The sequence below is a fragment of the Kitasatospora sp. NPDC057595 genome, from assembly GCF_042800875.1.
GTDB lineage: Bacteria > Actinomycetota > Actinomycetes > Streptomycetales > Streptomycetaceae > Kitasatospora.
Map to the genome: position 1 here is coordinate 514,847 of NZ_JBHVGL010000001.1, position 93,543 is coordinate 608,389.

Sequence of the window (93,543 nt, forward strand, 5' to 3'; positions counted from 1 at the left end):
ACCTGGTCCGGGCCGCCGAACGGGCCGCCGACCTGCTGCTCGCCGTCCACCTCACCCCCGAGGGCCGGCTGCTGCGCACCTCCCGGGACGGCCGCCCCGGCGCCAACGCGGGCGTGCTGGAGGACTACGCCGACACCGCCGAGGGCTTCCTCGCGCTGTACGCCGTCACCGGCGAGGCCGAGTGGCTCCAGCTGGCCGGGGGGCTGCTCGACACCGTGCTCAAGCACTTCGCCGACGAGGAGAGCGGCGCGCTGTACGACACCGCCGACGACGCGGAGGAGCTGATCCGGCGCCCGCAGGACCCGACCGACAACGCGACCCCGTCCGGCTGGACCGCCGCCGCGGCCGCGCTGCTCGGCTACGCCGCGTACACCGGCTCGGACCGCCACCGGACCGCCGCCGAACGGGCGCTCGGCATCGTCGGGGCGCTCGCCTCGCGCGCGCCGCGGTTCATCGGCTGGGGCCTGGCCGCCGCCGAGGCACTGGCCGACGGGCCGCGCGAGGTCGCGGTGATCGGCCCGGCCGGCGACCCCGGGACGGCCGCGCTGCACCGGGCCGCGCTGCTCGGCACCGCGCCCGGCGCCGTGGTCGCGTTCGGCGAGCCGGGCGCCGGCAGCGACGAGGTGCCGCTGCTCGCCGGTCGGCCGCTGGTCGACGGCGCGCCCGCCGCCTACGTCTGCCGGAACTTCGCCTGCGAGCTGCCGACCACCGACCCGGCGGCCCTCGCCGAGCGGCTGGGGGCGTTCGCGGCCGGGCAGGCCGGGCAGGTCGAGTCCGGCGGGCAGGCCGCGCGGGACGGGCGGGACGGGCAGTACGGGCAGCACGGACAGGCCGGGTAAAAGCGGTGGTCGGCGCCGGGGGAGGCGGGGGAGGATGGGCCATGCCCTGGACTCTCAGTACCTCCCTCGACGACTTCCGCGCCCAGGCCGGCGACTTCCTCGGCGCCAACCCGGCCGAGAACACCGTGCTGTTGACGATCACGGACCGGCTGGCGGCCCGCGGCCTCCACTACTACGGCGCCGGTGCGCCGGTGTTCGGCTGGTGGCGCCCCGAGCCGGACGGGCCGGTCGCCGGGGTGTTCCTGCAGACCCCGCCGTTCGCCCCGCGGCTGGGGCTGATGCCCGAGCGGGCGGCGGCCGAACTGGCCGTCGAACTCGCCGGTGCCTGGGCCGGGTTCACCGCGCTCGCCGGGGTCGGCGGCGGGGTGGCGGCGGTGCGGGCGTTCGGTGACGCGTGGGCCGGGGCCACCGGGGCCACCCCGACCGTCAAGACCGAGGAGCGCCTCTACCGGCTCGGCGCGCTGACCGACCCGCCGCGCCCGCCGGCCGGCCGCCCCCGGCTTGCCGGGGCGGCGGACCGCGAGCTGCTGATCCGCTGGTTCGACGCGTTCGCGGCCGAGGTGGACATCCGGATCCCCGACACCGCGATGGTGGTGGACGACCGGACCGCCGCCGGTCAGCTGCACCTGTGGGAGGACGGCGGCCGGGCGGTCGCGGTGGCCGGGGCCAGCGCGGTCGTCGCCGGGATGTCCCGGATCGGCCCGGTCTACACGCCGCGCGAGGCCCGCGGCCGGGGGTACGCCAGCGGCGTCACGGCCGCCGCCTCGGCCGCCGCCCTGGCCGACGGGGCCGCGGAGGTGCTGCTGTACACGGACCTCTCCAACCCGACCAGCAACTCGATCTACCAGCAGATCGGCTACCGGCCGGTGGAGGACTGCCTGGAGCTGGCCTTCGGCGACTGACGGAGCAGAGAGCGATCCGGGTGTTGCGGAGGGGGCTACTCCCAGTCCCAGCCGATGCCCAGGATGCAGGGCCCGACGGCGGTGGCGACCAGGTGCACGCAGTGGTGGCCGTCGAGGGTCAGCTCCTCGCTCTCGTAGGGCTTCTCCTCGGGCGAGCGGCGGGCGAAGCGGTGGCAGCGCACGGGCAGCGCGTCCGGGTGGAAGGTGATCTGGAGGACGTACTGCCCCGCGCCCGAGTGGAAGCCGCGGAGGTACTCGCAGCTGGGCTCGGGCGCCGGGGCGTCGTCGAAGCCGTAGCCGAGCAGATGGGTGTCGCCCGCGCGCAGCCGGCGGTCCAGCAGGAGTTCGGCGATCAGCAGGTCGTGGGCCTGGTCGCGGCGGACGCGGCCGGGGCGGCAGTTGTCCTCGGTGCGGACGCCGACCCGGGTGATGTCGCTGCCGGGGTCGCCCTGGTGGATGGCGAGGTAGCGGTCGATGCCGTCGCGGTGGGCGCGCAGGGCGTGCTGGGAGTCGCGGCGCCGGAGCCGGCGGTCGGCGCCGATCCGGATCCGCTCGATGTGGGTGATGGTGTGCAGCCCGCTGTCGCGCGGGCCGGCCAGCTCGGCGAGCAGGTCGTCGACGGCGGTGGGCGGGGTGATGAGGTCGCGGTAGGGGCGGACGGGCGGGCCGGCCGGGGCGGTGGGGGCGGCCCGCCGGGGGCCGAGCAGCCGGGTGAGGGAGTGCGCGGGGAGGTCCAGGACCTTCTCCAACTCCCGTACCGCGCGCAGCGATTCGGCCCGTTCGGGACGGCGGTGGCCCTGCTGCCAGTAGCTGAGGCTGGTCACCCCGATGCGGACGCCGCGTTGCGCGAGGTGGTCGCGGACGCGGTGCAGGGCGAGGCCGCGGGTGGCGATGGCGGTGCGCAGGGCGAGGTCGAAGGGGCCGGTGCGCAGCGCGGTGACGAGGTCGGGCTGGTCGGTCCGCTGCATGCGGCCTCCTCGGATGGCGGGGCGGGGCGGCCCGGCGGGGGCCCGTGCGGTGGGCCCGGGTCGTGAATATTCACATCTGGAGGGGGGTTTGTCACCGGTCCTGACGCTCCCGGCGGGGGTTCCGGGGCCGGCGTTCACAGCGGGGCGGGCCCCGTTCACACCCGGACGGGCGGGGCCCGAGGACCGTTGACCGGCCATGTCAACAGCGCGATGCTCGGTGGCGCGATCCGGACCGCACCCCCACACCTCTCGACTCCTCTGCCTGCCGCAAGGAGGCCATCCCCCATGTCCGTCACACGGATACGCCTGCGCCGCGCCGTCTCGGTGCTCGCGCTCGGCGTCCTCGGCCCGGCGCTCAGCGTCGCGGCCGTCACCCCCGCCCAGGCCGCCCCCGCGGCCCCCCTGCAGCGGGTCCGGCCCGCCGCCGCGGGTGCCACGGCCGATCTGGCCGGCACCTACAAGACGCTCGACATCACCATGCAGCAGCAACAGCAGACCAACTGGTGCTGGGCGGCGAGCGGCAACACCATCGCCACCTTCTACGGCTACAACTACAGCCAGAACCAGTTCTGCAACGCCGCGTTCGGCCGCTCCGGCAGCTCGGCCTGCCCCAACAGCCAGGCCACGCTGGGCGATGTGCAGAACGGCCTGAGCCGGATCGGGATCAGCCCGGGCTCGTACGTCACCGGCTACCTGCGCTACAGCACGGTGCAGACCGAGGTGAACGCCGACCGGCCGGTCGAGACCCGGATCCAGTGGAGCTCCGGCGGCGGCCACATGCACGTCGTGTACGGCTACGACACCGGCAACAACTGGGTCTACTGGGGCGACCCGTGGCCGTCCAACTACCGCTACAACTGGGCGGACTACAACTACTACGTGTCGAACGGCACGTTCTCCTGGACCCATTCCCTGTACCGGATCGGCGCGTGAGGGGCGACATGAGCAGCATGCAGAGGGCCGCGCTGGTCCGCGGCGCGGCGGCCGTCCTGCTCGCCGCCGGTCTGGGTCTGGCGCTCGCGCCGGCCGCGTCCGCCGCGGGTCCGGCCGGTGCCGTCGGCGGGTCCGGTGGCGCCGGGGTGCCCGAGCCGGTGCCGGCCGCGGAGCTGGCCGAGGCCCACGGCGCGGTGCAGAACCCGGCCGTGCTCGACCAGGTCGGCCGCTTCTTCGCCCGCAAGGGCCTCCCGCCGACCGGCCGGCTCGCCCCGGGGGCGGCCGAGGAGGCGGCGCCCGCCGCCACCGCGCCCCGCCTGGCCGGGGACACCGTGCCGGTGTACACGCTGGACGCCGCCTTCGTGTCCGGCACGCCGGGCGCCCCGGTGGCCCGGGCCGAGTTCACCGCGAGCCGGGTGGTGGCCGCCGACGGCCGGGTCGCCTCGGTCTGGACGGTGAAGCAGGGCGGCGGCTGGCGGGTCGTCAACATCGCCACCGGCGGCGACGAGGGCGACTACGCGCAGCGGGCGGCGGAGGGCGGTGGCGGAACGGCGTTCCGCGAGCCGCAGATCAACGCCTGGTACGTGCTGCGGGACGGCCGGGTGCTGCCGCTGGACGACGAGGCGCGTCGCTCGGTGGGCGAGGCCGGGGTGAGCCTGGCCGCGTACCAGGGCCTGGTCCGGCAGCGGTACGGCGACAAGCTGCCCGGCTCGGCGTACGACCGGGCGGGCCGGGGCGGCGGCTACGAGCCCGCCGCCGAGCGGACGGCGGGCGGTACGGCGGGCGGTACGGCGCTGCCGGCCGTGACGGCGGCCGCGGCCCTGGGCGCCACCGCGCTCGCGGGCGCGGGCGTGGCCCTGCGCCGGCGGACGGCCCCGCGGAACGGGTAGCCCGCGGACGTCGGAGAGTGGACAGCGGACGGCGGGGTTCCGGGCCCCGCCGTCCCCCGCGCCCTACAGGTCGGCGAAGCCGTTCTCCAGGATGGCGAAGGCGCGGTCGACCAGGTCGGCGATGTCCTCGGCGCCCTCGGACTCGGCCCACTGCAGCACCGCCTCCGTGGTGGCCGCGGCGAGCGCGGTGGCGGCGATCCGCATCGTGAAGGTCGGCTCCGGGACGCCGGCCCGCCGGGTCAGCGCGGCGAGGTAGAGCTGCCGCGGGTCGTTGGCGCTGTCCATCATCCGGGCGCGCAGCGCCGGGACGTCCCTGACCAGCCGCATCCGGACGAGCAGTTCCTCGCGCTCGTGCTCCAGCAGGTGCCGGATCATCCCGATGACGGCCTCCCGGCAGGAGCGCAGAAACGGTTCGTCGGAGGGGCGGGCGAGCAGCGCCTCGATCATCGCCGGGTCGTACTCGTCGGTGAGGACGAGGTCCTCCTTGGTGGCGAAGTACCGGAAGAAGGTGGACGGGGAGATCTCGGCGGCGGCCGCGATCCGGTCCACCGTGGTGTTCTCGTACCCCTGTTCGGCGATCAGCCGGTATGCCTCGCGGCGGATGGTCTGGCGGGTCTTCAGCTTCTTCCGCTCGCGCAGCGACAGCGGCGCCTCCAGCATCGCCTGGATCGGATTGCCCGGTCCCGCCGGAGGTGCCGTCGCCGGCCGCGTTGCGTTCATGTCTTCGATTATCCGTGATCGGTCGCGGGCACCGGGCCGGTCTCCGGGCCGCTCTCCGGGGCGCTCTCCGGGGCGGGAGGCCCGGCGGGCCCGGCCGGTTCGACGGCGGGCATCCGCACCGCGACCAGCGCCGCAGACAGCACCGCGATCGCCCCGGAGACCAGCAGCACCACCGTCATCCCGTGCACGTAGGCGCCGTGCGCGGAGGCGGCGAGCGCCGGGTCGCCGGAGGCGGCAGCGACCGCGTCGGCCGCGACCACCGACCGGCCGGCCTGTTCGGCCGCGCCCGCCGCCAGCCCGCCGGTGTCCAGCGTGCCCCGGTAGGCGTTGGCGAGCAGGCTGCCGAAGACGGCCACCCCGATCGCCCCGCCGACCTGGCGGAAGGTCTGCAGCAGCCCGGAGCCGACCCCGGCCCGGGCGGGCGGCAGCGTGAGCAGGGCGGTGGCCTGCGCGGTGATCAGGGACAGGCCCATGCCGACCCCGAGCAGGGTGAGCCAGCCGGCGGCGAGGGCGTAGCCGTCGGAGACCTCCGTCCGGCTGCCGATGAGCAGGGCGGCGGCCAGCAGGCCCAGCCCCAGCACGATCACCGTCCGGGGGCTGCTGCGGGCGACCAGCTTGTCGCTGAGCCGGGCGGCCACCATCAGGCCGAGCATCATCGGCATCAGCCGCAGTCCGGTGCCGAAGGCGTCCGCGCCGAGCACGCTCTGGAAGTACAGCGGGAGCACGAAGAAGGCGCCGAACAGGACCAGCGAGACCAGCGTCGCGGCCACCGTCGACCAGCGGAAGGCGGCGTCGGCGAGCAGCGACAGGTCGAGCATCGGGGCCGGCCGGCGCCGGCTGCGCAGGACCAGCAGGGTGAGCGCGACCAGCGCGCCGCCGACGGTGCCGAGCACCAGCGGGTCCGCCCAGCCGCGCTCGGGGCTCTCGATGATGCCGTAGGTGAGCGCGGCCAGCCCGCCGGCGCCGAGCAGGGTGGCGGGCACGTCGATCGGGGGCGCGGCGGGGTTGCGGGTCTCCGGCAGCAGGACGACGCAGGCGGTGATGCCGATGGCCACCAGCGGCAGGTTGATCACGAAGATCGCGCCCCACCAGTAGTGCTGGAGGATGAAGCCGCCGATCAGCGGGCCGAGCGGGGTGCCGACGGCCAGCGAGGCGGCCAGGATCGCGGTGGCGCGCCGCTGCTCGCCGGGCGGGAAGAGGCCGGGGATCACCGCCATCGACATCGGCATCACCAGCGCGCCGGCCAGGCCCATCGCGGCGCGGGCGGCGATCAGCGTGGCCGGGCTGTCGGCCGGCATGCCGACCGCCGAGGCCAGGCCGAACAGGGCGAGGCCCAGGGTGAGGGTGAAGCGGCGGCCGAAGCGGTCACCGATCAGACCGGCGGGGAGCATCACGGCGGCGAAGACCACGGTGTAGGAGTCGACGATCCACTGCTGCTGTCCGGTGGTGGCCCCGAGCTGCGAGGCCAGCGTGGGCAGGGCCACGTTCAGCACCGTCATGTCGAGGCTGATCACCAGGACGCTCAGCGCGACCGCGACGAGCGCGAGCCAGCGCCGTGGGTCCGGGCCGGGCGCCGCCGCGGTGGGCTCCACGGGGTCGGCGGGCTCGACGGGCGGAGTTGGCACGGGAAACCTCCGGAGACCAGCGAAGGGAGTCTCTGTCAAATGACAGTAACTCCCAAAAGATGGCCGCCGTCAATGTCCGAAAGGCATCGGCTCCCGATTACGCTCCGTGATGTGTCCTGGAAGTGCTCGTTCCGCACGGGGAATTGACGCAACGTTGATCTGTCGTTCGCCGCTTTCCGGCGGCTGCGGGTGACTGTCGGTAGATACGATGTGGCCGTCGGTCAGTGCGGACCGGCACGTGCCGAGAGCGGAGAAGGGGTGGGGCGGCAGGGGCCGACCACGAGCCCGGCGCAGGAAGGAGAAGCCGTCATGGCCGTTCGGGAGTCCGGTGCCCAGATCTGGGGTGCCGTGGTGGTGGGCTCGGCGCTGGCCGTGGTCGCGGCCTATCTGATCCACGGCGCCGCGCTGGTGCTGGTGGTCGCCGGGGTCGAGGTGCTGCTGCTGATGGTCTACGTGGGGCGGCGCTGGCAGTTGCTCCACCAGGCGTCCGAGCCGGACCGCCGGTCGTCCCCCCGCGGGCAGCGGCCGCCCGCCGGCAGGGTGGACGCGGCGCACTGCGAGCGCTGCCGCCGGGCCCGGGAGGCGATCGACGCGCGCCAGGCCGGGCGGCCGGTCCGCGTCCCGCACGCCCACGAGCGCCTCGACCGGCCGCGCGAGCGCCGGCACGACGGAACCCACGAGCGGGCCGCGTACGACCGCACGCCGCACGACCGGGCGCACGAGCACCCGGTCCGGGAGTGGACGGCGGAACGGGCGGCCGTCCGGTCGCACGACCGGCCGACCGCCCGTCACGGGGCGCCGGGCTCAGCCGGCCGCGCTGTAGGCCACCAGTGAGACCCCGACGTACTGCGTGATGAAGGCCCCGAGGGTGAAGGCGTGGAACACCTCGTGGAAGCCGAACCAGCGCGGTGAGGGGTTCGGCCGTTTGAGCCCGTACACGACGCCGCCGATGCTGTAGAGCACGCCGCCGACGATCATCAGCACCAGGACCGCGACGCCGCCGGTGTGCAGGAAGTCCGGCAGGAAGAACGCGGCGGCCCAGCCCAGCGCGAGGTACACCGGCGTGTAGAGCCAGCGCGGCGCACCCACCCAGAAGACGCGGAAGGCTATCCCCGCCAGCGCGCCGCCCCAGACCGCCCAGAGCAGCACCTGCCGGGCGGCGCCGTCCAGCAGCAGGATGGTGAACGGGGTGTAGGTGCCCGCGATGATCAGGAAGATGTTCGCGTGGTCCAGCCGGCGCAGGATCGCGTCGCCGCGCGGGCCCCAGTGGAAGCGGTGGTAGACCGCGCTGACCCCGAAGAGCAGCCAGGCGCTGACGGAGTAGATCGCGCACGCGATCCTCGCGGGGCCCGGTTCGGCCAGGCAGATCAGCACGATCCCGGCGGCCACCGTGGCGGGGAACATTCCGGCGTGCAGCCAGCCGCGCCACTTCGGCTTGTGCTCGGCACGCCCCGTGCTCTCCAGGAGCTCAGCAGTCATGAGCGGCATGCTACCCGCTACCTACGGGTCCGTAGGTTACCCGGCCGTAGGAAGTGGCGCTCATCACGACTTGGACGTTTTGGAGCATTGGGAGGGGGGTCGATCGGCCGCCGGAGGTGCCGAAGGTGTTGTCCTACTGGCTGGTAATCATCCGTACTGTAGTAAAAGATGCGTCAACTCTGCCGTTCTGCCGCGTTGGGGGTGGGGGCCCGGAGCTACGCTCAAAGCACCCTCAACCCCCGCTACGCCGTCTCCCCGCCGGGATGGCGTGAAACGGAGCGATCGTGTCGAACGAGAACTCGGCTGCTCTCAGCGCCGCGCCCACCCGCCACCAGCGCCTGCTGGCCTGGGTGAGCGAGATCGCGGAGCTCACCCAGCCGGACCGCGTCGAATGGTGCGACGGTTCCGAGGAGGAGTACCAGCGCCTCGCGGACCTGCTCGTCGCCCAGGGCACTTTCAAGAAGCTCAACGAGGAGAAGCGACCCAACTCCTACTACGCCGCCTCCGACCCCTCGGACGTGGCGCGCGTGGAGGACCGCACCTTCATCTGCTCCGAGCAGGAGGAGGACGCCGGCCCGACGAACCACTGGAAGGCTCCCGCCGAGATGCGCGAGATCTTCCAGGGCGAGCAGGGCCTGTTCCGCGGCGCCATGAAGGGCCGCACCATGTACGTCGTGCCGTTCTCGATGGGCCCGGTCGGCTCCCCGCTGGCCGCCTACGGCGTCGAGATCACCGACTCCGCCTACGTCGCCGTGTCGATGCGCGTGATGACCCGCATGGGCCGGGCCGTGCTCGACCAGCTCGGCGAGGACGGCGACTTCGTCAAGGCCGTGCACACCGTCGGCGCCCCGCTCGCCGAGGGCGAGGCGGACGTGCCGTGGCCGTGCAACACCACCAAGTACATCTCGCACTTCCCGGAGAGCCGGGAGATCTGGTCCTTCGGCTCCGGCTACGGCGGCAACGCCCTGCTCGGCAAGAAGTGCTACGCGCTGCGGATCGCCTCGACCATGGCCCGCGACGAGGGCTGGCTGGCCGAGCACATGCTCATCCTGAAGCTCACCCCGCCGGCGGGCCCCGCGGGCGAGGCGGAGCCCAAGTACGTCGCGGCGGCCTTCCCGTCCGCCTGCGGCAAGACCAACCTGGCGATGCTCCAGCCCACCGTCCCGGGCTGGAAGGTCGAGACGATCGGCGACGACATCGCCTGGATGCGCTTCGGCGCCGACGGCCGCCTGTACGCCATCAACCCCGAGGCGGGCTTCTTCGGCGTCGCCCCCGGCACCGGCGTGGACACCAACGCCAACGCGATCGACACCCTCTGGGGCAACACCGTCTTCACCAACGTCGCGCTCACCGACGACGGTGACGTGTGGTGGGAGGGCCTCACCGACGAGAAGCCGGCCCACCTCACCGACTGGCGCGGCAACGACTGGACGCCGGAGTCCGAGACCCCGGCCGCCCACCCGAACGCCCGCTTCGCCGTCCCGGCCGCGCAGTGCCCGACCATCGCCCCCGAGTGGGAGGACCCGGCGGGCGTGCCGATCTCGGCGATCCTGTTCGGCGGCCGTCGCGCCACCGCCGTCCCGCTGGTGACGGAGTCCTTCAACTGGCAGCACGGCGTCTTCCTGGGTGCCAACATCGCCTCCGAGAAGACCGCCGCCGCCGAGGGCACCGTGGGCGAGCTGCGCCGCGACCCGTTCGCGATGCTGCCGTTCTGCGGCTACAACATGGGTGACTACTTCGCCCACTGGCTGAAGATCGGTGCCCAGGCGGACGCCGCCAAGCTGCCGAAGATCTACTACGTGAACTGGTTCCGCAAGAACGCCGACGGCCAGTTCGTCTGGCCGGGCTACGGCGAGAACAGCCGCGTGCTGAAGTGGGTCGTCGAGCGCCTGGAGGGCACCGGCGAGGGCGTCGAGACCCCGATCGGCGTGCTGCCGACCGTCGAGGGCTTCGACCTGGACGGCCTGGAGCTGGCGAAGGAGGACCTCGACCTGCTCTTCACCGTCGACGCCGACATCTGGCGTCAGGAGGCCGCGCTCGTCCCGGCCCACCTGGAGCTCTTCGGCGAGCACACGCCGACCGAGCTGTGGGACGAGTACCGAGACCTGGTCGCCCGCCTCGGCTGAGCCTGAGCCTCAGCAGGAGCGGTAGAGAGGCCGGTGCGCTGCACGAACCGCGCACCGGCCGGCGACAGGACGGCCGGAGCCCCGACGGACGATCTTTCCCCGACCAAGGAGATCGTCCGACCGGGACTCCGGCCGTAGCTCTTCCACCCGTCCGTCAGGGCTGGGTGTAGCCGCTCAGGAACATCCCGATCCGGGTGACCGCGTCGGTGATCTCCTCCGCGCGCGGCAGCGTGACCAGCCGGAAGTGGTCCGGCTCGGGCCAGTTGAAGCCGGTGCCCTGGACCAGCAGGATCCGCTCGGACCGCAGCAGGTCGAGCACCATCCGGGCGTCGTCCTTGATCTTGAACACCTTGGGGTCCAGCCGGGGGAAGGCGTACAGCGCGCCCTTCGGCTTCACGCAGCTGACCCCGGGGATCTCGTTGAGCAGCCGGAACGCGGCGTCCCGGGACTCCAGCAGCCGGCCGCCGGGCAGGATCAGGTCCTTGATCGACTGCCGCCCGCCGAGCGCCGCGGCCACCGCGTGCTGGGCCGGCATGTTGGCGCACAGCCGCATCGAGGCGAGCACGGTCAGGCCCTCGACGTAACTGCGGGCCCGGCTCCGGTCGCCGGAGAGCACCATCCATCCGGAGCGGAAGCCCGCCACCCGGTAGGCCTTGGACAGGCCGTTGAAGGTGACGCAGAAGAGGTCGGGGGCCAGGGTGGCCAGCGGGACGTGCTCGGCGTCGTCGTAGAGGATCTTGTCGTAGATCTCGTCCGCGTAGACCACCAGTTGGTGGCGGCGGGCGATCGCGGCCAGCCCCTCCAGCACCTCGCGCGGATAGACCGCGCCGGTCGGGTTGTTGGGGTTGATCACCACCAGTGCCCTGGTCCGGTCGGTGACCTTGGACTCGATGTCGGCGAGGTCCGGGTACCACTCCGACTGCTCGTCACAGCGGTAGTGGACGGCGGTGCCGCCGGCCAGCGAGACGGAGGCCGTCCACAGCGGGTAGTCCGGCGCCGGGACGAGCACCTCGTCGCCGTCGTCCAGCAGCGCGGTCATCGCCAGCTGGATCAGCTCGGAGACGCCGTTGCCGAGGAAGACGTCCTCGACCGTCAGGCCGTCCAGGCCGCGCTCCTCGTAGTGCATCACCACGGCGCGGCGCGCGGAGAGCAGTCCCTTGGAGTCCCCGTAGCCGTGCGCGGTGGAGAGGTTGCGCAGGATGTCCTGGAGGATCTCCGGCGGCGCTTCGAAGCCGAACAGCGCGGGATTGCCGGTGTTGAGCTTCAGGATGCGGTGGCCCTGTTCCTCCAGCCGCATCGCCTCGTCGAGCACCGGACCGCGGATGTCGTAACAGACATTGGCGAGTTTGCTGGACTGGATGACCTGCATGCCTGCCTACTTTAGGGGTACGAACGGGCGGCCCGGCGCGTGTCGTGGGACACCCGTCGGACCGCCCGGACGCTGTCGTTCCGCTCCGCCTTCGATCAGGAGGCGGAGGCCTCAGCTCGCCTTCCAGATCAGCGGCTCGGTGTCCAGAACGCTGCCGAAGACGAGGAACTGCGGCGGGGTGCCGTCCGGAACGAGATAGACGGCACACTGCTGCTGGCTCTGGCCGTCGTTCAGCACGCCCGGCTGCTTGCCGGTGTCGCACTGCGGGATCGACTTCAGGATGGTCGGGGCGGGCAGGATGCCGCTCCCCTTGGGGTCGGTCTGCACCTTGAACCGCATCATGAAGTACTCGTCCTGCAGCGGGGTGCCGGTCCGGTTGGTGAAGTTGACCGTCACGTAATAAGGGGTCATGCCCGCGGTGTCGGCCGGCTTGAACCGGTACGGCGCGATCTCGGCGGCGGTGCCCTTGACCACCGAGACCGGGGTGACGTCGGCCTTGGTCTTGCCCAGGTAGCTGCCGGTGGCGGTGAGCGGCAGTGGGCTGTCGAAGGTGATCTTGCTCTTTCCGCCGCTCGCGCCGCCGATCGGGTTGCCGCTGGTCGCGGCGGACGGCAGCGGGTCGGGGTTCGTCGCGCCGCCGGCCGCTCCGCCCGCTCCGCCCGCGCCACCGGCCGGGGCGGAGGCCGGGGCGGACGAGGGCGCGGCGGTCGGGGCGGAGGTCGCGGCGCCGGTGGGGGCGGCGGCCGGGGTGTCGGTGGCGGGCGGGGCCGTGGTCGGCGCCGCGGTCGGGGCGGCGACGACGGCCGGGTCGTCGTTCTCCGGGCCGCAGGCGGTCAGCGCCAGCGCCAGGACGGCGACCGGGGCCGCGGCGCGCAGAGTGCTCCGAAGCTTCGTCAAGGTGTCTCCCCCGTGGATGATGTGGTCGGTGCGGCACCCGGGTTGCGCGGTGCCGTGAGTGTCGGACGCGGACGGTGTCCCGCCGGTTCCGGGCCGGTCGGCGGCCGGACCGGGGCGAGGAGGGGGAGAGCCGTGATCGGGAGCGCGCTGGGAGCGGTACTGGCCGGTCTGCTGGTGGCGCCGGTACTGCGCGGCCTGGTGGTGCGCTACGCCGTGCCGCAGGACGAACCGTGGTGCCTGGCCTGCCCGTCCTGCGGGCGGGAGCTGCGCGGCCTGCCGCCCACCGGCCGGTGTCCGGGCTGCCGGACCGGGCTCGGCCCCGGCGCCTGGCTGGTGGAGGCGGTCACCGCCGCGGCGGCCGCCGCCGCGCTCGCCGCCGCGCGTCCGGCGGACGCGCTGCTCCTGCTCTGGCTGGCCGGGCCCGGCGTGGTGCTGGGCTTCACCGACGCCCGGGTGCACCGGCTGCCCTACCCGCTCACCTGGACGCTGGCGGCGGGCCTCGCCGTGCTGCTGCCGGTGGTGCAGCTGGCCGAGGGCGCCCCCGGAGTGCTGACGCGCTGCCTGCTGGTGGCACTGGCCGCCGGGGCGCTGTTCGAAGTCCCGGTCCAGCTGGGGCTGGTGGGCGGCGGGGACACCGTGCTGGCGCTCGGCCTCGGCGCGCTGCTCGGCCGCTACGGCTGGTCCGCCGCCTTCGCCGGCCTGGCGGCCTTCGTGCTGCTGGCCGGGCTCTGGTCGGTCGGCGTGCTGCTGGCCTCCCTGGTGCGCCGCCGTCCGGTGCGCGGCCGGGAGGTGCCGCTGGGCCCGTTCCTGCTGCTCGGCACCCTGCTGGCGGTGCTCGGGCACTCCTGAGGCGCTCACGGCCCTGGGTGCTTCCGGCCCGAGGCGTGCACGGCCCGGGAAAGCGGACGGGCCCGCCGTACCGGTAGGTACGACGGGCCCGGCGCCGACGCGCAGGCCCCACCCTCAAGGAGCGGCGCGCCGGGGGGAGTTACGGCATCTGGTGGACGAACGGGCCGACCGTGTTGGAGAAGGCGTTCCCGTTGACGGAGTCCCAGTTGGTGGACCAGGTCATCGCGCCCCGGATGGTCGGCCACTTGGCCGGCGGGACGAAGCTGCCGCAGTTCTTGCCGGTGGCGAGGCAGTCCAGCGCGTTGTTGACGACGCTCGGCGCGACGTAGCCGCCGCCGGCCGCCTTGGAGGAGGCGGGGACGCCGATGCCGACCTGGTCGGGCCGCAGGCCGCCCTGGATCTGGGTGCAGATCTGCGAGGTGATGAAGTCGATGGTGCCCTGGTTGTAGACCTTGCCGTCGCAGCCGTTCATGCCGCCCGAGTTGTAGAACTGGGTGTTGACGACGGTCAGGATGTCCTTGGTGTTCAGCGCCAGCTGGAAGTACGCGCCGGCGGTGGAGTACATCCCGATGGTCTCGGGGGCCATCGTCAGGACGAAGCTGGAGCCGACCTTGGCCTGGAGGCTGTGCAGGGCGTTGCCCATGTGGGTCGGGTTGACCCCGTTCTCCAGGTCGATGTCGATGCCGTCGAAGCCGTAGTCCTTGATGACGCCGTAGGCGGTGTCGACGAAGGTCTGGGCGGCGGCGGCGTCGTTGACCGAGATGGCGCCGTTCTGGCCGCCGACCGAGATGATGACCTTCTTGCCGGCCGCCTGCTTGGCCTTCACGTCGGCGCGGAACTGGGCGTCGGTGTAGCCGCCGAGGCTGGCGGAGAGCTCCGGGTCCAGCTTGAAGGTGATGGCGCCCGCGCGGCTGGGGACGGCGTCGGCGAACGAGACCGCGATGATGTCGTACGCGCTCTGGACGTCGCTCAGCTTCTGGAGGTTGTTGCCCTTGTTGTCGAAGTTGTGCCAGTAGCCGGTGATCGCGTGCTTCGGCACACCGGTGTTGGGGTTGCCGGTGCTGGTCGCCGTGGGGGTCGGGGTGACCGTCTGGGTGGGCGTCGGCGTGACGGTCTGGGTCGGCGTGGCGGTGGCCGTCGGCGAGGCGGTCGCGGTCGGCGTGACCGTGGGGGTGACGGTCGGGGTGGGGGTGACCGTCGCGGTCGGGCTCGGGGTGGTGGGGCCGCCCGGGCCGCTCAGCACGACGTCGTCGGCGTAGTAGGCGCTCTGGCCGTACCAGCCGTGCAGGTAGACGGTGACGGTCTTGGCGCTCGCACCGGTGGTGAAGGTGGTGGAGAGCTGGTTCCAGCTGTTCTGGTTGGACCAGACGCTCGGGTCGGTGCCGCCGGTGCCACGCGCGCCGAGGTAGGCGTACGGGCCCTGGACCCAGGCGCTCAGGGTGTAGCTGGTGTTGGGCAGCACGCTGATGGTCTGGGTGCACTCGGCGGTGTCCCCGGCGCTCGGGGTGGCCTGCAGCGCGCCCGAGCCCGAGTGGGCCGGCGTGGTGACGGCGCTCGCGGCGCCGGCGCAGACCCAGCCGCCCAGCGAGCCGTCGAAGCCGCCGTTGGTGACCAGGTTCCCGGCGGCCGCGTTGGCGCCGCCGGCGAAGAGGGCGAGGCCGGTGCCGGCCAGGGCGAGGGCGGTGGCGCCCGCGGCGAGGGCCGGGACGGGGCCGCGGCGGCGCTTGTGCGACACGGGCCGGTTCAGCGTACGGGCCATGGAGGTGCGCTCCTGTGGGGGAGGAGCGGCCGCCGCGGTGGGGGGCGCGGCGGCCGCGTGTGGGGGAGGGCATTGCGTCCGAAGTACTGCCTTGACGAGGGCGGGTCCGGTGTTCTGTTCCGCCCTGGGAACAAAAGCTGGACTAGACCATTGGGGGTCGTCAAGCATTGAACCGTCGGCTTACGGATTCCTTAAGGAATCGGAGACCGTTCCGTATCCGGCCGCCGGCCGTTCCCCGGAGCGTCCCCGGGACGTCGTGCCGGCGCGTTCAGGCCACCTCCGGCACGCCTGTCGCGACAGACTTCGCACAGGACCGTGACCCTCCCGCGACCTGCGGCTTTCCCTGCCACCACGACGCGGGAGTAGGCTGCGCCGGGGGTTCTGAAGCACCCGGTGAAGTGAGCACGGAGGGGCCGAAAAGCATGGGTCTGCGCGATGTCGTCGAACGCACGCCGGGTCTGCGCGTCCTGCTGGACGGGATGTACGGCCTCTACGGTCGCCGGGTGGAGGTGCACCTCGCCCGCACCCCGCACCACATCGGCGTGATCCTCGACGGCAACCGCCGCTGGGCCCGCGCGACCGGCGGCTCCACCGCCTACGGCCACCAGCGCGGCGCGGACAAGATCAGCGAGTTCCTCGGCTGGTGCGACGAGACGCACGTCAAGGTCGTCACCCTGTGGATGCTCTCCACCGACAACCTCGACCGCCCGGCCGACGAGCTGGTCCCGCTGCTCGGCATCATCGAGGACGCCGTCACCAATCTCGCCGCCGCCCGCCGCTGGCGGATCAACCCGGTCGGCGCCCTGGACCTGCTGCCGCAGCACACCTCGGACGTCCTTAAGCGGGCCGCCGAGGAGACCGCGGGCATCGAGGGCATCACCGTGAACGTGGCCGTCGGCTACGGCGGCCGGCACGAGATCGCCGACGCCGTCCGCTCGCTGCTCCAGGAGCACGCCGGCCGGGGCACCTCGATCGAGGAACTGGCCGAGATCCTGGACGTCGAGCACATCGCCGAGCACCTCTACACCAAGGGCCAGCCCGACCCCGACCTGGTCATCCGCACCTCGGGGGAGCAGCGGCTCTCCGGCTTCCTGCTCTGGCAGAGCGCGCACAGCGAGTTCTACTTCTGCGAGGCGTACTGGCCGGCCTTCCGCAAGGTCGACTTCCTGCGGGCGCTGCGCGCCTTCGAGCAGCGCAACCGGCGGATGGGCCTCTGACCGGGGGCGCACGGCGGCCCCGGGGGACCGGGCCGGCGCGGCGCGCCGGATTGACCACCGTAGGGGCTGGCTTACCCGGCGGCCGGGCGAGGCCAAACGTTCACCCGCAATGATCCGTCAGTTCGCCGACGGCGCGAATGCACCGCCCCCCGCCTGGGAATACTCCGATCAGACCGGCCCCGAGGCCACCGGGGCAGCGGGGGCCGGCTTGCCGCGGATGACGCAGGGTCATCCGCCCTGGAGGCCTAGTGGTCAGTTCCAAGAGCCGCCGGACACCAGACCGGCGCACGTACGTTCTCGACACCAGTGTGCTCCTGGCGGACCCGCTCGCCATGACCCGTTTCGAGGAGCACGAGGTCGTCCTCCCGGTGGTCGTGGTGACGGAGCTGGAGGCCAAGCGGCACCACCCGGAGCTGGGGTACTTCGCCCGGCAGGCGCTGCGACTGCTCGACGACTACCGGATCCGCTTCGGCCGCCTCGACGAGCCGATCCCGGTCGGGGAGTTCGGCGGCACCATCAGGGTGGAGCTCAACCACTCCGACCCGTCGATACTGCCGGCCGGCTACCGGGCCGGTGGCGGCGAGGCCGACACCCGGATCCTGGCGGTGGCCCGCAACCTGCAGGCCGAGGGGTACGACGTCACCGTCGTCTCCAAGGACCTCCCGCTGCGGATCAAGGCGTCCTCGGTCGGCCTGCTCGCCGAGGAGTACCGGGCCGAGCTGGCGATCACCTCCGGCTGGACGGGCATGTCCGAGCTGCACGTGCCCGCCGACGACGTGGACGCGCTGTTCGCGGCCGGCCACGACGCCGGGGTGGACGTCGAGGGTGTCGCCGAGCTGCCGGTGCACACCGGGCTCGTGCTCACCTCCGAGCGGGGCAAGGCACTCGGCCGGGTGACCGGGGACGGCCGGGTGCGGCTGGTGCGCGGGGAGCGCGAGGCGTTCGGCCTGCGCGGGCGCAGCGCCGAGCAGCGGGTGGCGCTGGACCTGCTGCTCGACCCGGAGGTCGGGATCGTCTCGCTGGGCGGCCGGGCCGGTACCGGCAAGTCCGCGCTGGCGCTGTGCGCCGGCCTGGAGGCGGTCCTGGAGCGGCAGCAGCACCGCAAGGTGATGGTCTTCCGGCCGCTGTACGCGGTCGGCGGGCAGGAGCTCGGCTACCTCCCGGGCAGCGAGTCGGAGAAGATGAGCCCCTGGGCCCAGGCGGTCTTCGACACCCTCTCGGCGGTCACCACCCCGGACGTGATCGAGGAGGTCATCTCCCGGGGCATGCTGGAGGTCCTGCCGCTCACCCACATCCGCGGGCGTTCCCTGCACGACGCCTTCGTGATCGTGGACGAGGCGCAGTCGCTGGAGCGCAACGTCCTGCTGACGGTGCTGTCCCGGATCGGCCAGGGCTCGCGGGTGGTGCTCACCCACGACGTGGCGCAGCGGGACAACCTCCGGGTCGGCCGGTACGACGGCGTGGTGGCGGTGGTGGAGAAGCTGAAGGGGCATCCGCTCTTCGCGCACATCACGCTGACGCGCTCGGAGCGTTCGCCGATCGCGGCGCTGGTGACGGAGATGCTGGAGGACGTCAACCCGTGATCCACCGATGTCCGGCGTTCCGGACATCAGCGGACAAAAGCATCAATTCCTAGCACGGAGCCCGTTCCTGAGGGAGCGGGCTCCGCCCTTTTCATCACATCGAGTGCCTCGCGTTGGACGAACGCCGGTTCGGTGATTGTGACATCCGCCACGCAACGGGGAATTGCGTCGACAGGTCCCCGTGCGGCATGGTGAGGGTTCTGTCAGGCCCCGCGTACGGCATGGCAGGGCTTCCGGGAGACCGGGGGTCCGGCCCGGACGGTCCACCAACTCCGGTCGGTGGACGCACAATTGAAAACCGCGAGCCGTACGCCGCCCGATCGCAACGCCCGGTCGCCTCACCTCGGCCGGACGCCGGGTCAGTCCCTCCCGTGACCAGCACCGTACGGAGGGCCGCGTCAAGGGGCATCTTGCGCCCGTACGGTCACGCGTGGGCGATGCTGGAAGGAATCCATGTGACTCGGATCTCGGTCCGGGGAGTTGCTGTCGCCTCCGCCACCGCCGTCACCGCTGTCGGTGCCGTGGTGGGTATGGCGTCGGGCAGCGAGGGCAAGACGACGCAGACGGTCGATGTCGCCGGCGCGACGCTGCTTGCCGAAGTCCCCTCCGGCGCCCAGGCGCAGACCATCAGCGACAACATCGGCACGCAGGCATCCGCCCAGCAGGCCGCCGCCGACGCCGCCGCCAAGGCCGCCGCCGAGCAGAAGGCGGCCGAGGAGGCCGCCCGCCAGCAGGCCGCCGCCGAGGCGCAGGCCAAGGCCGACGCCGCCGCCAAGGAGGCCGCCGACGCCGCCGCCAAGGCCGAGGCGGAGAAGGCCGCGAAGGCCGCCGACGAGAAGCGCAAGGCCGACGAGGCCGCCGCCAACCGCTCCAAGGCCCGCTCGGCGATGGCCGCCACGGACAGCACCGCGCCGTCCGCCCCGGCGGTCTCGGTCAGCCCCGGTTCGGTGCAGGAGCTGGCCCAGCAGATCATCGGCAACGACGCCCAGTTCCAGTGCTTCAGCCAGATCGTGAAGCGCGAGAGCGGCTGGAACTACACCGCCACCAACAAGAGCTCCGGCGCGTACGGCCTGGTCCAGGCGCTGCCCGGCTCCAAGATGGCCTCGGCCGGCGCCGACTGGCGCACCAACCCGGGCACCCAGATCAAGTGGGGTCTCGGCTACATGAACAGCCGCTACGGCAGCCCCTGCGGCGCCTGGTCGTTCTGGCAGTCGCACCACTGGTACTAGGAACACCCGGTACCGGGAACGCCGCCGCGGTGTCTCCGACTCGCCGACGGGCCGCGCCGCCCGTGTCGCGCTGACCAGTGCGCCCGCGGGCGGTGCGGACCCGGGTGCGGACGCGGGGACGGGGAGGGGTCCTGGTAGCTCCCCGCGCCGGCCGGTCCGCCGACAGTTGGCTCCGGGTTCCCGACCGACTCCTCCCCGCCACCGGGTGTCTGAAACCACCCGGGACATGCTGTTTTGCCCCGGAATCGGCCCCGAAGATCCCGCACGGATCGCGCCCGCGGGGCGGACTCACCGCGCCCCGGCCGGGTAGCGTCTTCCTGACGGCCGTGGCGGGACCCACGGCGTGCCGCCGCACCGGGCGGCTCCGGCGGGGAGAAGTGGTAGCGAGCATGGCGCGGGGCGGAAAGGCCTTCAAGGCCGTGGCCAAGGGCATGGCCGTGGCGGCGAGCGCGGCGGCCGTGATCGAGCGACGCCGGCGGGCCGCGATGGCGGCCGACTTCCACGAACCGCCGCTCGCCCCGGTGCCCCCGCCGTCCGGCCCGCTGCCGGTGGACCCGCTGCCGGGGCCACGGACCGAGGCCGCTCCGGTGGCGCCCGCCGTCCCCGCTCCCGCTCCCGCGCCGGCCCCGCCGTCCCCTCCGGTTCCCCCTCCCGTTCCCTCCCACGGGCACTTCGGCCGGCCCGCCACCCCCGCCGAGGCGGTGCCGTGGGGCCTGCGGGTCGCCGCCGAGTCCACCTGGCGGCTGCTGCTGCTCGGCGCCGCGCTGTACGTCGTCTTCTACATCGTCGACATGCTGCGGCTGGTCGCCTTCGCGGTGCTCGCCTCGCTGCTGATATCCGCGCTGCTGGAACCCACCGTCTCCTGGCTGCGCCGCCACGGCGTCCCGCGCTCGCTGGCCGCCGGCGGGGTGTTCATGAGCGGACTGGCCGGCATCGGACTGGTCGGCTGGTTCGTGGTCTGGCAGGTGACCACCAACCTGGAGACCGTCACCAGCAAGGTCAAGGCCGGTGTCGACCAGCTGCGGGACTGGCTGATCACCGGGCCGCTGCACCTGACCGAGCAGCAGATCACCGACTTCGCCAACCAGATCACCAAGGCGATCAGCACCAACACCGAGCAGATCACCTCGGCCAGCATCACCGGCGCGCAGATCGCCGTCGAGGTGCTGACCGCCGTCCTGCTCGCCTTCTTCACCACCTTCTTCCTGCTCTACGACGGCGAGCGGATCTGGAACTGGGCGCTGCGCGGTCTGCCCCGGCACTCCCGCTACGCGATGGCCGGCGCCGGCCCGAAGGCCTGGGCCACGCTCACCGCCTACGTCCGCGGCACTGTCTGCGTGGCCTTCATCGACGCGGTCTGCATCGGCACCGGCATCCAGCTGCTCGGGGTGCCGATGGCGCTGCCGCTCGCCGTGATCATCTTCCTGGGCGCCTTCGTCCCGCTGGTCGGCGCGCTGGTCACCGGGACGGTCGCGGTGCTGATCGCGCTGGTCACCACGACGCCGTGGACGGCGCTGATGGTGCTGGTCGTCCTGATCGCCGTCCAGCAGATCGAGGGCCATGTGCTCCAGCCGCTGATCCTCGGCCGCGCGGTGCGCGTCCACCCGCTCGGCGTCGTGCTCGGCGTGGCCGCCGGCTCCATCATCGGCGGCATCGGCGGCGCCATCGTCGCCGTCCCCCTGATCGCCGTCACCAACACCGTGGTCACCCACCTCCGCCGCCGCAACGAGGCCGGCCAGGCCGTCTTCACCGCCCTCGAAGCCGCCCGCGAAGCCGCCACCCGCCCCCCGGCCCCCTGACCACCCGTCCCCGACGTACGCGGACGGGCCCCTCGCCGGGACTCGGGGGAGTCCGGGGGAGGGGCCCGTTCGGGGTGGTGCGGGTCAGGCGGTGACGGTCGCGAGGGCGGCCTCGGAGTCGAGGACACCGGCGACGGCCTGGAGGACCGCGGCGATCTTCATCGAGGCCTGGACGACCTCGCGGTCGACGCCGGCCTTGCGCAGGACGGCCTCGTGGGAGTCGAGGCACTGGCCGCAGCCGTTGATCGCGGAGACCGCGAAGCACCAGAGCTCGAAGTCGACCTTCTCGACGCCCGGAGTGCCGATGATGTTCATCCGCAGACCGGCCCGCATGCTGCTGTACTCCTTGTCGGAGAGCAGGTGCAGCGTCCGGTAGTAGACGTTGTTCATCCCCATGATCGCGGCCGCGCCCTTGGCGGCGTTGTACGCCTCCGGGGAGAGGTTGGCCTTGGCCTCCGGCTCCAGCTCGCGCAGGACGGCGGGGCTGCGGGTGGCCATCGCGCAGGAGAGGACGGTGCCCCACAGCTGCTGGGCGGGGAGGTCGGAGTTGCCGATGACCGAGCCCAGGTTGAGCTTGAGGTCCTTGGCGTAGTCCGGGAGGGCGGACTTCAGGTCGTCGAGGGCCATGGATCAGCCCGCCAGGAGGGCCTGGGCGTCGAGGGTGTCCTCGCCCTTGTTCCAGTTGCACGGGCACAGCTCGTCGGTCTGCAGGGCGTCCAGCACCCGCAGGACCTCCTTGGGGTTACGGCCGACGGAGCCGGCGGTCACCATGACGAACTGGACCTCGTTGTTCGGGTCGACGATGAAGACGGCGCGCTGGGCGGTGCCGTCCGCGTTCTCGACGCCGCAGGCGCGCATCAGGTCGTGCTTGATGTCGGCCAGCATCGGGAACGGCAGGTCGTTGAGGTCCTTGTGGTCCTTGCGCCAGGCGTGGTGCACGAACTCCGAGTCGCCGGAGACGCCGAGGATCTGGGCGTCGCGGTCGGCGAACTCCTCGTTCAGCTTGCCGAACGCGGCGATCTCGGTCGGACACACGAAGGTGAAGTCCATCGGCCAGAAGAAGACGACCTTCCAGCCCTTCTGGTCCTCCGAGGTGTAGTCCTTGAACTCCAGCTTGTCGGCGGACGGGCCTTCCACGCCCTTGAGGTTGTAGGCCGGGAACTGGTCACCGATCGTCAGCACGTTAGCTTCTCCTGTGAGGGGTGGGGAGTTTGTCCGGTTTGCGGAACGGGTTCCACCATTCCACATCGTGGACTGATCAGGGAAATAGCTACACTCGATGTGTCTGATCGGAGAGAGTTATCAACAGTCCCACGCCCCCCTCCCGCCCCGCCCGTCGCAGGGCTCCCGCCCGCAAACCCGAGGCGACTGTGGCGAACGCCACCTCGCGCAGCCCCCGGACGCCCACGGTCGCCCAGCTCAGGGCCTTCGTGGCGGTGGCCGAGCACCGGCACTTCCGGGAGGCCGCCGCGGCCACCGGGACGAGCCAGCCGGCGCTCTCCGGGGCGGTCGCGGCGCTGGAGGAGTCGCTGGGCGCGCAGCTCGTCGAGCGTACGACGCGCCGGGTGATGATCACTCCACTGGGGGAGCGCGTACTGGAGCACTCGCGCCGGGTGCTCGCCTCCCTGCAGGCCCTCACCGAGGAGGTGGAGGCCGCCCGCCGCCCGTTCACCGGACCGCTGCACCTGGGCGTGATCCCGACCGTCGCGCCCTATCTGCTGCCGACCGTGCTGCGGCTGGTCCGCGACCGCTACCCGGAGCTGGAGCTGCACGTCCACGAGGAGCGGACGCCCTCGCTGCTGGAGGGGCTGGCCGCCGGGCGGCTGGACGTGCTGCTGCTGGCGCTGCCGGCCGGTGGGAGCACGCCGACCCGGGACATCCCGCTGTTCGACGAGGACTTCGTCCTGGTCACCCCGCCCGACCACGAGCTGGCCGGCCGGGCCGACGTGCCGCGCGACGTGCTGCTCGACCTGGACGTGCTGCTGCTGGAGGAGGGCCACTGCCTGCGCGACCAGGCCCTCGACATCTGCCGCGAGGTCGGCGCCGACCCGGCCGGCTCCACCACCCGGGCGGCCGGCCTGTCGACCCTGGTGCAGCTGGTGGCCGGCGGCCTGGGGGTGACCCTGCTGCCCGCCACGGCGCTGGACGTGGAGGCGGGCCGCGCCGACCGGCTGGCCGCCGTCCGCTTCGCCGCGCCCGCGCCGGGCCGTCGGATCGGCCTCGCCACCCGGCCGGGCTCGGCCCGCAGCGCCGAGTACGACCGCTTCGCCGCCACGCTGCGCGAGGTGCTGGCCGAGCTGCCGGTCCGGATCGTCGAGCCGTAGGGCGCGTCCTCAGACCCCGGCGGGGGCGCCGAGGCAGAGGCCGACCGTGGTGGCGACCAGCAGGTCGAGCGCCCGGCGGGACTCCTCCTCGGGGTCCTCGCCGGCGGCCTTGAGGACCAGGTAGCGGTCGGTCAGCCCGTTGAAGCCGGCCAGGAAGTACACCGCGATCTCCTGCGCGGGCAGCGTCAGCGGCTGTTCGTGGGCGGCGGCGAGCCCGGTGAGGAGCTCGGCGGCGGTGGCCTCGATCTCGTGCTGGACCGCCCGCATGATCTCCTGCAGGTCCAGGTCGCGCAGCGCCATCGCGGAGAACTCGGTGATCAGGGCGCACCTGCCACGCTCGCCGACGGCGCTGTCCCACAGGGCGTAGACCATCGTGCGGACCTGCTCGCCGAACGGGCCCTCGTCCGGCGCGGACGCCCGCACCTGGCCGATGAAGTCGGCGGTCAGCTGCTCGACGACGGCCCGGTAGAGGTCCTTCTTGGTGCCGAAGGTGTAGTGCACCGTCGCCTGCGCCACGCCCAGCTCGGCCGCGATGGCGCGGGTGCTGCCGGCGGCCACGCCCTCGCGGGCCATCAGGTCGATGGCGGCCTGGATGAGTTGGGGGCGCCGTTCGGCGGCCGGGACATGAGCCATTGGGCCAGGGTATCGCCATGTTCGCACAACTGGATCGATCGATTTCGTCACACGCTCTCGTCGATTGACTTTGTCACGTGACTAAGTTGCGCGTACGGTGGTGCGGACGACTGGGCGACGAGCCCGGAACGACCCGACCCGAAGGTGACGCATGGCCACCTACCTGTACCGCCTGGGCCGCCGCTGCTTCCGCCGCAGGCGTACCGTGCTCGCCGTCTGGCTGGCCCTGCTGATCGCCGTCGGCGGCGCGGCGGCGGCCTTCGGCGGCGCGACCTCCGAGGAGTTCAAGGTCCCCGGCACCGAGGCCCAGACGACCCTGGACCGGATCAAGGGCACCTTCCCCGAGCAGGGCCACGGCTCCGCCCAGGTGGTCTTCGCCACCGAGGCGCCCGGCGGCATCGCCGCCCCCGAGACCGCCAGGGCGGTGGGCGAGGCGGTCACCCGGATCGCCGCCGTCCCGGGCGTCGCGGGCGTCCCCGACCCGTACGCCACCGGCGCGCTGTCCCCGGACGGCAAGGTGGCGCTGGGCCTGGTCTCCTTCGACGGCAAGCTCGGCGACATCACCGACCAGCAGCGCGACGCCGTCCGGGCGGCGGCGGACCCGGCCCGCGCGGCCGGGGTCACGGTCGCCTTCGGCGGCGACGCCTACAACCAGATGGCCCAGGTGGACGGCGGCGAGGCGATCGGACTGGTGGTGGCCGGGCTGGTCCTGGTGATCACCCTGGGCTCGCTGGTCGCGGCCGGGCTCCCGTTGGCCACCGCCCTGATCGGCGTCGGCGTCGCGATGGCCGGCGTGCTCACGGTGGCGGGCTCGTTCGAGATCATCTCCACCGCGCCGGTGCTGGCGCTGATGGTGGGCCTCGCGGTCGGCATCGACTACGCCCTGTTCATCCTCTCCCGGCATCGCCGCCACCTCGCCGAGGGGCTGGAGCCGGAGGAGGCCGCCGCCCGCGCCAACGCGACCGCCGGCAGTGCCGTGGTCTTCGCCGGGCTCACCGTCGTGGTCGCCCTGGCCGGCCTGGCCGTCGCCGGGGTGCCCTTCCTGACCGTGATGGGCCTGGCCGCCTCCGGCGCGGTCGTCGTCGCGGTGCTCGTCGCGATCACCCTGCTGCCCGCCCTGCTCGGCTTCGTCGGCCGCGGCATCGACCGGCTGCCGGTCTGGCGGGGCGCGCTGCGGACCGGCGGGCGCACGACGCTGGGCGAGCGCTGGGCGGGCTTCGTGGTGCGCCGTCCGCTCACCGTCCTGCTGGCCGGCCTGGCCACGCTGGTCGCGCTCGCCGTGCCCGCCGCGAGCCTGACCCTCGGCCTGCCCGGCGGCGGCTCGCAGGCCAAGGGCACCGACGCCCGCACCGCGTACGACCTGGTCGACCGCAGCTTCGGCCCCGGCTTCAACGCCCCGCTGGTGGTCGTGGTCGACGCCGCGGACGCCGCGCAGCCGGAGCAGGCGGTGCAGGGCGTGGCGGGCCGGCTCGCCGCCCTGCCCGGCGTGCAGACGCTGCTCCCGCCGCAGCTGGACCAGCCGAGCCGCACCGCGCTCGTCCCGGTGATCCCGAAGACCGGCCCGGACCACGCCGACACCCGGCAGCTGGTCACCGACATCCGCGACCAGCGGGACGCGATCCAGGACGGGACCGGCGCGCGGATCGACGTCACCGGCACCACCGCCGCCAACATCGACGTCTCCGCCAAGCTCTCCGACGCGCTGCCGCCGTTCGTCGCGGTGATCGCGGGCATCGCCCTGGTGCTGCTGGCGCTGGCCTTCCGCTCGATCCTGGTGCCGCTGAAGGCGGTCGCGGGCTTCCTGCTCTCCATCACGGCCTCGCTCGGCGCCGTCGTCGCGGTCTACCAGTGGGGCTGGCTGGACGGTCTGATCGACGTGCCGAAGGTCGGCCCGGTGGTCAGCTTCGTGCCGATCCTGCTGATCGGCGTGCTGTTCGGGCTGGCGATGGACTACGAGCTGTTCCTGGTCTCCGGGATGAAGGAGCAGTACGTGCACGGCGCGGCTCCGCGCGAGGCGGTGGTGGCCGGGGTGAAGAACGGCGCCCGGGTGGTCACCGCGGCCGCCCTGATCATGATCGCGGTCTTCGGCTCGTTCGTCTTCGGCCACGACCCGATCGTCCAGCCGATCGGCTTCGCGCTCGCGGTGGGCGTGCTGGTGGACGCCTTCGTGGTGCGGATGGCCCTGGTGCCGGCCGCGATGACGCTGTTCGGCCGGGCCGCCTGGTGGTTCCCGAGGAGCCTGGACCGGGTGGTGCCGCGGGTGGACATGGAGGGCGAGCAGCTGATGGCCCGGCTGGAGTCCACCGGGGGCGACGCCGCCCGGGACGCGAAGGAGCCCGCGCGGGTCTGACCCGATCGCGAGGGGCCGCCCCGGCGAACCGCGCCGGGGCGGCCCCTTCGCGCGTCACGGCGGGCGCGTCACGGCGTGCGTGTCATAGCGGGGGCGTCATGGCAGGCGCTGCTCGAACCAGACCACCTTGCCGGTGCCCAGCCGGGTCGCGCCCCAGCGCTCGGCGCACCGGGCCACTATCTGCAGGCCCCGCCCGCGCTCGTCCTCCGGCCCGGTCCGGCGGGGCCGGGGCAGCAGCGGACTGTCGTCGCCGACCTCGCAGCGCAGCCGGGTGGTGCGGACCAGGCTCAGGGTCACCGGGCGGGTGGCGTGCTGGACGGCGTTGGTGACCAGCTCGCTGACCATCAGTTCGGTCGCCTCGGACAGCTCCTCCAGCCCCCAGCGGCGCAGGGTGTGCGCGGCCAGCCGGCGCGCCCGCCCGGGGGTCTCGTTGCGCGGCTGGAGGTACCAGTGCGCGACGTCCCCGGCCGGGATGCCGTCGAAGCAGGCGGCCAGCAGCGCGATGTCGTCGCCCCGGTCGCCGGGCGGCAGGATCCGCAGCGCCTCCTGGCAGAGGTGCTCGGGCGCGTGCCGCTGGGCGCCGGCGAGCCGGGCGCGGAGCAGTTCGAGGCCGTCGCTGAGCGGCCGGTTGCGGGTCTCCACCAGGCCGTCGGTGAACAGCAACAGGGCCGAACCGGGCGGGGCGGGCAGTTCGACGGAGGAGAAGTCCACTCCGCCGACGCCGATCGGCGCGCCGGCCTCCAGGTCGAGCAGCTCGGCCGCGCCGTCCGGCCGGACGAGCACCGGCGGCACGTGCCCGGCGTTGGCGAGCACCACCCGGTTGGCGATCGGGTCGTAGACGGCGTAGACGCAGGTCGCCAGGTGCTGTTCGCGGCCGAGCCGCTGGGCCTGCTCGTCCAGGTGGTAGAGCACCTCGTGCGGCGGCAGGTCGAGCGCGGCCAGGGTCTGCGCGCTGGTGCGCAGCTGGCCCATGATGGCCGCCGAGGTCAGCGAGTGGCCCATCACATCGCCGACGATCAGTGCCACCCGGTTGCCGGGCAGCGGCACGGCGTCGTACCAGTCGCCGCCGACCTGGGCGCCGCGCTCGCCGGGCAGGTAGCGCTGGGCGAGTCGGACGCCGTGCGGCTGGGGCAGGCGCAGCGGCAGCATGCTGCGCTGGAGCTCGTTGGCTATCTCCCACTCGCGGGCGTAGCGCAGCGCGGTGTCGACGGCCAGCCCGGCCTGGGTGGCGAGGTGGGCGGCGGTGGCGGTGTCGGTGGCGTCGAAGCCGGGCCGGCCGCTCTTGGCGGACGGGCGCCGGATCAGCACCAGCAGTCCGAGCACGGCCTTGCGCCCGCGCAGCGGCAGGGCGAGCACCGAGGTCCCGGGGCTGAGCCGGGCCAGGCCGCGGGCACCGTACAGCTCGCGCAGCAGCTCGGTGGTGCGGGCGCTGCCGCTGTCCTCGGCGGCGCCGAGCACCACCGGTTCGGCGGGGCGGCGGCTGAGCAGGGTGTGGGCGAGCGCGCCGCCGCGGGTGACCGGGGTGGCGGGGCCGGGGTCGGCGGTGGAGCGGGCGCCGTACCGGCTGCCGTAGCGGTCGCGCCGGTCGTCGCCGGCCGGGCGTCCGCGCCGGCCCAGCCGGGTGCCCTGGCTGTGGTGGATCCGCAGCTGCTCGGGGAAGCCGGGCTCGCGTTCGACGTTGGGCAGCGGGTCGCGCAGGTGGACGACGGCGGCGTCGGCGAGGGCGGGGACGAGCACCCGGCCGGCGTTGCGCAGGGTGGCGGCCAGGTCGAGCGCGCTGTTGATCCGCCGGGTCGCGGAGTCGAGGTAGGCCAGGCGTTCGGGGACCTGCTCCGGGGGCGAGGACGGGCGGCGCGGGGTCGGCAGGGCAGGCGGCTGTCCGGCCTCGGGTTTGAGCTGGTCGCGCACGGGTGCCTGTCCTGGGATCGGTACGGTCTGTGGTCTGTCGGGGGACTGCCGGGGACTGCCTGGGCCTGCGGTCCGGCCCGTCAGCCGGTCCGCCGGCAGTGGAGGAAGAGCTGCTCCTCCGGCGGCAGCGAGGTGCTGGCGGGCACGTACGGGCGGCCCTCCCGCTCCTCGACCACGAACCCGGCGGCCAGCAGGACCCGTTCGAGATCCTCCCGCAGGTACCCGCTGATCCGCAGCTCCCGGCCGAGGAACGGCAGGGGAGCGTGGTCGAGGTCCGCCTCGACCATACCGAGCGCCAGCAGCCCGCCGGGCCGCAGCAGGGTGTGCAACCGGCCCAGCACGGTGGGGATCTCGTCCTGGGGGAGCAGGATCAGCGAGAAGAAGGCGGTGACCGCGTCGAAGCTGCCCCGCCCGGCGGGGCCGAGCCGCGGCAGGTTCCAGGCGGAGGCGGCGCGCTCGGTGGCGAGGTCGTACATGTCGATGCGGTGCAGGGCTGGCGGGTACGGCCCGGGGTGACGGGCCTGCCGGGCCAGGGTCAGCATGACGTCGGAGAGGTCCACCCCGGTGACCCGCATCCCGGCCTCGGTCAGCTGGCGGACGGTCGGCTCGCCGTTGCCGCAGCCGACGTCCAGCACGGTGGCGCCCGGCTCCAGTCCGGCCAGCAGTCGGCGCCCGCAGGCCAGCTGGCCGTCCTTCGAGGGGAACGCCTCGGCGTAGCCGGTGCCGATGGTGTCGAAGGCGACCGCCTGGAGGGCGCGTTCGGCCCGGCGGCGCAGGACGTCGGACCCGTCGTCGCCACCCGCGTCCTCGTCGACGGGGAACGGATCCGATATCTGTCCGGTCGTCACGATTGAGAGGCACCTTTCGGCCGGGCCTCCGGTCGGCCGGACGAGGCGCGAGGCCGGACCGCCGTCTCCTCCCGGCGCCCGCGCTGCCCCGCCGGCCCGCTGCCGGTGGCGGTACGTCACGCTCCCCGCGTCACAATGACTGCATTGCCACGCTGACTGCACGCTGACACTTTGCACAGACTCTTTGCACAGAGACACTCTGCACTGCGGGAGCGCCGCCGCGCTGCCTTTTCCGGATTGCTCCACCGGAGAAGTGCACTCGTGTGTGTACTGGCCTCCGAGAATATGCGTGATCACTCCGCCATGGGGTCCGTTTCCGGCCAACTCGTGGCGGTTGGCCGGTGCCGCACCCCCGTCCGGAAGCACGGGGCGCGGGCCGGGGTGGTGCGGCCGGTCCCCGCACGCCGTGCGGCGGGCCGTCGGAACCGCCCCGACCTGCGGTTCCACCCGTCCCGGGGGCCGACTATCGGGCGTTTATCGAACGTCAATCGGGCCGGTGCACAGTGGTGTCCAGCGCCGGGGAAGCGTTGAAGGCGTTCCCGCAGCCGGGGGGCTGCGGGAGCGCCGGACGCTCACGGGGGAAGGCCTCCACGGGGGACACGGGGGAGCGGAGGCCTCACGGCGCGGGGGGAGAGAGGGGCTCGGTGTGCTGCTGGGAGATGAGGTTCGCCACGGGGGAGGCCTCGGGCACACCGAGCCGGATGAAGATGGCGTGTGCCTCGCGCAGACACGCCAGGCCGCGCGCGGGCTGGGCGAGGGCGAGCAGAGCCTCGCCCAGCGCGGCGTCGGCCAGGCCCTGGCAGTAGGCGGAGTCCATCTCCAGCCCGATCGCCAGCGACTCCTCGGCGGCCTCGGCGGCCTCGGCCTGCTGGCCGGCGACGAGCAGCGCGGAGGAGAGCCGGGCCAGGGTGTAGCCCTCGCGCAGCCGGTTCTGCTGCGACCGGTAGAGCCGGTGGGACTCGCGCAGGTGCTCGGCGGCGGTCGCGGGGTCGTCGGCGGAGGAGAGGACGACGCCGAGCTGGTACAGGGTGTCGGCCAGGCAGGGGCCGTTCTTGGAGGCGCGCGCGGTGGCGACCGCCTCGGTGACCGAGCGGACGGCCGTCTCGACCATGCCCAGGCCGAGTTGGGCCCGGGCCATGTTGCCGAGCAGACGTGCCTCGCCGATCGGCGCGCCCACCACGCGGCTGATGGCGAGGGCCTGCTCGAAGAACGGCAGCGCCTCGGCGGGCCGGTTCGCGAGGCTGAGGACGATGCCGAGGTCGTTGGCCGCCATGCTCCGCAGAACGGTCATGTCGTTCGCGTCCTGCAGGCCGAGGCTCGTGCGGAGCGAGTGCTCGGCGCCCTGGAAGTCGTTGGTGATCGACCGCAGCGTCCCGAAGGCGAAGTGGATCCGGGCGAGCGCCGCCGAGTCCCCGTACCGTCCGGCGTTCTGCTCCGCCGCTTCCAGCATGCGGCGCACGCGGGCCCCGTGGGTCGGGTCCTCCACCAGACTGCCGAGGATGATCAGCAGGTCGACGGCGGGTCGCAGCAGCGGGCCCGGGCCCTGGACCGCGGCCTCGACCGAGCTGAGCAGCAGCGCGGTCTCGGTCCGGAGCCACTCCCGGGCGAACGCGTTGGTGATCAGTGCGATGCCGGTCGAGCCGGGCACGTTGAGCGGCTCCGGCAGCTGGTCGTCGGGCTCGATGGCCTGCGCGGCGTTGCGGACCGTCGCCAGCAGCAGGTCGAGCAGCCGCAGCACGGCGGCCTGCTGCTCCTCGACGTCCCCCACCCGCTCGTTCTGCCGCTGCGCGTAGAGCCGGAGCAGGTCGTGGTAGCGGTAGCGGCCCGCGGAGAAGGTCTCCAGCATGTTGGCCTCGACGAGCCCCTCGGCGAGGTCCTCGGCCTCGGTCTCGTCCACGCCGAGCAGGGCCGACACCGCCGACAGCGGCAGGTCCGGCGAGTCCACCACCGAGAGCAGGCGGAAGGCCCGGGCCTCGGCGGGGGAGAGCTGTCCGTAGCCGAGCCCGATGGTGGTTTCCACGGCGAGGTTGCCGAGCTGGAGCTCGTCCAGGCGCCGGCGCTGATCGGCTAAGCGGCGGGCGAGGTCCGAGACGCTCCAGCGCGGACGGCTGGCGAGCCGGGCCGCGGCGATCCGGACGGCGAGCGGCAGGAAGCCGCAGGCGGTCACCACCGCCATGGCCGCCTCCGGTTCGGCGGCGACGCGCTGCTCGCCGACGATCGCGGAGAACAGCGCCAGCGCCTCCTCCTCGGTCAGCTCCTCGACGTCCACCAGGTGCGCGCCGGGGATGCCGGCCAGCCGGGAGCGGCTGGTGGCGAGCACCGCACAGCTGGAGACCCCGGGGATCAGCGGCCGGATCTGCTCGGCGTCCTGGGCGTTGTCGAGCAGGATCAGCATCCGCCGGCTGGCGAGCAGCGAGCGGTAGAGCGCGGCGCGCTGCTCCAGCGAGTCCGGGTTGTCGGTGACGCCCAGGGCGTGCAGGAAGTCACCGAGCACTACCGCCGGGTCGGCGGGCGAGGCGCCGGCGCCGCGCAGGTCCACGTAGAGCTGGCCGTCCGGGAACTCCGCGCGCACCCGGTGGGCGACGTGCACGGCGAGCGTGGTCTTGCCGACGCCGCCGATGCCGGCCAGCGAGGTGACGACCACGGCCTGGCCGGTGGCGTTCATCAGCACGGCCGAGAGGTCGGCGACCATCTCCGTGCGGCCGCTGAAGTCCGAGACATCGGCGGGCAGTTGGGCCGGAGCGGGCGGGGCGGCCGGCTCCTCCTCGCGGGCGACGGCGGGCGGTGCGGGCGCGGTGGGCAGGGTCAGCGCCGGGTCGGCGGCGAGGATCCGGGAGTGCATGGTGGAGAGCCCGGCGCCCGGTTCGACGCCCAGCTCGTCGATCAGCAGCTTGCGGGTGTCGGTGTAGACGCCCAGCGCCTCCGCCTGCCGGCCGCAGCGGTACAGCGCGAGCATCAGCAGTTCGCGCAGCCGCTCGCGCAGCGGGTGCTCGGCGGTGAGCGAGTTCAACTCGCCCACCACGTCGGCGTGCAGGCCGATGTCGAGGGCGAGCGCGCACCGCTCCTCGGCGACCGCGACCTGCCGCTCGGCCAGCCGCAGCCGCTGGGCGTCCGCGTACGGGCCGGGGACGCCGGTGAGCGGGCGGCCGGCGAACAGCGCGAGCGAACGGAGCAGCAGCCGGTGGGCGCTGTCCAGGTCACCGGTGTTGCGGGCGGTCGCGGCCTCGGCTGCGAGCTGCTCGAAGACCGTCATGTCCAGGGCCCCGCCCGGGATGTGCAGGGCGTAGCCGTCGGCGACCGAGACCAGGAACTCGGCGGGCCGCCGCACCTCGCGGCGCGGTTCGATGACCGTGCGCAGCCGGGAGACGTAGGTGCGCAGCGCCGCCACCGCCTGGGCGGGCGGGCGCTCGCCCCAGAGTCCGTCGACGAGGTCCTGCGTGGTGACCGGGCGCCCGGCGTGCAGCAGGAGCATGGTCAGTACGGCCTGCTGCTGCGGCGAACCGAGGGCGAGCTGCCTGTCGTCGAGCCAGGCCTGGACCGGACCGAGTACCTGGAAGCGCAGCGCCGGTGCGGGCGGCGTCTCCCGCAACTCCATGTGGTCCCCCGATGGCCTGGTGTCGATTTCCCGGTAGGGCGCTCGGCGGTTCCGCCCTTGTGGTGGCATCAGCTTAGGCGGGGGCCCGACTCTGCCGGACGGCACGGTCAGCCGCACGTTGTTTATCGGACATTTAATCAAGCCTACGATACTGAGCCCGCGCCCCCGCCAATCCGGTGGGGCGGAACACTGTTTGATGACCGAAAGGCGGCCCACGCATGGCCAACGACCAGAGTGAGTCCCCCGCGGTGAGCGCGCAGGCCGACGAGGCCGTCGAGGGCGCGGTCGCCGCGACCTCCGACGCGGCCGGCTACGCCGAGCCCTCCGCCGACCGGAAGGCCGACCTGGAGGACGACTTCTTCGGCGACGAGGCCCAGTACGTGGTGGAGACCGAGGTTCCGGCCGACGGCGGGGCGGCCACCGAGCGCGAGCCGCAGGGCGTCATCTCCAGCCACCCGTAAGCACGTCGTACCAGCGGTTCCAGGGGGGAACGCTTGACCAGGCTCCGTCGTCTCGCGGTCGTCGCCGTCTCGACGATCGTGGTGACCACCGGCTACCTCGTGACGGCCACCGGCGCATCCGCTGGTGTGATCACCGGTCACCCGTAGCCCATCCAGCACCCGTGTGCCCCGCACTCCGCCGTCCCGGTGGTGCGGGGCGCACGTCGTGGGGGGCGGGGGATTAGGTGGGAAATACGGGTATTCGGGAATTCTGATCGTGCGCCGATGATGGTCGACGGGCCGCCGGGAAAGCGGCCCGGTCCGCGTCCGGTGGCCGGAACTCGCCGGTGCGCTTGCCCGCCGGGGCGGGCATTAGGCCGCGTGGGCGGCCGAGGGCCCGGCCCGCCGGGCGGGCCCGGTCCGTCCGGCCGGCTCGGCCGCGGCGGCGCTCTCGCGGGCCGCCCCGCCGCCGGCCGGGGCCGCGGGGGTGACGTGCTCGGGGCGGGCGGTCCACTCGCAGCCGCCCTCGGGCGGGCGGAGGTAGTGCTCCCCACCGATGGTGTCCATGTAGATGCCGGTACGCCCGGTCCTGGTGTCGAGGACCGGTTCCCCCACGCGCGGCCGGTAGGCCGCGGCGGCGCGCTTTCGGATGCTCACCGCGCTGCTCCTTGCTGCTCCGGTGCGGGCGCGGCGACGGTGGTGGCCGGCCCTGGTCGCTGTCGTGGCTTGGCTTGGTTCGGCTCTGCTCGGCGACTACCCAGCATCTCTAGAGAAGCTAATATCTCTAGAGATGTCAACGGTCGAACCGGTCCTATCGGCTTACCGCAGACCGAAGGCGCGCCTACGATTTCCGGCGAGGGACGAGGGAGACGGCGATGGTCGGCAGCAGCAACGGCGAGAAGCAGCCCAAGTACCAACGGATCGCCGACACGCTGAAGGCGGCCATCGACGCCGGCGAGTACCGCCCGGGCGACCGGCTCCCCGGCGAGAACGACCTGATGGACACCTACGGCGTGGCCCGGATGACCGCCCGCCAGGCGCTCGGGGTGCTGCAGAGCGAGGGCATCGCCGAGGCCCGCCGCGGGGCGGGCGTCTTCGTCCGCGACTTCCGGCCGCTGCGCCGGCGCGGGATCCAGCGGCTCGCCCAGGGACAGTGGGGCTCGGGCCGCTCGATATGGTCGGCCGACATCGACCGCCGCAGCCTGGTCGTCGACCAGGTCACGGTCACCGAGCAGGGCGCGCCGGAGCACGTGGCCCGGGTGCTCGGAGTCGACCCGGGCGCGCCGATGTGCGTGCGCCACCGGCGCTTCGTGCTGGACGGCAAGCCGGTCCTGCTGTCGACCTCCTACCTCCCGGCGGGCCTGGTCGCGGGCACCGCGATCACCCGCGAGGACACCGGCCCCGGCGGCACCTACGCCCGCCTCGCCGAGATCGGCGCCAAGCCGGTGCACTTCCGCGAGGAGGTCCGCTCCCGGATGCCGAGCGCCGAGGAGGCCACCCGCCTCGAACTCTCCGCCGGCACCCCCGTCATCCTCATCTGCCGCACCGCCTTCGCCGACGAGGGCCAGGTCGTCGAGCTGAACGAGATGACCCTCGACGCCGCCTCCTACGTCCTTGAGTACGACTTCGACGCCTGAGCGCCTGAGCGCCTGACCGGCCGCCCGCGTCACCCGTCGTGGTGGCGGGGCCCCGAGGACCTTCACCCACCCCGCCGAACGGGCCCGCCCCGGGCGCGGTGGTGCGGCCGGGGCGGGGGTGGTGCCGGGATGGGGCGGGGCGGACTACTCCTTGGAGCGGACGCGCAGGCTGGTGATCAGCGGGCCCTCGGTGGTCTCGCGGAAGAAGTCGTTGCCCTTGTCGTCGACGACGATGAAGGCCGGGAAGTCCTCGACCTCGATGCGCCAGACGGCCTCCATGCCGAGCTCGGCGTACTCCAGGACCTCGACCTTCTTGATGCAGTCCTGGGCGAGGCGGGCGGCCGGGCCGCCGATGGAGCCGAGGTAGAAGCCGCCGTGCTGGGCGCAGGCGTCGGTGACCTGCTTGGAGCGGTTGCCCTTGGCCAGCATGACCATCGAGCCGCCGGCGGCCTGGAACTGGTCGACGTAGGAGTCCATCCGGCCGGCCGTGGTGGGGCCGAAGGAGCCGGAGGCGAAGCCCTCGGGGGTCTTGGCCGGGCCGGCGTAGTAGACCGGGTGGTCCTGGAGGTACTTGGGCATGCCCTCGCCGGCGTCCAGGCGCTCCTTGATCTTGGCGTGCGCGATGTCGCGGGCGACGACCAGGGTGCCGGTGAGCGAGAGGCGGGTCTTCACCGGGTACTTGGAGAGCTCGGCGCGGATCGCGGACATCGGCTGGTCGAGGTCGATGCGCACCACGCCGTCGTCGCTCCCGGCGGAGCCGCTGACCAGCAGGGCCTCGTCGGTGGTGTCCGGCAGGTACTTCGCCGGGTCGGTCTCCAGCTGCTCCAGGAAGACGCCCTCGGCGGTGATCTTGCCGAGCGCCTGGCGGTCGGCCGAGCAGGAGACGGCCATCGCGACCGGCAGCGAGGCGCCGTGGCGCGGGAGGCGGACCACGCGCACGTCGTGGCAGAAGTACTTGCCGCCGAACTGGGCGCCGATGCCGATCTTCTGGGTCAGCTCGGTGACCTTGGCCTCCAGCTCCAGGTCGCGGAAGCCGTGGCCGGTCTTCGCGTCGCCGGAGGTCGGCAGGTTGTCCAGGTAGTGCGCGGAGGCGTACTTGGCGGTCTTCAGCGCGAACTCGGCGCTGGTGCCGCCGATCACGATCGCCAGGTGGTACGGCGGACAGGCCGCGGTGCCCAGCGAGCGGATCTTCTGCTCCAGGAACGAGAGCATGCCGGCCTCGTTCAGGATCGCCTTGGTCTCCTGGTACAGGTACGACTTGTTGGCCGAGCCGCCGCCCTTGGCCATGAAGAGGAACTTGTAGGCGTCGCCGTCGGTCGCGTACAGCTCGATCTGCGCCGGCAGGTTGTTGCCGGTGTTCTTCTCGTCCCACATGGTCACCGGGGCCATCTGGGAGTACCGCAGGTTCAGCTTGGTGTACGCGTCGTAGACGCCGCGCGCGATGGCGGCCTCGTCGCCGCCCTCGGTGAGCACGTTCTGGCCGCGCTTGCCCATGACGATGGCGGTGCCGGTGTCCTGGCACATCGGCAGGATGCCGCCGGCCGAGATGTTGACGTTCTTCAGCAGGTCCAGCGCGACGAAGCGGTCGTTCGGGCTGGCCTCGGGGTCGTCCAGGATGCGGCGCAGCTGGGCGAGGTGGGCCGGGCGCAGGTAGTGCGAGATGTCGTGCATCGCCTCGGCGGTGAGCAGCCGCAGGGCCTCGGGCTCGACCTGCAGGAACGTGCGTCCGCCGGCCTCGAAGGTGGAGACGCCTTCGGAGGTGAGCTTGCGGTAGGGGGTCGGGTCAGCGCCCAGGGGGAGCAGGTCGCTGTACTCGAAGTCCGGCGTGGGAGCCATGGGGGCGGTCCTTAGGTGTCCAGTTGTGCCGGTGTTCCGGCTGCGTCGGCGAAGCACCCTGGAGGGGCGAAAGCACCCTCAAGGGTAGGACCCGGCGATTTCCCGCACGCGGGAAGGTCCGCCTGCGTGACCAGGGTCACCCGGGGCTTGCCCCGGTGACTAGGCTTGCCCTCGTGGACAACTCGCCGTCGAAGGACCCGCAGGACCAGCGGATGGACGATCAGGGGCAGCGGCCCGTACCGATGACCAAGCCCGCGGCGGCGCCGCCCGCACCGCCCGCGCACGCCCCGGTGGCGCAGGCCGAGATGCGGGCCTCGGACGCCGATCGCGAACGGGTCGCGGAGCTGCTGCGCGATGCCTACGCCGAGGGGCGGCTGGACGTCGAGGAGCACGCCGAGCGGATCGAGGCGGCCTACGCGGCCAAGACCCTGGGCGAGCTCGTGCCGCTGACCCGGGACCTCCCGGTGCACCGCGAGATCTCCTTCGAGAAGCCGCCGCTGGGCGCCCCGGAGCCGGCGGCCGGCCCGCGGCCGGAGGGCCCGGTGCGGCTGCCGGCCCGCAACGAGGCGCCGACCATGCTGGCGGTCTTCGGCGGCTCGTCCCGCAAGGGCCGCTGGCGGGTGGGCTCCCACCTGCGGGCCATGGCGATCTTCGGCGGGGTCGAGATCGATCTGACCGACGCCGTGTTCGAGTCGCCCGAGGTGGTGATCGACGTGGTGGCGATCTTCGGCGGGGTGGAGATCAAGGTGCCGGAGAACGTCAGCCTGCACGGCGGCGGCGTCGGCATCTTCGGCGGCTTCGACGTCAAGGAGCAGACCGCGGCCGACCCGTACGCGCCGGTGGTGCGGGTGAAGGGCACCGCGGTGTTCGGCGGGTGCGAGGCCAAGCCGCGCCGGGGCAAGAAGCTCAAGGAGTGGGTGCGCAAGCAGCTCGGCGCCGACTGAGCCGCGCACGGACGACCGGCCCGCTGCCCGGCCCGGGAGGCGACTCCCGGCCGGGCACTCGTCATGGCGCCGAGTGCACGCTGTAGTCGGTTGCGTGCAGTGTGCATGAATCGCTCGGGCGTGGGGTAGTTCCTCTGGCACATCGCTTCTTGTACGGCTGCGTACCGGAGGCGGCCTGAGGCCGGCCCGGGGGTGTGAACGGGGGCCCGCAGCTGGGCAGGGGAGCGAGCTTCCCCGTGTCCGAGAGCCTCGTCAGGAGTACGGCCGTGCTGCATCCGATCGAGTCCCGCACCACCTCGTCCGCCGTCCCCGCGCCGGCCGCCCCGTCTCCGGTCGCGCGGCCGTCCGCCGCCGCCTCGCCGGTGGTCGCGGCCCAGCTGCTGGAGCGGCGCCCGGCCCCGCAGCCGGCGGGTGAGGACAATCCGTGGCACACCGCCGCGGCCTGTCGGCGGGACGAGGTGGGCCTGTTCTTCGCGCCGTCCAAGGAGCCGACCGCGGCCCGGCTGTCGCGCGAGGAGCAGGCGAAGCAGGTGTGTGCCCGGTGCCCGGTGCTGCTGGACTGCCGGGAGCACGCGCTGGCGCAGCCCGAGCCGTACGGGGTCTGGGGCGGACTGACGGCGGCCGAGCGCCGGGTGGTGCTGGCGCGTCGCCGCCGCCGGGACGCCGAGCTGCGCGAGGCGGCCAGGGTGCCGGCGTCGCGCGGCCGGATCGCGGGCTGACCCGGCGCGGGCCGGGGGCGAGCAGACCGCCCGCGGTCTCGGCGAAGGGGGATTTCGCCGAGACCGCGGGCCGAGTCGTGCCTTCGGACCCCTGGGTCCGGGTCAGTTGGCGCGGTCGAAGTCGATCGCGCTGTAGGCCCGCAGCTTGGACAGCTTGTGGGTGGAGTCGATCTGCCGGATGGTGCCGCTCTTGGAGCGCATCACCAGCGAGCTGGTGGTGGCGGTCTCCTGGCGGTAGTGCACGCCGCGCAGCAGCTCGCCGTCGGTGATGCCGGTGGCGACGAAGAACACGTTCTCGCCGCTGACCAGGTCGTCGGTGGAGAGCACCCGGTCGAGGTCGTGCCCGGCGTCCAGGGCCTTCTGGCGCTCGGCCTCGTCCTTGGGCCACAGCTTGCCCTGGATCACGCCGCCCATGCACTTCATCGCGCAGGCCGCGATGATGCCCTCGGGGGTGCCGCCGATGCCCATCAGCAGGTCCACGCCGGTGCCCTCGCGGGCGGCCATGATGGCGCCGGCGACGTCGCCGTCGGAGATGTACTTGATCCGGGCGCCCGCTTCGCGGATCTCCCGGACCAGGCCCTCGTGGCGCGGGCGGTCGAGGACGACCACGGTGACGTCTTCGACGGCGATGCCCTTGGCCTTGGCGACCCGGCGGATGTTGACGGCCGGCGGAGCGGTGATGTCGACGAAGTCGGCGGCCTCCGGGCCGGCGACCAGCTTGTCCATGTAGAAGACCGCGCTCGGGTCGAACATGGTGCCGCGGTCGGCGACCGCCAGGACGGCGACCGCGTTGTTCATGCCCTTGGCGGTGAGGGTGGTGCCGTCGACCGGGTCCACCGCGACGTCGCACTCGGCGCCGGTGCCGTCGCCGACCCGCTCGCCGTTGTAGAGCATGGGCGCCTCGTCCTTCTCGCCCTCGCCGATGACGACGATGCCGTTCATCGAAACGGTGGAGACGAGGGTGCGCATGGCCCGGACGGCCGCGCCGTCGGCGCCGTTCTTGTCGCCCCGGCCGACCCAGCGGCCGGCCGCGAGCGCCGCGGCCTCGGTGACCCGGACGAGTTCGAGCGCGAGGTTCCGGTCGGGAGCCTCCGGCGCGACCTCCAGGGCACTGGGCAGGTGGTGCGGGTACTGCGTGGTCATCGTCGTTACCTCTCTGTACGCGACGGCCAGTGAGCGCCCGACTACTGCCTGGTCGAACGCCGTGGTGAGGGTGTTGCGATCGTATCTGCCCCCGGGACGGGTGTCTGTGGCGCGGTCCCCCCGTGGGGACGGGAGCGGCAGGTTCCGAGGCCTTCACCCGGACGTGGACACCCCGGGTGGGCGGGCGCGCGTCGGCATGAGTCACCATGTGGGGGTGGCTGGAGAGAGCAAGGGCATGAGGGGCCGGCAGACGGTGCGGGACATGATCCTGTCGATGCTGGCGGTCGGCGTCGTGGTCTGGGTGGGGTACCTGTTCCTGCCGCACGACGCGGACGGCGACGGCGTCCGCACGGTCGAGTACAAGGTGGCCGCGGCCTCCGCCAAGCGGGCCGCCCCGTACCCGCTGCTCGCCCCGGAGGGCCTGCCCGCGCAGTGGCGGGCCACCTCGGTGACGTACAACCCGGCGGAGCTGAGCAACGGCAAGGGCAACGCCTGGCACCTGGGCTTCGTCACCCCCTCCGGCCAGTACGCGGCCGTGGAGCAGAGCGACGCCAAGCCGGAGGACATGCTCAAGGCGGCGGTCTCCGACGCCAAGCCGGACGGCACCGTGGACGTCGCCGGGCAGACCTGGGAGAAGGTGCAGGGTCCCAAGGCGCGGGCGCTGACCGTGCGGTCCGGCGGGGCGACGACCCTGCTGACCGGCACCGCCTCCTACGAGGAGCTGGCCGAGCTGGCGCAGGCGCTGAAGTAGCCCGGAACGCGAAAGGGCCCCGCACACGCCGTACGCCGTGTGCGGGGCCCTTTCGCGTTCCGGGGCGCTGGGGCTCAGACGGTGGTGACGACCTCGTCGAAGGCCAGGCGCGGGGAGCGCGGGTACCAGGCGCCCTCGCCCGGCTTGCCGATGTTCACGACGGCCAGCACCGAGTGCTCGCCGTCGGCGAAGAACTCCTTGTTGATGCCCTCGGCGTCGTAGCCGGTCATCGGGCCGGCGGCCAGGCCGGCGGCGCGCACGCCGATGATGAAGTAGCCGGCCTGCAGGGCGCCGTTCATCGCGGCCGAGGACTCGCGGACCGGGCGCTCGGAGAAGAAGTCCTTGGCACCGGGGAAGTGCGGGAAGACGGTCGGCAGCTCCTCGTGGAACTCGTTGTCCACGGCGAGGATGGCGGTCAGCGGGGCGGAGGCGGTCTTGGTCTTGTTGCCGTCGCCGAGGTGCTGGACCAGGCGCTCGCGGGCCTCGGCCGAGCGGACGAGGACGACCCGCAGCGGCTGCTGGTTCATCGCCGTCGGGCCGAACTTCACGAGCTCGTAGATGGCCTGGACCTGCTCGTCGGAGACCGGCTCGTTGGTGAAGGTGTTGGCGGTGCGGGCCTCGCGGAACAGCAGGTCCTGGGCGGCGGCGTCGAGAACCAGGGCGTCGGTGGTCATGTCTGTGCACCTCGGGGGAGGAAGGAACGGTGGGGTCCGTCTGTCGGTGAGCGGCCGGGGCCGATCACTGACTCCCAACATAGATGAACATTCAACTGTTCCCCTACTCACTGTGACCTGTCTCACCCCCCCCGCGCGTCACCCCTGCGGCGGAGCTCCCTCCTCGGCGGCCAGCGCGGCGTCCAGCCGGGCCCGCGCGCCGTCCAGCCAGCGCTGGCAGACCTTCGCCAGCTGCTCGCCGCGCTCCCACAGCGCCAGCGACTCCTCCAGCGAGGTGCCGCCGTTCTCCAGCTGCCGGACCACCTCCAGCAGCGCGTCCCGGGCGTGCTCGTAGCCGAGCGCGTCGTCCGGGGTCGGGGTCTGCACGGGGGACGCCGTCGCGTCCTGCTCCTGATCTGCCATGGCAGCCAGCGTAGGGGCCCGCACCGACAGCGCGAACCGCCCCGCGGGCCCGCCCGCTCAGCCGCCGGCCACCGTGACGTCGAAGCCGCCGCCCGCCACCCGGGCGTGCAGCGCCTCGCCCGCCGCGGCCTGCGCCGGATCGGTCACCACCGTGCCGTCGCCCCGCTGCAGCACCGCGTAGCCGCGCTCCAGGGTGGCCGCCGGGGAGAGCGCCACCACCCGGGCCAGGGTGTGCCCGAGGTCGCTCTGCGCGTGGTCCAGCCGGTGGCGCAGCGTGCGCCGGGCCCGCTCCAGCAGGCCGTCCACCTCCTGGCCGCGCCCGTCCAGCATCCGCTGCGGCGCGGCCAGCACCGGGCGGCTGCGCACGCCGTCCAGCCCGTGCTGCTCGCGCTCCACCCGGGCCAGCACGTGCCGCCGGGCCCGGTCGCGCAGCTGGCGGACCTTGGCCAGCTCCTCGCCGACGTCCGGAACCACCCGTTTGGCGGCGTCGGTGGGCGTGGAGGCGCGCAGGTCGGCGACGAAGTCCAGCAGCGGCTGGTCCGGCTCGTGGCCGATCGCGCTGACCACCGGTGTCCGGGCGGCCGCGACCAGCCGCACCAGGCCCTCGTCCGAGAACGGCAGCAGGTCCTCGACGCTGCCGCCGCCGCGGGCCACGACGATCACGTCCACCTCGGGGTGCTCGTCCAGCTCCCGGACGGCCGCGCTCACCCGCTCGACCGCGCTGACGCCCTGCACCGGCACGTTGCGGATCTCGAAGCGGACCGCCGGCCAGCGCCGCCGGGCGTTCTCCAGGACGTCCCGCTCCGCCGCCGAGTCCCGGCCGGTGACCAGCCCGACGCACTGCGGCAGGAACGGCAGCGGCTTCTTGCGGTCCGCGGCGAACAGGCCCTCGCCGGCCAGCCGCCGCTTCAGCTGCTCCAGCCTGGCCAGCAGCTCGCCCAGCCCGACCAGCCGGATCTCGGCGGCCCGCAGCGACAGCTGGCCGCGCGCCGCGTACCACTCCGGCTTGGCGTGCACGATGACCCGCGAGCCCTCCTGCACCGCGTCCGCGACCTGGTCGAAGACGGAGCGGAAGCACGTCACGGTCAGCGAGACGTCGGCCTGCGGGTCGCGCAGCGTCAGGAACACCACGCCCGCCCCCGGCCGCCGGCTGAGCTGGGTGATCTGCCCCTCCACCCAGACCGCGCCGAGCCGGTCGACCCAGCCCCCGATCAGCGCGGAGACCTTGCCGACCGGGAGCGGCGCTTCGGGGGAACTGGGGTTGGCCATGCCCACGAGGCTATCGGCGTCCGCCGACAGCGGAAGCCCGCCGGCCGAGGAGGACCAGCAGTCCGACGGCCAGCCAGACCAGCCCCACCACCTGCGCGGTGCCCGAGGCCTCGGCCACCACCGCGCCGATCACCGCCACGCCCAGCACCGGCACCACCACGTCCGTCAGCGGGCTGCGGGAGCGGTGCTTCACCGCGTACCAGCCCACCACCGAGGCGTGCAGCAGGGTGAACGCGGTGAGCGCGCCGATGTTCACCACCGAGGTCAGCCGGTCCAGCCCGTCGTCCCGGTTCGCCGCCCAGACCGCCGCCGCCATGGTGATCGCCGCCGACACCAGCAGCGCCCGGCGCGGCACCGCCGAGCCCGGGTCGACCGCGCCCAGGAAGCGCGGCAGCCGTCCGTCCCGGCCCATCGCGAACAGCAGCCGCCCGGCCGCCGCCTGCCCGGCCAGCGCCGCGAAGGCCGCGCCGATCGCCTTGCTCGCCGCGACCAGCACGTGCAGCCAGTGCCCGACCGAGCCCTCCACCGTGTCGTAGAACGCCGAGCCCTGCGCCGCCGGGTCGGCCGCCAGTTGCTGCGGGGCGAGCGGCTCCAGCAGCGCCGCCAGATAGGTCTGCGCCACGAACAGCGCGCCGGACAGCACCAGGCACCACAGCACCGCCTTGGCCACCGCCGCCGAGGCGCCGACCGCCTCCTCCACGAAGGTCGCGATGGCGTCGAAGCCCAGGTAGGACAGCACGGCCACGGAGACCGCCGAGAGCACGGCGGCCGTCGAGAAACCGCCGACCGCCGTGAACGGGCTCGCCCAGTCGCGCTGCGCGCCGTCCCTGGCCAGCACCACCACGGCCGCGACCACGAACACCGCCAGCACCACCAGCTCCATCGCCAGCACCGCGAGGCCCACCGTCGCCGCCGTCCGCACCCCGGCCAGGTTGAGCCCGGTGGTCAGCAGCACGGCGAGCGCCGTCCACACCCAGCGCGAGACGTCCGGCACCAGCGAGTTGAGCGCGATGCCGGAGAACAGGTAGGCGACCGCCGGGATCAGCAGGTAGTCGAGCATCGCCATCCAGCCGGCCGTGAACCCGGCCGCGTCGCCCAGCCCGGCCCGCGCGTAGGCGTACACCGAACCGGTCTGCGGCACCGCCCGCACCATCCGGGCGTACGAGACGGCGGTGAACCCCATCGCCACGGTGGCCACCAGGTAGACCGCGGCGACCGCCCCGTGGCTCTTGGCGTCGAGCACCCCGAACACGCCCACCGGGGCCATCGGGGCGATGAACAGCAGTCCGTACACCACCAGATCGCGCACGCCCAGGCTGCGCCGCAGCCCGCCCCGTCCGTCCCGGCCGCCCGGCTCGCCCCGCTCGACTCGCTCGCTCATAGCTTCCACATTTGAGCACCCGTGACCGGTTCCGACGGGAACGCCGCTCGCGTCGGCGCGGCTGCGCTCCGCCCGTACGATGGAGCCATGTCCTCCAACACCGCGCAGCGCCGTGTCCTGCTCGCCGCCCCCCGGGGCTACTGCGCGGGCGTCGACCGCGCCGTGATCGCCGTGGAGAAGGCCCTGGAGCAGTACGGGGCCCCCATCTACGTCCGCAAGCAGATCGTCCACAACAAGTACGTGGTGCAGACCCTGGAGAAGAAGGGCGCGATCTTCGTCGACGAGACGGAGGAGGTGCCCGAGGGCTCGATCGTGGTCTTCTCGGCCCACGGTGTCGCGCCCTCGGTGCACGACGAGGCCCGGGCCGGCAGGCTCGCCACCGTCGACGCCACCTGCCCGCTGGTGACCAAGGTGCACAAGGAGGCCGTGCGCTTCGCCGACGAGGGCTACGACATCCTGCTGGTCGGCCACGAGGGCCACGAGGAGGTCATCGGCACGATGGGCGAGGCCCCGGACCGGATCCACCTGGTGGACGGTGCCGAGGACGTCGCCGGGGTGCAGGTGCGCGACGAGTCCAAGGTCGTCTGGCTGTCCCAGACCACGCTCTCGGTGGACGAGACGATGGCCACCGTCGGCGAGCTGAAGAAGCGCTTCCCGCTGCTGGTCAGCCCGCCCAGCGACGACATCTGCTACGCCACCCAGAACCGCCAGGTCGCCGTCAAGCAGCTGGCCCCGGAGGCCGACCTGCTGATCGTGGTCGGCTCGAAGAACTCCTCCAACTCGGTGCGGCTGGTCGAGGTCGGCCTGGAGTACGGCGCCAAGGCCGCCCACCTGGTGGACTTCGCCGAGGAGATCCGGGAGGAGTGGCTGGAGGGCGTCGGCACGGTCGGCCTGACCAGCGGCGCCTCGGTGCCGGAGGTCCTGGTCGAGGGCGTGCTGGAGTGGCTGGCCGCGCGCGGCTACGGCGAGGTCTCGATCGTGAAGACGGCCGAGGAGCACCTGATCTTCTCGCTGCCCAAGGAGCTCCGCCGCGACCTGCGCGCCGAGGCCGCCGGCAAGCTGTAGGACCTTCCCGCGTTCCGGCGGAGGACCCGGTGGCCCGTTCGGGTGCCGGGTCCTCCGCTGTGCGGGGGCAGGCGGGTTCTCGTAGGTTCTGTGCACAGGGCCCGTGGTCGTGCACAGGCCTGTGGAGAACTTTCGGCGGAGGGCGGTCGTCATGACGGCGGTATTCGGTGTGGACATCGGCGGGTCGGGCATCAAGGGAGCCCCCGTCGACCTCGCCCGGGGCGCGCTCGCGCAGGAGCGGCACAAGGTCCTCACCCCGCAGCCCTCCGACCCCCGGGCCGTGGTCGACGCCGTCTGCGAGGTGGTCCGCCACTTCGGCCACCGGGGCCCGGTCGGACTGACCTTCCCCGGCGTGGTCGTCGACGGGCACACCAGGACCGCCGCCAACGTCGACAAGGGCTGGGTCGGTCTGGACGCCGCCGGCCTGTTCCGCGAGGCGCTCGACCTGCCGGCGGTGGTGCTCAACGACGCCGACGCGGCCGGCCTCGCCGAGACCGCGCACGGCGCCGGCCGCGGGCAGGCGGGGGTGGCCCTGGTCCTCACCTTCGGCACCGGCATCGGCAGCGCCCTGTTCGTGGACGGCGTGCTGGTGCCCAACACCGAGCTCGGCCACCTGGAGCTGCGCGGCAAGGACGCCGAACGGCGGGCCTCGTCGGCGGCCAAGGAGCGGCACGGGCTGAGCTGGGCGCAGTGGGCCGAACGGGTGGACGAGTACCTGGACCTGGTGGAGATGCTGTTCTCGCCGCAACTGGTGGTGATCGGCGGCGGGGTGAGCCGCAAGCACGAGAAGTTCCTGCCGCTGCTGCGCGAGCGCCGGGCGCGGCTCGTCCCGGCGGAGCTGCGCAACGACGCCGGCATCGTCGGCGCGGCCATGGCGGCGGCCCGCGCCACCGCCTGAACCCCCGGGGCCTCCCGCCGCTCCCTCGTGCCGGCTCCCCGGGCGCGTCCTCAGCGCGCGCGGTGGATCCGGCGCTGGGCCACGAACCGGGCCAGCACGATCACGGCGGCCAGTCCGGTGCCGGAGAACAGCCAGCCGGCCCGGCCGGCCAGGTTGGTCGCCAGCGCCACCACCTGCGCCGTCACCCCGGTGGAGGTGACCGGCCCGAACGCCAGCAGCGCCACGGCGAAGGCGATCGGCCCGCTGATCGGCGCGGCCAGCAGGTCGGCGTACCGGACCCGGACCGCCAGCTGGAAGCAGATCAGCAGGTAGCCGATGCCGAACAGCACCCCGAGCCCGCCGAAGGCCAGCCGGTCCAGGCCGGCCACCGCCACCGTCGCGGTCAGCGCGACCACCCCGGTGCCGACCGCGGTCAGCCGGGCCGGCCGGCCGCTGCGCCGCCGCCCGTAGAGCCGCCCGGTGATCCGGGGCCGCTCCGGGGGGCCGGACACGGCGCGTAGCCGGGACCCCGAGCCGCCGCCCCGTCCGGCGGCCTTGGCCGAGGCCTTGCCGGGGGCGTTGCCCGCGGCCTTCCCGGCGGTTCTCCCCCTGGCCCTGAGGGCGGGAATGGCCGATCCCCCCGCGCTCTCGCGGGCCCGGCCCGGCCCGGGGACGGCGGCCCCGGCCGCGCCGTTCGGCGGTCGGCGTCTGGGCCCTGGCGGCTGGGTACGGATGCTCTGCTCCACCCACCCAACGTACGGTCCGATCATCGCCACACTGTGTAATGGGCCGTCGGGGCTTGGTCCGTGTCCCCGGACGGCGTATTGGTGTGACCGCCGCTCAACTGCACCGCCGCCGCCGGGGCGGCCGACGGTGGACCTGCTGCCCGTAGACTGGGGGATCGGTCCGGCGTCCGGGCCGGCCCAACTCCTCCAAGCCCACGGGACTGCGCTTCATGTCGCTCACGATCGGAATCGTCGGCCTGCCGAACGTCGGCAAGTCGACCCTGTTCAACGCCCTGACCAAGAACGACGTGCTGGCGGCCAACTACCCGTTCGCCACCATCGAGCCCAACGTCGGCGTCGTCGGCGTCCCGGACGAGCGGCTGAACAAGCTCGCCGAGATCTTCGGCTCGCAGCGCATCCTCCCGGCCACCGTCGACTTCGTCGACATCGCGGGCATCGTCCGCGGCGCCAGCGAGGGCGAGGGCCTGGGCAACAAGTTCCTCGCCAACATCCGCGAGTCGGACGCCATCTGCCAGGTCGTGCGCGCCTTCACCGACCCCGACGTGGTCCACGTGGACGGCAAGGTGTCGCCCAAGGACGACATCGAGACCATCCACACCGAGCTGATCCTGGCCGACCTCCAGACCATCGAGAAGGTGCTGCCCCGGCTCCAGAAGGAGGCGCGCCTCAAGAAGGACACCGCCCCCGTCCTGGCCGCCGCCGAGGCCGCCCAGGCGATCCTGGAGACCGGCAAGACCCTCTTCGAGGCCGGCTTCGACACCGCCCCGATCCGCGAGCTGCACCTGCTGACCGCCAAGCCCTTCCTCTACGTCTTCAACGTCGACGAGGACGAGCTGTCCGACGAGGACTTCAAGCAGGCCCAGCGCGCGCTGGTCGCCCCCGCCGAGGCGATCTTCCTCAACGCCAAGATCGAGTCCGAGCTGATCGAGCTGGAGGACGCCGAGGCCCTGGAGCTCCTCCAGTCGATGGGCCAGGACGAGCCCGGCCTCGCCACCCTCGCCCGCGTCGGCTTCGACACCCTCGGCCTGCAGACCTACCTCACCGCCGGTCCCAAGGAAGCCCGCGCCTGGACCATCAAGAAGGGCGCCACCGCCCCCGAGGCCGCCGGTGTGATCCACACCGACTTCCAGAAGGGCTTCATCAAGGCCGAGGTCATCTCCTTCGCCGACCTCGTCGAGACCGGCTCCCTCCCCGAGGCCCGTGCCAAGGGCAAGGCCCGCATCGAGGGCAAGGAGTACATCATGCAGGACGGCGACGTCGTGGAGTTCCGCTTCAACGTGTGATCGTTTCATTGCTTTGAGGTAGATCGATCTGTCGAATGCGCAGGTCGGACGGGGCTCGCCTCCCATGAGGCGGGCCCCGATCCCTTTTCCGTGCTGACTTGGCGCTGACTTCTCCGGCTCGTCGCATCCACTTGAGTGGTACGTTATGTGGTACCAGTCATGGAGGGAGTTCAGTCGATGTCGATCACTGCCAGCGAGGCGCGCAAGGCTCTCTTCCCGTTGATCAAGAAGGTCAACGACGATCACGAGGCCATTGAGATCGTCTCCAAGCACGGGAACGCCGTACTCGTCTCGGCCGAGGACTACGCCGCCCTGCGTGAAGGCTCCTACCTGTTGCGCTCGCCGGTGAACGCCCGCCGCTTGCTCAAGGCGTACGAGAACGCCCTTGGCGGCATGGGGCTTTCCGAGCGGGAGCTCATCGATCCTGACGCGGCGGATGGCGAGAAGGGTGCCGCGTGAGGCTCGTCTTCGAGGAGACCGGCTGGGAGGACTACACCTCCTGGCTCAAGAGCGACCGCAAGATGCTCGCCCGGATCAACCGGCTCATCGAGGACGTGTTGCGCGACCCGTTCACCGGCATCGGCAAGCCCGAGCCGCTGAAGTACCACTTGCCCGGGGCCTGGTCCCGGCGGATCGACGACGAGCACCGCCTCGTCTACTTGGTGACGGACCGGGAGGTCATCGTTCTGGCCGCCCGCTACCACTACTGATGGCTGACTGCGAGTTCGACCCGGCCACCGCCGCGTGCCGAGCGGGCCGGACTCCCCGGAGTCCGGCCCGCTCGCGCTGTCCCCGCTGCGCCCCGTCGCCCGGCTCGCCCGCCGGCGGCGGGGCGCTGTCGTCGGGGCCGGCGTCGGGGGTCAGGTGAGGGTGACGGTGAAGGTGGGGGCGGGGCCCGGGGTGATGGTGAGGGATTCGAGGGTGGTGGCGTGGGCGGTGGGGTGGTGGGCGGCGGCGCGGGGGCCGATGCCGATGACCGGGACGCCGGCGGCGTGGGCGGCGGCGATGCCGGCCTCGGAGTCCTCGAAGGCGAGGCAGTCGGCGGGGGCGAAGCCGAGGGCGGCGGCGCCCTTGAGGAAGCCCTCGGGGTCGGGCTTGCCGGCGCCCACGGATTCGGCGGTGATCAGGACCGGCGGCAGGGGGAGGCCGGCGGCGGCCATCCGGACCCGGGCGAGCGGTGCGTCGGCGGAGGTGACCAGGGCGTGCGGGAGGCCGGCCAGGGCGGCGAGGAAGGCGGGGGCGCCGGGGACCGGGACGACGCCGTCGGTGTCGGCCTTCTCGGCGGCGAGCATCCGCCGGTTCTCGGCGAGGTTGACCTCCATCGGGCGGTCGGGGAGGAGGACGGCCATGGTGGTGTGGCCCTGGCGGCCGTGGGCGACGCGCAGCACCTCGGCCGGGTCGAGGCCGTACTCCTCGGCCCAGCGGTGCCAGCAGCGTTCGACCACGGCGTCGGAGTTGACCAGGGTGCCGTCCATGTCGAGCAGCAGGGCGCGGGGGGTGAAGATCGTCGCGGGCATCGGGCGGCTCCAGGGGGCGCGGGGCGAGCGGGCGTGACGCAGGTGAGTGAAGTGTATTGTTCATTAAGGATACAAAAGATTGCCCCGCGCTTCGAGCGGTCTCACCCCAACAGGTGCGCGTTGACCGCGCGGGCCTCCTCGGCCAGCTCGGGCAGTTCCACCAGTTCGATGCCGGCCGCCTCCAGCCGCGCGGCGCCGCTGGTCTCGGCGACGAAGGTGGACGGCTCGCGCCAGGCCACCACCACCCGGGGGACGCCGGCCGCGATCAGCAGTTCGGCGCATGGCACCGGACGGGAGGCGCGCTGCCCGCAGGGCTCCAGCGAGCTGTAGACCGTCGCGCCGCGCAGCCGCGGGTCGCCGGCCGGGAGCTTGCCGAGCGCCGCCTCCTCGGCGTGGTCGTGGCCGTCCGTCTCGCGGCTGTACCCCTCGGCCAGCACCGTGCCGTCGGCGGCGACGACCACGGCGCCGACCGAGAAGGCGGTCTCCGAGGGCGGGCAGCGGCGGGAGAGCTCGACGGCCCGGCGGAGGAGGGCCAGGTCGGCGGGGCGCGGGTCGGTCACGGGGCGGGTTCCTTCGGGGCGTACCTGAGCAGGACGACATCGCCCACCGTACGGGCCTCCAGCAGCCGCATCCGCTGGGCCGGGCCGCCGGGGAAGTCCGCCGGGCCGACGAACCGCGGCGCCCGCGCCTGGCCGACCAGCAGCGGGGCCACCACCAGCTGGAGCTCGTCCGCCAGCCCCTGGGCCAGGAACTGGGTGTGCACCCCGCTGCCGCCCTCGACCATCAGCCGTCGCACCCCGCGCGCGCCGAGGTCGTCCAGCACCGCGCCCAGCTCCACCGCCGGGCCCAGCGCCACCACCTCGGCCAGCCCGTCCAGTTCCGGGCGCAGCACGGCGGCCCCGCCGTCCGTGGTGTAGGCGAGCCGCTCGCCGCCGGTGTGCCAGAACCGCAGCGAGCGCTCCAGCCGGCCGCTCGCGCTGAGCGTCACCTTGAGCGGGTGCTCCGGCCGGCCCGCCGCGCGCCGGGCGGCCCGCCGGCCCGGGTCGTTGACCAGCAGCCGGGGGTTGTCCGCGCGCAGGGTGTTGCCGCCGACCAGGATCGCGTCGCTCGCCGCCCGCTCGGCGTCCACCCGGTCGAAGTCGGCCGGGCCGGAGAGCAGCAGCCGCTCGGGGGAGGCGTCGTCGAGGTGCCCGTCGAGCGACATGGCGGCGCTCAGCAGGACGAAGGGGCGCGGCGCGGGCATGGCGGGGACCGTTCTGTGAGGCGGCTGCCCGTCCACGGTACGGCGCCGGCGAAAGCGCGGGCCGCACGAGGGCTGCTGTTCGCCGGGCGGCCCGCTGCCGTCGGGGCGGCGTTCGCCGACGGGCCCCACCCTGGTCCGGACCTCGCACCGCCCACCACGTCGAAGGGCTGTCACCGTGTCCCGTCCCTCCCGCCGCCTGCTGCCGCCGGCCGTCGTCGCCGTCGCCCTGCCGTTGCTGGCGCTGCCGGTCGGTCCCGCCGCCGCCGTGACCTACGGCACCCCGACGATCACGTTCTCCGCCGCCTACCTGTCCGGCGCCGTCGGGGCCACCGGCGACCCGACGGTCACCGTCACGGTGGCCCAGAGCGGCGCGGCGGCCTCCGACCTCGCCGTGGCCGCCACCGCCAGCACCCGCACCGCCGTGGCCCGGACCACCGACGTCACCGTCGCCGGCACCGGCTCCGCGCGCACGCTGGCGGTCGCCGCGCAGGGCGTCGGCTACACCGACCTCACCGTCAAGGTCACCGGGCTCGGCGGCAGGACGGCGTCGAAGACGCTGCACTACGCGGCCTCGCCGGCGGTGCAGTTCTCGGCGGACAGCCGCTACCTGACCGGCTCCAGCGACGCCTCCGCGGCGGTGGACGCGGGCAACGGGTACATCGTGGTGGCCGACGACGAGTCCAACGTGCTGCGGCTGTACGACCGCAACGCCTCCGGCGCGCCCGTCCGCACCTGGGACTTCTCCGCCGCGCTCGGCGTCTCCAAGGAGATCGACATCGAGGCCGCCACCCGGGTCGGCGATACGATCTACTGGACCGGCTCGCTGGGCAACAACAAGGACGGCGTGGTCAAGCCGGACCGGCAGACCGTGTTCGCCACCACCGTCACCGGCTCGGGCGTCACCACCCAGCTGTCGCCGGCCGGTTCGTACCGGGGGCTGCGCGACGACCTGATCGCCTGGGACCGCGCGCACGGCAACCGCTACGGCTTCGCGGCCGGCGCGGCGGACGGGCAGGCGCCCAAGCAGATCAACGGCTTCAACGTGGAGGGCCTGGAGTTCGCGCCGGGCAGCACCACCACCGCGTACGTGGGCTTCCGCGCGCCGCTCACCCCGGCGGTCACCGGTGGCCGGGCGCTGATCGTGCCGGTCACCAACTTCCCGTCGCTGCTCGGCGGTTCGCACGCCACCTTCGGCGAGCCGATCGAGCTGGACCTGGGCGGGCTCTCCGTGCGCGACCTGCGGCGCAACGCGCTCGGCCAGTACCTGATCGTGGCCGGCTCCTGGGCGGCGGACGACAACTCCGACCCGTACGCGCTCTACCGCTGGGACGGCCGGCCCGGTTCGCAGCCGGTGAAGGTGCTCGACCTGCCGACCTCCGACGCGGGCGGCTGGGAGGCCGTGGCGGACATCCCGGACCTCGGCGCCCCCGGTGCCCGGGTGCAGCTGATCACCGACGACGGTTCGGCCGTGCTGTACAACGACGGCATCGCGGCGAAGGACCTCGCCCAGCCGGAGTTCAAGAAGTCGCGGACCACCTGGTTCACCCTCAACTAGGCGCTGCCGCCGAGCTTTCGGCCCCCGTCCGGACCTCTGTCGCCCGGGCGGGGGCCGCTGTTGTCCCCGCCGGCATGGTGGTCGGAATGTGAGACGAATCTTCTTGAAATGCGGGACGAGGAGTAGCGTCGGAGGCGTCGAGGAACCGGTCGATCCCGAGGGGGCGTCACCATGACCGCACCGAAACCCGCCGTCTACACCCACGGCCACCAGGAGTCCGTGCTGCGCTCGCACCGCTCACGGACCGTCGAGAACTCCGCCGCGTACCTGCGCGACCGGCTGCGGCCCGGGCAGGCCGTGCTGGACATCGGCTGCGGGCCGGGCACGATCACCGCGGACCTGGCCGAACTGGTCGGACCCACGGGCCGGGTGGTGGCCGCCGACACCTCGGCGGAGGTGCTGGAGGAGGCCGCCGCGTACGTCGCCGGGCGGGGCCTGTCCAATGTCGCGTTCGAGGTCGCCGACGTGCACCGACTGCCCTACGCGGAGGGGGAGTTCGACGTGGTGCACGCCCACCAGGTGCTGCAGCACGTGGCCGACCCGGTCGGCGCGCTGCGCGAACTGCGCCGGGTCACCGCCGAGGGCGGCGTGGTGGCCGTCCGGGACGTCGACTTCGCGACCACGGCCTGGTACCCCGAGGTGCCCGAACTGGACCGCTGGCTGGAGCTGTACCGGCGGATCGCCCGGTGCAACGGCGGCGAGCCGGACGCCGGGCGGCGGCTGCTGTCCTGGGCCAGGGCGGCCGGCTTCACCGACGTCACCGCCACGTCGAGCACCTGGACGTACGCGACGCCCGATCAGCGCGCGTGGTGGGGCGGGCTGTGGGCGGACCGGATCACGGGCTCCGCCATCGCGCGGACGGCGGTGGCGCGGGGGGATGCCGACGAGGCCGAACTGGCCCGGATCGCGGCCGGCTGGCGGGAGTGGGCGGCGGCCGGGGACGGGTGGTTCGCGATGCTGCACGGGGAGGTGCTGGCGCGGCGCTGAACACGGGCGTGACCGTGCGGTGAGGGGATGGTTCGTGCGGCGGGGAAAAGGTGCGCGGATGTTTCACAAGATCCGGTAGAGTCGCGCGCCTGTTCCCATTCCCGACGGCCCGCCGCGATCCGCCCGCGGGCTCCGCGGGTCGTCCTGCCGAGCTGTCGCCCGCCTCCCGCGGGCCGGGGGAGATCGTACGTGTCCAAGCCCGAGTCCGACGCCCCCGCCCCCGAGCCGGTCGAGCGGGTCGAGTTGAGCAAGCCGGCGGCCGAACCCGAGGCCGTCACGGAGCCCGTCGCGGAGCCCGTCGCGGAGGCTGCCCCCGCGGAGCCCGCCGCGCCGCCCGCTCCCGCGTCCGAGCCCGCACCCGAGACCACTCCTGAGGCTGTGTCGCCCGAGCCCGCCGACGCCGCCCCCGTCGTTCCCGCCGCTCCCGCGCCCGACCCCTGGGCGACACCCGCCCCCGGCTCCGCCCAGGCCGCCGCGGCGGCCCCGCCCGCGGCCGACCCGTGGGCCGCCCCGTCCGAGCTGCTGGCGCCCGTCGACCCCGACCGGCCGCGCGCCACCGGCTGGGCGGCCGTCGCCCCCGCCGCCCACTCCGGCTTCCAGCCCGGTTTCCCCTATCTCCCCGCCCCGACGGTCACCAACGGCTTCGCGGTCGCCGCGCTGGTCACCGGTCTGTTCTGCATGTGGCCGCTGGCGGTCGCCTTCGCGATCGTCGCGCTGGTCCAGATCCCCAAGCGGAACGAGAAGGGCCGCGGCATGGCGGTCGCCGGTCTGATCACCGGCATCCTCGGGGTCGTCGTCACCCTGTTCGCGTTCATCGGCCTCCTCGCGGCCGGCCTGGACGAGGGGGAGCGGTACGCGGACTCCCCGCGCGGCCCCAAGGGGTCGGTGGCCGTCGAGGACCTGGTGACCGGCGACTGCTTCAACCGGCCGCCGTTCAGCTCCGGGCAGGACGCCGACGCCAAGGGCGTCTACTGGGTGGTCGTGGTGCCCTGCTCGGCGCCGCACCACGGCGAGGTCGCCGGCTTCACCAACGTCGCCGGCGCGCCCGGCCGTTACCCCGGGCGGGACGAGGTCAGCAAGGAGGCCTCGCGGCTCTGCATCCCGGTGCACGACGACTACGCCCTCGACCCCTGGATCGTGCCCGACGGCGTGGTGGAGACCTACTACTTCCCGAGCCAGGCCGCCTGGGTGTCCGACGACCGCCGGGTGACCTGCACCTTCGAGGACGAGACGAGGGTGCACACGGGCAGCGTCCGCACCGACCGGAGCAAGCTCACCAAGGCCCAGCGCACCTACCTGGACGCGGCGCAGGCCTACAACGGCGCGCTCGCCGGCATGCCGGAGGGCGACGTCGACGAGGAGCCCGAGAAGTACCGCACCTGGGCGAAGACGATGGCCACCGCCTGCCGCAAGGAGGTGACGGACCTGTCGGCCGGCGGGACCGACTGGCCGGGCGGGGCCAAGGCCAAGCTGATCGAGCTGGGCGCGGTCCAGCTGGACGCCGCCAACGCCTGGGACGCCGCCGCCAAGTCCACGGACGAGCAGACGCTCGACCACGAGGTGCAGAAGGCGCAGGCGCAGACCGCCAAGAGCCACCGGCTCGTGGTGGAGATCCGCGGCGAGCTGGGGCTGTCGACCGGCGAGCAGGCCTCCGACATCCGGGTCTGAGGCCCTAGCCTGAGCGGCATGGACACCTACCGGGTGATGCGGCAGGACGACAACGGCAACCGCTTCCGGGTCGTCGGCGGGATCGACCAGGAGGCGGCCGAGCGGCTCGCGGCCGAGTTCGAGGCGCGCGGCCACAAGCAGCTGTACTGGGTGGAGGCCGAGTCCGCCGGCGCCTCCGAGGCGCGCGGCCCGCGCGACTGACCGACAGCCCCTAAGGTCGACGTCCATGGACAGGACCATCGACCCGTCGGCGTCCGCCGGCGGCGCAGCGGAGAACCGGATCGTCGTCGGCGGTGCGCTGATCCACCGGGGGCGGGTGCTCGCCGCCCGGCGGAGCGCGCCCGCCGAGGTGGCGGGGCGCTGGGAGTTCCCGGGCGGCAAGGCCGAGCCGGGCGAGACCGAGACCGAGGCGCTGGAGCGCGAGCTGATGGAGGAGCTGGGCGTCCGCGCCCGGGCGCTCACCCGGCTGCCCGGCGCGTGGCTGGTGCGCCCGGGCCTGGAGCTGCGGCTCTGGGCGGCCGAACTGCTCTCCGGCGAGCCGCACCCGCTGCAGGACCACGACGAGCTGCGCTGGCTCGGCCCCGCCGAGCTGGCCGACGTCGAGTGGCTGGAGCACGACCGCGAGGTCCTCCCCGAGGTCGCCCGCCTGCTGGCCGCCCCCTGACCCGCCGGCACTCCTCCGGGCCGGGCGTCCGGGCCGGTGCGGCCCGGATGGTACCGGTCCGCACCGCCGAACCGCCGCCCCGCGCCCGCGAACGACGCGTGGGGGCGACGGATCGGGCAAATCGGAAAAGCCGACGCGACCGGCGGGATAGCCTTGGTCCTGCTGGGTATGTCACTTTTCGGCACTATTCGTCACCATCGGTGAGCCGCCCCAGCCGGCCCCGCCGATCCGAGCAGAGCCGGAGGCCCCGTCGGTGTCGAGCAGTGGGTACGGCGGCGGGGGAGCGCGACGGGCGGGCGCCGGCGGAGGCGCCGCCGCCCGCGCCCGGCTGCGTCGTGGCGCGGACCGCGCGATCGACGGCCGCACCGGGGCGGCAGGGGCGGCAGGGGAGCGGCCGGCCGGGCGCCGCCGGGGCGAGGGCGGGGCTGAGGGGGCGGCGTCCGCCCAGCCGGTGCAGCCCGCCCCGTCGCTGACGGTGCCCGACGCGGCCCCGTCGGCCGGCATGCGCAGCCGCCCCGGGCGGGCGTTCCCGGGCGGCCCGCGCGCCGTCGGGGCGGTCCCCGCCGCCGGGAGCGGCGGCCGTGCGAGCGGCAGCCTCTTCGACGTGGTCAGGGTGGCCGTCGCGATCCTGGACACCGCCGGCCGCGTGGTGCTCTGGAGTCCGGCCGCCGAGGAACTGCTCGGCTGGCCGAGCGAGCTGCTGGTCGGCCGCCGGATCGACTCGCTGGTCCCCGACGAGGAGCAGGTGGACAGGGTCCGGGCCGCGATCCAGGACACCCTGCGGCACGGCCGCTGGTCCGGCCCGGCCGAGCTGCGCGACCGCGAGGGCGCCCCGGTGCTGGTGGACGCCCGGATCTCGCTCCTGGTGGACGGCGACGGCACCCCGTTCCTGCAGGTCAACCTGGCCGCGGCGGCGGCCGTCCGGGCCGTGGAGCGGGACCTCGCGGTGCGTGACGCGCTGTTCGAACAGTCCCCGCTGGGCATCGCGATCCTCGACACCGAGCTGCGCTACACGGCCGTCAACCGGACCCTCGCCGAGATGAACGGCGTCGCGGCGGAGGACCACGTCGGCCGCACCACCGGCGAGACCCTGCCGGAGCGGGCCGCCGACGAGATCACCTCGATCCAGCGCCAGGTGCTGGCCACCGGCGAGCCGGTCATCGACGTCACCCTGGCCTCGCCGATCACCGCCAGGTCCGGTTACCGCTCGGTCTCCTACAGCCGGATGACCGACCGCTCCGGCCGGGTTCTCGGCATCTCCGGCACCGTGATGGACGTCACCGAGCGTTACCGGGCGGTGGCCAAGGTCGAGCACGCCCGCCGCCGCCTCTCGCTGCTCAACGAGTTCGGCTCCCGGGTCGGTGACCTGCTGGACGCCTCGCGGATCGCGCAGGAGCTGGCCAGTGCGGTGGTGCCCAGGCTGACCGACCACGCCGCCGTCATCCTGCTGCAGGCCGTCGCGCACGGTGACGACCTGCCCCGGCACGGCCACGACCGCCGCACCTCGCTGCTCCAGCTCGGCACCGCCTCCGTCCAGGACGGCCCGGAGGTGGAGGTGATGCTGCGGCGCGGCGCCCGGATCACCTTCGCCGAGGACTCCGCCTGCGGCCGGGTGCTGCGCACCGGCGTGCCCGAGCTGCTCTCCGGCGCCGACCAGCTGAGTGACGTCACCTACGCCGGCGACCCGAAGATGCAGGCGGCGCACGACCTGGGCGTGCACTCGATGCTGGTGGTGCCGCTGCGGGCCCGGGGCATCGTGATCGGCCTGCTGCTGGTCAGCCGGGCCGGCTACCGCGAGGGCTTCGACCGGGACGACCTGGCGTTCACCGTCGAGCTGGCGGACCGGGCCGGCTCCTCGCTGGACAACGCCCGGCTGTACGCCCGCGAGCGCACCGCCGCCCTCACCCTCCAGCGCACCCTGCTGCCGCAGCAGGTGCCGCAGCCCACCGGCGTGGAGGTCGCCTACCGCTACGTGCCGGGCAGCAGCGGCACCGAGGTCGGCGGCGACTGGTTCGACGTCATCCCGCTGCCCGGCGACCGGACCGCGCTGGTGGTCGGCGACGTGATGGGCCACGGCCTGCGGGCCGCCGCGACGATGGGCCGGCTGCGCACCGCCGTCCGGGTGCTGGCCGCCCTGGACCTGCCGCCTGACGTACTGCTGCGGCACGTCCACGAGCTGGCCGACGACCTCGCCCAGGGGCCGGACGAGGCGCTGCTCGCCACCTGCGTCTACGCGGTGTTCGACCCGGCCACGGCGACCCTGACCGCCGCCAAGGCCGGCCACATCCCGCCGGTGCTGGTGGTGCCGGGCAACGAGGCGGACGGGCCGACCCGCAACGGCGGCCCGCTGCCCGGCGGCGCCGGCCGGATCCTGGAGCTGCCCTCCGGCGCCCCGCTCGGGGTCGGCGGCGTGCCGTTCGAGTCCGTCGAGCTGAAGATCCCCGAGGGCAGCCTGCTGGCGCTGTGCACCGACGGCCTGGTGGAGTCCCGGGACAAGGACCTGGACGTCGGCCTGGACCGGCTGATCACGGTGCTCCAGCAGCCCTACGCGTCCATCCAGGCGGCCTGCGAGGCGGTGCTGGACACCATGGAGCAGGGCCGCGAGCCGGACGACGTGGCGCTGCTGCTGGCCCGGCTCGGCCACGGGCAGGCCGGCACCCCGACGGCCGGCTGGACGCTGCCCGCCGAGCCGACCGCGGTCTCCCGGGCCCGCCGGCTGGTCCGCGCGACGCTGGCCGAGTGGGGCGTCGAGGAGCTGACCGACACCGCGGAGCTGCTGGTCAGCGAGCTGGTCACGAACGCCGTCCGGTACGCGAGCGCGCCGATCGGGGTGCGGCTGACGCTCGGCGAGACGCTGCTGGTGGAGATCTCCGACCCGCTGCCGGACCCGCCGCGCGAGCGGCACGCCGCCGAGGCGGACGAGGGCGGCCGCGGGCTGGAACTGGTGGACCTGCTGGCCCTGCACTGGGGGGCCAGGGCGGAGGGGATGGGCAAGGTGGTCTGGTTCGAGCAGGCGCTGCCGGGCACCCCCGAGGCGGAGTTGTCCGGCGGTTGAGCGGCGGACGGGCCGTCCGGGAGAACGCCGCTGCATATGCCATCGGGAGCCCGTGGGGGAGCGCGCGCTCCGGCAGGGGGCGCGAGCGTGGCATTGTGGTTGCGCGGGCGGTAGGACAAAAACCTTCGCCCGATCTGATGTTGTGATGTTGAGGGCGTGTGAACGTACCCCTCGATGATGAATACTCGGTCTTCTCGACATCCGGACGGTCGCGGGTTTGGAGGGGTCGGTCCGTGAACAGCACCCCGGCGCGCAATGCGCCGAGCAGCAGCGGTCATGCCGCTGTACCCGGGCAGGCCGGCGCCCAACGCCGGCCCGCCCCTGCCCACCAGCTGCCCGTACCGGCCCGCGCCCCGCGGCCGACGGCCGAGGAGCAGCGGTGGGGTGCCGGGGATCCGGGCTCGTTCTACGACTACATCCGGGTCGCCACCTTCGCGATCGGCCCCGACGGCCGGATCAGCCAGTGGAGCGAGCGCGCGGCCGAGTTCTTCGGCGTCCCCGCCGCCGAGGCGGTCGGCGCCGACCCGGTGACCACCTTCGTCCCCCGTGAGCTCTGGCGGCGCGGCCGCGCCCGGCTGGAACGCATCCTGGCGGGCGAGGAGTGGGTCGGCACCACCCCGTACCGGCACGCCGACGGCGGCGAGGGCCTCGCCGAGCTCTACCTCATGCCGGACAGCGCGCTGCCCACCGCCGGCGCCACCTGTCTCGCGGTCGACCTCGGCCGGCTCCGCCGGATCGAGACGGATCTGGCCGCGTCCGAGGCGGTTTTCGGCCAGACGCCGACCGGCTTCGTGCTCTTCGACGACCGGCTCCGCCTCCAGCGCGTCAACGACGCCTTCGCCTCCGGGATGGGCCTCGCCCCCACCGACCTGGAGGGCCTCACCCCGCACGACATCTTCCCCGGCTCCGAGGCCGACCGGCTCACCGCCGCCCTGCGCAAGGTGCTCGCCAGCGGCGAGCCCGTCTTCGACCTGCGCTTCCACGCCGCCGTCCCGACCCGCGAGGGCAACCGGCTCTGGGCCGTCTCGCTCTACCGCCTCAACGGCGCGGCCGGCCAGCCGATGGGCGTCGCCGGACAGGTCTCCGACGTCACCAGCCGGCACGTCGCCGAACGCGAGGCCGACGGCGTGCGCCGCAACCTCGCCCTGCTCAACGAGGCCAGCGCCCACATCGGCTCCACCCTCGACCTGGAGACCACCGCCAAGGAGCTGCTGGACGTCGTCGTCCCGCCGTTCTGCGACCTCGCCACCGTCGACCTCTACACCGCGCTGCTCTCCGGCGAGACCGTGCCCACCGCCGGCCGGCTCGGCGACACCGTGCTCACCGACGGCAGCGGCGAACTGCGCCGGGTCGCCGTCTCCAGCGTGGTCGGCGGCGCCTCCTCGGTGCTCGGCTCGGTCACCGGCCTGCCCATCGCCGAGGCCGGCGGCACCCTCTGCTACCCGCGCCGTTCCCCGCACGCCCGGGCGCTGCGCACCGGCCGCAGCGTCGTCCCCGAGCCCGGGCCCGACCCGCTGCTGCGCTCCACCCTGATCGTCCCGCTGGTCGCCCGCGACCAGGTGCTCGGCCTGGTCCAGCTCTCCCGGGCGATCGGCAGCGAGCCCTTCGACGCCCGCGACGTCGCCATCGCCGAGGAGCTCGTCGCCCGCGCCGCCGTCTGCATCGACAACGCCCGGCTCTACCGCCGCGAGCACGAGCGCGCGCTGATCCTCCAGCGCAGCCTGCTGCCCCCGGGCAACCCGGTCGCCAGCGGACTGGAGATCGCCTGCCGCTACCTGCCCAGCAACAACAACACCGAGGTCGGCGGCGACTGGTTCGACGTCATCCCGCTGCCCGGCAACCGCACCGCCCTGGTCATCGGCGACGTCATGGGCCGCGGTCTGCGCGCCGCCGTCGCCATGGGCCAGCTGCGCACCGCCGTCCGCACCCTGGCCATGCTCGACCTGGAACCCGGCGAGGTGCTCTCCGCGCTCGACGAGATCGCCCGCGGCCTCGGCGACGACACCGCGCCCACCGGCCGGTCCAACCCGTACGGGCGGCTCACCTCCAGCGCCGACGAGGAGGCCCGCGAGGTCTACCTGGCCACCTGCGTCTACGCCGTGTACGACGCGGTCACCCGGCGCTGCACCTTCGCCAACGCCGGCCACCTGCCGCCCGTCCTGCTCGGCCCCGGCGAGCCCGCCCGGATGCTGGACGTCCCGCCCGGCCTGCCGCTCGGCGTCGGCGGCGAGCCCTTCGAGGAGGTCGAGCTGACCCTCCCGGACGGCGCCGTGCTCGGCCTCTACACCGACGGCCTGGTGGAGAGCCGCAAGCACCAGCTGGACGAGGGCCTGAAGGCCTTCCGCACCGCCCTCTCCGACGGCGGCAAGGGCCTGGAGGACCTCTGCGACCACGTCCTCGGTGAGCTCAACCCGCACCACGGCGAGGACGACATCGCCCTGCTGATGGCCAAGGTGCACGCCTTTCCGGCGGACGCGGTCGGCCAGTGGTTCCTGCCGCCCGAGCCCACCTCGGTGGCCAAGGCCCGCGAGTTCGCGTGCAGTTGGCTGCTCGCCCGGGGCCTGGACGAGCTGGTCGACACCACCGAGCTGCTGGTCAGCGAGCTGGTCACCAACGCGCTGCGGCACGGCCGGGGCGAGATCCGGCTGCGGCTGCTGCGCGACCGGACCATGGTCTGCGAGGTCTGGGACGACGGCTACGCCCAGCCCCGGCAGCGGCGCGCCCACGAGACCGACGAGGGCGGCCGCGGGCTCCAGCTGGTCAGCCTGCTCGCCGAACGCTGGGGCAGCCGGCGCACGCCCAAGGGCAAGATCGTCTGGTTCGAGCTGGGCCTGTAGGGCCCGATCGGCGGTACCGCCGATCGGGTGCTGTCCCCGGTGGCCCGCCGTGTCGGGGCCGTCGGGCGAGCGGGGGCGGCGTTCCATGGCCGCCATGCGCGCCCGCCTCCCCGTCGCAGCCGCCGCGCTGCTGCTCGCCCTCGGTGCCACGGCCGGCTGCCTCGGCGGCCCCGACCCGGCCCGCACCGTCCGCACCCCCGACCCCGCGCCGCCCGCCCCGGCCGTCGTCACCGGGGACGTCCGCCCGGTCGACCGGGCCGCCGTCCGCGACGGCGGCACCCTGCGCTGGGCCGTCGACGCCGTCCCGGCCACCCTGAACGCCTACCAGGGCGCCGCCACCGCCGACTCCGCGCTGCTCGCGCACGCCCTCTACCCGGCGCTGTTCCGGCCGGACGCGCACGGCGAGTGGACGCCGGACCCGGACTACCTGACCGCCGTCGAGTCCACCCCGCCCGGACGGCTGCCCCAGGTGGTCACCTACCACCTCAACCCGCACGCCGTCTGGAGCGACGGCACCCCGCTCTCCGCCGCCGACTTCATCGCCCAGCGGGCCGCGCTCGCCGGCTCCGCCACCACCGCCGCCACCGCCGCCCGCCCCGCCGGGTACGAGGCCGTCGACTCCATCACCCAGGGCGCCGACCCGCACGAGGTCCGCGTCACCTTCCGACAGCCCTGCGCCGACTGGCGGGCCCTGTTCGGCCCGCTCTACCCCGCCGCCGAGACCGCCACCCCCGCCGCCTTCGAGCGCCCGCTGCCCGGCGGCACCGCCCACCCGACCGCCGGCCCGTTCCTGGTCGACGGCTACGACCCGGCGGGCGGCCGGGCCACCCTGGTCCGCAACCCGTTCTGGTGGGGCGAGCCGGCCAAGGCGGACCGGATCGAGTTCCTCGCCGTCCCGCCCGAGCACCGCGCCGAGGAGCTGGCCCGGGGCCGGCTCGACCTCGCCCCGCTGACCGCGGCGGTCGAGCACGCCGGGCCCGACACCGCCGAGGCGCTGCGCCGGGCCGCCGCGCTGCCCGGCGTCACCCTGCACCGGGCCGCCGGGACCGGCCTCGCCCAGCTCACCCTGAACGCCGCCCGCGAACCGCTCACCGACGCGGTGCTGCGCCGCGGGCTGGCCCGAGGAGTCGACCGGCGGCACGCCGCCGACGCCGCGCTGACCCCGTTCGGACTGCCCGCCGCGCCGCTCGGCCACCACCTGCTGGCGGGCGACCAGCCCGGCTACCGGGACGACTCCGACGCGCTGGGCGTCGCCGATCCCGGGCGGATGCTGGACATCGCCGGCTGGAAGCGCCCCGCGAGCGGCGGAACCCGGGCCCGGGACGGCCGTGAACTGGCGCTCACCCTGCTGGTCCCGGTCGGCTCGGCGACGCTCCGGCGGGCGGCCGACGCGGTGGCGGCGGACCTCGGCGAGATCGGGGCGGCCGTCCAGGTGGTGGAGGCGCCGGCGGACGCCGTCCTGCGCGACCACCTGGCCACCGGCGACTACGACCTCGCCCTGTTCTCCTGGCCCGCCGGCCCCGCCCCGGCCGACGAGCAGCGGCCCGTCTACGCCAAGCCCCGCCCCGGCCCGGACGGCGCCCCGGAGGCCGGCCGCAACTACGCGCGGGCCGGGACGGACGAGATCGACCGCCTCTTCGGCCTCGCCGCCGCAGAACCCGACCCGGACGCCCGCCGCGCCCTGCTCCAGGAGACCGACGCGCGGATCTGGCAGCTGGGCCACTCCGTCCCGCTCTTCCAGCGCCCGGAGGCGGTGGCGGTCCGCGACGGCCTGGTCGGCGCCGGAATCCGGGGCCTGGCCCGCCCCCGCCTCCAGGACCTCGGCTGGGCGGCGGGCTAGCGGACCTCGACGGGCCGCTCCAGCATCAGCTCCACGTCGGCGATCCGGGTGAGGCCGGGGCACTCCCGGCGGGCGCGGGCGAGAGCCTCCCCGGCCCGTTCGGGCTTCCCGGTCGCGATCAGGGCGGCGGCCAGCGTGCAGCCGGCGTGAGCCCGCCAGTGAGGGGAGAGCCGGGCGTCGACCGCGTGGCGGCGGGCGGCGCGGACGGCCGCCTCGGGATCGCCGTTGAAGCGCGCGAGATCGGCCGCCCCCTGGACGTGGCGGAGCTTGGCCCGCTCGTCGTGGCCGAACACCTCCAGGACCGGGGCCAGCAGCGCACCGGCCGTGGCCGGGGTCAGCTCCCCACTGTCGCTGCGGCACACGATCACCGCGGCGGCGACGGCGTGCGCCTGGCGCGGGTCGCAGCCTTGCGCCAGGGCCAGCCCGATGATCCGGTCGGCCTCGTCGTGGCGGCCTTCGGCGAGCGCCACCCCGGCGGCCGTGAGGCGGGTGCGAACCGCCCGGGCCGGGGCGGGCCCGTCCAGCACGGCGCGTGCCTCGGGGATCCGGCCGCGCCACAGCAGCCGTTCGGCCGTGATGTCGCGGGTCGACCAGAGGTGGTGCTCCAGGGCCCGGGGGCGGAAGGGCAGGACGAGGACGGCCCAGATCGAGTTGAGCGGTGACGGCGCCCCGAGGAGCACGAGGAGAACGAGGGTGGAGAGCAGGCCGAGCCCGATGCCCCGGGCCGCCCCCGTGAAGGAAAGCGCGAGCCAGGCTCCGAGACCGCCGTGCACGGCGAGCCAGCCGACCGAGCAGGCCCAGAGCCGCAGCCTCGGGGCCCGCACGGGCAGCAGGCCCCAGTCGAGGCGCGGGCCGCCGGTGGGCCGCAGCCCCAGGCTGACCGGGACCCCGGCGACCGTTCCCTGCCACAGCACCCGCCCGCACCCGTAGGAGACGCCGAGGAGCCGCCCCCCGCCCAGCCGGTGGGTGAGGAGGACCCAGAGGTCGGAGAGCGGCTCCTGGCCCAGCAGGGTGCCGATCAGGAAGCCGAGCGCGGTCCACGGCGGGAGGCCGTGGTCGACCTTGGCGGACAGAACCACGGTGCCGGCGACGAGGACGATCCGGGGAAGGACGGAGCGGAGGTGGTGGATCACGGCCGAAGCCTGGCGGAGGCGGAACACCGGGTGGAAGGGTGAGTGACCGAGCTGTGATCTTGATCCCGCCCGTGATGCCCGTTTCGGCCGAGCTCGGCGGTTCCCCGTACCATAGGAGGAAGCCGTGGCATGTCCTGCCCGGCGGGTGGACCGGTAGTAGCAGGCGGAACGGGTGGTGGCGGCCGACAGGGGTCGCAAGTGCGCGTCACGCAGCCGGGCGCTCTAACCCACGATTCCAGGAGAATCCGCTAGGCATGCCCACGCGCAACGACATCCGTAACGTCGCCATCGTCGCTCACGTCGACCACGGCAAGACCACCCTGGTCGATGCCATGCTCAAGCAGGCCGGTGCCTTCGCCGCTCACCAGCAGCTGGACGACCGGATGATGGACTCCAACGACCTGGAGCGCGAGAAGGGCATCACCATTCTCGCGAAGAACACCGCGGTCAAGTACCACCCCAAGGACGGTGGCGCGCCGATCACCATCAACATCATCGACACCCCGGGCCACGCCGACTTCGGTGGCGAGGTCGAGCGCGGTCTGTCGATGGTGGACGCGGTCGTCCTGCTGGTCGACGCCTCCGAGGGCCCGCTGCCGCAGACCCGCTTCGTGCTCCGCAAGGCGCTCACCGCGCGGCTGCCCGTCATCCTCTGCATCAACAAGACCGACCGTCCGGACGCCCGGATCGACGAGGTCATCAACGAGACCTACGACCTCTTCCTCGACCTGGACGCGGACGAGGACCAGATCGAGTTCCCGATCGTCTACGCCTGCGCGCGTGACGGCGTCGCCTCGCTGACCAAGCCGGAGAACGGCACCGTTCCCGCGGACAGCGACAACCTGGAGCCGTTCTTCTCCACCATCCTGGAGCACGTCCCGGCCCCGACCTACGACGCGGACGCCCCGCTGCAGGCCCACGTCACCAACCTGGACGCCGACAACTTCCTCGGCCGCATCGCGCTGCTCCGCGTCGAGCAGGGCGAGCTGCGCAAGGGCCAGACGGTGGCCTGGATCAAGCGCGACGGCACCATCTCGAACGTCCGCATCTCCGAGCTGCTGATGACCGAGGCGCTCACCCGCAAGCCGGCCGAGGTGGCGGGCCCCGGTGACATCTGCGCCGTCGCCGGCATCGCCGACATCATGATCGGCGAGACCCTGGCCGACCCGGAGAACCCGATCGCGCTGCCGCTGATCACGGTGGACGAGCCGGCCATCTCGATGACCATCGGCACCAACACCTCGCCGCTGGTCGGCCGGGGCGGCAGCGGCAAGGGCGCGGACGCCAAGTCCGCCGGCCGGGTCGACCGCAAGGTCACCGCCCGCCAGGTGAAGGACCGCCTGGACCGCGAGCTGATCGGTAACGTCTCGCTGCGCGTCCTGGACACCGAGCGCCCGGACGCCTGGGAGGTGCAGGGCCGCGGTGAGCTGGCGCTGGCCATCCTGATCGAGACCATGCGCCGCGAGGGCTTCGAGCTGACCGTCGGCAAGCCGCAGGTGGTCACCAAGGAGGTCAACGGCAAGACCCACGAGCCGGTCGAGCGTCTGACCGTCGACGTGCCCGAGGAGCACATGGGTGCCGTCACCCAGCTCATGGGCATCCGCAAGGGCCGGATGGACAACATGTCCAACCACGGCTCGGGCTGGGTCCGGATGGAGTTCGTCGTCCCGTCCCGCGGTCTGATCGGCTTCCGGACCGAGTTCCTCACCAACACCCGCGGCACCGGCATCGCGCACTCGATCCACGAGGGCCACGAGCCGTGGTTCGGCACCCTGACGACCCGCAACAACGGTTCGCTGGTCGCCGACCGGGCCGGCGTGGTCACCGCCTTCGCGATGACCAACCTGCAGGAGCGCGGCGTGCTCTTCTGCGACCCGGGCACCGAGGTGTACGAGGGCATGATCGTCGGCGAGAACTCGCGCGCCGACGACATGGACGTCAACATCACCAAGGAGAAGAAGCTCACCAACATGCGGTCGTCGAACGCCGACGTCGCCGAGTCGATCGTCCCGCCGCGCAAGCTCTCGCTGGAGCAGTCGCTGGAGTTCTGCCGCGAGGACGAGTGCATCGAGGTGACCCCGGAGACGGTTCGCATCCGTAAGGTCGTGCTGGACCAGAAGGACCGCGGCCGTACCGCCTCGCGCGCGAAGAAGGCGTGATCAAGGCCTTCTGAGCCCTTCCGGCGGTGCTTTGGCCGGATTCGTTCGCCCCCCTTTCCGATGGGAAGGGGGGCGAACTTTTTCAACTACTCCACGCTGTCGACGCGCGTATAAACGGAATAGCGCTTACCACGCCGAGGTGTCCGCTGAGCGAACGTGACAGTCCGTCATTCATGACGACTGTCCGGTTGATGCCTGTCTGAGTATGTCTCTTATGTCCGATTTTCGAAACTTACCGACCGTTCATGTGACCTAATTGAGATCGGCATTGGTCACTTTCGTGTCCGTGCGTGACACATAGTGGGTGCAGTCAGGCTCGGGTCAAGGGTTACGCGCAGGGGTGCGCGCCGAAACCACGAGCGCGGACGGCACGGCGGACCGGACCAACCGCCCGCGGTGCTCTCCTCGTTGGAAAGTCGAATTCAGGAGGCATCCCCCCATGCGTGGTGCAACCCAGACCAAGTGGATCGTCGCGGCGACCGCGATCGCCCTCGCGGCGACCGCCTGCAGCACCAGCTCGAAGAGCGACGACAAGGCCGCCTCCGGCGGCGGCTCGATCGCCGTTCAGCTCGGTGAGCCGCAGCACGGCCTGGTCCCGCAGAACACCGCGGAGTCCGAGGGTGCCGAGGTCCTGGGCCAGCTGTTCGCCGGCCTGGTCGAGTACGACCGGAAGACCAACGAGCCGAAGCTGCGCGTCGCGGAGTCGATCGAGTCCCCGGACAGCAAGGTCTGGACGATCAAGCTGAAGGACGGCTACACCTTCCACAACGGTGAGAAGGTCACCGCCCAGTCCTTCGTCGACGCCTGGAACTGGGGCGCCAACCAGGACAACGCGGCCGAGGGCCTGCCGTTCTTCGCCAAGATCGAGGGCTCCGAGGACCTGGCCCCGGGCAAGGACAAGAAGCCGGCCACCGACAAGCTCAAGGGCCTGCAGGTCGTCGACGAGAAGACCTTCACCGTCACCCTGACCAACCCGTTCTCCCAGTTCAAGACCATGCTGGGGTACAACGCGTTCTACCCGCTGCCGAAGGCCTTCTTCCAGGACCCGAAGTCGTTCGGGGACGCCCCGATCGGCAACGGCCCGTTCCAGATGGACGGCAAGTGGGAGCACAACAAGCAGATCAAGGTCAAGCGCTACGACAACTTCCCGGCCTCTGACGGCAAGGCGAAGCTGCAGGGCGTCACCTTCAAGATCTACGACAACCTGGACACCGCGTACAACGACCTGCGCGCCGACAACATCCAGGCCACCGACAAGCTCCCGATCTCGGCCATGGGCACCGTCAAGGGCGAGTTCGGCGACCGCTACATCTACAAGCCGGAGTCCGGCGTCGGTTACATCGGCTTCCCGATCTCGACCAACCCGGCCACCTACGGCAAGCCGGAGATCCGCAAGGCGATCTCGATGGCGATCGACCGCGAGGCGATCACCAAGCAGATCTTCTCGGGCACCCGCGTCCCGGCCGACGACTTCATCAACCCGCTGATCCCGGGCTACCGCAAGGGCGCCATGGGCGACGCGGCGAAGTTCGACCCGGCCAAGGCCAAGCAGCTGTGGGACACCGCCGGCGGCGTCCCGAACAACACCATCGAGCTGGGCTACAACGCCGACGGCGGCCACAAGGAGTGGATCGAGGCCGTCGCCAACCAGCTGAAGAAGAACCTCGGCGTCGAGGTCACCACGAAGCCGTTCGAGAAGTTCGGCAAGATCCTGGACGCGCTGGGCGCCAAGCAGTACTCCGGTGCCTTCCGCATGGCGTGGTCGATGGACTACCCGTCGATCGAGAACTACGAGCGTCCGATCTTCTCCAAGGTCGCCATCGAGAACGGCTCGAACTACGGCGGTTACGTCAACGACAAGTTCGAGGCGCTGCTGGACCAGGCCGACCAGGCGAAGAGCCCGGAGGAGGGCCTGAAGCTGTACCAGCAGGCCGACGACGTCCTGATCGAGGACCTGCCGTACATCCCGGTCTACACCTACATGTCCTCCGCCGCGTACTCCAAGAAGATCAAGAACTTCGACACCGACGCCCAGGGTCGTATGAACCTGGCCGAGGTCGAGCTCGCCGGCTGATCTGAGACGCAGACGTTAGGGGGCGGGTGGAGACCGGACCACAGTCCGGCTCCCCCCGCCTCCCTTCCTTGTCCGAAAGTGTGGAGGTCTAATGGGCCGCTATGTGATCCGCCGACTGATACAGGCGATCCCTGTCCTTATCGGCGCGACGCTGCTGATCTACGCGTTGGTCCACTACCTGCCCGGTGACCCGGTGCAGGCGCTGGCCGGCGAGAAGCGAGCCGACCCGGTCGTCGCGGACATGATCCGCGAGAAGTACCACCTGAACGACCCGTTCCTCGTTCAGTACTGGAACTACATCACCGGCGTCTTCCAGGGCGACCTGGGAGAGAGCCTCACCGGCCGTTCGGTGAGTGAGATGATCGGGGACGCCTTCCCGTACACCGTCAACCTCGCTCTGGTGGCTTTTGTCATCGAGGCGGTCGTCGGTGTCGCGGCCGGTGTCATGGCGGCCCTGCGCAAGGGGAAGTTCCTGGACCAGCTGGTCCTCATCAGCACGCTGCTGGTCATCTCGATCCCGGTCTTCGTCACCGGCTTCGTGCTCCAGCTCGTGCTCGGCGTCAAGCTGAAGAACGACTACGGCATCGAGATCTTCTCGGTGTCCTTCAACGAGGAGGACGGGCTCCGGGCGTACCTGCTGCCGGCCTTCGTCCTCGCCTCGATGTCGCTCGCGTACGTCGCCCGTCTGACCCGCACCAGCCTGATGGAGACCATGCGCGCGGACTACGTCCGCACCGCGGTCGCCAAGGGCCTGAAGCGCCGTCGGGTGATCGGCCGCCACGCGCTGCGCAACGCGCTGATCCCGATCGTCACCTTCCTGGGCGCCGACCTCGGCGGTCTCATGGGTGGTGCGGTCATCACCGAGCGGATCTTCAACATCCACGGCATCGGCGGCCTGCTCGCCCAGTCCGTGTACCAGAAGCAGGGGACGATCATCGTCGGCGTGGTCACGCTGCTGGTGCTGATCTACCTGATCACCACCCTGCTCGTGGACCTGCTGTACGCCGTGCTCGACCCGAGGATCCGCTATGAGTGACACCATCACCAAGGGCCCCGAGGCCCCTTCCGGCGACAACGGCGCGAAGGGCGCGGCGAAGGCCCAGAAGCCCGAGCGCGTCGCGAGCCTCTGGTCGGACGCGCTGCGCGACCTGCGCCGCAACCCGGTCTTCATCATCGGCGCGGTGCTGGTGTTCTGCCTGCTGGTCATCTCCGCGGTGCCGCAGCTGTTCACCGACGGCAGCCCGTTCGCGGGCGGTGCCTGCGACCTGGACAACTCGCTGAAGCGTCCGAGCGCCGAGCACTGGTTCGGCTTCGACGTCCAGGGCTGCGACATCTACACCCGCACCATCTGGGGCGCCCGCAACTCGGTCACCGTCGGTGTGCTGACCACCCTGACGGTCACCGTGGTGGGCTCCCTGCTCGGCCTGCTGGCCGGCTGGAAGGGCGGGATCGTCGACTCGATCCTGTCCCGCTTCACCGAGATCTTCTTCTCGATCCCGCTGCTGCTCGGCGGCATGCTGATCATGTCGATGCTCGGCACCGGCAACGCCTACACCGTCTCGCTGGTCATGGCCGTGCTCGGCTGGCCGCAGATCTTCCGCATCATGCGCGCCTCGGTGCTGGCCAACAAGAACAACGACTACGTGATGGCGGCCCGCGCCCTGGGCGCCGGCTCCGGCCGGATCACCTTCCGGCACATCCTGCCGAACGCCATCGCGCCGGTCATCGTCGTCGCCGCGATCTCCCTGGGTGTCTACATCGGCGCCGAGGCCGCGCTGTCCTACCTGGGCATCGGTGTCCAGCCCCCGCAGATCTCCTGGGGCCTGATGATCAGCGACGCCCAGCCCCGCTTCCTGAACGCCCCGCACGTCCTGCTCTTCCCGGCCGCCGTGCTGAGCATCACCGTGCTGGCGTTCATCATGCTCGGCGACGCGGTGCGCGACGCCCTCGACCCGAAGCTCCGCTGAGAGAAGAGGTGACGACCCGATGACCACCGTGATCGAGAAGAACCAGAAGAACGGCCGCCTGGAGGTTGGCACCCCGCTGCTGGAGGTCAAGGACCTCCACGTGGAGTTCCACACCCGGGACGGCGTGGCCAAGGCCGTGAACGGCGTCAACTACTCCGTGGCCGCCGGTGAGACCCTGGCGGTGCTCGGCGAGTCCGGCTCCGGCAAGTCGGTGACCGCCCAGACCATCATGGGCATCCTCGACATGCCGCCCGGCAAGATCAGCCAGGGCCAGATCCTCTTCCGCGGGCAGGACATGCTCGCGATGAAGGAGGAGGAGCGCCGGCAGATCCGCGGCCAGAAGATCGCGATGATCTTCCAGGACGCGCTCTCCTCGCTGAACCCGGTGATGACCGTCGGCGCGCAGCTGGGCGAGATGTTCCGGGTGCACCGCGGCGCCTCCAAGAAGGAGGCCCGGGAGAAGGCCATCGAGCTGATGGAGCGGGTGCGCATCCCCGCCGCCAAGCAGCGCGTGGGCGACTACCCGCACCAGTTCTCCGGCGGTATGCGCCAGCGCATCATGATCGCCATGGCGCTCTCCATGGAGCCCGACCTGATCATCGCCGACGAGCCCACCACCGCCCTGGACGTCACCGTCCAGGCCCAGGTGATGGACCTGCTCGCGGAGCTGCAGGACGAGTACAACATGGGCCTGATCCTGATCACCCACGACCTCGGCGTGGTCGCCGACGTCGCGGACAAGATCGCCGTGATGTACGCCGGCCGCATCGTCGAGACCGCCCCGGTGCACGACCTGTACGCGCGCCCGGCCCACCCGTACACCAAGGGCCTGCTCCGCTCCATCCCGCGCCTGGACCAGAAGGGCCAGGAGCTGTACGCGATCAAGGGCCTGCCCCCGAACCTGCTGAAGGTCCCGGCCGGCTGCGCGTTCAACCCTCGCTGTGACGTCGCCACCGACCTGTGCCGCACGGAGATCCCGAAGCTGCACCAGGTGACCGACAAGGACGGCAAGGAGCTCACCGGCCGCCGCAGCGCGTGCCACCTCTGGAAGGAGACCCTCCATGGCTGAGCCCATCCTGGAGGTCAAGGACCTGGTCAAGCACTACCCGCTGACCCAGGGCATCCTGTTCAAGAAGCAGGTCGGCGCCGTCAAGGCCGTCGACGGCGTCTCCTTCGAGCTGGCGAAGGGCGAGACGCTCGGCATCGTCGGCGAGTCCGGCTGTGGCAAGTCGACGCTGGCCAAGGTGCTGATGCACCTGGAGACGGCCACCTCCGGCCAGGTCCTGTTCAAGGGCGAGGACATCACCAAGCTGTCCGGCGCGGGCCTCAAGGCCGTCCGCCGGAACATCCAGATGGTGTTCCAGGACCCGTACACCTCGCTCAACCCGCGCATGACGGTCGGCGACATCATCGGCGAGCCCTTCGAGATCCACCCCGAGGTGGCTCCCAAGGGCGACCGCCGCAAGGCCGTCCAGGACCTGCTGGACGTCGTCGGCCTCAACCCGGAGTACATCAACCGGTACCCGCACCAGTTCTCGGGCGGTCAGCGCCAGCGCATCGGCATCGCCCGCGGCCTGGCGCTCAAGCCGGAGATCATCATCTGCGACGAGCCGGTCTCGGCCCTGGACGTGTCCGTCCAGGCCCAGGTGATCAACCTGCTGGAGCAGCTCCAGAACGACTTCGAGCTCTCCTACATGTTCATCGCCCACGACCTCTCGATCGTCCGGCACATCTCCGACCGCGTCGGCGTGATGTACCTCGGCAAGCTGGTCGAGATCGGCTCGGACGAGGAGATCTACGAGAACGCCACCCACCCGTACACCCAGGCGCTGCTCTCCGCGGTGCCGGTGCCGGACCCGGAGGCGCGCGCGAACCGCGACCGGATCATCCTGACCGGTGACATCCCCTCGCCGGCCAACCCGCCGTCGGGCTGCCGCTTCCGCACCCGCTGCTGGAAGGCGGAGGAGCGCTGCTCGACCGAGGTCCCGCTGCTGGCGGTGCCCGAGGTGCTGAGCGGCCCGGCCAAGCACCAGTCGGCGTGCCACTTCGCCGCCGTCCGGGAGACGGCCGCGGCCTGACGGCCCGACCGTTCCCGCCCGGAGGGGCCCGCTGCCGTTCGCGGCGCGGGCCCCTCCGGCGTTCGCGCGCCGGGCCTGCCGGGGCGTCAACCGGCACCGCGGCCCGTGCACCCTTCCGGGGGTACCGCACTCGCGCCGCCGGGCGGCCGCGCTTCTCATGGGGTGTGATGCGTCACACACCTTGAGGAGGGACCTCCATGCCCGTGGCCACCCGTGCTCGATGGGTCCTCGCCGCAGCGACGTCCGTGGCCCTGGTGGCCGGCGGATGCAGCAGCAGTGGCGGCGGGGGCGGCAGCAGCGGCTCGTCGGACAGCAGCAAGACCTTCAGCTACCAGAGCAGCGAGCCGCAGAACGCGCTGCAACCGGCCAACGCCAACGAGACCGGCGGCGGGCGCATCCTGCAGAACCTCTTCAAGGGCCTGGTCGACTACGATCCGGCGAACGCGAAGATCCGGATGCAGGTCGCGGACAAGATCGACACCAGCGACTCGCAGACCTTCGACGTCACGCTGAAGGACGGCTGGAAGTTCCACGACGGCACCCCGGTGCACGCCAAGAACTTCGTCGACGCCTGGAACTGGGCCGCGACCACCACCAACAACCAGATCAACAGCTCCTGGTTCTCCGACATCGAGGGCTACGCGGACGTCCACCCGGAGAGCGGCCAGCCGACCACCGCCAAGATGTCCGGGCTGACCGTCACCGACGACCTGCACTTCACCGTCAAGCTGAGCCACAAGGTCTCGTACTTCGAGTACAAGCTCGGCTACATCGCCTTCTCCCCGCTGCCGGACGCCTTCTACAACGACCCCACCGGGTACGGGCAGAAGCCGGTCGGCAACGGCGCCTACCAGTTCGTCAGCTGGGACCACAACCAGCAGGTGGTCACCAAGGCCTTCCCGGACTACCAGGGCGTGGACAAGCCGAAGAACGGCGGCATCGTCTTCAAGATGTACAGCACCTCCGAGGCCGCCTACGCCGATCTGCAGTCCAACAACCTGGACGTGATGGACCAGGTGCCGCCCTCCGCGCTGGCCACCTACAAGAGCGACCTCGGCGACCGGGCGATCGACGCCCCGCAGGGCGCCATCCAGAACATCGGCTTCACGCTCTACCAGGCCGACTGGGCCCCGCCGGAGAAGGCGAAGGTCCGCCAGGGCCTGTCGATGGCGATCGACCGCGACACCATCACCAAGACGGTCCTCCAGGGCTCGCGCAAGCCGGCCAGCGCCTGGGTCGCCGAGGGTGTCGAGGGCTACAAGGCCGGTCAGTGCGGTGACAACTGCACCTTCGACCCGGCCAAGGCCAAGCAGCTGATCACCGAGGGCGGCGGCGTGCCCGGCAACAGGATGACCATCACCTACAACGCCGACGGCGGCCACAAGGAGTGGGTCGACGCGGTCTGCAACTCGATCCGGCAGAACACCGGGGTGGAGTGCACCGGGGACCCGAAGCCGGACTTCAAGACCGCCCGCGCGGCGATCACCGGCCACCAGATCGACGGCGCCTTCCGCACCGGCTGGGTCCAGGACTACCCGCTGAACGCCAACTTCCTCGCCGACGTGTACCGCACGGGCGCGGCGTCCAACGACTTCGGCTACAGCAACGCGCAGTTCGACCAGCTCGCCACCCAGGCCGACGAGGCCGCCAGCGTGTCCGACACGGTGACCGGTTACCAGCAGGCCGAGGCGGTGCTGGCACAGGGCATGCCGGCCATCCCGCTCTGGTACTACCGCACCAACTCGGGCTACTCCACCAAGGTCCAGAACGTGACGTTCGACTCCTTCGGCAACCCGGCCTGGACGCAGGTCGAGGTCAAGGGCTGACCGGGCACGGCCTGGGTTCCCCCGCGGGCCCCGCCCTTCCCGCACGGAGGGCGGGGCCCGGGCACTCGATCACTTCTCCGGGAAGGAGGCTCGGATGGGCAGTTACGTGCTGCGGCGGGTGCTGCAGATGATCCCGGTGTTCTTCGGCACCACGCTGCTGATCTTCCTGATGGTCTACACGCTGCCGGGGGACCCGGTCGCGGCACTGTTCGGGGAGAAGGCCGCGGACCCCGCCGTGGTCGCCAATCTCAAGCACAAGTACTACCTGGACCAGCCGATCTGGAAGCAGTACCTGCACTACATGGGGAACCTCTTCCAGGGTGACTTCGGCACCAGCTTCACCGGCCGCCCGGTCTCGGACATCATGGCGCAGGCCTTCCCGGTGACCATCCGGCTGGCCCTGATGGCCTTCGCCTTCGAGATGATCTTCGGACTGCTGCTGGGCCTGGTCTCCGGGCTCAAGCGCGGCAGCATCCAGGACACCCTGGTGCTGGTCCTCACCCTGCTGGTGATCTCCATCCCGGTGTTCGTCCTGGCGTACATCGCGCAGACCGTCTTCGCGACCAACCTGGGCTGGGTCACCCCGACCGTCCAGGACTCCAGGGACCTCTCGCAACTGATCCTGCCGGCGATCGTGCTGGGCTCGCTGTCGCTGGCGTACGTCGCCCGGCTCACCCGCACCTCGATCGGCGAGAACCTGCGGGCCGACTACATGCGCACCGCGGTGGCCAAGGGCCTGCCCCGGCGCACCATCATCAGCCGTCACCTGCTGCGCAACTCGCTGATCCCGGTGGTCACCTTCCTCGGCACCGACCTCGGCGCGCTGATGGGCGGCGCGATCGTCACCGAGGGCATCTTCAACGTGCAGGGTGTCGGCAACGTCCTCTACCGGGCGATCAACCAGAAGGAGGGGCCGACCGTGGTCGGCATCGTCACCGTGCTGGTGATCGTCTACCTGGTGGCCTCCCTCGTCGTCGACCTGCTCTACGCGGTCCTGGACCCGAGGATCCGCTATGCCTGACGTCCACGACGAGAACTCCTACGAGCCGCATCCCAAGCCGGGAGTGGACCACTTGGACTACGCCGGCGAGCAGGGCATGGCGGTCGAGCAGGAGACCCTGATCGAGCGCGACCCGGACAAGCGGGAGGCGGCCCGCAGCCTCTGGGGCGACGCCTGGCGGGACCTGCGGCGGCGGCCGATCTTCCTGATCTCGGCGGTGCTGATCGTGCTGCTGATCGTGATGGCGATCTTCCCCTGGGCGTTCACCGACGCCGATCCGCGCAAGGCCGACCTGGTCCACAACTACCTCAAACGGCCGGACTGGACGGACTTCTTCGGCGCCGGCTGGTTCGGCTACGACGGCCAGGGCCGCTCCATCTACGCCCGGGTGGTGTACGGCGCCCGGGCCTCGATCACCGTCGGCATCTTCGTGACGGCGATGGTGACCGTGCTCGGCGGGCTGACCGGCATGGTGGCCGGTTACTTCGGCGGCACCGTGGACGCGGTGCTCTCCCGGATCATCGACATCTTCTTCGGCATCCCGCTGCTGCTCGGCGCGCTGGTGCTGCTGAACGCCTTCTCCGTCCGCACGGTGTGGACGGTGGTCGTCGCGCTGGGCGTGCTCGGCTGGACGCAGATCGCCCGCGTCATGCGCGGCGCGGTGCTGACGGTCAAACAGTCCGACTTCGTGGTGGCCGGCCGGGCGCTGGGCGCCGGGACCGGACGGCTGATGTTCCGGCACATCCTGCCGAACGCGGTCGCCCCGGTGATCGTGGTGGCGACCATCGCGCTGGGCGGCTACATCGCCACCGAGGCGACGCTGAGCTTCCTCGGCATCGGTCTCCAGGACCCGACCATCTCCTGGGGCATCGACATCTCCTCGGCCCAGAAGGTGATCCGGACCGCCCCGTTCGTCCTGTTCTTCCCGGCCGCGGCGCTCTCCATCACCGTGCTGGCCTTCATCATGCTGGGCGACGCGGTGCGCGACGCCCTCGACCCGAAGCTGCGCTGAGCGAGGGGACGCATTCGTGACCACAGCAGTCGATACCGGGAGGACCCGGCGGGAGGAGCCCTACGAGGGCCCGCTGCTCGACGTCCGCGACCTGCACGTCGAGTTCGTCACCCGGGACGGGGTGGCGAAGGCGGTCAACGGGGTCAACTACAGCGTCCGGGCGGGGGAGACGCTGGCGGTGCTCGGCGAGTCCGGCTCCGGCAAGTCGGTGACCGCGCAGGCGATCATGGGCATCCTGGACATGCCGCCGGCCCGCATCCCCCGGGGCGAGATCCGCTTCCGGGGCCAGGACATGCTGAAGATGGACAAGGAGACGCGGCGCAAGGTCCGCGGCCAGAAGATCGCGATGATCTTCCAGGACGCGCTCTCCTCGCTCAACCCGGTGCTCACCGTGGGCTTCCAGCTGGGCGAGATGTTCCGTGCCCACCACGGCAGCTCGCGCAAGGCGGCCAAGGAGAAGGCCGTCGAGCTGATGGAGCGGGTGCGCATCCCGGCGGCCCGGCAGCGGGTCAACGACTATCCGCACCAGTTCTCCGGGGGCATGCGCCAGCGCATCATGATCGCCATGGCGCTGGCCCTGGAACCGGACCTGATCATCGCCGACGAGCCCACCACCGCCCTGGACGTCACCGTGCAGGCCCAGGTGATGGACCTGCTCGCCGAACTCCAGGCCGAGTACCACATGGGGCTGATCCTGATCACCCACGACCTCGGCGTGGTCGCCGACGTCGCGGACAAGATCGCGGTGATGTACGCCGGCCGGATCGTGGAGACCGCCCCCGTGCACGAGCTGTACGCGCGCCCGGCGCACCCGTACACCCGCGGGCTGCTGGACTCGATCCCGCGCCTGGACCAGAAGGGCCAGGAGCTGTACGCGATCAAGGGCCTGCCGCCCAACCTGCTGCGGATCCCGCCGGGCTGCGCGTTCAACCCGCGCTGCCCGCGCGCCCAGGACATCTGCCGGCAGGAGGTGCCGGAGCTGTTCCCGGTCACCGAGGACGACGGCACCGAGCTGGCCGGGCGGGGCAGCGCCTGCTTCTTCTGGAAGGAGACCCTCCATGACCGTTGAGGGGCCCGGCGCGGTCGAGTCGCCGGTGGAGGCCGCCTTCGAGCAGGAGGTGGCGCGCGGCGAGCCGATCCTCGAAGTCCGCGACCTGGTCAAGCACTTCCCGCTGACCAGGGGCGTGCTGTTCAAGAAGCAGGTCGGCGCGGTGAAGGCGGTCGACGGGGTCTCCTTCGACCTCATGCAGGGGGAGACGCTCGGCGTCGTCGGCGAGTCCGGCTGCGGCAAGTCGACGCTGGCCAAGGTGCTGATGAACCTGGAGCCGGCCACCGGCGGCTCGGTGCGCTACAAGGGCGAGGACATCACCCGGCTCTCCGGGGCCGGGCTGAAGGCGGTGCGGCGCAACATCCAGATGGTGTTCCAGGACCCGTACACCTCGCTCAACCCGCGGATGACGGTCGGCGACATCATCGGCGAGCCCTTCGAGATCCATCCGGAGGTGGCACCGAAGGGCGACCGCCGCACGGCCGTCCAGGACCTGCTGGACGTCGTCGGCCTCAACCCGGAGTACATCAACCGGTACCCGCACCAGTTCTCGGGCGGTCAGCGCCAGCGCATCGGCATCGCCCGCGGCCTGGCGCTCAAGCCGGAGATCATCATCTGCGACGAGCCGGTCTCGGCCCTGGACGTCTCGGTCCAGGCCCAGGTGATCAACCTCCTGGAGCAGCTCCAGAACGAGTTCAACCTGTCGTACATGTTCATCGCGCACGACCTCTCGATCGTCCGGCACATCTCCGACCGGGTCGGCGTGATGTACCTCGGCAAGCTGGTCGAGATCGGCAGCGACCGGGAGATCTACGACCACGCCACCCACCCGTACACCCAGGCGCTGCTCTCCGCCGTCCCGGTGCCCGACCCGACGGCGCGGGAGAACCGGGACCGGATCGTGCTGACCGGTGACGTGCCCTCGCCGGCCAACCCGCCGTCGGGCTGCCGCTTCCGCACCCGTTGCTGGAAGGCGCAGGAGCGGTGCGCGGTGGAGGTCCCGCTGCTGGCGGCGCCGGACTGGCTGAGTGGGGCGGCCGCCCATGAGTCGGCCTGCCACTTCGCGGCCGAGCGCGACCAGGCCGACGGCGACCAGGCCGAGCGCGACCAGGCCGACGGCGACCGGGCCGAGGGCGGGCCGGAAAGCGGTTGACACCGGGGCCCGGCCCCGTCACGGAGCGCGTCCTCCTCCCGGAGGGCGCGCTCCCGCCTTTTCCGTCCGGCGACCTGCGGTAATTCCTGTGGGGGGTGACGGCCGTCCTCGAAATAGATCATTACGCTTCGTAAAGATTCGAATACCGGTGCTATCGGTTCGTTATTCGGAAAACGGAGCACGTCATTCCGGGCGCGATATGGCGGAATTTGCCGAGTATTGTCACGGGTTGGTCCCGGCCTGTAATTGAAAAGAGATGTAGCGGCGATTCCACCGAAGGGGTCGGTTGATCGATAGTTGCTCTGCGCGTATCAGTGGTCACCTCGCCAGCTGTGCGGATCGGCCCTGAGATGTCGACCCCCGCCGTGCCCGGCACACCGGGTGGCGGGGCGCCGTTCGTTCGTAAGCCCCTAAAACGAGGAGCAGTTGAATGAGGCTCACCAAGACCATGCGCTGGACCGCGCTGGCGGCGTGCACCGCGCTCGCGATCTCCGCCTGCAGCACGAGCAGCGACAAGAAGTCCACGGACGGGGCGAACGGGTCGGGCAAGACGGGTGGCTCGATCAGTATCCAGTCGGGTGAGCCGCAGCACGGGCTGGTCCCGCAGAACACCGCGGAGTCCGAGGGCGCCCAGGTCCTGAACGCGCTGTTCGCGGGCCTGGTGGAGTACGACCACCAGACCAACGAGCCGAAGCTGCGCGTCGCGGAGTCGATCGAGTCCCCGGACAGCAAGGTCTGGACGATCAAGCTGAAGGACGGCTACACCTTCCACAACGGGGAGAAGGTCACCGCCCAGTCCTTCGTCGACGCCTGGAACTGGGGTGCCAACCAGGACAACGCGGCCGAGGGCCTGCCGTTCTTCGCCAAGATCGAGGGCTCCGAGGACCTCTCGCCGGGCAAGGACAAGAAGCCGGCCACCGACAAGCTCAAGGGCCTGAAGGTCGTCGACGAGAAGACCTTCACCGTCGCCCTGAGCGCGCCGTTCTCGCAGTTCAAGATCATGCTGGGCTACACCGCCTTCTACCCGCTGCCGAAGGCCTTCTTCCAGGACCCGAAGGCCTTCGAGGACGCCCCGATCGGCAACGGCCCGTTCCAGATGGACGGCAAGTGGCAGCACAACCAGCAGATCAAGCTGAAGCGCTACGACAACTTCCCGGCGTCGGACGGAAAGGCCAAGCTGGATTCCGTCACCTTCAAGATTTACGACAAGCTGGAAACGGCCTACAACGACCTCCGGGCCGACAACATCCAGATCACCAACAAGCTCCCGATCTCGGCGATGGCGACCGTCGCCCAGGAATTCGGTGACCGCTACATCTACAAGCCGGAGTCGGGCGTCGGCTTCATCGGCTTCCCGATCGCGACCAACCCGGCCGCGTACGGCAAGCCGGAGATCCGCAAGGCGATCTCGATGGCGATCGACCGCGAGTCGATCACCAAGAACATCTTCTCGGGCACCCGCATCCCGGCCGACGACTTCATCAGCCCGATCATTCCGGGCTACCGCAAGGGCGCCATGGGCGACGCGGCGAAGTTCGACCCGGCCAAGGCCAAGGAGCTCTTCGTCACGGCCGGCGGTGTCCCGAACAACACCATCGAGCTGGGCTACAACGCCGACGGCGGCCACAAGGAGTGGATCGAGGCGGTCGGCAACCAGCTGAAGAAGAACCTCGGCGTCGAGGTGACCTTCAAGCCCTTCGAGAAGTTCGGCAAGATCCTCGACGAGCTGGGCGCCAAGCAGTACTCCGGGGCCTTCCGGATGGCCTGGCAGATGGACTACCCGTCGATCGAGAACTACCTGCGGCCGATCTTCTCCAAGGTCGCCATCGAGAACGGCTCGAACTACGGCGGCTACGTCAACGAGCAGTTCGAGGGCCTGCTGGCGCAGGCCGACCAGGCGAAGACCCAGGAGGAGGGCCTGAAGCTGTACCAGCAGGCCGACGACGTCCTCATCAAGGACCTGCCGTACATCCCCGTCTACACCTACATGACCTCCGCGGCCTACACCAAGAAGGTCAAGAACGTGGTCGTGGACGCGCAGAACCGCATCGACCTGGCCAACGTCGAGCTGGCCTGACCGCCCCCCAGCCCGACCGGCGCGTCCTGACGGGCGGCACGGGTCACCCCCGTGCCGCCCGGCTCCGGCGTGCCCAGACCACGAGGAGACCGCATGGGCCGCTATGTGGTCCGCCGGATCATCCAGGCCATACCTGTGATCCTCGGCGCGACATTCCTGATCTACGCACTGGTCTTCCTGCTGCCTGGCGACCCCATCACGGCACTGGCCGGTGAGAAGCGGCAGGACCCCGCCGTCGTCCAGGTCCTGCGGGACCGGTACCACCTGGACGACCCGTTCTTCATCCAGTACTGGGACTATCTGACCGGCCTGTTCAAGGGCGACTTCGGCGAGGACTACCGGGGCAACCAGGTCGTCGACGTGATGCAGCGGGCCTTCCCCTACACCATCAACCTGGCGCTGGTGGCGCTGGCCATCGAGATGGTGGTGGGTGTCACCGCGGGCGTGGTCGCGGCCCTGCGGCGCGGCAGGTTCATCGACAACGTGGTGCTGATCTCGACCCTGATGGTCATCTCGATCCCGGTCTTCGTGATCGGCTTCGTGCTCCAGCTGCTCCTCGGGGTGAAGCTCAACACCGACTACGGCATCGACTTCTTCCCGGTCTCCTTCAACGAGGAGGCCGGTTTCCGGTCCTATCTGCTGCCCGGCTACGTGCTCGCCTCGACCTCCCTGGCGTACGTCGCCCGGCTCACCCGGACCAGCCTGATCGAGGTCATGCGGGCGGACTACGTCCGCACGGCGGTCGCCAAGGGCCTCAGTCCGCTGCGGGTGGTGGTGCGGCACGGTCTGCGCAACGCGCTGATCCCGATCGTCACCTTCCTGGGCATGGACCTCGGCGGCCTGATGGGCGGCGCGGTCATCACCGAGGGCATCTTCAACATCCCCGGGGTCGGACACCAGCTCTTCCAGTCCGTCTACCTGCGGGAACGCACCATCGTCGTGGGCATCGTGAGTGCCCTGGTGATGGTCTACCTGTTCGCCAACCTGGTGGTCGACCTGCTGTACGCCGTCCTGGACCCGAGGATCCGCTATGAGTGAGCCGACGAAGAGCGAGAACGCGAGCGGGGCGATCCCCGGGCAGCGCGGCAGCGGCAAGGGCGGCAGGAAGGGCAAGGGCGGCAAGGGCGGCGAGCGGGTCGCCAGCCTCTGGAGCGACGCCTGGGCGGACCTGCGCCGCAGCCCGCTGTTCCTGATCGGCGCGTTCCTGGTCGTCTTCATGGTGCTGCTCGCCGTCGTCCCGCAGCTGTTCACCGACGCCGACCCGCGCGCCGGCGGCTTCTGCAACCTGGCCGACTCGCTGAAGCGGCCCAGCGGCAGCCACTGGTTCGGCTTCGACGTCCAGGGCTGCGACATCTACACCCGCACCGTCTGGGGCGCCCGCAACTCGATCATCGTGGGCCTGGTGACCACCACCCTGGTGGTCCTGGTCGGCGGCACCCTGGGCCTGTGGGCCGGCTGGATCGGCGGTTTCGGCGACAGCGTGCTCTCCCGGGTCACCGAGATCTTCTTCGCCATCCCGCTGCTGCTCGGCGGCATGCTGATCATGTCCACCTGGGGCAAGGGCAACGCCTGGACGGTCTCCGCGGTGATGGCCGTGCTCGGCTGGCCGCAGATCTACCGGCTGATGCGTTCGGCGGTGCTGGCCAACAAGCACAACGACTACGTGGTGGCGGCCCGCGCGCTGGGCGCCGGTACCGGGCGGATCGTCAGCCGGCACATCCTGCCGAACGCGGTCGCCCCGGTGATCGTGGTCTCCACCATCAACCTGGGCGTCTACATCGGCGCCGAGGCGGCGCTGTCCTACCTGGGCATCGGCATCCAGTCCCCGGCGATCTCCTGGGGCCTGATGATCAGTGACGCCCAGTCCCGCTTCCTGAACGCCCCGCACGTCCTGCTCTTCCCGGCGATCGTGCTGAGCATCACCGTGCTGGCGTTCATCATGCTCGGCGACGCGGTGCGCGACGCCCTCGACCCGAAGCTGCGCTGAGGAGGGCCGCGGACCATGACTGACATGACCCAACCGGCGAAGGACGGCTCCGGCACGGGCCGGGACGCGGTGGAGGTGCTGGGGGCGCGCCGGGAGAGCCTGGTGCCCGGCACCCCGCTGCTGGAGGTCGACGACCTGCACATCGAGTTCCACACCCGGGACGGCGTCGCCAAGGCCGTCAACGGGGTGAGCTACTCGGTGTCGGCCGGGGAGACGCTGGCGGTGCTCGGCGAGTCCGGCTCCGGCAAGTCGGTGACCGCGCAGGCGATCATGGGCATCCTCGACATGCCCCCGGGGCGGATCACCGCGGGCTCGATCCGGTTCCGGGGCGAGGACCTGCTCACCATGAGCCCCAGGGCCCGGCGGTCGGTGCGCGGGCGGAAGATCGCGATGATCTTCCAGGACGCGCTCTCCTCGCTCAACCCGGTGCTCAGCGTCGGCTACCAGCTCGGCGAGATGTTCCGGGTGCACCAGGGCGCCGGCCGCAAGGAGGCCAAGGCGAAGGCCGTCGAGCTGATGGAGCGGGTGCGGATCCCGGCGGCCCGGCAGCGGGTCGACGACTATCCGCACCAGTTCTCCGGCGGCATGCGCCAGCGCATCATGATCGCCATGGCGCTGGCCCTGGAGCCGGACCTGATCATCGCGGACGAGCCGACCACCGCGCTGGACGTCACCGTGCAGGCCCAGGTGATGGACCTGCTCGCCGAACTCCAGGCCGAGTTCAACATGGGCCTGATCCTGATCACCCACGACCTGGGCGTGGTCGCCGACGTCGCGGACAAGATCGCGGTGATGTACGCGGGCCGGATCGTCGAGACCGCTCCCGTGCACGACCTGTACGCGCGCCCGGCCCACCCGTACACCAAGGGCCTGCTCAACTCGATCCCCCGGCTGGACCAGAAGGGCCAGAACCTCTACGCCATCCAGGGCCTGCCGCCGAGCCTGCTGCGGATCCCGGACGGCTGCGCGTTCAACCCGCGCTGCGACCGGGCCCAGGACGTCTGCCGCACCGAACTCCCGCGCCTGGTGGCGGTGCTGGACGCCCAGGGGGCCGATCTGCCGGGCCGGCGCAGCGCCTGCCACTTCTGGAAGGAGACCCTCCATGGCTGAGCCCATCCTGGAGGTCAGGGACCTGGTCAAGCACTACCCGCTCACCCAGGGGATCGTCTTCAAGCGGCAGGTCGGCGCCGTGCGGGCGGTGGACGGCGTCTCCTTCCGGCTGGCGAAGGGGGAGACGCTGGGCATCGTCGGCGAGTCCGGCTGCGGCAAGTCGACGCTGGCCAAGGTGCTGATGAACCTGGAGAAGGCCACCTCCGGCGAGGTGCGGTTCAAGGGCGAGGACATCACCCGGCTCTCCGGGGCCGGGCTGAAGGCGGTGCGGCGCAACATCCAGATGGTGTTCCAGGACCCGTACACCTCGCTCAACCCGCGGATGACGGTCGGCGACATCATCGGCGAGCCCTTCGAGATCCATCCGGAGGTGGCTCCCAAGGGCGACCGCCGCAGGGCCGTCCAGGACCTGCTGGACGTCGTCGGCCTCAACCCCGAGTACATCAACCGCTATCCGCACCAGTTCTCCGGCGGTCAGCGCCAGCGCATCGGCATCGCCCGCGGCCTGGCGCTCAAGCCGGAGATCATCATCTGCGACGAGCCGGTCTCGGCCCTGGACGTCTCGGTCCAGGCCCAGGTGATCAACCTCCTGGAGCAGCTCCAGAACGACTTCCAGCTCTCCTACATGTTCATCGCCCACGACCTCTCGATCGTCCGGCACATCTCCGACCGCGTCGGCGTGATGTACCTCGGCACGATGGTCGAGATCGGGACGGAGGAGCAGATCTACTCCCACCCGACCCATCCGTACACCCAGGCGCTGCTCTCCGCCGTCCCGGTGCCCGACCCGACCGGACGCGAGCAGCGCGAGCGGATCCTGCTCAGCGGCGACATCCCCTCGCCGGCCAACCCGCCGTCGGGCTGCCGCTTCCGCACCCGCTGCTGGAAGGCGGAGGAGCGCTGCTCGACCGAGGTCCCGCTGCTGGCCGTGCCGTCGGCGCTGAGCGGGCCGGCCGCGCACGAGTCGGCCTGCCACTTCGCGGAGGTGCGGGACGTGATCGGCGCGGGCTGAGCGCGCGCGGGCCGGTCCCGCGGGGCCCCGGAGTCGTCACGGGCTCCGGGGCCCCCGCCGTGCGCGGCGAAACGTCACTTCAGATAGCCGACGTTCTCCCAGACGATGTCGGACAGCCCCTGGGCACCGATGTTGGCGAGGTCGGTGCGGGCGCCGAAGAGCTGCGGGCGCTGGTAGAGCGGCAGCATCCCGGCCACCTTCCACAGCTCCCCGTCGGCCTGGTTGATGGCCTCGAAGGCGCCGGCCGCGTCGGTCGCCGCACCCGCCCGGTCGAACGCGGCGTCCACCGCCGGGCTGCCGGCCTGGGAGTGGTTGGTACCGCCGTTGGTGGCGAAGTTGGTCCGGTTGCCGCTGGCCGGGAACGGCGTGCCCAGCAGCGAGTAGGCGGCGATGTCGAAGTCCCGCCGGTTGACGTACTTGTCGAAGAAGTCGTTGGGGCTGGCGGTGACGGTGGTGACCTTGATCCCGACGTCCTTGAGCATGCCGGTGGTGACGGCGGCCTCGTTCTGGGCCTGGGTGACGCCGGCCGGGATGACCATCCGCAGGTTGAGCTCCTTGCCGTCCTTGCGGCGGACGTCGCCGTCGAGCTTCCAGCCGGCCGCGTCGAGCTTGCGGACGGCCTCGGCCGGGTCGTAGCGGCTGAGGCCCAGGGAGTTGTCCCGGTAGGCGTTCTGGTTGGCCACCAGCAGGTGGTTGTTGAGGGTGACGGTGGGCCAGTCGAGCCCGGCCAGGTCGGAGCGGGTGATGGCGTCCCGGTTGATCGCCTGGAACAGCGCCTGGCGCACGGTCGGGTCGGTGAGCCCGGGGCTGCGGCTGTTCAGCGTGAACTGCCGGAAGTCGGGCCCGCCGGCCCGTCGGACGGCGGCGCCCGGGGTGCTGCGGATCAGCTGGTAGCCGGCCACGTCCGGGCCGTTGTTGAACAGGTCCAGCTCGCCCTTGTTGAAGGCGGCGGCCATCGTATTGGGCACCATGGCGCGGAAGACGATCCGGTCCAGCAGCGGCTTCTCGCCCCACCAGGCCGGGTCGGCGACCAGGGTGACGGTCAGCGCGGCCCGGTCCATCTTCTCCACCTTGAACGGGCCGGCGGTGACCGGGATGGCGTCCAGGTAGGAGGTGTTGAACAACTCGGGCGTGGCGACCCGGCTCGCCGGCAGCAGCGGGGCGTTGGCGGCGCCGTTGAACATCGACTGCCACTCGGAGTACGGCCGCTCGAAGGTCATCACGGCCTGGTAGTCGTCCTTGCCGCGCTCGACCGCCGAGACCTGCTCGAAGCCGGTGCTGCTGGCCGCCCGGTACGCCGGGTCCTTGCCGTTCAGCGCCCGCCAGTTGGCCTCGATGTCGCGCCAGGTGATCGGCGTGCCGTCGGACCAGCGCGCCTTGGGGTTCAGCGTCCAGACCACGACCTGCCGGCCGTCCCGCTGTTCGGCGTGCGCGTCCTGCAGGTAGGCGGGGTTGGGGGTCTGGGTGCCGGCCGCGTCGGAGCGGAAGAAGGTCGGCAGCAGCGGCTTGCTGACGGCGATGGTGGAGGACTCGCCTCCGTCGGTCTGGATCGGCGACCACTGGCTGGAGTACTGCGGGATCGCCACCCGCAGGGTGCCGCCCTGGCGCAGCTCGGCGCGGTCGTGCGGATTGATGTCGACGGCGGTGAGCTTGGGGCTCTCGACCGCGCTCGGGAGGGCGCGGGCGCCGCCGTCGGAGCCGCCGACGGGGGCGCAGGAACAGAGCGACAGCGACAGCGAGACGGCGGTGAGGCCGGCGAGCAGGGCCGTGCGGCGGTACAGGGGGCGGCCCATGGTGGTTCTCCCGGGGCGGACGCGGCGGATGACAGGCGACACATCTTGCTGACCCGGGAGCGGCGTTGTCGAGGGGCGGGCCCGGATCCGGGCCCGCCCCCCGATAACGGTTCGGTCAGACCGGGAACTTGAAGGTGCGGTCCCGGTCGCCGGTCTTGTCGAGCAGCGCGGTGATCTGGTCCGCGACGTCCTGCGTGGTGATCGTGACCAGCTGGCCGTTCTTCTTGGTCTTCACCTTGTCGAAGCCGGCGGCCGCCAGCTGGCGGCCGAGCGCGTCGAGGTCCCACTTGGGCACGAACTTGCCGTTGGCGTCCGGGACGAGGGTGAGGGCCGCGGCCGCGGTCTTCGGCCCGAAGTCGAACTTCTTGGCGCCGGCCGTGATGTGGATCTGGCCGTTCACCACGGACTTGCCGAGGGTGTCCGCCGCGCCCTGGAGGGCCTGTGCGGAGGTCTTCGGCTGGGCGGCGGTCACCGCCAGCGCGACGGGCTGCTCGGACTTGCCCGCGGCGCGGTCGCGGTAGGCCGCGTCGACCAGGTCGACGGCGGCGGCCGAGTCCACCGCCTGCCCGGCCTTGCCGGGGACGACGACGGCCTCGCCGGTCTCGGAGAACTTGACGTAGCCCTCCTGCAGGCCCTGGCCGCTGCCGCCGGCCAGCGCCTCCAGCGCGGACTTGAGCTTGGCCCGGTCGACCTTGACCTCCGGCGGCACCGCCTTCTCGTCGCCCTTGAGCGACTTGAGGACGTCCATCGGGTTATAGGAGTGCTGGGCGAGCTTGTCCACGGTGGCGGTGGTGTCGAAGGCGAGCCCGGCGGCGGTCGGGTCGAGGTCCACGGTCTGCTCGCCGACCTTCAGCTTGACCGGCTGCTGGCCGGCCTTGCCGATGCTCTCGTCGAGCTGGTGGATGGCCTGGTCGCGGCTGCTGCCGCCGATGTCCGTGCCGAGCACCACCGTGCCCTTGGGGACGTCGGACTGGTTCAGCATCAGCCCGGTGCCGTAGGCGGCGGCGCCGAGGAAACCCACCCCGGCGACGGCGTAGGTGGCGAGCTTGACCAGCTTCTTGGCGGCGCTCGGCCTGGGCTTGGGGGCCGGTGCGGGCTTGGCGGCGGCGGGCGCCGGCTTCGGGCCGGACGGGCCGTCCGCCGCGGGGGCGGTGGCGGCGGCCGGGGCGGCGGGCACGCTCTCGGGGTCGAAGGGGGCGGCGGCGGGCTCGCCCTGGCGGCCGGGGGCGCCGGGGAACAGGCCGCCGGGGGCCGGGGCGCCGTTCGGGCCGCCGGCGGCCGGGCGCTGGGCGGCGAACGGGTCGGCACCGGCCGGGGCACCGGGGAAGAGACCGGGCTGGGCGGCGGCGTCCGGGGCGGCGGGGCCGGTGGGCGCGCCGGGTATGGGCGCGGCCGGGGCGTCGTCGCGGATCGGGGCGAAGCCGTCGACCGAGGTGTCCTCGGGGCTCGGCGCGCCGGGCCCGCCGGGGGCCGGGGGCCGCTGGACGGCGAACGGGTCGACGGGCGCGAAGGGGGCGGCCGGGGCCGGCGCGGCGAACTGCTCGGTGGGGGAGTCGGTGTAGACGCCGGCCTCGTCGGCGGGCAGCTCGGGCGCGGCGCCGTACGGGGAGGCGGGCGCGCCGGTCGGCTGCGGTGCGGACGGCTGGGCCTGCGGGGGCACCCGGCGGCCGTTGGCGACGGCCGCACCGGGGGCGGCCGCGGCGGGGCGCCCGGTCCGCGGGTTCTCCGGCTGCGGGCGGGGAGCACCGCCCGCCCGGGCGGCGGCGCGCTGCGGGCCGGCCGGGGCCGGGGCGGCCGGTGCGCCACCGGCGGCCGGGGTGGCGGTCGGCTCCGGGGCGGTGCCCTCGGTGGCCGGGGCCTTCTTCTGGCGCGGGCGGAACCACGCGCCGGTCGACTCGGCCTCGGAGGTGGCCGGTGGGATCTGCCACTCCGGCGGCAGGTGCGGCGGGGCGCCGCGGGTGCCGCCGTCCATCACGCCGAGCACCGGGGAGGCGGGCGCGGCGGAGCGGTGCCGGGGGCCGGCCGGCTCGGCGGCGGGCGCCGGGGTGTCCTCGTCGCCGCCGTCCTCGTTCTTGACGGTGCTGCGGACCACCACCGGCGGGATCGGGCGCGAGCCGGGGATGTTGATCCGGACCCGGGTGGTGAGGGTGGTCTCGGTCTTCGGGCCCTCGTCCTCGCCCTCCGGAGCCGAGCCCTTGGCGGCGCCGGCGCCGCCCGTGCGGTCGCCGCCGGGGAAGCCCGGTGTGCCGTAGGGCGGGGTGCCCGACGGGTAGGCGTCCGGGCCCGTGCGCCGAGGCGTCGGGTGGGCGTTGTCAGATTCGCGGCTGCTCAATGCTGCTCTGCTCCGGGTTCGCGGGCCGGCCGTGCGGCGCGACCGCGGTTCGTCTGCGCCGGGCCTGGCGGGCGGCGTCGGGTACGGCGTTCTGCGGCACCACCATACTGGGAAGAACCGACCGGTGAACCGGTTCGGAGAGATCCCGATACGTCCGGTTCCTCCGGTATGAGAGTACGACCGGGCGGTGCTGACTGCTCGTCGTACCGGCCACCGTACGCGGTTGCCCGCCGGGGTCAGCGCGGTGGGCCGGTCACTCCGGGGAACCAGCCGGCGCGGGTGGGCAGGGTGGCGCAGATCACGCACAGGATCGAGCCGGCGAACAGCCAGCCGAGCGAGGTGGCGTTGGTCCAGAGCACGTTGTCCCCCTCAGGGCGGGGGACCATCACCATCAGCAGCGCCAGGAACCAGCCGGCCGCCGGGACGCCCGCGCCGAGCCGGGTGCCGGTCACCCGCAGGCCGCCGTAGAAGGTGGCGGCGGTGGCGGCGAGCGCCAGCAGGACCCCCACGGGGGGCCACAGGGCCTGCACGAACGCTCCGCAGACCGACACTGCGAAGCCCAGCGGGAAGAGCAGGACGTAGGCCGTGATCCGTACGGCGCGCGGGGGCTGGGGCTCCTTCAGCCGCTCGTCCCGGGTGCCGAGGACGGCCGCGGGGATCGAGCGGCGCGCGGGCCGCTCGGGGGCGGGCGAGGTCATCGGGCACGCTCCTCGGAGGTCGCGTCGGGGCCGGTCTCCAGACCGGCGAACAGGTCGTCCTCCGGCAGCCGCGGCCCGGCCTGGCCGTGCACAAGCTGGTAGTACTCGGTGACGAGCAGCGGCTGGCCCAGGTGGTTGGAGAGCGCGAAGAACGCGCCGGTGGGGTCCACGGTGATCTGGGTGGCGTGCGCGGCCATCGCGGCGGCCTTGCGGCCGGCGTACGTGGCGCCGTCCAGCGCCGTGGTGACCAGCTCGTCGTCCACCACCCCGGGGACGTCCGCCGGCTCGGCCACGCCCGGGAACGGCGCCTTCTCGGCGGTCTCGGCGAGGGCCCGTTCGAGCACCGACCGGGGCACCCGGTTCCAGTACACCTTGGCGATCCGCCAGGCCGGACCCAGCTCGGGCCGGTACGCCGGGTCGGCGGCCAGCTCGTGGGCGCGCGTCGCGACCCGGTGCGCCTGGATGTGGTCGGGGTGCCCGTAGCCGCCGTGCTCGTCGTAGGTGACCAGCACCTGCGGGCGCACCTCGCGGACCACGGCCACCAGCCGGCCGGCCGCCTCGTCCACGTCGGCCCGCCAGAAGCAGCCGGGCACGTCGTTGTCGGGCACGCCCATCATCCCGGAGTCGCGGTAGCGGCCCGGGCCGCCGAGGAAGCGGACGTCGGTGACCCCGAGCGCGGCCATCGCCTCCGTCAGCTCGCCGATCCGGTACGCGCCGAGCCGGTCCTCCCGATCCGCCGTCAGATGGGCCAGCTCCGGCGGGATCACCTCGCCGCCCTCGCCGAGGGTGCAGGTCACCAGGGTCACCTGGGCGCCCTCGGCGGCGTACCGGGCCATCGTGGCGCCGTTGTTGATCGACTCGTCGTCGGGGTGCGCGTGCACCAGGAGCAGGCGGCGGCCGGTAGTGGCGGTCATGGGAGGAAGCCTAACGACCGGCGCGCCGCCCGGTGACCGCACGCGGCGGGTCAGAGCCGCAGGCCGTTGATCATTCCGGCGAGGTTGCTGGTGACCTGGCTGATCGAGGGGGCGATGGAGCTGGACGCCAGGTAGAAGCCGAGCAGCGCGCAGACGATCGCGTGCGCGAGCTTCAGGCCGGAGCGGCGGATCAGCACCACCACGATGACCAGCATCAGCATGGCGGCGGAGATGGACAGGGCCATGGCGGCTCACACTCCTCGGGGCCTGGCGAGCACTCGTGCACCAGTCATACCCGAAGAGTGAGGTCTCCATGACGCTGGGTGAGTCCGCATGCCCCGGGGCACGGTCGCACTCGTGGGGCGCATGGGCCGGTCGGAGGGGGTGCGGAGCCCGTCCGGGCGTACTTGCGGCCGATGCTCCGAACGAGTGATCACCATCCGCCCACCCCGGGTCGTAGGGTCTGGTGCCATGACCTCCACCCCTGCGGACACCTTCCCGCGGCAGTACGCGCGCACCCTGCGCTACACCGTCGGCGCCCCCCGGTCGTTCTCCGTCGCACCCGACGGCTCCCGGGTCGTCTTCCTGCGCTCGCTCCCCCAGTCTTCGGCCGGGGGGACCCCCAAGGGCAGCGGCCGCGCCAACCTGCTCTGGACCCTCGACACCGCCACCGGTGAGGAGCGGATCGCCGCCGACCCGGTCGTGCTGCTCGGCGGCGGCGAGGAGGACCTCTCCCCGGCCGAGAAGGCCCGCCGCGAGCGCAGCCGCGAGGGCTCGGCGGGCATCGTCGGCTACGCCCTGGACGGCGCCGGCCGGCTCGCCGCCTTCGCCCTGTCCGGCCGGCTGTTCGTCGCCGACCTGGTCGCCGGCACCGCCACCGAGCTGCCCGCCGAGGGCCCGCTGCTCGACCCGCGCCCCTCCCCGGACGGCACCCACGTCGCGTACGCCACCACCTCCGGCGAGCTGCGGCTCATCCGGGTCGACGGCACCGGCGACCGCGCCCTCGCCCGGCCGGACGGGCCGAACGTGACGTGGGGCCAGGCCGAGTTCATCGCCCAGGAGGAGATGGGCCGCGACCGCGGCCACTGGTGGTCCCCGGACGGCGATCGGCTGCTCGTCGAGCGGGCCGACGACACCCCGGTCCACCGCTGGTGGATCGCCGACCCGGCCAACCCGGACCGCGAGCCCGCCGAGGTCGCCTACCCGGCCGCCGGCACCGCCGACGCCGAGGTCGGCCTCTGGCTGTTCGGCCTGGACGGCACCCGCACCGAGGTCGTCTGGGACCGCGAGGCCTTCCCCTACCTGGCCCGGGCGCACTGGTCGAAGGGCGGCGTGCCGCTGCTGCTCGTCCAGTCCCGCGACCAGCGCGTCCAGCGGACCCTCGGCCTGGACGTCGCCACCGGCGCCACCGAGGTGCTGCACGAGGAGCGCGACGACGTCTGGCTGGAGCTGTTCCAGGGCGTCCCGGCCTGGACCCCGGACGGCCGGCTGGTGCGGATCTCCGACGAGTCCGGCGCGCGGTCGCTGGTCATCGGCGACCACACCGCCACCGGGCCCGACCTGCATCTGCGCTCGGTGCTCGCGGTCACCGCCGAGGAGGTCTTCTTCACCGCCTCCGGCGGCGCCGCCGAGACCGACCCCGAGCCCGGCTGGGTCGCCGTCGGCCGGATCAGCCACGACGGCAAGCGGCTCTCCTGGGAGTCCGCGAACGGCCGCCCGTTCACCTCCGTCACCACCGCCGTGCACGCGGCCGGCGTCACCGTGCGGGCCACCGCCGAGCCCGACCTGCCCGGCACCCTGGTGCAGGTCGCCCGGGACCTGCCGGAGGGCGTCGTGGTGGACGACGTCGCCGTGATCGCCTCGTACGCCGAGACCCCGGTGATCACCGCCCGCCCGGTGTTCCGCTTCGCCGGCGAGCGGCGCATCCCCGCCGCGGTCTTCCTGCCCACCGGCTACGACCGCGGGCGGGACGGCCTGCTGCCGGTGCTGATGGACCCCTACGGCGGCCCGCACGGCCAGCGCGTCGTCCAGGCCCACAACCCGCACCTCAACTCGCAGTGGTTCGCCGACCAGGGCTTCGCGGTCGTCGTCGCCGACGGCCGCGGCACCCCCGGGCGCGGGCCGGCCTGGGAGAAGTCGATCCACCACGACTTCGCCGGGGCCACCCTGGACGACCAGGCCGACGCGCTGCGGGCGCTCGCCGAGGAGTTCCCGCTCGACCTCGGCCGGGTCGCCATCCGCGGCTGGTCGTACGGCGGCTACCTCGCCGCGCTCGCCGTGCTGCGCCGCCCCGACGTCTTCCACGCGGCGGTCGCGGGCGCGCCGGTCACCGACTGGCGGCTGTACGACACCCACTACACCGAGCGCTACCTGGGCCACCCGGCCGAGCACCCCGAGGTGTACGACGCCAACTCGCTGACCGGCTACGCGGCCGGCCTGGAGCGCCCGCTGATGATCATCCACGGGCTCGCCGACGACAACGTGGTGGCCGCGCACACCCTGCGGCTGTCCTCGGCGCTGCTCGCCGCCGGGCGCCCGCACACCGTGCTGCCGCTCTCCGGCGTCACCCACATGACGCCGCAGGAGGAGGTCGCGGAGAACCTGCTGCTGCTCCAGGTCGACTTCGTGAAGAAGTCGCTCGGGATCTGACGGCGGTCCGTGCGTTGGGCCTTTAAATCCTGATTGCGAAAGCACCTAGGCGGGCACGGCCCCCCCACCCCCGCCCCGCGGGCCCCCGAGTGGGGCAACCCCGGCCCCCCAGGGAGGGCCCCGGCCCAGGGGGGGGGGGAATTAGC

The 93,543-nt window shown here is 72.6% G+C and carries 75 protein-coding genes and 2 pseudogenes (1 of these 77 running past the window's edge); 48 read left to right on the forward strand and 29 right to left on the reverse strand.

Translation table 11 applies throughout. The features are described from left to right. Positions 1-737 (forward strand): annotated as a pseudogene (locus tag ACFU9E_RS02240) (thioredoxin domain-containing protein) (its annotated part extends 1,313 nt beyond the left edge of the window); the annotation flags it as partial. A 143-nt stretch (positions 738-880) separates the two neighbouring features. Continuing rightward, the gene (locus tag ACFU9E_RS02245) at positions 881-1,741 is read left to right on the forward strand and encodes a GNAT family N-acetyltransferase (protein WP_380680141.1); all 861 of its coding nucleotides are present in this window, start codon (positions 881-883) and stop codon (positions 1,739-1,741) included. A gap of 35 nt (positions 1,742-1,776) precedes the next feature. Here ACFU9E_RS02245 and ACFU9E_RS02250 read toward each other — a convergent pair whose 3' ends face one another. Continuing rightward, complete coding sequence (locus tag ACFU9E_RS02250; protein ID WP_380680144.1) at positions 1,777-2,709, reverse strand: hypothetical protein; 933 nt, start codon at positions 2,707-2,709, stop codon at positions 1,777-1,779. A 285-nt stretch (positions 2,710-2,994) separates the two neighbouring features. Between ACFU9E_RS02250 and ACFU9E_RS02255 the strand changes: the two genes are divergently transcribed. Both ACFU9E_RS02255 and ACFU9E_RS02260 read left to right on the forward strand, forming a co-directional pair. After that, the gene (locus tag ACFU9E_RS02255; RefSeq protein WP_380680147.1) at positions 2,995-3,642 is read left to right on the forward strand and encodes a papain-like cysteine protease family protein; all 648 of its coding nucleotides are present in this window, start codon (positions 2,995-2,997) and stop codon (positions 3,640-3,642) included. Positions 3,643-3,650: 8 nt separating this feature from the next. Then, positions 3,651-4,532 (forward strand): hypothetical protein, encoded by an 882-nt coding sequence (locus tag ACFU9E_RS02260; protein ID WP_380680150.1) that lies wholly within the window; start codon positions 3,651-3,653, stop codon positions 4,530-4,532. Between the two features lie 63 nt (positions 4,533-4,595). Here ACFU9E_RS02260 and ACFU9E_RS02265 read toward each other — a convergent pair whose 3' ends face one another. Further along, positions 4,596-5,252: a TetR family transcriptional regulator gene (locus tag ACFU9E_RS02265; RefSeq protein ID WP_380680153.1), complete on the reverse strand. Its 657-nt coding sequence runs from the start codon at positions 5,250-5,252 to the stop codon at positions 4,596-4,598. Positions 5,253-5,260: 8 nt separating this feature from the next. Further along, entirely contained in the window at positions 5,261-6,877 is a 1,617-nt protein-coding gene (locus ACFU9E_RS02270; RefSeq protein ID WP_380680156.1) for an MFS transporter, read from the reverse strand. A 309-nt stretch (positions 6,878-7,186) separates the two neighbouring features. On the opposite strand from ACFU9E_RS02270, the gene ACFU9E_RS02275 reads away from it, so the two are divergent. Further along, the gene (locus tag ACFU9E_RS02275) at positions 7,187-7,711 is read left to right on the forward strand and encodes a hypothetical protein (RefSeq protein ID WP_380680159.1); all 525 of its coding nucleotides are present in this window, start codon (positions 7,187-7,189) and stop codon (positions 7,709-7,711) included. Here ACFU9E_RS02275 and ACFU9E_RS02280 read toward each other — a convergent pair. Then, complete coding sequence (locus ACFU9E_RS02280) at positions 7,682-8,356, reverse strand: hemolysin III family protein (protein ID WP_380680162.1); 675 nt, start codon at positions 8,354-8,356, stop codon at positions 7,682-7,684. The two genes, ACFU9E_RS02275 and ACFU9E_RS02280, sit on opposite strands and share 30 nt — an antisense overlap. A gap of 284 nt (positions 8,357-8,640) precedes the next feature. Here ACFU9E_RS02280 and ACFU9E_RS02285 point away from each other — a divergent pair, with 284 nt between their 5' ends. Continuing rightward, the gene (locus ACFU9E_RS02285) at positions 8,641-10,482 is read left to right on the forward strand and encodes a phosphoenolpyruvate carboxykinase (GTP) (protein ID WP_380680165.1); all 1,842 of its coding nucleotides are present in this window, start codon (positions 8,641-8,643) and stop codon (positions 10,480-10,482) included. Between the two features lie 154 nt (positions 10,483-10,636). Here ACFU9E_RS02285 and ACFU9E_RS02290 read toward each other — a convergent pair whose 3' ends face one another. Then, entirely contained in the window at positions 10,637-11,851 is a 1,215-nt protein-coding gene (locus ACFU9E_RS02290) for a pyridoxal phosphate-dependent aminotransferase (RefSeq protein WP_380680167.1), read from the reverse strand. Between the two features lie 111 nt (positions 11,852-11,962). Continuing rightward, positions 11,963-12,748 (reverse strand): hypothetical protein, encoded by a 786-nt coding sequence (locus ACFU9E_RS02295; RefSeq protein ID WP_380680170.1) that lies wholly within the window; start codon positions 12,746-12,748, stop codon positions 11,963-11,965. Between the two features lie 132 nt (positions 12,749-12,880). On the opposite strand from ACFU9E_RS02295, the gene ACFU9E_RS02300 reads away from it, so the two are divergent. Then, a complete protein-coding gene (locus ACFU9E_RS02300) occupies positions 12,881-13,597 on the forward strand; it encodes a prepilin peptidase (RefSeq protein WP_380680173.1) in 717 nt (238 codons plus the stop codon). Positions 13,598-13,736: 139 nt separating this feature from the next. Here the strand turns inward: ACFU9E_RS02300 and ACFU9E_RS02305 are convergent, their stop codons facing one another. Further along, on the reverse strand, positions 13,737-15,356 hold the full coding sequence (locus ACFU9E_RS02305) for a chitinase (RefSeq protein WP_380680175.1): 1,620 nt from the start codon (positions 15,354-15,356) through the stop codon (positions 13,737-13,739). 422 nt (positions 15,357-15,778) lie between these two features. Between ACFU9E_RS02305 and ACFU9E_RS02310 the strand changes: the two genes are divergently transcribed. The 4 genes from ACFU9E_RS02310 to ACFU9E_RS02325 all read left to right on the forward strand — a co-directional run bounded on the left by ACFU9E_RS02310 (position 15,779) and on the right by ACFU9E_RS02325 (position 21,184). Continuing rightward, positions 15,779-16,573 (forward strand): isoprenyl transferase, encoded by a 795-nt coding sequence (locus ACFU9E_RS02310; protein ID WP_355369919.1) that lies wholly within the window; start codon positions 15,779-15,781, stop codon positions 16,571-16,573. A gap of 248 nt (positions 16,574-16,821) precedes the next feature. Then, on the forward strand, positions 16,822-18,156 hold the full coding sequence (locus ACFU9E_RS02315; protein WP_380680179.1) for a PhoH family protein: 1,335 nt from the start codon (positions 16,822-16,824) through the stop codon (positions 18,154-18,156). A 455-nt stretch (positions 18,157-18,611) separates the two neighbouring features. Then, positions 18,612-19,385 (forward strand): lytic transglycosylase domain-containing protein, encoded by a 774-nt coding sequence (locus ACFU9E_RS02320; RefSeq protein ID WP_380680181.1) that lies wholly within the window; start codon positions 18,612-18,614, stop codon positions 19,383-19,385. A gap of 389 nt (positions 19,386-19,774) precedes the next feature. Then, positions 19,775-21,184 carry an AI-2E family transporter gene (locus tag ACFU9E_RS02325; RefSeq protein ID WP_380680184.1) on the forward strand — a complete coding sequence of 470 codons (1,410 nt, stop codon included), beginning with the start codon at positions 19,775-19,777 and terminating at the stop codon, positions 21,182-21,184. Between the two features lie 84 nt (positions 21,185-21,268). Here the strand turns inward: ACFU9E_RS02325 and ACFU9E_RS02330 are convergent, their stop codons facing one another. Both ACFU9E_RS02330 and ACFU9E_RS02335 read right to left on the reverse strand, forming a co-directional pair. Next, positions 21,269-21,811, reverse strand: a complete 543-nt coding sequence (locus tag ACFU9E_RS02330; protein WP_380680187.1) for an alkyl hydroperoxide reductase — start codon at positions 21,809-21,811, stop codon at positions 21,269-21,271. Between the two features lie 3 nt (positions 21,812-21,814). Then, positions 21,815-22,366, reverse strand: a complete 552-nt coding sequence (locus tag ACFU9E_RS02335) for a peroxiredoxin (protein WP_380680190.1) — start codon at positions 22,364-22,366, stop codon at positions 21,815-21,817. A gap of 188 nt (positions 22,367-22,554) precedes the next feature. Here ACFU9E_RS02335 and ACFU9E_RS02340 point away from each other — a divergent pair, with 188 nt between their 5' ends. Beyond that, positions 22,555-23,508 carry a LysR substrate-binding domain-containing protein gene (locus tag ACFU9E_RS02340; RefSeq protein WP_380680193.1) on the forward strand — a complete coding sequence of 318 codons (954 nt, stop codon included), beginning with the start codon at positions 22,555-22,557 and terminating at the stop codon, positions 23,506-23,508. A gap of 9 nt (positions 23,509-23,517) precedes the next feature. On the opposite strand, the gene ACFU9E_RS02345 is transcribed toward ACFU9E_RS02340, so the two are convergent. Continuing rightward, a complete protein-coding gene (locus ACFU9E_RS02345) occupies positions 23,518-24,141 on the reverse strand; it encodes a TetR/AcrR family transcriptional regulator (protein WP_380680196.1) in 624 nt (207 codons plus the stop codon). A gap of 151 nt (positions 24,142-24,292) precedes the next feature. Here ACFU9E_RS02345 and ACFU9E_RS02350 point away from each other — a divergent pair, with 151 nt between their 5' ends. Next, positions 24,293-26,491, forward strand: coding sequence for an MMPL family transporter (locus tag ACFU9E_RS02350; protein WP_380680199.1), 2,199 nt, complete (start codon positions 24,293-24,295; stop codon positions 26,489-26,491). Between the two features lie 96 nt (positions 26,492-26,587). On the opposite strand, the gene ACFU9E_RS02355 is transcribed toward ACFU9E_RS02350, so the two are convergent. The 3 genes from ACFU9E_RS02355 to ACFU9E_RS02365 form a co-directional block, all read right to left on the reverse strand. Next, entirely contained in the window at positions 26,588-28,399 is a 1,812-nt protein-coding gene (locus ACFU9E_RS02355; RefSeq protein ID WP_380687262.1) for a SpoIIE family protein phosphatase, read from the reverse strand. An 80-nt stretch (positions 28,400-28,479) separates the two neighbouring features. Next, complete coding sequence (locus ACFU9E_RS02360; protein ID WP_380687268.1) at positions 28,480-29,175, reverse strand: class I SAM-dependent methyltransferase; 696 nt, start codon at positions 29,173-29,175, stop codon at positions 28,480-28,482. Between the two features lie 688 nt (positions 29,176-29,863). Next, positions 29,864-32,842, reverse strand: coding sequence for a BTAD domain-containing putative transcriptional regulator (locus tag ACFU9E_RS02365; protein ID WP_380687264.1), 2,979 nt, complete (start codon positions 32,840-32,842; stop codon positions 29,864-29,866). A 218-nt stretch (positions 32,843-33,060) separates the two neighbouring features. On the opposite strand from ACFU9E_RS02365, the gene ACFU9E_RS02370 reads away from it, so the two are divergent. After that, on the forward strand, positions 33,061-33,303 hold the full coding sequence (locus tag ACFU9E_RS02370) for a hypothetical protein (RefSeq protein WP_380687266.1): 243 nt from the start codon (positions 33,061-33,063) through the stop codon (positions 33,301-33,303). Positions 33,304-33,654: 351 nt separating this feature from the next. Here the strand turns inward: ACFU9E_RS02370 and ACFU9E_RS02375 are convergent, their stop codons facing one another. Further along, complete coding sequence (locus ACFU9E_RS02375; protein ID WP_380714708.1) at positions 33,655-33,939, reverse strand: hypothetical protein; 285 nt, start codon at positions 33,937-33,939, stop codon at positions 33,655-33,657. A 218-nt stretch (positions 33,940-34,157) separates the two neighbouring features. On the opposite strand from ACFU9E_RS02375, the gene ACFU9E_RS02380 reads away from it, so the two are divergent. Continuing rightward, on the forward strand, positions 34,158-34,919 hold the full coding sequence (locus tag ACFU9E_RS02380) for a GntR family transcriptional regulator (RefSeq protein WP_380688668.1): 762 nt from the start codon (positions 34,158-34,160) through the stop codon (positions 34,917-34,919). 144 nt (positions 34,920-35,063) lie between these two features. Here ACFU9E_RS02380 and ACFU9E_RS02385 read toward each other — a convergent pair whose 3' ends face one another. Then, positions 35,064-36,755, reverse strand: coding sequence for a fumarate hydratase (locus ACFU9E_RS02385; protein WP_380688670.1), 1,692 nt, complete (start codon positions 36,753-36,755; stop codon positions 35,064-35,066). 212 nt (positions 36,756-36,967) lie between these two features. On the opposite strand from ACFU9E_RS02385, the gene ACFU9E_RS02390 reads away from it, so the two are divergent. Both ACFU9E_RS02390 and ACFU9E_RS02395 read left to right on the forward strand, forming a co-directional pair. Beyond that, positions 36,968-37,699, forward strand: coding sequence for a DUF1707 domain-containing protein (locus ACFU9E_RS02390; RefSeq protein ID WP_380688672.1), 732 nt, complete (start codon positions 36,968-36,970; stop codon positions 37,697-37,699). A gap of 362 nt (positions 37,700-38,061) precedes the next feature. Continuing rightward, on the forward strand, positions 38,062-38,418 hold the full coding sequence (locus ACFU9E_RS02395) for a WhiB family transcriptional regulator (protein ID WP_355370030.1): 357 nt from the start codon (positions 38,062-38,064) through the stop codon (positions 38,416-38,418). A 102-nt stretch (positions 38,419-38,520) separates the two neighbouring features. On the opposite strand, the gene glpX is transcribed toward ACFU9E_RS02395, so the two are convergent. Next, the gene (glpX, locus tag ACFU9E_RS02400) at positions 38,521-39,561 is read right to left on the reverse strand and encodes a class II fructose-bisphosphatase (RefSeq protein WP_355369950.1); all 1,041 of its coding nucleotides are present in this window, start codon (positions 39,559-39,561) and stop codon (positions 38,521-38,523) included. Between the two features lie 214 nt (positions 39,562-39,775). Between glpX and ACFU9E_RS02405 the strand changes: the two genes are divergently transcribed. After that, positions 39,776-40,312: a DUF4245 domain-containing protein gene (locus ACFU9E_RS02405; protein WP_380690101.1), complete on the forward strand. Its 537-nt coding sequence runs from the start codon at positions 39,776-39,778 to the stop codon at positions 40,310-40,312. 74 nt (positions 40,313-40,386) lie between these two features. Here ACFU9E_RS02405 and ACFU9E_RS02410 read toward each other — a convergent pair whose 3' ends face one another. The 4 genes from ACFU9E_RS02410 to ACFU9E_RS02425 form a co-directional block, all read right to left on the reverse strand. Next, the gene (locus tag ACFU9E_RS02410; protein ID WP_380683841.1) at positions 40,387-40,986 is read right to left on the reverse strand and encodes a malonic semialdehyde reductase; all 600 of its coding nucleotides are present in this window, start codon (positions 40,984-40,986) and stop codon (positions 40,387-40,389) included. 138 nt (positions 40,987-41,124) lie between these two features. Then, entirely contained in the window at positions 41,125-41,388 is a 264-nt protein-coding gene (locus ACFU9E_RS02415; RefSeq protein ID WP_380683840.1) for an exodeoxyribonuclease VII small subunit, read from the reverse strand. 57 nt (positions 41,389-41,445) lie between these two features. Next, a complete protein-coding gene (gene xseA / locus ACFU9E_RS02420; RefSeq protein WP_380683839.1) occupies positions 41,446-42,657 on the reverse strand; it encodes an exodeoxyribonuclease VII large subunit in 1,212 nt (403 codons plus the stop codon). A gap of 10 nt (positions 42,658-42,667) precedes the next feature. Beyond that, complete coding sequence (locus ACFU9E_RS02425) at positions 42,668-44,038, reverse strand: APC family permease (RefSeq protein WP_380683838.1); 1,371 nt, start codon at positions 44,036-44,038, stop codon at positions 42,668-42,670. 87 nt (positions 44,039-44,125) lie between these two features. On the opposite strand from ACFU9E_RS02425, the gene ACFU9E_RS02430 reads away from it, so the two are divergent. Together ACFU9E_RS02430 and ppgK are read left to right on the forward strand one after the other, a co-directional pair. Beyond that, positions 44,126-45,103, forward strand: coding sequence for a 4-hydroxy-3-methylbut-2-enyl diphosphate reductase (locus ACFU9E_RS02430; protein ID WP_380683837.1), 978 nt, complete (start codon positions 44,126-44,128; stop codon positions 45,101-45,103). A gap of 151 nt (positions 45,104-45,254) precedes the next feature. Continuing rightward, on the forward strand, positions 45,255-46,001 hold the full coding sequence (gene ppgK / locus ACFU9E_RS02435; RefSeq protein WP_380683836.1) for a polyphosphate--glucose phosphotransferase: 747 nt from the start codon (positions 45,255-45,257) through the stop codon (positions 45,999-46,001). 50 nt (positions 46,002-46,051) lie between these two features. On the opposite strand, the gene ACFU9E_RS02440 is transcribed toward ppgK, so the two are convergent. After that, positions 46,052-46,492: a DUF6542 domain-containing protein gene (locus ACFU9E_RS02440; protein ID WP_380683835.1), complete on the reverse strand. Its 441-nt coding sequence runs from the start codon at positions 46,490-46,492 to the stop codon at positions 46,052-46,054. Positions 46,493-46,935: 443 nt separating this feature from the next. Between ACFU9E_RS02440 and ychF the strand changes: the two genes are divergently transcribed. The 3 genes from ychF (at position 46,936) to ACFU9E_RS02455 (ending at position 48,719) form a co-directional block, all read left to right on the forward strand. After that, a complete protein-coding gene (gene ychF, locus ACFU9E_RS02445) occupies positions 46,936-48,009 on the forward strand; it encodes a redox-regulated ATPase YchF (protein WP_380683834.1) in 1,074 nt (357 codons plus the stop codon). Between the two features lie 177 nt (positions 48,010-48,186). After that, positions 48,187-48,468 carry a type II toxin-antitoxin system Phd/YefM family antitoxin gene (locus ACFU9E_RS02450; protein WP_380669374.1) on the forward strand — a complete coding sequence of 94 codons (282 nt, stop codon included), beginning with the start codon at positions 48,187-48,189 and terminating at the stop codon, positions 48,466-48,468. Next, a complete protein-coding gene (locus tag ACFU9E_RS02455) occupies positions 48,465-48,719 on the forward strand; it encodes a Txe/YoeB family addiction module toxin (RefSeq protein WP_380683833.1) in 255 nt (84 codons plus the stop codon). The genes ACFU9E_RS02450 and ACFU9E_RS02455 overlap by 4 nt, the downstream gene beginning before the upstream one ends. Positions 48,720-48,869: 150 nt before the next feature. Here the strand turns inward: ACFU9E_RS02455 and ACFU9E_RS02460 are convergent, their stop codons facing one another. Then, a complete protein-coding gene (locus ACFU9E_RS02460; RefSeq protein WP_380683832.1) occupies positions 48,870-49,526 on the reverse strand; it encodes an HAD-IA family hydrolase in 657 nt (218 codons plus the stop codon). 101 nt (positions 49,527-49,627) lie between these two features. Further along, a pseudogene (locus ACFU9E_RS02465) lies at positions 49,628-50,769 on the reverse strand (dihydrofolate reductase family protein). A 175-nt stretch (positions 50,770-50,944) separates the two neighbouring features. On the opposite strand from ACFU9E_RS02465, the gene ACFU9E_RS02470 reads away from it, so the two are divergent. The 8 genes from ACFU9E_RS02470 (at position 50,945) to ACFU9E_RS02505 (ending at position 63,375) form a co-directional block, all read left to right on the forward strand. Beyond that, complete coding sequence (locus tag ACFU9E_RS02470) at positions 50,945-52,324, forward strand: hypothetical protein (protein WP_380683831.1); 1,380 nt, start codon at positions 50,945-50,947, stop codon at positions 52,322-52,324. Positions 52,325-52,495: 171 nt separating this feature from the next. Further along, a complete protein-coding gene (locus ACFU9E_RS02475) occupies positions 52,496-53,311 on the forward strand; it encodes a methyltransferase domain-containing protein (protein WP_380683830.1) in 816 nt (271 codons plus the stop codon). A 189-nt stretch (positions 53,312-53,500) separates the two neighbouring features. Beyond that, positions 53,501-54,979, forward strand: coding sequence for a DUF4190 domain-containing protein (locus tag ACFU9E_RS02480; RefSeq protein ID WP_380683829.1), 1,479 nt, complete (start codon positions 53,501-53,503; stop codon positions 54,977-54,979). 18 nt (positions 54,980-54,997) lie between these two features. Then, entirely contained in the window at positions 54,998-55,180 is a 183-nt protein-coding gene (locus tag ACFU9E_RS02485; protein WP_380683828.1) for an SPOR domain-containing protein, read from the forward strand. 25 nt (positions 55,181-55,205) lie between these two features. Continuing rightward, positions 55,206-55,643 (forward strand): (deoxy)nucleoside triphosphate pyrophosphohydrolase, encoded by a 438-nt coding sequence (locus ACFU9E_RS02490; RefSeq protein WP_380683826.1) that lies wholly within the window; start codon positions 55,206-55,208, stop codon positions 55,641-55,643. 253 nt (positions 55,644-55,896) lie between these two features. Beyond that, entirely contained in the window at positions 55,897-58,698 is a 2,802-nt protein-coding gene (locus ACFU9E_RS02495; protein WP_380714709.1) for a SpoIIE family protein phosphatase, read from the forward strand. A 233-nt stretch (positions 58,699-58,931) separates the two neighbouring features. After that, on the forward strand, positions 58,932-61,535 hold the full coding sequence (locus ACFU9E_RS02500; protein ID WP_380683158.1) for a SpoIIE family protein phosphatase: 2,604 nt from the start codon (positions 58,932-58,934) through the stop codon (positions 61,533-61,535). Between the two features lie 94 nt (positions 61,536-61,629). Continuing rightward, positions 61,630-63,375 (forward strand): ABC transporter family substrate-binding protein, encoded by a 1,746-nt coding sequence (locus ACFU9E_RS02505; protein ID WP_380683159.1) that lies wholly within the window; start codon positions 61,630-61,632, stop codon positions 63,373-63,375. Here ACFU9E_RS02505 and ACFU9E_RS02510 read toward each other — a convergent pair. Further along, a complete protein-coding gene (locus tag ACFU9E_RS02510; RefSeq protein WP_380683160.1) occupies positions 63,372-64,508 on the reverse strand; it encodes a hypothetical protein in 1,137 nt (378 codons plus the stop codon). The two genes, ACFU9E_RS02505 and ACFU9E_RS02510, sit on opposite strands and share 4 nt — an antisense overlap. 254 nt (positions 64,509-64,762) lie before the next feature. Here ACFU9E_RS02510 and typA point away from each other — a divergent pair, with 254 nt between their 5' ends. The 16 genes from typA (at position 64,763) to ACFU9E_RS02590 (ending at position 85,011) form a co-directional block, all read left to right on the forward strand. Then, positions 64,763-66,667 (forward strand): translational GTPase TypA, encoded by a 1,905-nt coding sequence (gene typA, locus ACFU9E_RS02515; protein WP_380683161.1) that lies wholly within the window; start codon positions 64,763-64,765, stop codon positions 66,665-66,667. Positions 66,668-67,106: 439 nt separating this feature from the next. Continuing rightward, entirely contained in the window at positions 67,107-68,741 is a 1,635-nt protein-coding gene (locus ACFU9E_RS02520; RefSeq protein WP_380683162.1) for an ABC transporter substrate-binding protein, read from the forward strand. Positions 68,742-68,832: 91 nt separating this feature from the next. Continuing rightward, the gene (locus tag ACFU9E_RS02525; protein ID WP_350546867.1) at positions 68,833-69,777 is read left to right on the forward strand and encodes an ABC transporter permease; all 945 of its coding nucleotides are present in this window, start codon (positions 68,833-68,835) and stop codon (positions 69,775-69,777) included. Then, on the forward strand, positions 69,770-70,708 hold the full coding sequence (locus ACFU9E_RS02530; protein ID WP_380683163.1) for an ABC transporter permease: 939 nt from the start codon (positions 69,770-69,772) through the stop codon (positions 70,706-70,708). The genes ACFU9E_RS02525 and ACFU9E_RS02530 overlap by 8 nt, the downstream gene beginning before the upstream one ends. Before the next feature lie 19 nt (positions 70,709-70,727). Continuing rightward, the gene (locus ACFU9E_RS02535; RefSeq protein WP_380683164.1) at positions 70,728-71,777 is read left to right on the forward strand and encodes an ABC transporter ATP-binding protein; all 1,050 of its coding nucleotides are present in this window, start codon (positions 70,728-70,730) and stop codon (positions 71,775-71,777) included. Continuing rightward, positions 71,770-72,786, forward strand: a complete 1,017-nt coding sequence (locus tag ACFU9E_RS02540) for an ABC transporter ATP-binding protein (RefSeq protein WP_380714710.1) — start codon at positions 71,770-71,772, stop codon at positions 72,784-72,786. The genes ACFU9E_RS02535 and ACFU9E_RS02540 overlap by 8 nt, the downstream gene beginning before the upstream one ends. 197 nt (positions 72,787-72,983) lie before the next feature. Further along, on the forward strand, positions 72,984-74,612 hold the full coding sequence (locus ACFU9E_RS02545; RefSeq protein ID WP_380684653.1) for an ABC transporter substrate-binding protein: 1,629 nt from the start codon (positions 72,984-72,986) through the stop codon (positions 74,610-74,612). 94 nt (positions 74,613-74,706) lie between these two features. Then, positions 74,707-75,633, forward strand: coding sequence for an ABC transporter permease (locus ACFU9E_RS02550; protein WP_380684654.1), 927 nt, complete (start codon positions 74,707-74,709; stop codon positions 75,631-75,633). Positions 75,634-75,709: 76 nt separating this feature from the next. Further along, the gene (locus ACFU9E_RS02555; RefSeq protein WP_380684662.1) at positions 75,710-76,624 is read left to right on the forward strand and encodes an ABC transporter permease; all 915 of its coding nucleotides are present in this window, start codon (positions 75,710-75,712) and stop codon (positions 76,622-76,624) included. A 16-nt stretch (positions 76,625-76,640) separates the two neighbouring features. Then, entirely contained in the window at positions 76,641-77,693 is a 1,053-nt protein-coding gene (locus ACFU9E_RS02560) for an ABC transporter ATP-binding protein (RefSeq protein ID WP_380684655.1), read from the forward strand. Continuing rightward, positions 77,683-78,825: an ABC transporter ATP-binding protein gene (locus ACFU9E_RS02565; RefSeq protein WP_380684656.1), complete on the forward strand. Its 1,143-nt coding sequence runs from the start codon at positions 77,683-77,685 to the stop codon at positions 78,823-78,825. Before ACFU9E_RS02560 ends, ACFU9E_RS02565 begins: the two co-directional genes overlap by 11 nt. A 430-nt stretch (positions 78,826-79,255) precedes the next feature. Further along, positions 79,256-80,902 (forward strand): ABC transporter substrate-binding protein, encoded by a 1,647-nt coding sequence (locus ACFU9E_RS02570; protein ID WP_380684657.1) that lies wholly within the window; start codon positions 79,256-79,258, stop codon positions 80,900-80,902. 93 nt (positions 80,903-80,995) lie between these two features. Then, entirely contained in the window at positions 80,996-81,940 is a 945-nt protein-coding gene (locus tag ACFU9E_RS02575; RefSeq protein WP_355370008.1) for an ABC transporter permease, read from the forward strand. After that, positions 81,933-82,889: an ABC transporter permease gene (locus ACFU9E_RS02580; RefSeq protein ID WP_380684658.1), complete on the forward strand. Its 957-nt coding sequence runs from the start codon at positions 81,933-81,935 to the stop codon at positions 82,887-82,889. Before ACFU9E_RS02575 ends, ACFU9E_RS02580 begins: the two co-directional genes overlap by 8 nt. A 15-nt stretch (positions 82,890-82,904) precedes the next feature. Continuing rightward, the gene (locus tag ACFU9E_RS02585; RefSeq protein WP_380684659.1) at positions 82,905-83,999 is read left to right on the forward strand and encodes an ABC transporter ATP-binding protein; all 1,095 of its coding nucleotides are present in this window, start codon (positions 82,905-82,907) and stop codon (positions 83,997-83,999) included. Continuing rightward, entirely contained in the window at positions 83,992-85,011 is a 1,020-nt protein-coding gene (locus ACFU9E_RS02590) for an ABC transporter ATP-binding protein (RefSeq protein ID WP_380714711.1), read from the forward strand. Before ACFU9E_RS02585 ends, ACFU9E_RS02590 begins: the two co-directional genes overlap by 8 nt. Before the next feature lie 74 nt (positions 85,012-85,085). Here the strand turns inward: ACFU9E_RS02590 and ACFU9E_RS02595 are convergent, their stop codons facing one another. From ACFU9E_RS02595 to ACFU9E_RS02615, 5 genes are all read right to left on the reverse strand, one after another. Further along, positions 85,086-86,804, reverse strand: a complete 1,719-nt coding sequence (locus ACFU9E_RS02595) for an ABC transporter family substrate-binding protein (protein WP_380683166.1) — start codon at positions 86,802-86,804, stop codon at positions 85,086-85,088. 115 nt (positions 86,805-86,919) lie between these two features. Continuing rightward, positions 86,920-89,136, reverse strand: coding sequence for a hypothetical protein (locus tag ACFU9E_RS02600; RefSeq protein ID WP_380714712.1), 2,217 nt, complete (start codon positions 89,134-89,136; stop codon positions 86,920-86,922). Positions 89,137-89,372: 236 nt separating this feature from the next. Beyond that, entirely contained in the window at positions 89,373-89,834 is a 462-nt protein-coding gene (locus tag ACFU9E_RS02605; RefSeq protein ID WP_380687678.1) for a DUF6113 family protein, read from the reverse strand. Next, entirely contained in the window at positions 89,831-90,748 is a 918-nt protein-coding gene (gene mshB, locus ACFU9E_RS02610) for an N-acetyl-1-D-myo-inositol-2-amino-2-deoxy-alpha-D-glucopyranoside deacetylase (protein WP_380687680.1), read from the reverse strand. Before mshB ends, ACFU9E_RS02605 begins: the two co-directional genes overlap by 4 nt. Before the next feature lie 50 nt (positions 90,749-90,798). Continuing rightward, on the reverse strand, positions 90,799-90,993 hold the full coding sequence (locus ACFU9E_RS02615; RefSeq protein ID WP_344344199.1) for a DUF2304 family protein: 195 nt from the start codon (positions 90,991-90,993) through the stop codon (positions 90,799-90,801). 226 nt (positions 90,994-91,219) lie between these two features. Between ACFU9E_RS02615 and ACFU9E_RS02620 the strand changes: the two genes are divergently transcribed. Beyond that, positions 91,220-93,397, forward strand: coding sequence for a prolyl oligopeptidase family serine peptidase (locus ACFU9E_RS02620; protein ID WP_380687682.1), 2,178 nt, complete (start codon positions 91,220-91,222; stop codon positions 93,395-93,397). The last annotated feature ends 146 nt before the right edge of the window (positions 93,398-93,543 follow it).

Coding starts and splice junctions, on each gene's coding strand:
- ACFU9E_RS02605 (WP_380687678.1), bottom strand. CDS start 89,834: ATGACCTCGCCCGCCCCCGAGCGGCCCGCGCGCCGCTCGATCCCCGCG.
- typA (WP_380683161.1), top strand. CDS start 64,763: ATGCCCACGCGCAACGACATCCGTAACGTCGCCATCGTCGCTCACGTC.
- ACFU9E_RS02255 (WP_380680147.1), top strand. CDS start 2,995: ATGTCCGTCACACGGATACGCCTGCGCCGCGCCGTCTCGGTGCTCGCG.
- ACFU9E_RS02310 (WP_355369919.1), top strand. CDS start 15,779: ATGGGTCTGCGCGATGTCGTCGAACGCACGCCGGGTCTGCGCGTCCTG.
- ACFU9E_RS02585 (WP_380684659.1), top strand. CDS start 82,905: ATGACTGACATGACCCAACCGGCGAAGGACGGCTCCGGCACGGGCCGG.
- ACFU9E_RS02570 (WP_380684657.1), top strand. CDS start 79,256: ATGAGGCTCACCAAGACCATGCGCTGGACCGCGCTGGCGGCGTGCACC.
- ACFU9E_RS02525 (WP_350546867.1), top strand. CDS start 68,833: ATGGGCCGCTATGTGATCCGCCGACTGATACAGGCGATCCCTGTCCTT.
- ACFU9E_RS02555 (WP_380684662.1), top strand. CDS start 75,710: ATGGCGGTCGAGCAGGAGACCCTGATCGAGCGCGACCCGGACAAGCGG.
- ACFU9E_RS02305 (WP_380680175.1), bottom strand. CDS start 15,356: ATGGCCCGTACGCTGAACCGGCCCGTGTCGCACAAGCGCCGCCGCGGC.
- ACFU9E_RS02575 (WP_355370008.1), top strand. CDS start 80,996: ATGGGCCGCTATGTGGTCCGCCGGATCATCCAGGCCATACCTGTGATC.
- ACFU9E_RS02280 (WP_380680162.1), bottom strand. CDS start 8,356: ATGACTGCTGAGCTCCTGGAGAGCACGGGGCGTGCCGAGCACAAGCCG.
- ACFU9E_RS02245 (WP_380680141.1), top strand. CDS start 881: ATGCCCTGGACTCTCAGTACCTCCCTCGACGACTTCCGCGCCCAGGCC.
- ACFU9E_RS02425 (WP_380683838.1), bottom strand. CDS start 44,038: ATGAGCGAGCGAGTCGAGCGGGGCGAGCCGGGCGGCCGGGACGGACGG.
- mshB (WP_380687680.1), bottom strand. CDS start 90,748: ATGACCGCCACTACCGGCCGCCGCCTGCTCCTGGTGCACGCGCACCCC.
- ACFU9E_RS02430 (WP_380683837.1), top strand. CDS start 44,126: ATGTCCTCCAACACCGCGCAGCGCCGTGTCCTGCTCGCCGCCCCCCGG.
- ACFU9E_RS02595 (WP_380683166.1), bottom strand. CDS start 86,804: ATGGGCCGCCCCCTGTACCGCCGCACGGCCCTGCTCGCCGGCCTCACC.
- ACFU9E_RS02385 (WP_380688670.1), bottom strand. CDS start 36,755: ATGGCTCCCACGCCGGACTTCGAGTACAGCGACCTGCTCCCCCTGGGC.
- ACFU9E_RS02460 (WP_380683832.1), bottom strand. CDS start 49,526: ATGCCCGCGACGATCTTCACCCCCCGCGCCCTGCTGCTCGACATGGAC.
- ACFU9E_RS02380 (WP_380688668.1), top strand. CDS start 34,158: ATGGTCGGCAGCAGCAACGGCGAGAAGCAGCCCAAGTACCAACGGATC.
- ACFU9E_RS02250 (WP_380680144.1), bottom strand. CDS start 2,709: ATGCAGCGGACCGACCAGCCCGACCTCGTCACCGCGCTGCGCACCGGC.
- ACFU9E_RS02505 (WP_380683159.1), top strand. CDS start 61,630: ATGCGCGCCCGCCTCCCCGTCGCAGCCGCCGCGCTGCTGCTCGCCCTC.
- ACFU9E_RS02260 (WP_380680150.1), top strand. CDS start 3,651: ATGAGCAGCATGCAGAGGGCCGCGCTGGTCCGCGGCGCGGCGGCCGTC.
- ACFU9E_RS02520 (WP_380683162.1), top strand. CDS start 67,107: ATGCGTGGTGCAACCCAGACCAAGTGGATCGTCGCGGCGACCGCGATC.
- ACFU9E_RS02370 (WP_380687266.1), top strand. CDS start 33,061: ATGGCCAACGACCAGAGTGAGTCCCCCGCGGTGAGCGCGCAGGCCGAC.
- ACFU9E_RS02550 (WP_380684654.1), top strand. CDS start 74,707: ATGGGCAGTTACGTGCTGCGGCGGGTGCTGCAGATGATCCCGGTGTTC.
- ACFU9E_RS02330 (WP_380680187.1), bottom strand. CDS start 21,811: ATGGCCCTCGACGACCTGAAGTCCGCCCTCCCGGACTACGCCAAGGAC.
- ACFU9E_RS02590 (WP_380714711.1), top strand. CDS start 83,992: ATGGCTGAGCCCATCCTGGAGGTCAGGGACCTGGTCAAGCACTACCCG.
- ACFU9E_RS02620 (WP_380687682.1), top strand. CDS start 91,220: ATGACCTCCACCCCTGCGGACACCTTCCCGCGGCAGTACGCGCGCACC.
- ACFU9E_RS02350 (WP_380680199.1), top strand. CDS start 24,293: ATGGCCACCTACCTGTACCGCCTGGGCCGCCGCTGCTTCCGCCGCAGG.
- ACFU9E_RS02485 (WP_380683828.1), top strand. CDS start 54,998: ATGGACACCTACCGGGTGATGCGGCAGGACGACAACGGCAACCGCTTC.
- ACFU9E_RS02415 (WP_380683840.1), bottom strand. CDS start 41,388: ATGGCAGATCAGGAGCAGGACGCGACGGCGTCCCCCGTGCAGACCCCG.
- ACFU9E_RS02450 (WP_380669374.1), top strand. CDS start 48,187: ATGTCGATCACTGCCAGCGAGGCGCGCAAGGCTCTCTTCCCGTTGATC.
- ACFU9E_RS02545 (WP_380684653.1), top strand. CDS start 72,984: ATGCCCGTGGCCACCCGTGCTCGATGGGTCCTCGCCGCAGCGACGTCC.
- ACFU9E_RS02475 (WP_380683830.1), top strand. CDS start 52,496: ATGACCGCACCGAAACCCGCCGTCTACACCCACGGCCACCAGGAGTCC.
- ACFU9E_RS02275 (WP_380680159.1), top strand. CDS start 7,187: ATGGCCGTTCGGGAGTCCGGTGCCCAGATCTGGGGTGCCGTGGTGGTG.
- ACFU9E_RS02410 (WP_380683841.1), bottom strand. CDS start 40,986: ATGACCACCGACGCCCTGGTTCTCGACGCCGCCGCCCAGGACCTGCTG.
- ACFU9E_RS02540 (WP_380714710.1), top strand. CDS start 71,770: ATGGCTGAGCCCATCCTGGAGGTCAAGGACCTGGTCAAGCACTACCCG.
- ACFU9E_RS02345 (WP_380680196.1), bottom strand. CDS start 24,141: ATGGCTCATGTCCCGGCCGCCGAACGGCGCCCCCAACTCATCCAGGCC.
- ACFU9E_RS02365 (WP_380687264.1), bottom strand. CDS start 32,842: ATGGAGTTGCGGGAGACGCCGCCCGCACCGGCGCTGCGCTTCCAGGTA.
- ACFU9E_RS02615 (WP_344344199.1), bottom strand. CDS start 90,993: ATGGCCCTGTCCATCTCCGCCGCCATGCTGATGCTGGTCATCGTGGTG.
- glpX (WP_355369950.1), bottom strand. CDS start 39,561: ATGACCACGCAGTACCCGCACCACCTGCCCAGTGCCCTGGAGGTCGCG.
- ACFU9E_RS02490 (WP_380683826.1), top strand. CDS start 55,206: ATGGACAGGACCATCGACCCGTCGGCGTCCGCCGGCGGCGCAGCGGAG.
- ACFU9E_RS02565 (WP_380684656.1), top strand. CDS start 77,683: ATGACCGTTGAGGGGCCCGGCGCGGTCGAGTCGCCGGTGGAGGCCGCC.
- ppgK (WP_380683836.1), top strand. CDS start 45,255: ATGACGGCGGTATTCGGTGTGGACATCGGCGGGTCGGGCATCAAGGGA.
- ychF (WP_380683834.1), top strand. CDS start 46,936: ATGTCGCTCACGATCGGAATCGTCGGCCTGCCGAACGTCGGCAAGTCG.
- ACFU9E_RS02390 (WP_380688672.1), top strand. CDS start 36,968: ATGGACGATCAGGGGCAGCGGCCCGTACCGATGACCAAGCCCGCGGCG.
- ACFU9E_RS02580 (WP_380684658.1), top strand. CDS start 81,933: ATGAGTGAGCCGACGAAGAGCGAGAACGCGAGCGGGGCGATCCCCGGG.
- ACFU9E_RS02325 (WP_380680184.1), top strand. CDS start 19,775: ATGGCGCGGGGCGGAAAGGCCTTCAAGGCCGTGGCCAAGGGCATGGCC.
- ACFU9E_RS02535 (WP_380683164.1), top strand. CDS start 70,728: ATGACCACCGTGATCGAGAAGAACCAGAAGAACGGCCGCCTGGAGGTT.
- ACFU9E_RS02290 (WP_380680167.1), bottom strand. CDS start 11,851: ATGCAGGTCATCCAGTCCAGCAAACTCGCCAATGTCTGTTACGACATC.
- xseA (WP_380683839.1), bottom strand. CDS start 42,657: ATGGCCAACCCCAGTTCCCCCGAAGCGCCGCTCCCGGTCGGCAAGGTC.
- ACFU9E_RS02530 (WP_380683163.1), top strand. CDS start 69,770: ATGAGTGACACCATCACCAAGGGCCCCGAGGCCCCTTCCGGCGACAAC.
- ACFU9E_RS02265 (WP_380680153.1), bottom strand. CDS start 5,252: ATGAACGCAACGCGGCCGGCGACGGCACCTCCGGCGGGACCGGGCAAT.